This is a genomic window from Paenibacillus sp. FJAT-27812 (assembly GCF_001273905.1).
In the GTDB taxonomy this organism is placed as follows: domain Bacteria; phylum Bacillota; class Bacilli; order Paenibacillales; family Paenibacillaceae; genus Pristimantibacillus.
The window spans coordinates 4,604,283-4,696,492 of the sequence record NZ_LIGH01000001.1 but is presented as its reverse complement, the minus strand read 5'-3'; the positions used below and the strand labels follow the sequence as shown (position 1 = coordinate 4,696,492).

Sequence of the window (92,210 nt, the reverse complement as noted above, 5' to 3'; positions counted from 1 at the left end):
AAAGGTATCATGAATGACCTGTTTATCCTGCTTATTCTTATCTGTCTTCAAGCGCTTCACGTATGCGTAGAATCCGCTTCGGGAGACTCCGATTTCTTTACAGAGTTCTTTGAMGCTAAATCGTTCACGAAKTTCGTAGACGAGTCTATACTTCTCTGGTACACCTCCTTCTTCGTAATTTCCAACCACTTTTTTAGGACAGCATTCTCCATCTCCAATCGCTTTAAATAACGTTCCTGATCCTTGTACTGTTCTCGTCTGCCTCGGTGTTCCATAAGCCCATATTCGCCTTGTTCCTTATACTTCCTCATCCACACCTTTAATCGCCCAATATCTGCGATCCCAAGCTCATCCGCTACCCTCTGCTTGGTCATTCCCCCATGTCGTAGCTCAATAGCCTTCTTCTTTAATTCAAAACTATACGTCTCAAATTTCTGTCCTTTTCTCGCCATAACGAAAAGCACCCCCTATAATATCCATCGGTTTAAACACCAGGGTGTTTTTACAATGTCTACTATAAGGGGTGCACTTCACAGCCTGAAGGGTTTTCTTCATTTTATAAGGATAAGTCCGATTGTTTTATTGCGCGTATTAGGAAAGCTCGGCGTTCAGCCGATCGATCAATTCCACAAGCTCAAGCGGTTCGCCCACCGTATAGGTCGGACGCTCCGAATCGTCTGCAGGCGTGTGCGGGTAGCGCGGCGTCCAGCTTTGAAAAATGCTCGTGATGCCGAGCGCGTTGGCGCCCTTCATATCGCGGCTCAAATTGTTGCCGATCATAACGATGCGCGGGAAATCAGCCTCGGACAGGTCCAAAGCGCCTACGGCCGCTTTGAACATACGGGGATTCGGTTTGCTTGCTTTCACGGTTTCGGAGTAGGTCATGGTCGTAAAATAATCGTAAAGCCCGTGCTGCTTGAATACGTTTTTGAACGATTGCGCGTCGCCGTCAGCGACCAGCGCAAGCGTATAGCCTTTGTCGAACAATGTTTTGACCATGACATCTGCACCCGGAATGAGCTCTGCGTGCACGACGATTCCCTCATCGTCCCTTACTTCCGTTGATTCATCGATGATCGTGTCGCCGCTGTCCAAAAATACGATTAATCTTTTCTCCATTAGTCAAACAACCTTCCCCCATATTAATTTGCCGGAGAGCCTGTCGATTCCCTGACGATCAGCTCCGGCTGCATGACGATCCTTTGCTTGATTTCATCCGTGTTCTCCACGCTGCGGATCAGCAAGTCGAATGCCAGCTTGACCATCTGGTCCATCGGCTGGGCGATCGTCGTAAGCGCCGGATTCGTCACGGTAGACAGAATCGTATCGTCAAAGCCGATAATCGACAGCTGCTCCGGTACCCGAACTCCTGCTTCCTTGGCGGCTTGCAATGCACCGATCGCAAGCAAATCGTTGCAGCAAAATATCGCCGACGGACGGTTTTCCCCGCGGATTAGTGCCGCTGCCGCCAGTTTGCCATCCTTTATGCTGGAATTGCATGAAATAATGCTGGCATCGTCTAAGGCAATTCCCGCCTCGAACAACGCAAATCTAAAGCCTCGTACCCGCTCGAAGCTGCTGGTTACTTTGAAGTTTTCAGACAACACCGCCATGCTGCGGTGGCCGCAGCCAAGCAAATGCTCTGCGGCAATCGATCCGCCCTTAAAGTCGTCCGTTAGCACGCTGTGAACCGGCATTGCGACGGCTTCCCTTGCAATCATGACGATCGGCAGCGATTTTTCCGCCAGCTGCTTCAAAATATCAGCATTTTCCACGCCGGTCCCGATCAAAATGCCGTCTACGCTTTTTTGCTCCAGCAGCCGAATATATTTCTCTACCCGGTCATCCTTGTTGTCCGTACTGCAGACGATGACGCTATACCCTTCGGAATGCGCCAAATCCTCCACAGAACGGGCAATCTCGGAGAAAAAGGGGTTGGATACATCGGGAATTAGCAATCCGATTGTGTACGTTTTTTTGCCCATCAAAGCCGATGCGATCACGCTCGGCTGGTACTGGAGCCGCTCCATTACCTTGAAAATTTCATCGCGCTTTTTGCTGCTTACTTTTCCTTTGCCGTTTATCGCATTGGAGACGGTCGCGATGGAGACGCCCGCCTCCTTGGCAACATCATATATCGTGGTCGCTTTCATGCCCAACCTCATTATCGTCGGATGTTAAGGACAGGCAATAAGCCTCCTTACCCGGATATTATCCGATTTATCCGCTCGATTTGCAAACATTTGCAATCATAACGGAGATTACGGCTGCTGCCTCGTTGCGATCCATGCATGGTCCGGATCGTTATGGAACTTCCAAATGCGGTTCGGACCCGCCATAACGTTGAGATAGTACACCTGGTAGCCCGGAGGCGCCGAAACGGGATGATACCCTTGCGGGACAAGTACCGCTTCGCCGTCTTTGACCGCCAAAGTCTCGTCCAGCGAGCGGTCATCCGTATAGACGCGTTGAATGGCGAAGCCTTGCTCAGGCTTCACATGGTAATAGTAGGTTTCCTCCAGCAGCGACTCCTCGGGAAGCATATCGCGGTCATGCTTGTGGGGAGGATAGCTGGACCAATGTCCTTCCGGCGTAAATACTTCCACGACAAGCAAGCTGTCGGCAGCCTCCTGCTCGGGCAAAATATTATGAATGAACCGCTGCGTCGTACCCGTTCCCCGGACTTCGACGCCAACGTCACTCGGCGCGATGAGGCGCGCAGGATGGTTGCCTTTGCCGGGCGCTTCGCATACGGCCAGCTCCACTTTCGTAAGCGCCTCAAGCTCATAACGGTCGTCGTTCGGAACGTAGACGGAAAAAGGCGGCGTCTGCTCGAAAACGCTCATTCTTTGGCCGATATTCGTCCAAGATGACTTCGCTGTCGTTACGTTGGCAAGTCCACCGAGCAGCACCAGGCATACTTCGTTGTCCCCGGTTTCGCGGCTTAACTTTTCCCCCGGATTCAATTGATAAACTTCGAAACCGACATAGCTCCAGCCCGCCGATTCCGGAGTAATCGACAGCACGGGAGTATGCCCCGAAGCTTGACGCTCCGGGCTCACAATCAGTTTGCTCATTCGATCACGCCTCCTCTATTAATTCCTTAAGCTCCGAGAGCTTGACGCTGCGGTTGTCGCGCAGCGACAGCTTCGCGGCCAATGCGATCCGCTCAGCCTGGCAGGCATCCGCTCCGCTGACCGAAACGTCGCCGCCTTGAAGCAATACATTGATAAACTGCTCCGTCTCTTCGATATAAGCCGTATTGTAGCGCTCCAAGAAGAAATGAAGCGGCTTCTCGCTGATAACGCCTTCTTCCGTGCTGAGCACCGCTGTGTTAGGATGATCGTTCGTTGCCGCCGCGGAGCCTTTCGAACCGAATACTTCGGCGCGTTGGTCATAGCCGTATACCGCTTTGCGGCTGCAGTCAATTACGCCAAGAGCGCCGTTTGCAAAGCGCATCGTTACGACCGCCGTATCGACGTCGCCGTGTTTGCCGAATACCGGATCAATAAGCACGCTGCCTTGCGCGTATACTTCTTCTACCTCGCTGCCCGAGAGGAAACGGGCCATGTCAAAATCATGGATCATCATATCCATGAAGATGCCGCCCGATACTTTAATGTAGTCTTCCGGCGGTGGCGCAGGATCGCGGGACGTAATCTTGATCAGATGTGTCTCGCCGATCGATCCAGCCAGCACATGCTCGCGGATTCGCTTGAAATTATGATCGAAGCGGCGGTTGAAGCCCACTTGAAGCTGAACGCCAGCCTTGCGAACCTCCTCGATCGCTTCCTCCGTCTGACGAATGTCCATGCTAACCGGCTTCTCGCAAAAAATATGCTTGCCCTGCTGCGCCGCACGTTTAATGAGCGGAACATGCGTATCCGTGGAAGAGCAGATGAATACCGCATCTATGTCCGGGTTCGTTAGCAGCTCGTCGCTGTCCTTCGTCACGATGGAAATGCCTCTATCTAAAGCCCACTCTGTCAGTTCTGGACCGGCAAACAGATCGCTGATCGCAACGATTTCCGCTTGCGGATGTCTTCTTAAATTGTCGGCATGGATTTTGCCAATTCTGCCTGCTCCGATGATGCCGATTTTGATTTTTTTCATACTCGTCCGCCTTTCTCTTGTCCCGAGCTGCCGAATAGCCGCATTTTGTCGCGGACGGCAGCCTTGATCGCTTCGCGCGCCGGATTCAAATAATGTCTTGGATCATAGGTTTCCGGATGATTTTGCAAATAATCCCGGATCGTCTGCGTAAAGACGGTTTGGTTATCGGTATTGACGTTGATCTTTGCCGTTCCCGAGGCGATAGCCTCCCGGATTTCCGCCTCGGGGATGCCGCTTCCTCCGTGAAGGACGAGCGGCACTCCCGTAAGCGAATGAATTTCCTTCATCCGCGCAAGCCCAAGCTTAGGCTGGCCGCGGTAAGGGCCGTGAACGGAACCAAGCGCAGGAGCCAGGCAATCGATGCCCGTCTCCTTCACCATCCGCAGACAATCCGCCGATTCTGCATAGGAAGCCTCGGCTTCCAGCACTTCCAGATCGTCTTCGCGTCCGCCAATTCGCCCGAGCTCCGCTTCGACAGAAGCGCCCAGCACATGGGCGGCATCCGTTACCCTTTGCGTCGTCTCGATGTTCGTCTCCAGCGAATGATGCGAAGCGTCCATCATGACGGACGTAAAGCCCGCTTTAAGCGCCCGGATACATACCTCGTATGAGGAACCATGGTCCAAGTGCAATGCGACCGGAACCGTAATTCCGTAATGGTCGATCAAATTGTTCACCATGCCATAGATATATGGCAGACCTCCCATGTAGGGAATGTAAGCCTCGCTCACGCCGAGGATAACCGGAGAAGACTCCTCCTCGGCAGCGGTCAGAATCGCCTGCGTGAATTCAAGGTTGTTCAAATTGAATTGCCCGACGGCATAGCCGCCCGCATTCGCCGTGCGAAGCATATCAGTCATCGATACTAAAGTCATTTCGGATCAGCCTCCAAGCTTATGCCGCGATTACCAGCGAGCAGTCACCATTTTTTTGCGAGTGTAGAACTCTACGCCATCCGTGCCGTTGGCATGAAGGTCGCCGTAGAACGATTTTTTCCAGCCCGAGAACGGGAAAAATGCCATTGGAGCCGGTACGCCCAGGTTAACGCCGAGCATGCCCGCATCAATCGTCTCGCGAAACTGCCTTACGCTGCTGCCGTTGCTTGTGAATAGGCAAGCGCCGTTAGCGAAATCCGAACGGTTAGCGATTGCAATCGCCTCATCCAGCGTTTCCGCTCTCATAACGGACAGGACAGGAGCGAAGATTTCATCTTTCCAAATTTTCATCTCGCTGCTCACTTGGTCAATAATCGTCGGGCCTACGAAATAGCCCGCGGATTGAACAGCTGCGTCTTTGCGGCCGTCACGAACGAGCAAGCCGCCTTCGGACTCGCCGGATTCGATATAGCCGATCGTTCTTTCTTTATGCGGCTTGCGAATAACGGGACCGAGGAACGTTCCTTCATCAAGCCCGTTGCCGATTGTAATGTTATCCGCCGCATCGGACAATCTGCGAACCAGCTCGTCGCCGACTTCGCCGACTGCAATAACGACGGCGCATGCCATGCAGCGCTCGCCCGCCGAGCCAAATGCCGCGCTGACGATTTCTTTAACCGTGAGGTTAAGATCCGCGTCCGGCATAACGATGGAATGGTTTTTGGCGCCGGCAAGCGCTTGAACCCGTTTGCCGTAAGAAGTGCCCGTTTTGTATACATATTCGGCTACCGGCTGCGACCCTACGAAGGAAATAGCCTGCACGTTCGGATGTTTCAAAATGCCGTTAACGACATCATGCGCGCCGTGAACGACGTTGAGCACGCCCGCAGGCAATCCCGCTTCGTGGAATAGCTCGGCAAGCCGGTTAGCCAGCAGCGGCGTACGCTCCGATGGCTTCAGGACGAAGGTGTTGCCGCATGCAATCGCAAGCGGGAACATCCAGCAAGGAACCATCATCGGGAAGTTGAACGGCGAGATGCCTCCAACGACGCCGATCGGATAGCGATACATGCCTGATTCCAAATTCGACGCAATATCAGGCAGCTGCTTGCCCATCATGAGCGTTGGAGCGCCAGAAGCGAATTCGACGCATTCGATGCCGCGAAGCACTTCACCGTACGCTTCGGCATAGCTTTTGCCATTCTCTGTCGTAATGAGGCGCGCAAGCTCTTCCCAGTGGTCAACGAGAAGCTGCTGGTATTTAAACAATACGCGGGCGCGTTTTGGAACCGGCGTCTTGCTCCAGGTTTCGAATGCTTTTTTGGCCGTTTGAACGGCTGCGTCTACATCCGCTTCGGAAGAGAGCGGAACTTGCGCCAAAATTTCCTCGGTTGCAGGATTATATACATTGTCATACTTTTCGGCAGAGGCCTCGACCCATTGTCCGCCAATCCAGTTTTTAATCGTAGTTGTCATGTTATTCCCTCGTTTCTTCAAGTTGTAAGCTTGCAAGGCGATAAACCCGGAACCTAACTTGCGGTAATTTCCCCGCGATTGCAGCGTTCGATGTAATCCTTGACCTGCTCAACCGTTGGCATCGCATCCGAGCAGCTATGGCTGGAGATGACGATGCATGCTGCCGCGCTTCCGAACTCCATGCTCTTCTCCAGCGTCAATCCCGACATGATGCCGTAAATGAAACCAGCCGCGTAGGAATCGCCTGCCCCGAACGTTTTGACGACTTTGGCCGGGTACGACTTCGCCCGATGCTCCAAACCATCCGTCGTATAGGCAATCGAGCCTTCTTTGCCATGCTTGATGATGACGATTTTCGCGAAATGGTTGAACCACTTGGAAGCGGTGAACCGGTCGCTGTGCTCCACGTTTTGCTCGAACCGCTCCATGCTGTCGAACTCTTCGCGCGTGCCAATGATTATGTCGCTTTTTTCTGCCGCTAGGTTGTAATATACGGCTGTTTCTTCGGGAGATACCCATGTATAAGGACGGAAATCGATATCAAAAATGACGGTAGTGCCATGCTTGCGGGCATAATCCAATGCCAGAAGCACGGCCTCGCGTGAAGGACTTGCCGCAAGCGCCGTTCCAGAGACGAGAAGCGCTTTGCTGTCTGCAATAAGCGACTCGCTCACTTCCAGCGGATTAAGCAGCAAATCGGCAACGTTATCCCGGTACATGAGGATACTGCATTCCGAAGGGCTTTTAATCTCGGTAAAAGCAAGGCCCGTAACAGCTCCCGTCTTGTCTGTCACGACATGGCTTGTATCGATCCCCTCATTGTCGAGGTAGCTGCGAATAAATCTGCCCATCTGGTCGTCCGCGATTTTGCCGATGAACGCCGTTTTGTTGCCGAGCCGGCTCATTCCGATCGCGATATTTGCCGGTGATCCGCCTACATATTTCGTAAACGTCATCGTCTGCTCCATTGGGCGGTTGATCTCGTTCGCATTGAGATCGATGCAAAGACGGCCAATTGCCGTAAAATCAAACTTCCTATCGGAAGGAAAAGAAATGGTAGACAATCTATACACTCTCCTTCTCACTTATTAAGGAGCCAAGATACTCGATAGCTTTTGCCGCATACTCGCGTGCCGGATGCTCGCCCGGATCCTGCTCGCCCTCAAGAAGTGCCCAGCCATCATACTTCCGATCCATTAGCTCACTTAAAATCGGACGGAAATCAATATTCCCGTCTCCCGGAACGGTGAAGACGCCATTGCGGATGCATGTGACAAAATCGACGCCAGACGCTTTCGCTTCCTCAAGCCGGTTCACGCGCACATCCTTCAGATGGACATAAGCAACCCGGTCATAATGCTTGCGAAGCAGCGCCGCGGGATCCGCCCCGCCATACAACGCATGGCCTGAATCAAACAGCAGGAACACCGCTTTAGGATCGGTCAATGCCATCAGCTTGTCGATTTCCTCCGGGCTTTCGACCGCCGTTCCGCCATGATGGTGATACGTCAGCTTTAGTCCATATTCCAGCGCGATTTGACCGGCGGCATTCAAGCCTTCAGCCAGGCTCGCCCAGCCTGCTTCGTCCAGAGGAATTACTTCGGTCTCGTTCGGCGTGCGGCGAGGGTCAAAATGCAGCGACCCGCCAACCTCGCAGGTGCTGATGACCTTGGTTCCCATCTGCTGCAAAAACTCAGCATGCTTGCGGTAAGCTTCCAGCTCCGATTCCCGGTAGGCGGGATCGGAGAACAGCACCGATTTCCATTGGGAGACAAGCTGGATATTCCGCTTTGAAAGCTCCTGCTTAAGCAGCTCGATATCGGTCGGAAACTTTCTCCCCATCTCCGTACCTCGCAAGCCGAGCGCTTGAATGTCGTCCATAATTTGTTCGTAAGTCGTGTGCTCGCCATGCTCCTTTACGTCTTCGCCGACCCAATTGATCGGATGAACGCCTAATTGAAAAGGAAACAATGCCATATATAATTCCTCCTAGTAGGCTTTTGCCTGTGCCAGCTTTTTGTTCATTTCGTTATGCGCCGCAACAACCTTTGCACTCTCCGATACGGCTGGAACGCCAACGTTCCACCATGACTCGTAGCCGTCCGTATTCGTGCCGGCCAGAACGGGAATTTCAATTAGCGTCGTGCGCGTCTCCGCCTTCGCTTGCTTAAGCGCTTGGCGAAGCTCCTCGCTATTTGACGCTTTGTATGAAGCAAGTCCCAAGCTGCGGGCATGACCCGCAAAGTCGATTGGCAATGGCGCGCCGGAATAACGGCCCGTCTCAGGCTCGCGGTACCGGAATTCATTGCCGAAGCCGTCGCTGCCGTGCCCGCGCTGCAGGTTATGAATGCATTGGTAGCCGTGGTTGTCGAACAGCAGCACCGTGAGCTTTCTTCCTTCCTGCAAGCTTGTCACCAGCTCGGAGTGAAGCATCAAGTAGCTTCCGTCTCCCACAAGGGCGTAAACTTCCCGGTCTGGCTCCGCCAGCGCCGCGCCAAATGCGCCGCTTACCTCGTACCCCATGCAGGAGAAACCGTACTCCATATGGTAGCCGCCCGGCGAGCCAACCCGCCATAAGCGTTGAAGATCGCCGGGCAAGCTTCCTGCTGCGCAGACGATAACGGCATCTTCATCAATCGTTTCATTGATGACGCCAAGCGCCTGCGTCTGCGCGAAGCCATCTTCCCGCTCCAGCGTATACAGCCGGTCAATTTCGGCATTCCACTCCGCATTGACTTCAGCAATCTCGCCGTCTTTATAGCCGGATGCATATCCTGCTTCCGCAAGCCCTTCCGCCAACAGGCGGATCGCTTCCTTGGCATCCCCTGAAAGTGCCGTGCCTTCCAGCTTTGCCGCATCCATCCGGTTAATGTTAATGTTCAGAAATTGGACGTCCTGATGCGGGAAGGCCGACTTGGAGGAGGTCGTAAAGTCAGAGTAACGAGTCCCGACGCCGATGATTAGGTCTGCTTCTTTAGCCAGCCTGTTTGCAGCCAATCCGCCGGTTACGCCAATGCCCCCGACGTTAAGCGGATGATTCCAAGGCAGCGAGCCTTTGCCCGCTTGCGTCTCGGCAACGGGAATGCCGAATTTTTCGGCGAATGCGGCAAGCGCCTCCGTCGCGAAGGAATATTGCACGCCCCCACCCGCTACGATAAGCGGTTTGCGTTTCGAGCTAACAAGCTCGACCGCCCGTTTCACCGCGTCTGTCGATGGCATCTGGCGATCTACGACATGTATCCGTTTCTCAAAGAACGATGCCGGGTAGTCGTAAGCTTCCGCCTGCACATCCTGTGGCAACGCCAGCGTAACCGTTCCGGTATCCGCCGGGTCCGTCAACACCCGCATCGCTTGAAGCGCCGCGCTCATCAGCTGCTCTGGCCGCACGATGCGATCCCAATATTTGCTCACCGGCTTGAAGCAGTCCGTCGCCGAAATCGTATAGTCATGTCCGGCTTCCAATTGCTGCAGCACCGGATCGGGCTGCCTGGATGCAAAGTTGTCTCCCGGAAGGAGCAGCAGCGGGATGCGGTTAACCGTCGCCGTGCCGGCTGCGGTTACCATATTCAAGGCGCCGGGACCGATCGAAGTCGTGCAAGCGTAGATGCTTGTGCGGTTCAATTGCTTGGCATATGCGGTCGCCGCGTGCGCCATTCCTTGTTCGTTCTTGCCTTGCACGAAAACCAGGTTGCCCGGGCTCCGTTCCAACGCTTCGCCGATGCCCGTTACGTTGCCGTGGCCAAAAATGCCCATTACCCCGGCTACGAACTTCGTTTCTGCACCGTCAATGGAAATGTACTGTTGATCGAGAAATTTCAATAAGGCCTGTGCCATTGTTAACCGGATTGTGCTCATAGTATCCTCCTCGACTACTGAGTTAAGCGCTTATTATATTAACGCTTTCAAAATAACTGTATAGTAGATTATAATAATAGGTAAAGCGCTTAATCTATATATTACAATTAAGCGCTGCGCAAATCAATCATAATTTAGGGAGGAATTATTTTACATGGTTATTTCCGATCTTCAGCCGCACTGGGAAACCGTGCTTCGCGTATCACCGATTTTGTACATGGACCGCCTTGAGCCGTTCAAGCCGATACGCGTCGGGGTTACCGTATTCGAATCCCCCGCTCCGTCTCCCTCCTTCGATCGCAGCATCGAATTCGATACCTCCCGCATCCGCACAGTCATTGAATATGCGATCTATTGGGATTACGATATCCAGCATATTTACGATTTGGAGCATGTATGGGTGTACATCGACCATGAAGGCGAAATCGCTTCCTGCGAAGCCAGCTTCCATGGCCGGTATTTCATCGGCTTGCTGCCGGACCGCAGCAATTTGTCGGCCGACAACCGCGTAAAGCTGTTCGTTCAGCCAGGCAAACATGCCATGCTTCCGAATCAGGACTTTTTCCATTTGCTGCCGAACGTCGAAAGCTGCTGCCAAGCCGAAGCCGGCGTTGACGGCGTGCTGGAGCCTGACATGTTCAGCGGCCAGTTCAAAGCGGGAGAAGACATCGATGAACGCGCCGAGAAACATTTGCGTGAATTCAGCTTCCAGCCTACCTTCGATTTCGTTCCCCATAAATGGGCTTCGGACGCCTTCGTTCCGTGGACGGAACTGACAAAGGAAATTCCGATTCGGATGAAAGCTTTGCTCGCCGAGCTTTAATAAAGCAAGCCCTTTAAACAGCACCCCTAAGAATAGGCATTGGAAAAACCGCCAGGTTACTCCAAACGCATTCTTAGGGGTGTGTTTTTATGGCGGTTAAAAAAGCATGGCTTAAAAACTCCAACACCCATGGAACGCCAAAAAAGCTGGCGCCGTTAAACGGTGCCAGCTTGCTGCAGCTTTTTCATGTCCGAGGTGCTCCCCTATTAAAACTGCCGCCTGTTTGGTTCTTATTTGCGATTCGATGCCAAGCGGAGCTGGAAGCGGAATTTCGCGTCATCCCCATACCACATCGGAAAGTTCGTTCCCCAAATATTGTTATGCAGATTAAAATGCCATCCTGTATCCATGGATACAAAGGAATTGTCGAATTGCAGCAGTCTTTTTTGACCCGGAGCAACCAGCGCGGAATCAAGCGGCGATATCACGGCCGAGCCGTCCGTGCCTTCATAGGCTACGCCGCTGTTCAAGGCATGCAGATTCCGGTTACCGTCCTTAACGACCCGCGAAGGTGAAATCGGTTGTCCGAGCTTGTCCATCGTCCACAAATTCGGGTTATCCAGCTTCAGCGCGCAGCCGAACCAGCTCGCCTCAGGCAAACGGTTGGCGTCTTTGCCGAACCACTGCAAACAAACGTCGATTTCTCCAGTCCTATGGAATCGATATTCAAGCTCCAGTTCCTTCGGTGCGCCGTATTGTTCATGAGCCGCTTCAGGCATCTGAAGCCGCAGAACATAACGTTCGACAAATTCGCCGCCGATCCACCGCAAATCGGTTACTTGCGGATGGAACAACTGATTGCTTGGTAGCGGCCTTACGAATTCAAAGCCTGGCTTGCTGAAATCCGCATCTGCCCACGGATGAGTAACCGGTAAATTTTGCATGTAAGTGCGGAAATAGCGTCCGTAATCATCCGTACCGAAGTTTTCGTACGCGTAAGCGCCAAACGGATGACTCTCGTCGACCCACTCCTTGCCGTTGCCGTCTATTAGACGGATTAACGCCCCGTTTTCGCCGAACGCCAGCTCATAGCCGCCGCTGCGATAGGTTTGGCGAATGCTCCTCGGCTCCGAGCCTGATACATCCGTTTTCGCTGGAGTCAACTGCGCAAGCGCGCTTAGCGCTTCCTCCTGTTTGTCCTTCGCAAGGAAAGAGATAGCCTGATCGACATACTGCCGCTGCTCCTTCCACGAGCTTTCGATCATCGAATAAGAGCGTACGCTTTGCTCGGCGGCGAACAGATCGCTGGAATGGCGGTCGAATTCATCCATGGCAAACGCGCCGATATATCCGAACTTCGCAGGCATGTCCTCAAGGTCCACGATGTCTTTGATCCGTGCCTCGTTAAAATCCGTTTTTGAGTAGTTCCGGAAATCGGGCAGCCATTTTTTCACGTCCAGCCCCCATGTATGCTCGGCAACGAGCATCAGCGCCTTGCTCATCTCTTTGTATTCCGGGTCGGTTTCCTTCATCCGGCCCTGTGCCAGCCATTCCTTCCTCAGGCGAAGCAGCTCCCGGTACCGCGTAAGCTTGAGCGGATCTGTGCCGGCGCCATGAATCCAAGTATCGCCCAGCTCTTCGCGGACGACCGGCAAGCTGCCGCTAACCGCAAGCAAACGTTCGGCAAATGCGTCCATCGTCGAAGCGATGACTTCCGCTCCGGGATAAGCTTTACGGAACTGGTCGAACTGCTCCCGAATCTCTTCCGTGCTCGGCGGACCGCAGTTGTCTCCCGTATGCGCGAACACAAGCACGTCGCCCAATTCATCCAGCTCCAAGGCTTCCCCATACGTACCCGCATAGTTGACGATGATTTCCGAGCCGTCATCCGCCTGCCAGCGGAACAGCCTAGGCACGTCAGGACGCTTCGAAGCCGGATTGACGCCTAGATGCAAGTAGCGCAAGCCCGCTTGCTGCATATAAGGAACTAGACCAAGCGTATGCCCTGGCACGTCGGTCATTTTTGCTGCGATCGTCTTCTTGCCGAAACGTTCGTCCAGCTCTTGGCTTAACGAAATGCCGAATTGCAGAAGCTCAGGATCCATAAGCTCGGTATGCGTCGTAAAAGGCAATCCGTGCCAAGCGATATGTCCCTTGGCGATCGCGTTCTCCATCCGCTCTTTCCCCTCGGGGGATGCCTCTTCGAGATAATGGTGGATGAGCCATGAACCCGTCGTCCACAGAAAACGCTCGCTTCCGCCTTCCGCCTCCAGCTTTTCCGACAGCTCGATCGCTTTCGGAATATATTCTTCCATGTACTGCTTAATAACATGCTCAGCCAAATGCGTGAAACCGATATCCAAATGCGTTTTAAAAATGACATGTACCTTTTTGATCTTTGCCATGACTTTGTCGACCTCCAACAATCTTGATGTCTTTGCCCAGCGCAACGCCATTAACCGTATTAAACCGGTTTAATAAAAGCGCGAGGTTACCAGCGCCTGATGTCAGGCTACTGGGAAACACGAATCCTATACGTTTGTCCTGCCTTCGTTGCGAACCGTAATACGCCGTCAACTGACAACTCTCCTTTAACCTCAGAGCCGTCCTGTGTAACGGATAGTGAAGCTGCGGATGCCAGTGCGCATTCCTCTCCGAGAAGCGAAATAATTTCAGCTTCTTCCAGCTTGCCGTCCCGCCAGCGAATGTGGACCTCGAAGCCTCCACGGGCACGCAATCCCTCTACCTTTCCTTCTTGCCATGAGTCCGGAAGCGCCGGAAGCAGCTCCATGAATGACTGATGCGATTGCAGCAGCATCTCGGATATGCCTGCCGTTACCGCGAAATTGCCATCGATCTGAAACGGCGGATGCGCATCAAATAGGTTCGGATACAATCCGCCCTTTTCGTAATTTTCCGATTCCTCACGCACGATCCGCATTAAGTTGGACAGCAGCTGCAGCGAACGGTTGCCATTTCGGAAACGCGCCCAAAAGCCGATTTTCCACCCCAAGCTCCAGCCTGTGCCTTCGTCTCCCCGTCTCTCCAGTGAACGTCTTGCCGCTGCAAAATGCTCAGGCATGCTGTTTTCAGTAATTTGTCTGCCCGGATACACGCCAAACAAGTGGGAAGCATGGCGGTGATGGGTATCCTCATCCTCGAAGTCCTCAAACCATTCTTGAAGCTGGCCGTGGCTTCCGATTTGCAGCGGGTACAGCTTGTCTTTCAATTGCTGCAGCTCCGCCGCGAATGCTGCATCCTCGCCAAGCCATTCGGCGGCTTCGATACAATTCGTAAACAGATCCCAAATCAGGGACATATCCATCGTTGAAGCCATGCTGATTCCGGCGAGCTTCTCGCCATAACGAAGCTTATGCTCCGGCGAGGTGGATGGATTGGTCACGAGTCGGCCTTGGCCGTCATCCTCAAGAAAATCGATGCAGAACAAAGCAGCTTCCTTCATCGTAGGATAAGCTTGTTTCCGTAAATAAACAAGATCCCTGCCAAAAGAAAAATGTTCCCATAGATGCTGAGCGAGCCAAATACCGCCCATTGGCCACAATACCCAAACCGCATCGCCTTCGCCCCATCCGCCTGCCGGCGCGGTGTGTCCCCAAATATCCGTATTGTGATGCGCGACCCAACCGCGTGCGCCGTAATGCGTTTCCGCTGTCCGTTTGCCGGTTACCGCGAGCTGGCCGATGAAATCAAGCAGCGGTTCATGGCATTCGGCGAGATTGGCTGTTTCCGCTGGCCAATAATTCATTTGCGCATTAATGTTGAGCGTCCAATTGCTGCTCCATGGCGCCCGGGTTGCGGCATTCCAAATGCCTTGCAGGTTCGCCGGAAGCGTTCCTGGGCGCGAGCTCGCGATCAGCAAATAACGGCCATACTGGAATAATAACGCGATCAGCGACGGATCACCAGACCCGTAAACGGTTAGTCTCTCGTCGATCGGCGTATTCGCTGGAGCTTTCGATTCGCCGAGCTGCAGCTTAACTCGGTCAAACAGCGTTTTGTAATCGGTTATGTGGGAAGCACGCGCTGCATCGTAGCTTTTGGCAAGCGCGCTTTCCAGATAGGATAGCGCTGTCGCAGCCGCATCCTTGCCTTGGCTGAAAGGCAGCTTGTCTTGTCCGTTAAAGCTTGTTGCGGCGCTAAAATATAACGTTACCCGGTCAGCCTCGGTAATATGAATGCCCGATGCATCCGTACGGACGCTTCCGCCTTCCGTCTCGGCATGGATATAACCCGCGAAGCGCATCGCCTCCGACGAATTTTCGTCGCCGTACACGATCGGCTTGTTAACCTCGTAATAGTTCGGCGATACATGCTCCGGCGCCATGCCACGCAGCACAAAACGGTTCCCTTCCGCCGACACCCGGTGGCGCAGCGTGCTGTCCAGGCGAGCGTGAACCTCAAGCATGCCCGGAACGCTAGCTTCAAGGCGGATGATCAACGTCTGATCCGGATGCGAAACGAAAGATTCCCTGACGTAATTTACGTCCCCAATCCGGTATTGCACGCTCGACACTGCGGTTTCCAAATCCAGCGAGCGAGAATAATCCTTCGCCAAATCGCCATGCCCGAAATTCAGAAGAAGCTCGCCAAACGGCAAATAGGATTGCGTAAACGAACCCATCATTTCCTTGCTTGCTGCGTCAGCCTCCTCATAGCGCCCTTCTCTTACTAGGCTCCTTACCCGCGGCAGCGCTTCCAATGCGCTCGCTTTGTTCGTGTCTCTAGGCATTCCCGACCATAACGTATCTTCGTTTAGCCCAAAACGGTCTCGTTCGACACCGCCGAATTGCATCGCGCCAATACGGCCGTTGCCTAGCGGAAGCGCTTCCGTCCACACGGCGGCCGGCTTGTTAAATTGAATTTTCATCCCTAGCACCTCTGTTTTATCATATTTGTAAAAGCAGGCGTCAATCCGGGCTCAGCCGCGGGATACGAACCGATTATCCGAGGTTTCTGCTTCGCTGCATGCCGTAAGGCGTATGGCATCCTCTGCACGGAGCGTTCCTATGGCGGACTGAATCGTATTGTTTTGGAACACCAGCCCACGCGTGCTCTTGGCCTCCATCACCCGGGCTTCACCCATCTCAAAGCTGTTATCGACAATTCGAATGCCAAAATGAACGGGAGCTTCCAAATCGATCTCCTCGTTTTCCGGCAAGATGGAAATGACAGGCAGCTCCGCGTTGCCGCATTCCACGAAACGATTGCCCTCTACGGTCAAATCCTTCACCGCGCCGGATTCATACCAGGACACGGCGTCACCTGATACAAGGACGGCGCTCATCCGCATCCTCTCGAACACGTTCCGCTTAATGACGGCATGCCGGGGCGTGGTGACCAGAACGCCTCTTGTCGGAATTCGGGCAAAATAATTGTCCGTAATTTCAACCTCCGGCGTCCAGGTGATGTTCTCGACAACGTCGCCAAGCTTAGCGCTTGCCGGTACCGGTTTTTCGAGCGTCAGCAGCATCTCGCGGGGATTGACCAGCTTTGCTTCTTTGACCCGGTTTCCGCCATAGGAAGTAAGTGAATGTGACCGGACAAAATGAATGTCATCCCCGGCATGGAACGCCGAGAAACCAAAGGTTTGCGGGTGCATGAACCGTACAATGGCTTCATGGGCGGAAGGTATGCCGACGAGCTGCAAATAGGTGCCGTGAACGTTGATCGCATCGTCATGCGCTCCGGCGAAATGGCTTTTCGTTACCGAAATTTTCCCTTTGCAGCCCGACAAATGGACAAAATCCGCGAAGGCGGCAACCGTCCGTCCCGTTTCCTTGCGCGGGGAAAGATTCAATTCCCTTAACGTTATATTTTCGCTGAATTGCCCCACTATTCCGAGCCCATGCATAAAGTGCATGGCTACGCGCTCCAATCGAATATCCCTGCTTTGATGAATAAACGCGCCTACCTGATCGCGAATGCCGTCCCTTGCTTGAAGAACCCATCCTTCGGCCAAATCGGGAACCTGCGCGTAATGAAGCCTGAGCTTTCCGGGCTGCAGCTCTTCGGCGCGCAAAGCCTGCTCAATCACGTTGTCGATGCGCCAAGTCGTGTTGCGATCGGTGTCGCACGCTTGCATCGGGCCTTCGTGAAAGCGCCAGCCTTCGCCGATCCAAAAGAGCTTCTCCCCGTGGATTTCATAACGCGAGTCGGAGTGGACAACGATATCGATGTAGGCGCTTCCTATTTTCTCAATCGACATTTCTGCAACGGTCGGCCAAGCATAATCCATGCGCAAATTGCGGATCTCGATCCGCTCGCAGGCTTCGATCACCAGCAAGGTCATTTTATCATGAAAGACAAAAAGCGCGTCTCCCCCTTCAAGCGTGAAATCAGCCAAGTTCTTCAAATAAATCGCGATCGTCTTCACGGGATTCGGGTTTTCCGTCTCGCTTGCCGTATTCGTAATGGCATAAGCCGCCTTTGTTGCGGAAGCCGCATAAAAATCATAGCGCCCCGGCGTCACGACCAGCTTTGCGGGTCCTCCCGCTTCAGAGACGGCTTCCATCGCCCGCTGCATCGCTGGTGTGGCGTCCTCTCCCGTACCCGGAATCCCGCCAAACGCACTGAATAACAATGTTTTAACCTCATTTTGCTTCACAGCTGACATAAGCTATAGCTTCCCCTCTCCCACGATACACGGAAAGCTCCGCCCAATTGCTGGCGGAGCATCCGTTATACGGTTTTTAGACTCATTCTTACTTATTGAATTTTGCCATTTCGGCCGTAACTTCTTCAATTGCTTGCTGAAGCCCTTTGCCGTCATAGCCTTTCAAAACCTCTTTCCACATCTTAACCGGATCGTCATTGCTTAGAATGACGCGCGTGAAGTCATCATCGAATTTGATTGCCGACAGCTTGTCTTTGGCTGGCGTGCTCATCGTTGCGATTTCGAACGCGGTCGGAATCGGCTCTGTATTGTCCTTCATCCATTTCAGCTCGTCTTGAACAAATTGGACCGACTCTTCGCCGAATGCGGCTCTGTTGGCGTCATTGTCTTCAAGAATGGCAGCGTTACGCCATGCAGCAAGCTGGGAAATGATATCCATTGAAGGATAATACTTTTTCAAGTCGATGAATTGGTCGCCGTCTTTTGGACGGGTAATCGTCACTTTGCCTGCGCTGTCTTTTGTGAAGTCTTTGCCTTCGATGCCGTAGTCAAACAGTTCCTTGCCTGCAGGGGACAGAAGCCAATCGTAAATCCGCAAAATGCGGTCGAGCTTCTTGTCGTCGACGTCGGCGTTGATCATGCTCTCCGACCACCATGCGCTGTTGACATTGCGGTATTTCACGCCGTTTGCGTCTGCCCAAGGGTGCATAATTTTAACATGGTCAAAAAATTTCTCGCCCGGATTGTTTTTCTCCCACTCTGCTTTCACGCCGGATGCACCGTATACACTGTTCGTCGTAAAGGCAAGCGCACCTGCTTTGTTCTGATAAAATTTTTGATTGCTTTCGCCGGCTTTGGCTACGGCAAAGTCTGGATCCAAACCTTTTTCTTTGTAAAGCGTGCGAGCTTGGCGCAGCACCTCGTCCATTTTCGATGAAGCGTAGAACGGAATCCACTTGCCGTCTTCCTTCAACCAGCCTTTGTTGCCGAATTCAGGGAAGGTTGCCGCAAATACGTTTTTGAAGTAGCCAAACGTATTCATCACGATACCGGTCGTATCGTTCTTGTTGTTGCCGTCCGGATCCTGCGAAACAAACGCTTTCAGCATTTTGTTGAACTGATCGAAGTTTTCCGGGTCGGAGATGCCGAGCTTCTCCATCCAGTCTTTGCGGACGAATACCGCACCGTCAACGGCCCATACCGCCCACATGTCGTCGGTTGGGAACGTCATGCGAGGAATGGCGTACAGCTTGCCGTCCCTTTTGATGCCGTCTACCCCGTCGATTTCAAACACTTTTTTCAAATTCGGGTAGCTGCTCATATCCTCCGGCAACGCATGGATCAGCTCTTGGCTCACCCACTCATTGTATACGGCTGGCGTATCGCTTGTAATGCTGTGCGTTATGATGTCCGGCAATTGTCCCGCAGCCGCCCATACCTGGGATTTCTCTTTGTAATTGTCCCAGCCAATATCAACCGCTTTCAGTGTGACGTTAAAATCTTTCTCGATCTTCTGCATCACTTCGTCATGAGGCTGGAAGCCGACGCCAATGCCCCACCAGGAAAGCGAGATATCCATATGCTCTGCATACGGGTTGTCCGAGTTCCCATCTACAGCAGGAGCATTGGACGAATTAACGTCCGGCTTGTTGCTTCCGCAGCCGGAAAGCATCGTTGCAATGAGAACTGCCGATAAACCGATTGATGCAAAAAGCTTCATTCTTTTCATTTCTCATGTCCCCTTATGTTGGTATTCTATAATAAAAGCGGCTTTGCTTCTATTATCCTTTTATGGAGCCGATCATAACGCCTTTCGCAAAATATTTTTGTATGAAAGGGTACAAGCACACGATCGGCAGTACGCTCACGACCAGCACGGCCATTTTGAGCATTTCAGGATGGAGTCCCGTATTTTGAACGATGATGTTCGTCGAAATACTGGATAATACCTGCTGGTAATTGGTCAACAATTCCCGCAGCAGCGCTTGGAGCGGAAGCAGGTTGATATCGGTCATGAACAGCACCCCGTGCCACCATTCATTCCACCGGTCCACCGCATAAAACAACGTAATGGTCGCGACCATCGGCATGGAAATCGGCAGGACGATTTTGTACAAAATTTGAATGTCGTTGGCGCCGTCGATTTTGGCTGACTCCTCGAGCCCGGCCGGCAGCCCCCGGAAAAACGAGATACAGATGATCAAATAAAACGTGTTGACCGCAACGGGAAGAACCATGACGAACAGGTTGTTAATCAAATGCAGGTTTTTCATCGTCAGGTAAAACGGAATGAGCCCGCCGTTGAAGAACATGGTGAAAATGATGCCCGACATGACGATTTTGCGGCCCGGAAAGCTGCCTCTGGAAAGCGCATAGGAGCCGGTTAACGTCACGATCAGATTGACGCTTGTTCCGACGACCGTGACAAACAGCGTCACGAGAAACGCCTTCAAAAACCGCGGTTCGTTGAAAATATAGCTGTAAGCCGATATATCGAAGGTGGTCGGAATCAAGTACACGACCTGCTTGGATATAGCGACCGAATTGCTGAATGACATAAGCAGCACGTTGTAGAACGGAAAGATTGTGCATACGGTCAGAAAAATAAGAATCAAATGAATGATCAAATCTGCGATGCTGAATTTTTTCTTTTTTTTGACGGAGGGCGTCAGCGGTTCCATCTTAGTTTGTTTGATCGTATCCATTAAACCAGACCATCCTCCCCTAATTTTTTGACGAAGAAGTTCGCGGAGTACAGCAAAGCAAAGTTTAGAATCGCTTTAAACAGGCCAACTGCCGTCGATACGCCAAAGCTGCTTCCTTCCGCAAAGGTTGATCGGTACACATACGTGTCGATAATATCGCCCGTACTGTATACGGCCGCATTGTACAGGTTGAAAATTTGCTCAAAGCCGCCGTTCATCGTGCTTCCGACCGCCAGTATAAGCAGAATCCCCGCCGTACCCCGAATGGAAGGCCATGTAATCGCCCGAAGCTGCTGGAACCGGTTGGCTCCGTCAACGTGAGCCGCTTCGTAAAGCTCCGGATTGATTCCGGCAATCGCCGCCAGATAGATAATGGCGCTCCAGCCGATCTCCTTCCATATGTTCGAAAGGAACACAATCGGCCTAAACAAATCGGGATTCGTTAGAAATGACATTTTCTCCATTCCGAAAGAGGCAAGAATCTGGTTAAGTACCCCGTCATTGCTTAGAAAATTGAACATGATGCCGCTTACAATTACCCATGAAATAAAATGGGGAAACGTATAGACCGTTTGGTACAGTTTTTTAAGCTTTTGTCTCGATACCTCATTGATCAATAGCGCCAGAATGATCGCCGCCGGAAACTCCAGCGCGATGCGGCCTACGCTGATGATGATCGTATTCCAGAAGGCCCTCCAAAAATCGCTCTGCCCAATAACCTCTTGAAAGTTTTGCAAGCCGTTCCATGGACTGTTCAGTATGCCGTCGCGAATGTGGTAATCCTTAAAGGCAAGCAGAACACCGTACATCGGCAAATACTGAAAAATGACGAAATAGAGCAACGTTGGAAGGAGTAGAATGTATAAATATTTGCTTTTGTAAATTTCCTTCCTTAGCGCAGTTCTCATAACTTCCCTCCTGTAAGCGTTAACTTCTTTTGATAGCCTTTATTATCCGCTCCTTTCGCCTGCTCAGGTATACACTGGATTTATTGAAATCTATTGAAAATGAAATCGCTAACAAAAAAAAGAAAACCTCCGAACGGAGGTTTTCTAAAATAAATCCATAAACATCTAAAATAAATGCATGGTATCAATCGCGGTGATGCGCTTCGCGGTATTGCGTCGGCGTCTGACCCGTCAGTTTCTTGAATAAGCGCGTAAAATAGAAATAATCGCGATACCCGATTTTCTCCGCAATGTCCTGTACCGTGCTGTTGCCCCGCTCCAGCAGCTCGCAGGCTTGCGCGACGCGCAGCTTTGCTACGTAGGCGGTGAACGTCTCGCCAACCTCTTTTTTGAACAGCTGGCTAATATAGCTTGGATTCATAAAAAACTGATTGGCTAGATCCTGCAAGGATAAATCGCGCCTGTAGTTTTCCGTGACGTACTGCAAAATGGGGTTAAAGGTCTGATTTTTAGATTCAGGCGCATGAGCCGACATTTGCAGCACATATTGGTCAGCTAGCGTTTTCAGCTCCGCAATCATCTTGCTTACGTTCGCAAACATGCGCACTAGCTGTTCGTAGCTGTAGAGAATAGTCTCTTTCCTTCCCAGATCAAACAGAAACGAGATCGTCAGGTTATAGACCTCGAACGCATGCCGGATCGTCAAGGCGCCTTCTCTGAACAAAACGTCAATCCGGTCCAGATTGAGCTGGACGGTCTGGCTGTCTTTGTTCCCGATCGCCGTATGGATTTCTGCCATCAAGGCTTTTAACTCCGCATCTCTCGTGAGCGGAAGCGTGTACACGCCCGGCTTGCCCGCTATGAAGCACTGATAGGCAGCAATGTCCGCTTCTTCAATCGCGCTTCTAATATCCTTCCAGTCCGTTAGCGGATTTCCGATTCCTATTCCAAGCAGATCCTCCGGACAGTTCTCGGCTCCTTTGCCGAGCAATCCCTTCGCTTGCCCTTCACTCAAGAGATAGGCTGTTTTGGCTGTGCCGGTAATAAGCTTAATGACGCGGCCGGCGGGCATTGGCAGTTCGGACAGGCCGATCGCTACGACCGGAACGATTCCCTGCTCGATCCAATTCAGAATGCCTTGCTCCTCCAGCATGCCAAGCAGCTTCTCCTGATTGCGCCCTCCCGAATCGTCCAAAAGCAGCTGCATCATGTCCTCTCGAATCGGTCGAGTGTTGTCCAGCGTTTCCTTTAGCTTTAAGAGCACGCCTCCGATCTCGATTTCGTCGAAAGGCTTCAAGCAATAAGCGGCAGCCCCGTAGGATAACGCTTTCTGAGCGTAAGCAAACTCCGCGTAGCCGCTCACGACGACGAATCGAACGGCGCCCCCCATCGTTTTACCCCGCCTGATCAGCTCAAGTCCATTCATCTCCGGCATTCGAATGTCGGTGAACACAACATCGGGATTCAGCTCTCGAATCGATTCCAGCGCTTCGCCGCCGCTCGCGGCTTGGCCCACGACTTCGAAGCCGTATTGCCCCCAGCCGACCAAGTCCTTTAGGCTCTCTATAACCCAGCTCTCATCATCCACGATCAATACTTTGTACATTTGTGTAATCCCTCCGTTGTCCGATCCTTAACCGGATATGCGTTCCTTGGCCGTCAGTGCTGTCTATGCGCATCCCGTATTCCTCGCCAAACATCAAGCGGATGCGGTTGTTGACATTAACAAGGCCGATGCTCTGCCAGCCCTCTGGATCGTCGAAGCCGGAGCGCGGCTCGCTAAGCATAAGACGGATTTCTTCCAGCCGCTCGGCGTCGATGCCAACTCCGTCATCCCTAACGTCCACGATTAGCGCCCCGCCCTCGTCTATGAAACCTTCAATTTCCAGCCGGCATGGCCTCAGCGTCGTTTCGATGCCGTGATATACCGCGTTTTCCACTAACGGCTGCAAAATCATTTTCGGAACGATATGCCGCAATGCTTCATCCGTAAAGCTATAATGGACGGTGAACCTGTCGGTAAACCGGATTTGTTGAATTTGAACGTAAGATTTGATCATTTGAATTTCCTGTCCGAGTTCAATAGCCTCCGCGCCTTTGACGCTATAGCGGAAAATGCTGGACAGCGAGCGGGTCATTTTTTTTATTTTATCTTGTCCTTCAACCGCGGCGATGCCGGTAATGACCTCAAGCGTGTTGTAAAGGAAATGCGGATTGATCTGGCTTCGCAAAAAGGCAAGCTCCGACTTCTGACGCTCGAGCTCGGTGCCGTAAAGCCGCGTATTCGTCTCCAGCAGCTTATGGGACAATCTTTCGATCTCATCCAGCATGCTGTTGAATTCATCCGCCATCATGCTAATTTCCATATAACCTTTCAGCGAGATGCGCTTGCTGAATTTCAGATTGTCTTCGCGGCTCACTGAGGTCATGAAGAAAATCATCTTTTTGAGCGGCCGCAAAATATTGTTGATGATGACCGTAAATGGGATCGCCAAGATCAATAAGCCGACAGCCAAAATGATCAGCTCCTGCCTCCGCAGCACAAGCAAGTCCCTTAACAGCTCGTCTTTTGGCGCGACGCTGACGATGCTGGCGTCCATATCGGGAATGCGAACCGTTTGGGAGACATACTTTTTCCCTTGCCACATCACATTTTGGTTGCCGCCAGCGGCTGCTTCCGTCTTAAGCTCCGGACCCTGGCCGCCGGTCTCGGACGACGTATTGCTCGTTATAATCTTATTGGAGCGGTCCAACAAATAAATCTGTGTGTTCGTCTGCTTCGAGTTGTAATCCTTCTCTCCGACCAGCGCCTTCGGGTCCACGATGAAAAACAGCGTTCCCAGCTTTTTGTTAAAGGATTCGCCTTGCTGCACGTAAGAAATGGTCGTCGCAAAAACAAGTCCCGTCGCTGAACCGTACAGCGTTCCAAATTGCTGCATGCCTGCATAGTAAGCGTTTACCTTTCCGGGAAGCATGCTTTTCAGATCGGCGGCATACGGGCTGCCCCCGTTAATATCGACTGAAAATCCGTTGTCGCCGGATATCACGATGTCCAAAATGCCGTCCTTCAGCTCCCGTTGGTTGGAAATCATCACATTCAGCTTTCTGAACATTTCGAAACGGGTAATCGGGTTCTGCTCGATAAGGTAGGTTTGTACGTCCGCATTGTAAGAAATCGTTTGCATTAGACGAAAGAGCACGTCTTTGTTCGAGGTAACGTTCCTCTTGATCTCAGACACCGTCTGCTGCACGTATTCCTCATGGTTGCGGGTAACCATTGCTGACATCGTCGAATACGTATGGTACACGATAACAAGGATGACAAGCACGGTCGAGACGGCTAAAATCAGCAGCTGCGATCGAATGGATAATCTTCTAAGAAACGCCATTGAAACCCATCCTCAAGGAAGTAGTATAAACATATCGCTTATTATCAAGCCGAATCAGAAGCAAGTCAAGAAGCGCAATCTCTCGTTTTTATATCTCACAGAAAAGGGAAAATTGAAATAAAGCACGCGAAATATTGGGCTGCAAGCTTCTTTTGGCGCAAAGCAAGACGGCTTCGCCGTAGGGGCGAAGCCGTTTTGTTTATAAGATGCTGGATAGAAAGGCTTCCGAGGTACAATACTATTTTCTACTTATTTAATTCCTGCGCGATCTCCCAAATATGTCCGCTCGGATCAGCAAAGCTTACCGTTCGAACTCCCCAAGGCCGGTTCATCGGACCGTTTAGAATGGCGACTCCCCGTGTATTCAGTTCGGTGCAGACGGCATCCACATCATCCACACGGATAGTGAACTGGAAACGCGCCCCGTCCTCACGTTTTGCGACCGCCCCGGGATCGATTAGCCCCCACGCCTCAGCCACTTTAAGCAAATTAATGCTCATATTGCCGAAATTGAATACTGCAGAGTTGTCGTCTTCAAACACGACTGAAAGGCCGAACACCTGTTGATAGAATGATTTTGATTCCTGCAGATCCTCAACGAACAACGTAATAACATCGACATTCATAGACCCCAAAGCACCCATTATTACACCTCTTCTCGTTTGGTTCCTTGCTCCGTTTCAGATCATTTTAACATACCGGATAGCAAAATATTTCTTATCGATTGCTCTTTTTGCTTGTTGCATATTTCTTGCCCCACTCACCCATACTCTCTAATATGGGTATAAAACTTTTTCCTGCATTTGTTAGCGAATATTCTACTTTTGGTGGTACCTCATGGAACACTTTCCTTGCAATCATTTGATCTTTTTCTAATTCCCTCAATTGATTGGTCAGTATTCCTTTGGATATTCCAGGAACCAATCTTTGCAGCTCACCAAATCTCCTTGTTTGTCTCAAGTGCCAAAGAATAATAATTTTCCATTTGCCTGCAATTACATTTTGAGTTTCCGTAACCGGGCAAACCTCAATTTGCTCTACGGGAATTTCACCCTGAAACGAAGTTCGAGCCATGATAAATCCCTCCTACTTCCCAATGGTTCTGTTTTTATGACTATGTTATAAAAACATGACTACTTACAAAAATACAGCTACTATTATAATATAAGATCATGGTTCATTATACAAATTACAAATAACCATTGGAGGAAATAAAGATGAAAATAGGAATCATCGGCGCAAACGGCAAAGTTGGAAGCCTGATCATGAAAGAAGCTCTAAATAGAGGACATGAAGTAACTGCCATCGTAAGAAATGCCGCAAAAATGACAGAAAAAGACGTTAACGTTCTTGAGAAAGATATTTTTGACCTTACATCGTCGGATCTTAAAGCATTCGATATTGTAGTAAACACATTTAAAGCGCCGGACGGAGAAGAGCATCTTTATATCGAATCCGGAAGAGCGCTGGTCCAAGCGCTGAAAGATGCGCCGGATACGAAATTAATCGTTGTGGGAGGAGCCGGAAGCCTGTTTGTCGACGAGCAAAAAACGACAAAACTAATGGACACGCCTGAGTTCCCTGACTTTGTATATCCGACTGCCTCTAATGCGGGTAAACAACTTGAGGAATTGCAAAATACGGATTCGATTACATGGACTTATATTAGCCCTGCTGGTTTTTTTGACCCCGAAGGAAAAAGAACGGGTGCTTATAAGCTTGGACTAGATCATGTGATTTTAAATAGCAAGGGTCAAAGTTATGTTAGTTATGCTGACTATGCGATCGCTGTCTTAGATGAAATTGAAAAGCCGCAGCATGTTAACCAAAGATTTACGCTGGTTGGCGAAGCTGAATAACTGAAATGGCCTTAGGCTAGCGAAAACATTCAAAAAACCCGACCTATGCAGGTCGGGTTTTCCTATTTCGTAGACGGATTCGAGGCTGCTCTGCAAAAGAAAGGCGCTTCCCGCTTCGCTACTGGGAGAGAAAAGACTCCAGTTTTGCTTTGACCGCTGGCCATTCCTGATTCGTAATGCTGTACATCACCGTATCCCGAATATAGCCGTCATTCAGTACGCGATGATTGCGCAGCACCCCTTCTTTTACCCCGCCAATGCGCTCGATGGCTGCTTGAGATCTTGTATTGCGAAGATCCGCCTTTAGCTGCACTCTGATCATGCTGCGTTGCTCGAATGCTTCGCGCAGCAGCAAATACTTGCACTCGGTATTCACCCTTGTCCGCCATACGCCCCTATTCATCCACGTATAGCCGATTTCCAAGCCTCGATGCTCTGCTGATATATCGAAAAAGCGGGTGCTTCCTACGATTTTTTGCTGAGCCGTATCCCAGATAACAAAAGGGATGCAGGTTCCCGCAGCCTCTTCTATTTTGGCTTGGCCAATGTACTGCTTCGCGTCAGCCAACGTAACAATTCCCTTCAATGACACGCCCCATATCGGGGTATCCTTCGCCGCTTCAAGCAGCATCTCGGCATGCTGCTCCATTAGCAAGGTCAGCTTGGCCCGAGTTCCTTGCAATTCGATTGTATCTGTTGTCATTACCTTGACCTCCGATTGTATATTTTAGGACATCAGCCTAAATCCGGCATGGGATTGATTCCGTATTGCTTCTTTACCGGATATGTGAGATTGTTGTCATTATATGACGGATATCGGATCGGTAATAGATCCATTTCGGATCAATTTCATTAGACCACTTTAGTAAAGGCAGGTGAGCTTTCATGCCTATTTATATAGCCTTGGAGCCGTATATAAAGCGTTACACGACCAAGTATGAGATTTTGTATCATGCGCTGCGGGATATGATGATGGAAGGAAAGCTGGCTCATGGGGATAGGCTGCCCTCCAGTCGGGAACTGGCGCGGATGCATGGATTTTCACGCGGTACGGTCTCGAATGTGCTTGAGGCGCTCACGGCGGAAGGGTATGTTGCTCCTGTAGTCGGCAGCGGCACTTACGTCAGTTTTCAGCCTGCACATACGTCAGTTCTGCCTTCTGCCAAAAGAGAAGTGCGATTGTCTAACTGGGGAGATCGGCTTGCAAATCCGGCCATATGGGGGCAGGAAGCACAAAGCCGTATTCAGGGGGCGTCCAACCCTTCCGGGACGGTATCTTTTCAACTCGGGATAACTGACATGAGCCCGTTCTCGAAGGAAGCTTGGAATCGATGCCTGTATGAAGAAGCAAGAACGATGACGGAAAAAACAAGCGTCGATGCCCATAAGCCGCTTGGTGTGCAGGCGCTTCGCGAAGCCATCGCCAAACATTTGCAGCGCAGCCGGGGGATTGTAACGGATGCGGAACAAATCGCGATCGTAAACGGATCGATGCAAGCAATTGCCCTGTTGACGCAGCTTTTAACTGGCCCCGGGGATGCAGTCGTAGCGGAAAGCCCCGGTTATCGCGGGATTCAGGCAGCGGTGCTTGCAGCAGGTGCAAAGCTGATTGAAGGCGCGGTTGATGACCAAGGACTGGTTCCGCAACCTTGGGATGCCAAGCTGCTGTTCGTCACCCCCAATCGCCAATACCCGACGGGAGCGGTGCTGAGCATGGAGCGAAGGCAGCAGCTGCTCTTATGGGCTGCCGAACAAAACGCATTTATCGTCGAGGATGAATACGACAGTGAATTCCGTCATCGAGGAAAGCCGATCGAGACGTTCAAAAGCTTGGACAAATCGGGTGAGCTTGTGCTATACACAGGCACTTTTTCCAAAACGATGATGACGGATATAAGGCTTGGCTTTGTTGTGCTGCCGGCTGTTTTAGCCCAGCCCTTTGCTAGAGCGAAAGCGCTATATGAGCCGCATCCAAGCTCGATTCTAGAGCAGCGCGCATTAGCCGCGTTCATGAGCAGCGGCCTTTACGAAAGGCATCTGCGACGAATGAAGCGAAGCTACAGCCACAAATTCACTCTTTTGCGCGACGCCTTGAAACGACTGCCCGTTCCGATCCGCTGGATTGAGGGCGATGCGGGCCTGCATCTATTCGGATGGTGGACAGCGACTCATGAGCAGTATGAAGCATACGAAAAGGCTTGTCGGGAAGCAGGCGTCGAGTGGGCGCGAGATCTGTCAATCTGCGATAGGATAGGCATAAGCCTCGGCTTCTCTCACCTCACGGACGATGATTTGACAACGGGGATTGAGAGGATGAGCGAGGTTTGGAATCGGCTTGGCTAGTTGAATAAGGCGGATATGTATGACAGACTGTTGTCATACTTCTTTTGTTATTATAAACAAATGAATATAATTACTCGCCATACCTAGAGAGGAGAATGTATTTTATCGATGGAAATTGAAAATCTACTTGCAGTAAATTCGAGAGAGGATTTGAGGATTTGGCTACAGGAAAATAGTAGGACTGAAAAAGCTTGTTGGGTAGTCGTCAGCATGACCCCAAACCCCGATACGTTGCTTTATTTGGACGCGGTCGAAGAATCTTTGTGCGTTGGATGGATCGATGGGGTCAAAAAGAAAATATCTGAGACGGAGCTGGCGCAGAGGCTGTCTCCTAGAAGCAAAAAAAGTTCATGGACAGAATTGAATAAAGAACGTGTCCGCCGCCTCGAAAAGCTGGGGTTAATGAGAGACGAAGGAAGAAAGGCGCTTCCTGACATGGGTCACGATTCTTTTAAAATAGATCGCGTTATCGAGCAAGGGCTAAAAGAAGATAGACAACGATATGAGAATTTCGTGGCATTTCCAGCTCTCTATCAAAGAGTTCGGATCGATACGATACAAAGCATAAAAAATCAGCCGGAATTATTTAAGAGTAGATTAGACAAATTTTTAACGAACACGAAAGAAAATAAAATGTACGGTCAATGGCATGATAATGGACGCCTTCTAGATTATTAAGATGCGCTGTTTCCCGAAAGCCTGCCTCTTATTCCAAGAACCTATTGCAATGCCGATCGTTTTATCCCCTATATGAATCTTTAAATTCATACCCCCTAGCAAAATAGTCCTCTATTCGATCCTATGATATAATTCAACCATTACAGTGTAGGGTTTCCATAATATACAGGTTATCCCTTCAAATCTCAAAATGAGACAAGGAGAGTGAATGTATGAGTTTTTCTACAATTCAATTAATAACGGGCGCAAATGCTCCGCTAGGTGAGGCGTCCACGGTGAAAATTACCGTTTCCTGCAAGCAATCACCAGCTGAGCTCGACGTCAGCTGCTTTATGGTAGGCTCTGACGGCAAAGTATCCTCGGATGATTATTTCGTATTTTATAACCAGCCGTCCGATCCCGGCCGCATCGTGCAATTCAACCCACAAGATAAACTGAACAGTGAATTTATGATCAATCTTTCAGCCCTGCAATCGTCTCCGATTCAAAAATGCGTATTTGCAATTACCCTTGATGGACCGGGAACGTTCGCAGATGTAAGCGGGTGCCGGATCACTGCCGCAACCCCGGTGAATGAGGTTGTCTATGAAATAACGGAAGGAAATGCTGAAACCTCGCTAGTGCTGGCCGAGTTGTACCGTCATTCAAGCGGGTTCAAGCTTCGCGCGGTGGGACGGGGATTCCATGGCGGATTGAAGCCGCTTGCGGAAGCTCACGGCGTAAACGTTGCCGATGAAGAGGACACCAGCAGCAGCCCCTCCCCAGCAGCTCCGTCGGTTCAAGCTGAACAGGCGCGCGCAAATGCTTCCTCAGTCATCGAAGCTTCCCGCTCCGAGGCAGCGAGTGCCTCTACAAGCGCCGCGCCAACCAAAATCAACTTAAACAAAATCGATTTGCTGAAGCAAAAGGTGTCTATTTCGCTCCGCAAAAAAAATATCGAGCAGGAAAAAGCGCGCGTAGCTGTTATATTTGATGCCTCCGGCTCCATGTATGGACTCTACGAGAGCGGCGTTGTGCAGCGCGCATTCGAGCGGGTGCTCGCGGTAGCCGCCAGTATGGATGACGATGGCATGATGGATGTCTGGTTCTTTGCCTCCAAGAGCCAAAGGATGAAAAGCGTCAATGAAAATGAATATGAGAATTACGTCAAAAACACATATCCCGTCCCTCGCTTATTCGGAGGCCTTGGCGCAGGAAACAATGAGCCTGTCGTCATGGCGGATATTATCAAGAAATATACGAAAGAAGAGCCTTCAAGCATGCCAACCTATGTTGTTTTCTTCAGCGACGGCGGCATCTATGAGACTCAAAAAATTTCCAAGCTGCTTATTGACAGCTCCGGCCAAAATATATTTTGGCAATTTGTCGGCCTCGGTAATGCCGATTTCGGAGTGCTGCGCAAGCTCGATGATTTGCGGGGGCGCGTGCTCGATAACGCCGATTTTTTTGCGCTCGATGATTTGGACAAGGTAAGTGACGAGGATCTGTACGACCGCTTATTTGACGAATACCCGCAGTGGCTGAAAGACGCACGAGCCAAAGGGATCATCAGCCCCTAACAGGCTGCAGGACATGAAGAAAGCCATGAGCGCCGATCAACTATGGTCTGCGCCCATGGCTTTTATTTATTTTGCATAAAAAAAATCTATATCAAACCGTCATTGCATAACAGGGCCAACTACCGGATGAGGAACATACGGCTCTTCCAGCGACGCAATTTCCTCTTGCGTTAATGTAATAGCTAGAGCTGCTACCGCATCCTCGAGATGGGACATTTTCGTAGCACCGATAATCGGAGCTGTTACCGGTTCTTTCTGCAACAACCAGGCAAGCGCAATTTGAGCGCGGGGAACGCCACGTTTTTCTGCGATTGCTGCAACCCGCTCTACGATTAATCGGTCAGTATTTGCAGTTGCATCGTATTTAGATTTTTGAACTTGGTCGGTTTCGAAACGGTGTGTTGTTTCCGACCAATCACGCGTCAACCTTCCTGAAGCGAGGGGGCTGTAAGGAATCACGCCGATTTTCTCTTCCTTACAGAGAGGAAGCATCTCTCTTTCTTCTTCACGGTATATGAGGTTTAAATGATTCTGCATCGATACAAATCGGGTCCACCCATTTTTCTCGGCAACGTGCAATGCCTTTAGGAACTGCCATGCGTGCATGGCAGAAGCGCCTATGTATCTTGCCTTCCCAGCCTTCACAACATCATGCAAGGCTTCCATCGTTTCTTCAATGGGAGTATTGTAATCCCAGCGATGGATTTGATAGAGGTCAACATAATCCGTACCCAGTCTCTTAAGGCTCTTATCTATTTCGCTCATGATTGCCTTTCGGGAAAGTCCAGCACCATTGGGACCTTGATGCATACGGAAATGAACCTTTGTCGCGAGGACGATTTCATCACGTTTGGCATAATCCTTTAAAGCTTGGCCAACCATTTCTTCGCTTGTTCCGTCTGCATATACATTCGCCGTATCAAAAAAATTAATGCCAAGGTCCAATGCTTTTTTTATAATTGGACGGCTGCGCTCTTCATCAAGTACCCAAGGATGAACCCACCGCTCCGCTACGCCAAAGCTCATACAGCCAAGGCAAAGCCGGGAAACATCCAACCCTGTATTTCCGAGTTTCACATATTCCATTTCATTGTTCCTCACTTTCAAATCGATATGGTTTCCTTCAGCTGTAGTTTACTTCTTGGAGTTAACTCTAAGTCAAGCGTTTATGCATTATTTTTCGTAATTAGAGCTAGATGCATAATCAAAATGAAAGACCCGTAAGATAACGGCTTCATTCGAAGCGTCCGTTCTTACAGGTCAATGTATCGATTAAAAAACTATTTTTTCGAACGTTTCTTGGAAGATATTTTTGCATGTTTCCCGCGGTTCACGCTCGAAACCATTACGTTTTTCTCCGTATGCGTGTAATAGTGCTTATAAACAGGGCAGCAATGATGCTGCTTTACCGTTTCAATATTTTGAACGACATTCACAAGCTGCGGATGGTAGTAGTCCTCGTATTGCGTAATTGGAGGATCATAGATCGTCTGCGTTGGACAATCGGGACAAAACTCAGCGTCATTTATGCCGCCTACATTGTTCATGTTATAGTAGTTATTACGGCTCACAATAATTATCCCCTTCCCATTTTTGGAATACGCCTTATTGTATTCGCAGGAAGGCAATCCGGCCTGTACGATTGACATGGAAGGCGATAGCCTCCAATGATTCTGCAGGATGGCGGCTGAGTAAATTACCGTGTATCCGTTATTCTTTGTTCAGGCTGCTCCTGGACTATCGTATGTATTTCTCTATGATTTCACTGACACAATGTTCTATATCCTTATTTGAGCAGTCAAACGTTTTATCGCTATACTTTAAATATAGCGGAACTCTTTCCTCGTAAACGTCCTTAAGGCTATTTCCTTTCTTCATCACAATCCCTCTGGTTGTTATGTTTAGCAGCCTCTTTTTTATTTCTTCATAGTGGACATGTAAATAAATAATCTTTCCCTCCTGTTTAAGGGCATTCATCGCTTTTTCGGAATAGATAACGCTTCCGCCTGTAGATATAATGCAATTTTTCAGTTGCAATTCTGACACTATTTTTTCTTCGACTTCCATAAATTTTTCAATGCCATCATGATCAATGATAGCTTGCAACAACCTACCTTCATGTTGTTGTATAACAATATCTGTATCCACGTAATCCATTCCTAAAGCCTTTGCAAGCAACACACCTAAAGTGCTTTTACCAGCTCCAGACATACCTATAAGAACGATATTCATATTATTCCTCGCTTTTGTAATGTCTATATTTTGCAGAAGATGATCGGTGTAAACGAAGACCAACACTCATTAGGCGGTATGCGCAACCAACAAATTGCCATTAGGATCAAAAAATTTCAAAAATCTTCGCCCTTCCTCTACTGGTGGCGCTAGTGGGTCTCCATGTACCTTTACGCCGGCTTCTGATATCTTTTTGCAAAGCGCATCCATGTCATCAACCTGAAATCCGATCGCTGGAAAAGGTTCACCGTTAACGGTAAACGTGGATGAGCTTCTATCTGAAGTCTGCCATAAAAAGATATTCGTTTTATCCTCTTTAAAGCTGATAATAGCAAGTTCACCGAAATTAGCATGCAACGTACAATCGAGATAAGTACTATACCATGCGACTGCTTCGACCAAGTTTGTTACTGGAATCTGTACGTGACTTATAAACTTCCCCATAAAGAACCTCCTCTTTTCACCTTATCTTTAATGAAGAGGCGGACGTGAAAATCAAGTCGTTCCTTCACCAGAGATGGTAATTAAACCCATTTACAGACTAACGAATGTACGTTTCTTTGTAAAGAAATTTTTCATAAAAACATGATTATAGAGTCATAAAGGTGATTAAAGTAGATGGTTTATAAAAATTATTGGATTAGTTTTTCAACAACCGTTTCACAAACAAAGCGAACAGCAGCAAGGAAAGCCCTACCGACACGGCGCTGACCGTGAATAATGCTTGGTAGCTCATGTATTGGGAAACCCAGCCTAACATGATCGCACCTAGCCCGATGCCTAGGTCATTGGCAGTCGATATAGAGGCGTTGGCAACCCCAATCCGGTCCGGACGGGCTAGACGTATCGTTGCCGCTTGAAGGGCCGGCTGCGCGGAGCCGAAGCCGATACCATATAGAACCGCCGATACTAGCACACCAATCAAACCGGTCGAGAGGCTCAAGACAATCAATGCACAAATGGTCATCACAAGTGCCGGCATAATGACAAAAACCTCTCCGAACCGATCAGAAAGCTTACCCGAAATAGGACGGCTGAGCGCAAGCGTTGCAGCAAAGGCTAGAAAAAACGCGCCGGAATTGACCTGGATTGAATCAGCGAACAGCGGAACAAAGGTAGTAATGCCGCCATAAGCAATAAACAGAAAAAAGACCGATGCCGCAACGGGCAAGACCGATTTTTCGAACAATTCGATTTTTCTAGCTCTAGGATTCGGTCGGAAAGGCATTTTTGCACCTAACATCAGGAGCAGCGCTCCCGCAGAGAGGACGACGGCGATGAGAAACAAATCGCTGTACGACCGGTTTTGAGTAACCCAGATGCCAAACATCGGGCCGACTGCCATGGCTAGCGTCATAGATGTACTAAACCACCCCATTCCCTCGCCGCGTCGGGTGGGCGGGATCATATCCGTAATCGCCGTCATCGTTGCGGTCGTGGAAACGGCCCAACTCATCCCGTGCAAAATTCTGAGCCCCATCAGAACGACTATTCCCCCGACCCAATTATACATATACATCGCCAGGATGAAGAGAAGCAGACCACCGACGAGAAACGGACGCCTGCCGAACCGGTCTAGCAGCTCGCCGACGATCGGCCGAAAAATAACGGCAGACAACATAAACGCGCCCATCGCCAGACCGACCTGCGATTCATTGCCGCCCATCTGTTTGATGAAAAGCGGGAGCGTCGGATACAGCATATAAAATGCGTTAAACAAGAATAGGTTTCCTATAGTCATAAGAGTGAACGACTTCGTCCATAGGCGATCCATGTTTCATTTCCTCCTTTTGTGACATACTAATAACGATCATATCAACGCTATTATTACATTTGGAGTTAACTCCAAGTCAAGAGGAATCGCAAGAAAGGAGCAGTTGCCTTAGGCAAGCTGCTCCTACACTCTAACGTCTCTTTTAATTGATTCAACTTAAGGATTTCATCATTCTTTTATCTTTAACGAACTTATCAAATAAGTAACGCATAAGCGGTCCCATAATGATGAGTTGCAGAGGGAGAGCGAAAATGAAATTTTTGAAAACCATTGAAAAATAACTTTCAATTAAGGAGTCTCCGCTCAAACTGCCAGAAAAGTAAGCATTCGATAATCCATAAAGAGACATACAGAGAACCATTCCAATTACCATAAAAAAAGAAATCGATAAAATCATTAATACCTTCTTAGATTTATCATACGGTAATGATAAAGCTATTTTTTTTGCTACTGGGCCCACAATAAATAATTCCAACAATAAAGCAGTAATAAAGCCGAAAATAAATTGAAAAATTAATCCATTCAGCGATATTTTGCCAATCAAGCCGTTTGTAAATAAATTATAAGTTGTCATCGCTACGACCATCCCAAAACACATCATCAGCCCAAAATAAAAATTTTCTTTCTTCGTTGTTGGCAATTTCCATCATCCTCTCTAGTTACCTTTGTTATTATAAAGATAATGGATGCCTCCTCATAAGTGAAAAGTTTGTGAACATTTTGTCGATGGAAACGAGAGATACTCCCCATTATTCGCTAAGCATATGTGTTAGGACAAGTAAGTAATCTTAGAAGCAATCGACGTTCTTGGCTTGGCAGCCGGAACTTCCGGCGGATAGCCAATACCAAATACACCAACAACATCGTAATCATCCGGCACACCGAGAATGAGGCGATTATGAGGCAAAGCCCCCCAAGAAGCCCAAAAGACTCCGACTCCTAATTCATGAGCAGCGATTAAAAAATTTTGGACAAAACAGGAACCCAAGGTTCGTTAAAACGATGATTAGGCGCATAACTAGCCGTTTCCAGCCAAGCCAACAAATCGTTTTCGCTAATTGGCTCAGACTTAAATGATCGAATATTACTGCGGGATCTAATTAAATCAGTTACTGTCATTGTTTACATCATCTCCATCATTATTATTATCGTTTTCAGGCAAAGCTTCGCGAAGCTCAAACGAATGGATAAACTCCTGGATGATCGCATCCGTTGCTTTTAATTCTCCGCTTATGACAAGTTTTATTGCTTCAAACTCCGGCTGATTCAGTTGCTGCATTAACGTCGAACGCTTCGTATTAAGTATCTCAAGGAATGTGATCGCCCTGCCTCGACGAAAGGTTTGAGCACTAAGGAAACGGTCTTTTTTTCGATCATCATGTTCAAGTCCCCGGTTTTCCCTATGCCCTTTATGCTCATAATGACCTTTATGTCCGTGTCTTCCCTCGCGCATTTTACTCCTCCTTCAATCGTATACATTTGTATACATCTTCTTTGTGTATACAAATGCATACAATTCACGGCTGGCTGTCAAGAAATTAATCATTAGAAGGTCTGCCGCCGTCATAGACCCGCATCAAAAAAAAGCGGCTTCTCCCCGATAAAATACCGGAAAAAAGCCGCTTCATAGAATGTCATTTTCATGATCTGCTTGACGGGGTTATGCTTTTATTTGTTTTACCTATTTGTTATCGATTTATTCATTATGAAGCGTCTTAGCACCTTCGGCATCTGGATAGTACTGCGGTGCCTCACGCCGATCAAACATGCCATAATCTCGTATCACTCGAACGCGGCGAAGCCGTACTGCTTCTTTCAAAATGACGTTGTTCTCGAAGGTTTCTGCAAAGGAATGATCAAGCCACGTTACAAGGAGAACAATATCTCCCGAAGCAAAAACAGCATCGAAAATGTCCCAAGCGATTATTCCAGCATACTCTTGAGCAAGTCCTAAATATTCCCTTATTTGTTCGACGGTCATCTCTTTCAGCCATTCAGCAGACCGTTTTGCTTCGATCAACGTAACGGTCGTACCCTCGCCGACCTCAGTCTCGTCCAAACGCTGCTCATGCAAGGCATATCCTGCTGGGATTCGGGTATCTATTGTAATTTGGCCAACCCGCAAATGATAATCCAATAAAATTTCAGATCGTCCTTTTTTTTGGACCTCATGATGACTCATTCGAGTACGCCAACGGACAACCGATTTCTCATCCCGCCAGCTCGAAAGCGATAAAATCCATCCTTCACGAGTAAGGCTTCGATACCGAGTATTGTCAATAAAGCCTTCCACTAGATCTAACTCTGGCCTAAGCATCTTTGCGCTTCCAAGATAAGCATCCCATTGTTCACCTTTAGGATGAACTTCAAAAATGACAGAAAACATAACTCCTCCTCGGCTTCATGGATGGCTGTATTTTCATGCGAATGACTCACATAACTAGCTCATTTTTCTCTCTACTTTCACCTTTTTGAGATATAAAAAATAAGGACGGATCCTTACACCGTCTTGAGTAATTTCGCTAAATCCGCTATTTTTTTATTCTCTAGGTACTGCTCCATCTGACGTTCGGCGTCTAGCACAACCTGCTGGATTAGACATTCGCTTCCGTGGTCCAGGCTGCATTCGAAGAAGGACGCTGTCCCTTCGATCGCACGGATGACATCAAGAAAGGAGATATCCTCCTGCTTCCGTCTTAGTCGATATCCACCGTTTGCGCCGGGCGCGGACTGAATCAATCCGGCCTTTACAAGCTTGGTCATCATCTTGGACAGATAGGTTGGCGAAACGCCCAGCTTCTCAGCAAGCACTTGAACGCCAACAGGCTTATCTGTCTCCGCTGTTACTAGATAGAGCATCGCATGAAGCGCGTAGTCGGTCGCCTGGGAATACTTCATTCAGCACCTCCATTAAAGATTCTGCGAATCCATATTAACTCTAATTTTTGTTAAAGGCAACTTTTATAGCGGGATATGATTTCAAAAACGGTAAACGGACAAAAGATGAGCTGGACTGGGGATAACCCGTCCGCAAAAACAGTGGTTTATGGAAAAGGCGTCTACCTTACCTGCGGCTTTAAAGTAAACGCAATATCAAAAACCCGTAAGATGGGGACTTCATTTGCGAAGTGTCCACTCTTACGGGTCTTTTTAATCAATAAAAGGACTATTTTTTCGAACGTTTCTTGGCAGATGTTTTAGCAAGTTTTACTCGCTTCACGCTCGAAACCATAACATTTTTTTCCGTATACGTGTAATGTTGCTTGTAGACAGGACAACAATGATGTTGTTTTATCGTTTCAATATTTTGAACGACATTCACAAGCTGCGGATGGTAGTAGTCCTCGTACTGCGTAATTGGAGGATCATAGATCGTCTGCGTTGGACAATTGGGACAAAACTCAGCTTCATTTACGCCGCCTACGTTATTCATATTGTTCATATTATAGTAGTTATTACGATTCACAATAATTACCCCTTCCTGTTTTGGAATACACCTTATTGTATTCGCAGAGAAACAATCCTGCCTGTACGATTGACATGGAAGGCGATGGCCTCCCGTTTTGGTGCGGTATGCAGGGCGAGAGATTTAACGTGTATGAGCTGCAATTTGATCAGGCTGCTATTTTATTTCGGTCGATTGGATCAAATACCTTATCGCTGATCCACATCCTATTGGAGCGAAACTATCAATTTTCAATATACTTTCATCCCAATTTCTAAAATTCCATCTCAACCTCGAAGCAAAATGTACTTTTGCATCGGGGTTTTTGCACATTTCTTTTAAAACGGGCTTGAATATAGTGGTAGAGTAGTAGATTTCAACTGAAAGGAGCTATCTGAACGAAACTGGTAATGAGTCCAATGCTCTCGGGAGAGTATCGATTGTTGGACCCGTCACTATGATCGGACAAGCCATGAAGGCCAGAATCATAAAAAAGGAGATGTCGCTCATGTTAAATATCCTTGATTTCGAATTCGAAGAAGTTCCTATCGGAGGAGGGTCTTTGCCCTTAGCTGTAAATGCAGGGGCTTCCGAATTACCTTTAACAGAAATATGGCTTAGTGTCACCGGCTCTAATCAATATATCTTCATGTACTCTACGGTTGGCTGGCAAGCACAAGTCACCACTATGACTATTGCTCCCGAGCTTATCTTCCGTATTCGACGCGGCGGCTTTGGAACTAATTCCCCCATTGTATTTCAAACATCGGATTCTGCTTTGTTGATTGGGAACACAGCCATCAGTATGAACATTGGTATGACTACAGCATTTGATCATACTGAGCTCCCTCCGATGTCTGTCATTGGAGTAGCGCAGCAATATTTCTTAACGGTTCAAAATATAGGCGTTGGCAATGCTTCCATTGTCGGTCCCGTCAATTTAACCGGTTTTGTATTGGGATGATTGATGGATACACCTTAGGAAATCAATAGTTTACTACAGAGGAGCTGTGATTTGAATGCTCAATATCCTTGATTTTGACAAGGAAGAAATCCCTATCGGCACAGGAGCGCTTCCTTTAAATTTGACCCCAGGCACCGAACTTGCGTTAACTTCCATATTCCTCAATATATCCAGCACGAATATCGACATCTTATTGTCTGCTACCGTGGGATGGGAGGTACAGCTGCTGAATCAAACCATTATCCCTAAACTCGTCTTTCGGATTCGCCGCGGAGGGCCGGGGACAAGCTCCCCTATTGTCTATCAGACGCAAGATTCGCAGTATTTACCGGATTTCCAGCAATTTATTATGCCAATTAACTTTAATACTTCATTTGATCATTCGGAGAATCCCAGCCCATCGATCGTGGGGAGTTATCAGCAGTATTATTTGACCGTTCAACAAATTGGCATCGGAGATGTTGCTATTATCGGTCCTGTCAATCTCACAGGCATGATTCTCGGTTAAAGGAAGCTCTCCGTTGTACGTTAGCAAAAGCGAGGAATCGGCCTATGCCAAGTATTGTCGATATGGCTGACAGCCACAAGCGCAACGAACCAGCTTCAATTTTGGGGAAATATCGGTTGGGCGGTACAGCTTCTCAATCAGGCTGTAACTCCGCAGCTAACTTTTCGCATTCGCACGGGAGGTTTCAGTCCAGCAGATCCTATCGTATTCCAAACGACTGACTCCGAGCTGTTTCCTGGAAATCTTGGCTTTATCATTCAGACTACATTCAATACTTCATTCACCCATACGCAAGTACCGGATCCGACTTTGATCGGGGTGGCCGTTCCCTATTATTTGACCGTTTCCTATTTTGGCCTTGGAAACGTGGCCATTGCGGGACCGGTCAATCTTACTGGGCAAGTTCTAGGATGAAAAAGGAAAACAACTTGGGCATGCAATTTGCAGGCGTCAAGTTGTTTTTCTCCGTTTAATAAAATCCATTTTAAGGAGGGACGTCCATTTGACGAATATACCGGTTACTATGGGAACATTGTCACAGCAAGAACCTTCCATAACCGTTAATACTTTAAACAATTTAACAGTCATTGTTACATCAAGCAGTATTGCAACAGGAACCTCCAGAATCAATGTATATGTGTCGCAGGATGGCGGGAATACGTACCCAACCACTCTGACGCTGCCCTTGCCCGCCGGTTTTACGACCCAAGGCAATGCAATAGGCACCTATGGATATCGCAATACATTCATGATAGCCTGCACCGAACTGAACCTTAATCCGGTCATGGATTCCTCTACCGCTGTCTACACATCCACTGATAATGGTGTCACTTTCTCTGTACCGGTCATTACCTGTGAGGGCTTTGGCGTGCAAATATATAATGATAAGCCTTTTATTCAACTCGATAATTCTAACGGAAGCCCTTATCTGGGCCTCGCACATGTTGGGTTTACAAGGTACTATGATAATTTCGCTACTTCTGGCACTTATTATCAACGTTCTCTCGATCTAGGGCAAACGTGGTCGATACCCATTCTTCTGTCCAATCAAACGACAGGGACTGCCGTGTTCGGCACGAATGTCGCGATTGGACCAACGGGAGAGGTCTATGTAGCATGGGCGCAGTATGCTCCAGGCAATCCACAATTTCTCTTTCGCCGATCAGATGATGGAGGTGCGACCTTTAATCCGATTGTTGTGGTTTCGAATATTTCCCTCGTACCAAGTCCGCTTCCCGTACCGGGATTCGCTTTCCGGGTGTTGACGAGCGCCTTCCTAGCGGTAGATATTTCACCCAACCTTGGTCAAGGAATCATATATGCCGTTTGGCAAGGCTATCAGACAGGATCTTCGCACATCTACCTTGCAAGGTCAACAGATAAAGGAAATACTTGGTCGACGCCGATTCAAGTGGATGACAGCCCCGCCGGTACGCAAAATTTTTATCCGAATATTGCGGTTTCACGTACTACGGGCCTAATCCAAATTGTGTATTACACGAATCGTGTCGACTCCAGCATGCTTGATGTTTTTGGCACGACTTCGGGCGATGCAGGCGCCACTTTTGCCCCTAATACGCGACTCTCAGACACTTCGTTTGATCCCAATGCAGACCCGAGTTATGGGGAACCTTGCACTTCATTAGGAGACTATATTGACGTGGCATTCAAATACCCCGACAGACAGATTACGGTTTGGACAGGAATGATCAACGATGTCCAAAATATTATTTCAAACTTATAGCCTAACAATCGGGAATGGGATTAAGTTCTCGCTCCCTTTTTTATTTCGAATAGCATTTCTTATTTTCACAGCCATATGTAATGTTGGTTGTGTCGTCACGGTTCATTAAAGAATGTTCAAAGTCAGCTGGAGCCATTGTGCTCAGATCTTCTACAAATGCAACTGCTGCAGCTTTGCTATCTTTCTGTGTAGGATTGCCGCCGATCGCGAATCCAGATGGTCCCTGATAAGCCGTAAACAGCCATTTGTGATTTGCGTGATCACTAGCTTCAAATAGATACGTGAATGCATTATCATTTTGATTCGTTTCATAAAGGGGAGCACCAAACCGCGTCAACAGTTTACCCCGATAGGCGGCTATCTCATCAGCGTCTGCACTTACATTCATGATCTGGGAAGTACCTATTAGACGATTAGAATCTTTGATAATCGTATATATTAATTCCTTATACTCATTGGCCTTAGCTGCACTGCCATCATCAATGGCCATTAATCGCCAATTAAAGATGATCTTTATAAATTTCTGTGATTCCGGATCTACATAGTAACTGGCTTCTAGGAACTGATCATTTTTCCTTTTGATCGACATGAATAAATCCTCTTTCCCGCTATCACCCATAACTTTACCCTCATATTGAATAGTAAACGACGGATCCAAACACCAAAGCTTACAATCCTGCCGTACGGTTTGCAGGGAAGCGTTGATCGCTTGCTGATTTACCTTTACCCCGCGATTCTTAAGCTCGATAACGAGCGCCACCAACAGTATGACTAGCAGTATAATAAATACAACCCTTTTACGAGTACGATTATCGTTCATTAAAGTCCCTTTCCTATTTTAATCTAATAAGCTCTGTTTTTTCTTGAAGCAACACCATAAGGAGGGCTTTTATGATACATTTAAGAAGGCATCAAACTCATCTTTTTTAGAGCGGGGGACAAGAAATGATGATTGTAAGTTTTCTAATTATCGCTTGGATATTAAGTTGGTTTAAGTTTAATCAATTGTTCGTTCAAGCATTTAAAGAGCTGTTTAATAAGGAAATCACTATTGCGAGTTATTATTTTATGTTTTTTGGGATTGGTGCCATTGGCGACTTGATTTTATTTATTAATGGATCTTATAATGTTTTACTAAAATAAGTAACTATTATATTTTTCGATTTCAACGAGACGCTTAAAGTTTGTTCATCGCTTTAGTGAACGGGTTTATCATGAGTGGATTTTGTTTGTTATGTGACCAATAGATAACTACGACGTTTTTCTTTTGGCGAATGTTGGGATGCAGGTCAACCATACGCAATGATGATATCCCCCCTGATTGGTTGGCTGACTTACTTTCTTCCTCAGAAGTATACTGATATATGAAAACAAACTCACGATTCGCCATATCTGCCGTAGGAAGCGTAAGCTCGAAGGCATCAGGAAATACGCCGTTAAGCTGCAAAGAAGATTCTACGCCTTGCTCCGCGATACCCGCATTTATTTTAGTAACTTCCAAGCCTTGTTGTTGCAACCCTTTTTGAACATCTTCCGCTGTAATGTTCCGATTGGCACAGGCAATCAAAACCATCAAAATGGCAATTGGAATGCAACAGAGCTGCCAAAACCTCCTCATCCTTCAACGCCTCCCTACTTACTTGAATCATCACCACATACATTTTCGAATTTAGCAAAAATATTTTATCTTGGAATATTCGCGAAATGATTGAACATTCCTGCCCCTTCCGCTTAACGATCCAGTTATAGAGCGGCTATTTAGCATTTTTTTCAACCTCTGTAAATTTCCGAATTCGGCTCCGGACTGCTTAAGCCACCGGTAATCTGTCCCAGAGAAGATTGACCTAATAACGGATAAGATCCCCCAAGAGCAAGCCGAGTCGGCGTGATAAGCTAAGTCCATAAAAATCGAAAGGTTGATGGTGGATGACTCATGTCGTAACGCAAGAGCAGATTGCATTTTATCAGAAGAACGGATTCGTTCAGGTGGACAATATCCTCAGCCCGGAAGAGGTTGCGGAGCTCGCAGAAGCGATGGAAGAAGCGATGGTGGATCGCTCTCAGCTCTCCATTGCCACCGATGTCAGCACCGGCTCTTATTACAAGGTGCTTAACCAGAAGGTCAACGTTTGGCGTGACCACGGCATCATGGCTAAATATTCGCTGCACGCCAGAATCGCCCAAGCGGCCAAGGACCTTTCCGGCGCGAGCGGCATTCGCCTGTTCCATGACCATGCCCTCTGGAAAATGCCACACGATTCCAAGCCAACTCCCTGGCATCAGGACCTGCCCTATTGGCCGATGAACGAGCCCGGCGCGCTCTCCGCGTGGATCACAGTCGACGACGTCGACGAGAGGAACGGTTGCATGATGTTCATCCCCGGCTCGCACAAAGTTGGCAAATTAACTGGCATCGACCTCGTTAACCCGCAAAATATTTTCGATTTTGTCACCGGTACGGAGATGGAGCATGTGAAACCGGTCGTGGTTCCGTTGAAGAAGGGCAGCTGCACGTTCCATCACGGGCAGACTTTCCACTATGCCCACTCCAATCAGTCGGATAAGCCCCGCCGCGTGCTGGCAATCATCTACATGCCGGACGGAACGACCTATAACGGGAAGAATCATATTGCCACCGATGGACTGGGGTTAGAAATCAATGATAAAATCAAAGCAGGAACGTTGCCCCTGCTGGCCAAATAACCGGCAGGCCGCGACATGCAAACTTCTTCGGAAATGAAGTGAAGCCTATGACCCGGATCTTGAGCAAGCAATATTTCGACAACCCCGACTTTCCCTTTTACGCCGGATATTACGTCATTGCGCCGGGCGAGGCGATAGCCGAGCACTCCCACGAATTTACAGAGTTGGCGTACGTGTCGGAAGGCTCTGGCGAGCACAGCTATAACCATGGGGACTATTATGCCATACGCGCTGGCGACGTGTTCCTAATTGAGCCCGATATGGTGCATGCCTACAGGGTCGGGTCTGCCGGGAAACTCGTTATATGCAACGTCTTATTCATGCCTTCTCTGCTCAAGAACGAGCTGATTACAATGTCTTCGGTTACGCCCTTCGTCGACTTTTTTTATGTCGAGCCCTTCCTCCGCAACAATGCACGATTCGTATCGCGGCTCAGTCTGCGAACGAGCCAGCAGCTCGAGATCGGCAGCATTTTGGACAAGCTGATCGCAGAGCAGAACATCCGGAGTCTAGGCTACCAAACGATGATCAAGACATCCATGATCCAGCTGTTTATCTCTTTAAGCCGTTACTATCAACAGATGGAGCGTCCCAAAGAAGCCTTTCCCGACGAACAAAGTCTTCAGATGATCGTCGATTTCATCCACCGCCATTATGCCCAACCTCTCACGCTCGAGCAAATTAGCCATATATGCGGCATGAGCGCGTCTGTGTTCTCTTCCAAATTCAAGCTGTACACAGGGAGAACCTTTATCGAATATCGCAATGAGATCCGTTTGAATATTGCCCAGGAAGCCATCCTGGACACCGACGACAAAATTGCCACAATTGCGCAGAATGTCGGGTTCGACGACCTCAGCTTCTTCAATAAGCAATTCAAAAAAAAGACCGGGGTTACCCCCGGTCAACTGCGCAAGAAACAAACGTATGATTTTATTTTTTGATATCCAGAGGAATAGATATGGTCTTGTCGTAGGTTTTAATATAGTGAAATCCGTCCAGCAGCAAGCTTTCCGGTTCCTCCGTTGTGTGAAAAGAATACGTCTGCTCCCATAGGATGTTACCGTTTTTCAGATCCCACGGGCGTGATTGGGAAATTGATGATACGGGAACTACGATACCACCCGCTTGAACGGATAAATTTTCCCTATCCAAGATTGTAAATTGTTTTCTGGCGATCACGATATCATAGCCTGTATCGGTTTTTGTGACGCTTCGAATCCAAAGCTTCTCCTCGCCAATTTTAATAGATAGATCCGATGGCGAGGCTAGGGAGATGGGTTCTTCTACTTTCTGATATCCGGAGAAATTTTCGAGTACAAGTTCAACGGTCTCGATCTTGTCTGTTGGAAGCACATCAAATTCAAGTTCAAATCTAGGGAATCCCTTTTTAGAGGGATTGTACGAACGCATTCCCCATGATTCCACTTCTGTTCCGTTCACATAAAGCTTTGTTTTACCTGGAAATCTTGGGTATCCCTCATCATCCATTTCATAATGTCCCTTCACGATGGTTGAAGTCGGCGAAGCCGTAATGGAGTCATAATGGATAGTCCCCTGATCAACAGGGACGGATTTTGAAATGTCCTCTTTAAGTATGCTGTTCATCGCTTTATTCGCATCAAACTTGAAGGAGATCGGATATGATGCCCGTTTTCCATTATCTAGCCACTCACTGAATGCAACGGTTAATGTTCTGGAGAATGGACTAACCGGCTCGAATTTATATACTCCCTCGTACCGGGTCTCGTCTTTGCTATAACCGCCACTTCCTTCTTTGAAACCTGAATTAGTCAATAATCCATGCAATTTACCTACGTCGTAACGAAATGAACCATTTTCAGTTAATACGGAGCCCGCGGTTCGATCAATGGTGTAATACATTAGCAATGCGTTATCGTCCGCTATAACCCCGTTAATGGTAATGACAGTGCCGTCATCAAGCGTTTTGCTTTTGTTGACCGTTTGTCCGTATCCTTGCTCCGCCACTTCAGCAAAGCTTAGAGAAGACAGCTCGATTTTATTAAATAACTTACCGCCAAAATAAGCAAAAGCAGGATATTGATAAGTTCCGACAATTAAAAGGAGCGCTGCGGCTGATGTTGCAACCCATGTCATCGCTCTATTCATGTTTCTTTTCTTAGTAGGGACACGTTCAAGCGCATTTCGAAGCCTGCCCTCAAGTTCTGACGGTGCCTGCACGATATTTAAGGTCTGTTTGTGCCCCTGTAATCTCTCCTCGATCGTTTTCATAACGATCACCTCCGATCATGACTTTCAGTTTTTGTATGCCTTGCGATATTCTCGATTTGATTGTGCCAACCGGTGCACCGGTCATGTCCGCAATCGTCTGGTATGGAAGATCATGCACGTAACGAAGCTCGATCGCTTCCCGCTGCCGTTCATTCAGATGAGAGAGCAGCACCTGCATGTCCATATCAGACTCTGTATGGCGATACGGATTATCATCAGTTAATGCAGCAAGCGACGGTTCCCCCTCGTCTCCCAGTGGAAGAAATCGTTCCTTGTTGCGGAGTGTTTTTTTGCAACGATTGACGAGAATGGTTTTGCTCCAACTGTAGAAGGCTTCGCCCTTTTGCAGTTGATCCAGCTTTTCATAAAGCGTAACAATCATGTCTTCCATTGCATCCATCGCGTCATGCTCATTTCTCATGTAGCTGTAGGCAAGACGATAATAAGCATCTTGATCGGCTATGATTAGTTGTAATAAAGCTTCCTTGTTGCCATTTTTGGCTTGTTTGACCAGACGGCTTATATTCATGTTCTCACCCCTTTTCATAGATAAGAGACCGCAGAGGTCATTAAAGTTCATTTTGCACAAAAAAAATCTCCACAACCAAGTCATAGGGATTTTTTCTATCCCTAGGAAGTTGCGGAGATTATGGTCTATAATCCATCTTAACCCGGCATAATCTGAATTTAATTGTAAAATGTTTTTTGGAGGAGTTAAATCTGCTTACCCTAAAAAGCCAGTCAGAAGGTCGCTCTACTATGAAGTTTAAAGCACCGGACTAGCAAAATCAACGTTTTGAAAACATTACCATTCATCATCTAGTCGTCGCGTAGATATCGCGCAGGAGTTTCACTAAGAGTCGTTCACCCTTGGAATCCGTGGGGGCGCCTTTATCGAACCGTATAATTTGGAGGATAAATTTCTCGGAATTGATAAACAAAGAAACACTTCTAAGCACCGCTTGGAATATACAGAAGCATAGGCATTTATCCCACGTATGCTTATTCTGACCAACTTCGCGGAACCTGCAAATTTTGCGAATTGCGAATAGGCACAAAGGAGTGTTTCAGGTTGAGTAAAAAATCATCTCACTACTTTGCCCGCGGCAACACCGCACACGGCGCCCATTTCTTGTATAAATCCACCCTACAAGGACTGAATACAATATTCGTTCTTACAGGTCCCCCTGGTACGGGAAAATCGACGGTCATTCGCAGCTTGGCGGATAGCCTGGCGGAAAAAGGCCAGCACGTACAATACTTCCACTCCCCTCTTCGTCCAGGCGAACTGGATGGCATCATTGCAACAGAATTGAAGGTTGGTGTTGTCGATGGGCGAGTCTGCGAGGGAATTCCGGATAATGAGGCTGGTGAAATCGTCTTTATCAACTTCGGGGAAGCAATAGACAACAGCCATATGAAACCGGAGCATCTAAGAACGATCGAAGACCTTAGAGGCAAGCTTGTAGATGCCTATACAAAAACATATGAAACGTTCTTGACAGCATTACGGATTCATGACGAATGGGAAAAATATTATATAGAAAGCATGGATTTCTTGAAGGCAGACCAGATTGCGCAGCAATTGATCCAACAGCTTTACGCTGGCCATGAAACCGACGCAGAAACAATTGGGCGACACTTGTTTTTCGGGGCAGCCACTCCCAAGGGCGCATTCGATTTTATTCAAAGCTTGACCGCTGAGCTGGAGAGGCGGATTTTCATCAAAGGAAGACCAGGCTCCGGAAAATCGACACTGCTCAAAAAACTTGCTTCCGCTGCTGAACAGAATGGAATCGAAGTTCAAGTGTTTCATTGCGGCTTTGATCCAAACAGCCTTGATATGTTGATTTTCCCACAGCTCAGCACAGCTATATTCGACAGCACCGCCCCTCATGAATACTTCCCTGATCGAGACGGGGATGAAATTTTGGATATGTATACGCTCACGATGTCCCAAGGCACCGATGAAGCATATGCAACCGAATTAGCCGCTATTAAAGAACGCTACTCTGCGAAAATGAAGGAGGCCACCTCCTATCTGGCTGTAGCTGAAGCGATTGATTCTCAAATTAAAGCCTACTATGTAGCGGCAACGAATTTTTCGGTCGTAGAGGCACTCCGATTGCAGCTACATTCAAAATTAAATGAGCTGCTCGCCCCACAGCAGCCGATAAAGTAAATACGCCGCCCCATCCTCAGAGCAGGCTCTGTGAGCAATATAGCTGTCCTTTTGCCATGGTTGGCCACTGGACAGCTTTTCTTTTTTCGCTTCTTGACGTAAAAAAAAGAGACAGCTCAGCTATATGCCAACTGCCTCTCTTCTACTACAAATTAAACAAGTCCCCGAACCCGCCCTCACCTAACCGATACATCAGCACGTGGTCGTTACATTAAACAATATACAGCCTAGTTACATGCTATCGCGCACTCTTGTTACATTATTGGGCTAATTCGTTATGTTTTGTAGATATGGCCCTGCATCTACATCAAGGTCCAACTACCCGTTGGTGGGTTGTGCTCGCCTGTATGATTTCGGTTACCAACTTATTTAGTTATCCAGTAAATCCGTGCTCCAGTTTTTCTCCTGTATCTTGAAGTCCAACTCGCGGTATTTCCTCGACAGCTCGTCAACCTCTTTTTGAAGATTGGCGATTTCAACGGTTGTGTAAAATTTCACTTCTTGCCGGCTGTATCTTTCCTGCTTAATGGAAGCCTCGCTAAGCAATTCATTAAGGATATTGCGATACTGCATGATGCGATCACGTTCAGCCAGCGCTTCTGATAGACTCATGCTTGTATCGAACGCGCTTAAAGCGTTCGTTTTATTAATCTTCTTCACCCAGACCGTCAAATCCCCCAGCGTCCGCCTTAATTCATCCAGCAGCTCTGACGGCGATTCCGAAGGCTGCTCTCCTTCTTGAACCTTTATGACTCTCCCAAGACGTTGCTTGATCTGCGCCACCTTCCGTTGGCAGTCCGCTCGCATTACAAGCGCTTCCGCTAGTCTCATCGCTAATCCCCTCCGCTATCATTAGAACAAACACAATAAAGCTAATATACCAATTTGTAATTCATTTTCCAATTGTTTTTTTGGATGTTGCCTATACAAACCAATTGTTTATGCCTGAGTATCTTCGTCACTTCTGTATTCTAAAATATTTCCAGGCTGACACTCCAAAGCCTTACTAATCGCCTCTAATGTTGATATTCGAAACTCAGTAGCAACTGCTCCATGATTGTTTAAAATGTCCTTAACACATAGTACCATTTTCCATTAAGTAAGAAATAATCTCCTCATTCTTACTCTGTAGAGAACTGGCGAGATCATCACGAATTGAACTCAGTTGAAAATAATACGTAGCAGCTTTATCCTGATAGAAACGATTTCGCAGTATGCTCTTCTCGCTTCCTAATCCGCTTAAGAGCTGTTCATAAAATTGTTCCTGCGTCATCCTATCCACTGAGCCTAAGTGAAATATCCCTCTTAGATCCTTTTCAATAATGAAGCGCAATTGCTTTGCCAGCATAACATCTAATATATGGTTACACACTAGATTGCTGTAAACATCTATCTCATTATTATTTTTGATACTTTCTTTGATTTGGCTCAGCCTTGGACCATTTTTGCCCCATATCGCAGGAATTCTGACAATGATCACTCGCTCATCCAAAGTTTCCTGCAGCATGTTTTCACAAGCAATTTTGAATTTTCCATAATCGGATTCCGATACAGGTATATCCGTTTCAACGTGTGGCCTCGAATAGTCCCCATCAAATACATTAGTCGTAGAAAAATAATATATACGGCTATTTGTATTCGTTAATTCGATTGTTAATTCTTTATGGAGCCTGAGCTGCTGATCAAATTCTCCCCTCAAACAGGAAATCACAATATCGGGTTTAATCTTACGGATCATTTCCTTAAACTGATCGATTTGATGAAGTTCCAATTTGTACTGCTTATCAATAGGGAGACTAGTAAGCGAAGAATAATATGTTCCATACAGGTCAAATCCATTTTTCAATTCATCGATCAAAGCTCTTCCTACAAGACCGCTTGCCCCTAATATAAGTACCTTTTGCATCATAATTTCCCCTTTGAAAAACTCCTTTATTAGAAAACGATCCATATCGTAAAAAAGATACGCAACTCCTAGTTTAAGCATACTGATTGAGATTCAAATTAAATGCTTAGCTTCACTAAACCAGTCCAAAAGCTTGTTCTCAAAAAAAATGCGCTAAATTTTGGTAACTTATATTCAATATGCACGTATAAAAAACGGGAATGTTTGATAACTAAGTGAGGTGTAATGCGTTGACACAAAAGCATTTAAAAATGGAAACTACAAGAGGAAAGTTACAATATTGTATTAGCGGGAGCGGTAAACCCAATATCGTTTTGATTAATGGCGGTGCTGGGCCCATAGAGGGCTGGCTGAAAATATGGCCAGAAATTTCGGAGTCATCATCTGTTTTTTCCTATAATCGCTTTGGTGTTACGGGTAGCGATAAGCCGCAACAACCCCAAGACGGATTAACGATTGTCGAAACGTTGCGTGAGGCATTAAAGATAGTAGGATTTGAACCTCCATTCCTGCTAGTTGGACATTCATTAGGAGGATTATATGCAAATTTGTTTGCCCGGCTTTATCCAGACGAAGTAGCTGGCATTGTGTTTTTAGAATCCAGCCATCCGAAAGATATCAGCCTTGATGAACATCAAGGTAAAATCGTAAAAACAATTAACAAGATACTTTCGATGTTTGATTCCTTGTCTTCCCATAAGCAATTCAATGAGGTTCATTTTGTTAAAAAAACGGCGGAACAAATTCACGCAATCGATCATTTTCCCCATATACCGATATATGTGATAACAGGTGGGAAAGAAAACCGTATGATGCCAGAGGAAGTTCGTAAAAAACGAATCAACCATCAGTTGGAACTGCTTGCTCTGTCTAGTAATAGCCTGCATATCACCGCTGAAAAAAGCGGACACTTCCCTCAATTCTCAGAGCCAAAAGTGGTGATTGATACGATCAAAGATTGTGTCAGACAAATACGACAAAGTTAGCTCGACAAGGCTGCTGCTGCATGCTGGCAGCCTCGTTTTACAGCAGGTTTGATTGCTTCCCTCATTAAATTGAATTTAACAATGAGTAAACGTTCGTATCATACGGAACGCCATTTTGGTACATATAATTTCTTAGAACCCCTTCTTTTTCAAATCCTAATTTTGTTAACATTTCATTAGAAGCTACATTTTCAATAAAAACAACTGCTCCAATACGCGTCAAATCAAGTTCTTTAAAACCATATGAAATCACTTCGGAAACAGCTTCAGCGGCATATCCTTTCTGCCAATATTCGGGATGAAGCTCATAGCCGATCTCGGCTCTTTTATGTTTAGTCATCCAAGCGTTAAACCCTATTGTACCGATAATACCTGGATAACCTTTTAATTCGATCCCCCATCTTATACCCCGTTTTTCATTGTAGTTCTTTGCAAAAAACGCAACAAACTGCTCTGCTTGTTCTATGCTTGTTAAAGGATCTTGTCCGTAATAACGTGTTACATCCTTATTAGAAAAACAATTGAAGATACCTTGAGCATCCTCTTTGACAATTTCTCGCAATAACAGTCTTTCTGTTTCTAGTATTGGATACATTCTCCCACTCCCTCTGGTGCTATAACAATAAGAAGCGCCGGTCGTATCTTCGGCTTGCCGCCCTTTCTTATCACGTTTATTTTGCAAACTTCGCAAAAGTTTCTAACTTAGAATTCGTGAAAATGATAAAAATTTCCTGCCCATTAGTCGTGAAAACGACAGCCAAGTTCCCGTTGCCGTTTCTTCGAGTTTATTAAGCTATCGTTACTCCGGATTCAAGAAGTCCTACAGTGTTGAATATGTTCTGAAACCCAGACATTAACCCTTTTTCCTCATAGTGCCGAACGGACCGAGTGCCAATCCCAGTTCGTTTAGCGAGTTGACTTATTTTCAAAGGCACAGAGTTGATCACATAATCCAATCATAAAGCATCACACTAGTGTAAAGGCCAAGAAGAAGCTTTATGCCCATTACTTCAATTAAAAAAAGCAGATTGCTGATGCATTCTGCTGCATTCCACTATCGTTAACTGTTAGTGCAGCAACTGATTAACTTTAGGCTTATAAGAAGCAACAATAAAACAAATCAAAATGCTTATCACACCACAGATGATATAGGTATACGTGTAGTAAGGCGCTGCCTCACCACGAATGAACATCATAGTTGTTATTCCATTCATCGATCCGTCACCGCCTGCAAGCACTAATAAATAGCCAATTAAATAAATCAACAATCGCTCACAAATAACAGGAATTATGCTTACCCATAGCGCACCCGCGCGTTTATTGACAAAAACCAGATTCGAATATATTCCAGCTATGAAATATGGAATGATTAGCAACGGTATACCAGCAAAAGTACCAGATTTGTCCCAATTATGGTCTATAGGTTCTTTGAAAATGATCCAATACAACGTAAACATTGCATACATCGTAAGAAAATAGCTAAACGTAATAACCATCCAGCCACCAATTATCTTGCCAACCATTTGTACCCCTCCCAATTTTGCCCAAAAGTTCTCTTAGCAATTAGACGATAATGGTAATAAAATGTTGCGCAAACCTACTCCTTAAATTGATAAAAGAGGTGAAAAAACATAACCGGGAAATCAAAAAAACCGGCATATCCAGTCAATCTGGACACGCCGGTTCCCTTTATTTACAATTATGCAAGCGCAAGCTTGGTTACTCGTCCATCGAAAATCCATTCAGCAACATAAACAGAACCCTTGGAATCTACGCAAATGCCATGAGGTGAGCTGAATTTATTATCTTTGTAGTAAGACTTAGGTAAATTCGGCCAGCCCTCTTGTTTGTATGCCTGCTGATCCTCGCCTAAATGACAGATTAACCGATCATTTTTGTCGAAGATCGTAATCCGACTGTTTAAGTCTGGGAAGAAAAGATCATCCCCGTGATAATAGAAGCTGCAAGGCTGATCCATATCGTCCACGATGACTCTTTTGAAATCGCCCTGTAAGGTAAAGACTTGAATCCGATGATTGCCGCGATCAGCTACATAAACCTCTTCTACACCACTACGTGTATCAATGGAAATACCATGCGGACAATTCAATTGTCCCAACTCCGTACCTTTGCCGCCCCAGGAACGGATATATTCCCCTGCTGCATTATAGTGATGAATCCAGCTTTGACCATAGCCATCAGATACATAAATATCACCATTTGCCGAAACGGCTACGTCTGTAGGGATATATTTTAGCTCCTCGCTATATAAATCAGGACGATCTGGCGTTCCCAATGTCAGCAAGTGCTTTCCGTCTAAATCCATTTTTACAACATTGCCGCGAGAGGTGTCTGTAACAAAGAGGTATTCGCTGTTTTGCTCCTTATGAAGATAAAATCCGTGAGCGCCACCCTCGAACTCTTCGCCCCAGGCCGCTTGAAACTCCCCTGTCTGATCAAATTTGAAAATTGACGGTTTTCCTGTATGAAAAACATAGACATTATCCTGCTGGTCTACGACAATTCCATGTGTATAGCCAAACTCTAAGTGTGCAGGAAGCTTTACCCAATCTGGAACAAGATCATAGCTGCGTGCCGTATTTCCTAATTGCGGAGTTTTGTTTGTTGTCATAATGAATCCCTCTATTCCTTAGTAAAGTGATTGGTCATTGTTCTTTGTTTGCAAAAAAAGGATTAGGCTTCTACATTCGACTCGAAAAGTCTATTCGTGAAGGCGTATTCTTTTATGATACATTCCCAAGCTATATTAATCTTTGAATTAACAAGACCTAATTTTGCACTATGTGGACATAATTCACTGCTTTATTTATTGCTACCCGTTAGCGTTTAAAGGCTTAGATTTCCACATTCGATACAGTCCAGCAACTAAAAAGATAAAAGCAATAACTTCTATCATTCTAGGAATGTAAGTCATTAAAGAGACCATTAAAAGCATCGAGTCCTCCCTTTATTTTTCGACATAAACGCACTATAACCATACGTTAAATATTATTTTTTATATTTTACGAAAACCAACTGGAATTATTCTACTATTCTACCCGTTAGTTCTATCTACATGACTAAAAATCAAAAAAACCGACCTCGTGAGGTCGGATTTTTCCATCGTTAACAACCTGTCTTCCCATTGCTTCCATATCATTATTCATCTAGGGAAAGCGATGGGCTTGTCTTCTCATCCACATCGTGGCAACCCACTTTTCCCCTTTGATCACGGGTGTACCTGCATGAAGGGTGAAATCGTTTAATTCATGATTGCTGTAAAAATATTCAAAATAGACAGCCATGCCTTTGTTAGGAATCACTGAGATATTAAGCATGGGGAAAGCCGTTTCTCCGCCTTCCTCCACGTCATTCAAATACATCACGAGCGTACTAATTCGATTGTTAGCGCTTGCTCGACTCGTTTCTGCAAAGAAATCATAATGAGGTTGATACTCTTGTCCAGGGGTATATAGCAGAACTTGCAAACCGTCACCATGCTCGATAGGAATATTCATAATTTGAGAGAAGCGCTTCTCGATTTTTGTAATCGTTTCTTTCTCCTCACAAAACACTCCACTGCTCGTTCTAATTTGATTGACTTCACGATTTCCACCTATTTTCGAACGTTGCAATTGTTCCCTAGAATGTTTAATTAGCTCATCGCATTCCTCATCGCTAAGCACACTACCCAGCACGGCAACCAATGGCTCCTCATACTTGGCAAGAATACGAATCTCTCGATCATCTGTCTTGATCGTATTTCCAGCATGATCAAATATCGTCCGCTCTTTCTCTGTCGTATCCCCTATCATCCTTACTCAGCCCCTATAGCATGACATTCTTCACAACATACTATACCATAAACTGGAACTACTTATTCTGCTATATTCAGAAAAATCGAAATAATCAAACTGTATGAGGAGATTAATTCGTTACTTAAGATCTCGATTTGAAGAGGTTTCATTGTTCACACACCTTTTTAGTTCCTTTTTTCTTGGTAGGCACTTTACGTTGCCCGTTAGCATAGAAAAAGCAACCGATCATTCTGATCGGCTGCTTTCGCTCCATGATTGAGATATTGTTTTCCACTAGTATGAATAGATTCCAGATATATGGCTATCTCCAAAACGTAATCTTATCGGATCCTAATCGAACTGACTCATGCCCAGCTTCTTTGGCTTTTCCGATTGAAATAATCATTACCGGAGCATAACGTTCTTCATTTAAATCAAATGCTTTTGCTAACTGGTCAACTTCAAAGCCTGCCATTGGATTCGTATCATACCCGTGAGCACGGGCTACTAACATTAGCTGCATGGCAAAGAGACTGCTATCGACTTTCGCTACTTCGACTTTCAATTCTTTTGATAGAGACGGGAACATCGTTAGAATAGTTCCAAGTTGTCTATCTCGTACTTCGGCGGGCATCTTTCCTTGTTCCACAGCTGTATTGTAAATTTCTTCAGCATATAAATAGCTCTCGGTATCACCGAAAATTAATAACATGGCTGATGAAGTATCATTTTGTAAAGTATTGAAACGAACAAGAGGTCTTAGTTTTTCTTTTCCTTCTGGCGTATCAACCACCATTACACGCCAAGGCTGCATATTGGCAGAGGATGGCGCCAAGCTGGCTTCCGAAATAATCTCGCTTATCTCCTCTTTCGATATTTTAATGTTCTCATCGTAACTACGCACAGAACGTCGTCCCTTTACTATGTTGGCGAAATCGTTATTTTGAATATTGTTAAACATAATGCCTCTCCTTTTGATAACATTAGATTTTTTGACATTGTGTATGTCGTTCGTTATCATATTCGTATTATGAACTATAAACCTAGGTTTATAGCAACAACTAAAGAGGTCCCAATATGAAAATAAATGAGGTTTCAAAATTAACTGGTCTGCCCATATCAACATTGAGATTCTATGAACGCAAGAATCTAATTCCGGATTCATTTGTTAAAAGGGATGTAAACAATTATCGTGTTTATTCTGAAGAGATTGTTGACTTTCTAAATGATGTGAAGACACTTTTATCCGTAGACTTTTCTATAGAAGAGTTAAGTTTGCTAATAAATCAACAACTTAACTTATCTTACGAGGTAAAGAAGAAAATAGTTGAACAGAAAATCATCGAGATTGAAGAAATTGAAAAGCAATTGAGAAAGTCGAAAAAATTCTTGACTGCAACTTTGGAGGGAAAAGCGAATTTTCGAACAAAATGTTAAGGACCATTCACATAAATATTGAAGCTTTCTCTATCACGCAAAAACGCCCCGTATACTTCAATTACATACGGGACGTTTTCGAATATTCGGTTATTGTTTGTCTGCGCGTTCGTTTAATGAATACACTTTTTCCAAAAAACCTCTCACGTCCTTAGGAGTCTTTAGAATGATGACTTCTTTTTCTTGCGATAATCTTTGCAGTTTTTCGGAAACTACAGGTTTTTGTTTCTTAGGGTAGTCCCAGACCCACTTCAAAAAATGCAGACTAATTCTTTCTTCACAGCCCTCTGCCATGTCACTCCTTTTTTTGTTACGGTACTGAACTCTCCTCTTTATTACACGGTATAAACACAGCCACTTCGACAAGTCTAAAAAAATTATAGTATCCGCGGCTTGCAATCTGATATCCATTGTACCGTTATAGTTACCGTCGATAATCCAACTCCCACGATTCACCAGTTCCTGTTGAACCGTTTTTTGCTCATCTTTCGGAGTGGCTTTCCACCCTGGTTTCCAGAACATTGCGTCAAGATGGTATACATCAATAGCTAAACTGTCGCCTAACTTATGAACCAAAGAAGACTTTCCAGAACCTCCTGAACCTATAAGTATTATTTTTTTCATATACATCGTTTTCATTTATTCTGCATACCTTTCCTTTAAAATTCCATCGTACAAATCATTCTAGAAATCTTTGGATTAACCTTCCCGAGGAACTTGATTAAACACTTCGGTAAGCGGAATAGCAAACATGTTCCGTAAACAGATATTTTCGAATCTAACGTTTGTTGACTATAGTATCAAGTTTGTTATCTAGAAGCATCGAATGCTCTATTATACAATGAGCCTAACAAGTGCAACACAAGCGAGAAAACACCGGAAGGAGTGACAGACATGAGATCTGAAGTTGAGCAACAAGTTAAAAGAAAGCGCTTACCATTCCGTTGGCACAAGCAGGATACGGAACTAACGATCTTGGCATTGCCTACGACGATTTGGTACATACTGTTTTGTTTCTTACCTATGTTCGGGATCATTATTGCCTTCAAAAACTTCAGAATTAGCGGCGGCTTCTTGAGCAATGTGTTTAACAGTCCGTGGGTTGGCTTCAAAAACTTTGAGTTCTTATTCAAGTCGAATGACGCTTGGATCATTATTCGAAACACCATCGGATACAATATTATTTTTATCGTTCTAGGCATTGTGCTGCCCGTTCTATTAGCGATTATGATCGGACTGCTCCACAACCGCAAAGCAAGTAAAGTCTATCAGACGATGATGTTCCTCCCCTATTTCCTATCTTGGGTTGTCGTATCCGCTGTAGGCTGGGCATTCCTAAGCTTCGATAAAGGAATTGTCAATCAAATGCTCGTCAATATGGGCAGCGATCCTGTTAACTGGTATATGGAGCCGCAATACTGGCCATATTTTCTGATTCTCTTAAATGTCTGGAAAGGCTTGGGCTATGGTATGGTCATTTATCTGGCAACCATCACAAGCCTTGACAGCACATACTATGAGGCAGCTGTTATTGATGGCGCTTCCATTTGGCAGCAGACGAGATTTATTACATTGCCCATGCTCAAGCTAGTTATCGTCATGCTGTTCATTTTGGCCGTTGGACGTATATTCTACACCGATTTCGGCTTGTTCTATCAGGTCACGCGAGATTCCAATTCTCTGTTCAACGTGTCTACCACGATCGATGTCATGGTCTATAAACAACTGAAGTCCGCAACACTAGGCATGGCAGCTGCTGCCGCATTCGTACAGTCGGTTCTGGGTTGCGCAACTATTCTAATCGCTAATTGGATTGTTCGCAAAATTGATCCTGATAGCGCGATGATGTAAGGAGGTAACACAATGTCAACGAGGACGACTTACGAAACGGGCCTTGAGAAATTTAACCGTACAAACAACGTCGTTAACATCTTTTTCAACCTGATCTTTATCATCTTGGCGCTGCTCTGCGTCATTCCAGTAGTTGTTGTTCTATCTATTTCATTTTCCAGTGAGGACTCCATACGTGAGACAGGATACCATCTGTTGCCGATTGCATTGTCAGGTGAGGCTTACGCCTATGTAATCAAGCAGGGAACGATGATTTTGCGGGCGCTCGGCGTATCCGCTCTTGTTACTGTCGTTGGCACTGTGCTCGGTGTATTGCTTACGACCTCCATGGGCTATGTACTTTCTCGACCAACCTACAAGCTGAATGGCTTTCTGACCTGGGTCGTATTCATCCCGATGATATTCAATGGCGGTCTGGTATCCAGCTACTTCATTAATACAAATTTATTAGGGCTAAAAGATAGCGTCTGGGCACTTATTCTACCGCTGGCCGTCTCATCGTTCAACGTTATCATTTGTAAAACCTTCTTCAAAAGCACGATTCCCGATGGGCTGATTGAATCTGCTGAAATTGATGGCGCGAGCCAGCTGCGAATCTTTTTCTCTATCATCTTACCGATCTCCTTGCCCGTAATTGCAACAATTGGGCTGTTCCTCTGCTTCTCTTATTGGAATGACTGGTTTCAATCGATGCTATATATCGACAACCAAAACCTGTATTCTCTTCAGGCACTGTTAAATAGCTTGATGAGCAATGTGGATGCGCTTGCCAAGAATGCTGCAAGCATGGGCGTTAGCTATGCCGTGCTCGTCGCAACTATGCCGAAGGAATCTGCCCGCATGGCTGTAGCCATAATCATTGTGCTGCCTGTAGCCTTCGCCTATCCGTTCTTTCAGAAATATTTCATTTCTGGACTAACGATCGGCGCTGTCAAAGGATAATAAACGAAATAAGCCAAGCAAGCTTGGTTTATGATAGATCACTGTGCAAATCTTGCGGTGATCCAACTTCAATAAGGGGGAAATGAAATGAAGAAATCTTGGAAGCTACTCTCTACACTCTGTATTCTTACAGTAATGGTGAGTGCCTTAGCAGCCTGCTCCGGCTCGAAGGCTCCGTCTACAACAAACGAACCTCCCACAGCTACAGACACAGCAGAGAACACCGCAGCACCTAGCAAGGATATACCGACGTTAGTCTGGTGGACCATCGGCGGACAAGTGCCAAATAACTTCAGCAAAGCTATTGATGCCATGAATGCATATACAGCTGAGAAGATTGGTGTGAAAATTGACATCAAGGTAGCCAGCTGGGGCGAATGGGATACCAAAATAAACACGATTGTGAATACTGGCGAACCATTCGACATTATGTTCACAAACAGCGGTAAATACAGCAAGCAAGTGGCTATGGGTGCTTTTGCCGATATTACTGATCTGGTTCAAAGCGAAACGGCTGACTTATACAAATTGATTCCTGAAAAAGTATGGGATGGCACAAAAATTGGCGGCAAGTATTACTCCGTTCCCACATATAAGGATTCAGCACTAACGCAATATTGGGTGTACGATGATAAATACGTGCAAAAGTACAACATCGATATCAATAACATCAAAACACTGCAGGATCTTGATAAACCTCTGCGCAGCATCAAGTCTGGCGAAGGCAAGAGCTTCTACCCATTGCCAATGACGCAAGGCGAAGGATTGAACGGCTTCTTTAACAATTATGACGATTTAACGCTAGGCTTCACCCCGATTGGCGTAAAAGCTGATGACGGATCACGCACGGTTGTCTCTGTTCTCGAGCAGCCTGATGTTATGGCCGATCTGAAGCTCCTGCATCAATGGTACCAGGATGGCATCATCAACCCTGATGCTCCGACCAAAACAGAGAACGACAAAGGCAGACCATTCTTTGCGGCTCAAGCATTTCCAGGCGCAGAAGTAAGCTGGCAGATCAATGACGCGGTTCAAAAATATGATATGGTTCAGCACTTCGGTCCTATTTATACAACGAGTACGATCCAAGGCTCCCTGAACGCGATTTCTGCGAATTCGAAATATAAGAAGGAAGCATTGAAATACCTCGAATTAGTCAACACAGATCCAAAACTGCGCAATATGCTGGCATTCGGTGAGTTAGGCGTAGACTACAATAATGTCGATGGCGAAAAGGTAATCGAGCGTACTTCCGATACTTGGCCGCTTGCCGCTTACTCCCAAGGAACATTCTTTAATCTAGCGGTTACCAAAGGTGCTCCTGAGGATCAATGGGAACAGGTCAAAAAACTGAATGACGCAGCGACATCGTCCACTATACTAGGTTTCGCACTGGACATCAGTAATCTTCAGACAGAAGTGGCGAATTGCCAATCCGTATGGGATAAATACAAATATGAACTCATTACAGGGGCATCTGATCCGGAGAAAATGGTTCCAAAGATTACAGCTGAGCTAAAGTCCGCTGGTATGGACACGATTATGCAAGCTGCTCAAGAGCAAATTAATAATTACTTCAAGTAAGATTAAATGAATAAGCATCCCTTATTGAGACACTCTGTATGGGATGCTTATTTCTTGCTACCTATGAAGCTTTGCTTAATCATGTTAAAGTGGAATGGTAAACGCTTACTTACAATGAGCTGCTGCAATTGAGGTGTCGTATGAGCTCTTTTTTACAAATCAAAATTTATCGCTACAAGTTTATTGCCTATGTCGTCTTCGTCTTGACCATCGGGCTCACGCTTGGCATTCTAACCTGTGCAATGCTGCTGAACCAATGGGTTGGCGATGCCCGTCTAGAGGCCGCTAATGCTTTCGCTGGCGTAGAGAATGAGCTGCAGTATGATGCCGACCGGATTGAAGCTTACATGCAGCGTATATACTCCAATCATAGTCTGATGGATGATGCTCGCAGCTTTTTAAGCAGCAGCGCTGAAGGCTACTTAACCAATAGTCTGCAAAACAGCCAGTTCTCACAGCCGCTGGTCTCCTTCCCAGAGGATATTAAAACCTATTTGTACAGCTGGGCGCAAGGTGAAATAACGCAGATTAGTCTTCATACCGACCAGTATGGCAATGTCGTACGCTTTAACGATAACGGAATTGCAAGCTACAAGTTCGGTCTTCCAAATACAGATGAAGCATTTCAAGATACCATTCTAAAGGGATTCGTATACCGCAAGAAACTATCGGATCCTACAGTGGACTCTAAGGAATTAGGCGAGCTGCGCTTCTTGGTCAGCAGTGATCAAATCTTTAAATCTACACAAAAATACCGATTTGGAAAGGCCGCTGCAATCAGTGCTTCTGGCGAGATATACCTTATCGGTAATGGACAGGACCAAGACTTGAAGGAACTAGCCCGTATGGCGGCGGCGAATGGACGCAGTCATGGTTATATTTCGAAGGGTTTTTTAAAGCATATATTTTTTATTACCTTTCCATCCACCAAATTCAATTTCAATTTCGTCAGCATCGTTGATTTATCTATGCTGATTCGGCAGCATGCCAGGATGCTAATCACCATCTTTTTGATCGTATTAACGACCATGATTAGTGTATTACTGCTCATAATGTACAATATGCGGGATGATTCCCGCTTCCTGCATCGCATTATTCAATCGATTGGACGCGTGAAAACAGCCAATTTCACAACTAATCGCCCTGCCCGTTATCGTCGAAATGAATACGGCATGATCGCAAGGGAATTAGACGATATGATTCAGCAGTTGGATAAGTATATCCGAAATGAATATTTGCTTAAGCTTAAGCAGCAAGAAACGGAAATGATAGCGCTCCAAAACCAAATCAACCCTCATTTTCTTTACAATACGTTAGAGGTTATCCGCTCCACTGCTCTTGTTAACCAGGACAGGGACACCGCTGATGCAATTGCTACCTTAGGCGCGCTCTATCGTGAGATTGTCAAAAAGGAAAATATCATTTCTATTGCAAGTGAGCTGGAATTACTACAGAAGTACTTAGAGATTATGGAGTTTAAGTATCCCGAGCGTTTTTTTTATCAAGTCAATGTAGAGCCAACGTTACTCTTGCTCCCGACCGTGAAATTTTGGATGCAGCCTTTGGCTGAAAATTTTTTCATCCATGGCTTTAGCGCTAGTAATGAGTTTAACCTGTATGTCGTTAATGGCTGGGAAGACGAGGAGCATTATGTATTGGAATTCGTGGATAATGGGCGTGGTATCAATACGGAGCGTTTACTTGCAGTGCGAAGCACACTGTCCAACCATGATGATACTTACTCCGAGAGTATCGGTCTACGGAACGTATACACAAGGCTTCACTTCTTTTATGGGAAAAGCTTTTCTATAGAGATTGAGAATAACGAGGAAGCTGGAGTTAAGATTTCCGTACGGATATCAAAAGAGGTGACTGAGCATGTACAAACTGCTGATTATGGATGACGAGCCTCAGATTTTGGAGGGCATGAAGCGAATCGTGGACTGGAAAGGATACGGTTTCAGTCGGATTGAGACCTGCGAATCTACGGACGAGGCTATGTCCAAGGTTGTAGACCTGATGCCAGATGTCGCCATTTTTGATGTCTGCATTGGCAAGAATCTTGGCTATGAAACGATCCAGAGACTCAACGAGCTCCACATCCCTACAAAATATGTTATTATGAGCGGCTATAGTGAATTCAAGTATGCCCAAGAAGCCATTCGCTGTGGTGTCAAAGACTATCTGCTCAAGCCTGTAGAACGTACAAAGCTGCAGCGAGTTATTGAGAAGATTATTGTTGAAGATCTGGGTGGTACGATAGGTAATATTAGCTGCGAGAGTTTGAACAAGGACCCGGTACTAGGTGTAAGCTATGACAGCTTATCCAAGCTGGTCAACCGCATTCTGCTAATGATCAAGACAGAGTATGCTCAGAATATTACCTTAAAATCAGTGGCAGAGCGCTTCCAGATGAACAGCACCTATCTTGGACAACTATTTCTAAAAGAGTCCGAAATGAAATTTTCAGAATACCTAATGGGTTACCGAATGCTACTCGCACAAGAACGAATCCAATCGTCAGATGAGAAGATTTCTTCTGTCGCGCTTTCCGTCGGCTACAATAATCTCAATTATTTCTATACACACTTTCATAGCTTTTTCGGAAAATCTCCCTCTGATTTGCGGGGAAAAGGCTAACATCGAGCTAGGCAGAAAGGAGGATACGGATGCTAAAGTGCTCTAGACACAGATGTATCTTCATGACAATCAGTATTATATTGCTGCTCACAGCGTATACGACCGGTTGCTCCCGGCAGCCTAGCAAAAGCAACAATGACAAAAATTATGGTGACACTGTAAATCTGATTTATTACACAATTGGAGAGCCTGACAAGGATTTGAAGCTCGTAAATGATAAAATCAACGAAATCCTGGCTCGTAAAATTGGCGTGACTATCACCTATATCAAGGTAGGTTGGCAGGAGTATGAAGATCGGCTGAACACACTTATATCCGCAGGAACTCCTTTTGACATTGCTTTTGCACCCAATTATGCATCCACCGCTATGCGCGGCGCATGGCTCAGACTTGATGACTATCTTTCGGGCCTGGGCAAGGATTTGTACGACACCATTGACCCCACCTTTTGGCAAGGGGTACGAATGAATGATGGAGGCATTTATGGTGTGCCGACCAATAAAGAGCTGGCCGTGCGTGATCATTGGATGTACCCCGCTTCAATTGTGAATAAGTACAATATCGACATTACCAAGTACGATACGCTGGAATCACTTGAACCGTTGCTCCGGATGATTCAACAGGATGAACCTGCATACATACCGATGGAATTAGATCGGGATTCACATAATTTCTTCGCCCTCTACGGCTACGAATATGTTTTGAACCATAAAGTTCCCTTGATGGTGAAATCACTGGACCCTAACGCTAAGGTCGTAAATATCTTCGAAACAAAGGAAGCACGTCAGGTATTAGACACATTACGTCGTTATTATAAGGAAGGCTTCATTAACAAGGACGCCGCGCTGCGGGAGCCTGGCGGACTTAAGCGTGGGGATAAAGTGTTCTGGAAGTCCTCAGGCGGCGGCCCCCTCTCGGAGAATACTTGGAGTAAGGATCGCGGATACAAGGTTGTATCGTATCCCGTTACCCCTAGTGTCGTCACCACAGAATCAGTCCGTGGAGGAGTGATGGCTGTTAATGCCACCACCAAACATCCCGCCCAGTCTATTAAGTTTTTGAATCTGCTCAATACCGACCCTGAAATAAGAAACTTATTTAATTATGGCATTGAAGGCGTGCATTACACGCGGGGCGAACACGGGCAAGTGGTCCCCATTCCCGGCAAAGACAGCCACGGCGACCCGATCCCGGATGCACCAGCAAGCTATGCAGGAGTACAATATACACAGGGTAACTGGTTCATTCTGAGCACCCTGGGCGGTGATAACCCGGAGCCCCTCGATAAATGGGATCAGTTCCGCAAATACAACGCCGAAGCAATCAAGTCCACGGCTCTCGGCTTTACGCCTGATCTATCCAAGCTGACCGCCCAAACCGATAACATCGAGATGGTTTGGAAAAAATATTATCCTAGCCTCATGACCGGCACCGTTGATGTTGACATGATCCTCCCCAAGTTTAACGAGGAGCTGAAGCAAGCAGGCATCGAAGAGGTACGGAAAGAAGTACAGAAGCAATTGGATGCGAGGCCGGGCGTAAAGAGGTAAGCGTTATTGCGGATCCGGGTCTCAATCAGCCGAATTGGCAGTAATTTTTGAACTATTCTACCTTACACTAACCTGTCCGTCAGCTTAATTAATAAAGGAGCAGCTACCGCAGCAAACTGATCCTTCAATGTTTAACTATCGTGACAGTTAACGTTTAAATTTCATTACTAATCCAGCTTCTTACTTACTCCACCGCCGAAGGCGATGCGGTATCCATCAGCGTCTTTCATAGTAAATTCACTCCAGTGTTCAGAGTAGCTAGGACCTTTAACTATCTCTATACCATTAGCAAGGCATTCTTCAACCAACAAATCGACTGCATCCGTATATGCAAAAACATCAAAATATAACCCACCTTCAACAGAAGATGAAGGTCTTACATCCTCTTTGTTTTTAGCGGGATGCAAAATAAATGTAATATTGCCTCTTGATACGTGTACGTGTCCGCCAATTTCTTCATATATAAATCCAAGTTTCTTGTAAAACTCAGAAGCAGCTTGTGTATCCTTTACTAGCAATACAATTGATGAACCAGATATATTCGCTATTTTCGCTTGCTCTTCCATTTAACGAAACCTCCTTTTAAGTGGAAATGATTCCAATTGAATAATACAAAAGGTGTTAGATATAACGCTTCGCTCAACTAAACTGACCGTTAGTTAAAAAAAAGCAAACAGTTAGCTTTTATTTAAAAGTATCAGTCTTTTAGCAAAGTAATCCTTTTCAATTATTCTTTTCACTAAACCATATTTATTTGTTTCGAATAGGTTACCGTTTTCTACCGAAAGGATAGTTATAGGCTCATCTTTTGTCGTAGTTCCTTGTTGGATACATACTATTAAATTTGAATGTACCTTGTTTGACTTTTCCGTAGAATTATCTCATCACTTGGCCCCGGTTCAAATAAAGCATCTGCAGACCATGCTCCGACTATTTCATCCATCGTTACCCCTCCATAGTTATCGATTTCAACTAAACTATCTTTGTCCGTGAATTGAATCCTTGTGAATCTTTCAAAAAAAGACCGCCCTGTCTCTAAAGCGGTCTCTTGTATTCGCAATTGGTCCTCTTTTCAGTTATGAAACCGGAATTTCTTTTTCCATAATAAAATCATCCATGACGAATCCATTCCCGATATCCGCCTTTTTTTCTTGTACGGTTTTGAAGCCTTTTTTCTCATATACCGCAATAGTGGATTCGTTATGACGATTGACCGTCAGCCAAATATGGCTTAAATTCCGCTCTTTGCACAGCTGCTCAAGGAATGCCGACGCTTGGCTCGCATAGCCGCGCCCCCGGTGCTCCTTACCTATGTAAAACTTGCTCAGGAAGAGCTTACCCTCTTCTTGTCTGACCGACATATATCCGACCGCAGATCCATCGTGATGAATGAAGTAATATTCGTAACCCTGATGATGGATCTGATCCTTAATCGCTGGAATCGATTGGAATTGGCTAATCATGTATTCAATCTGCTCTATTGTAATAATGGTTACATAATATTCACGCCATATTTCTGCCGCCAATCGTGCAACCTCAGCGATTTGTTCCGTTGTATTCACTTGTGGAAATGTAAGCTTCATAACACGTGCCCGCCTCTCCTGATCTCTCATTTCATGTTTTCAATAGAATATCATAAATTTCAGCATAAGGTTTATTCGCAATTAGCGAAGCAGAAAGTAATGGATCGATCTGCTCCGTCGCCTTCGAATTATTATTCAACTAACTTTATCCTCTAGTTTAAAGAGCTGCTAATTATCAAACCAAAAGACCATGCGAACATTCTCAGGCTCGTCAATTTTACTTAGCCGTGGGATAAAGTCACTCACAAAAGGAATAACTAAGTCTTCAAAAGTACAGATTACTTCGTCGTCATCCTCCATTGTTTGTTGCCAATCATATTCGAGGAGTTCTTTTAAAGACAGCCAACTTCTTGTGTGAGCGTCCCCATTTTCTTCATCACTTTCATTCTTTACCTCTGGGCTAACATCGTCAGGTAGACCCTTTGGCAGTGAGATTGGTTGAATACTATATCGATTTCTTACATTAGCTAATATCGCAAACAACAAGTAATTTCTATCTGTCCAGTATTTTTTTCGGACTTCCATTGCTTCAAAGCAAGGGTGATTTATCCATTCATCTACGCTGATCCAGTGAGTCATTAAAGGATTGTCATTTTTGATCGTTTTCTGCTCGATATATACATGAATGTCCGTCCCCAATTGCATCCCTACCTTTCACAACGAATTTTACATGGAACTTCAATAAACGTCCTTTCTTATTTTAACACATATTTACAGTTTGCTGCCCGTTAGCTCAATAGAGATTAATAGTCGAGCGCCGAATGAAAATCATACAAATTAATCTTACTGCCTCGCCAAGAAAATCTTTCTATTCAACAAACTAGAAATGTTTTTTCACTAGCTGTCCAACTTGCGCTGCTACAGCTTCATTCTCTCCATCTACTTCTTCTGGTACGTAAAATTCCAACATTCCAATGAAATGGATGGCGAAGGTTCGCGCCTATAACAAACGACTTTTAGGATCAATACTAAAAAGCGCCTGCCGTTGGGAGCAGCCGCTGACGAAGAAGCAACTTCATATATTTATAGTGCTTTCATACATTTTACAATTATAAATTTAAGCGGAGGTTTATTTTTCACGTTCTTACTTGGCTCGTCAATTTCTGAAAACTCCACCAGTCCATATTTTTCAAATTCTTGTATTATGGAGTCAGAATCATAAAAAAACATGTTAACGCCTTCCATTATCTCGAAATAGTCTTTATCCAGTTGTTTGCCCTTTCCAAACATTGGGGTTTTTTTCGAAACAGTTGCAAAAATCATATATCCATTTGGCTTTAACTGATTATAGCAATCCTTAATAAACTTCTCTCTCTCGCGATCATTCAATAAATGAATAAGCGCATAGCAAAATATACCGTCATAGCGTTTGTTATCAAAAGGCATCTCTGTTACAGAACCATGAAAAATACTAATATCAATCCCATTTTGCCTCGCCAAATCAATCGCTGTTTTTGAAATCTCAATACCTGTTACTTTTATTCCATTGTCAATAAAAACCTTTGCATTCCTGCCATATCCTATACCTGGCACCAGTATGTCTTTAACATTCCTTTCAAGGAAAAAGTCCTTTGTCGCGATTGCGGAGTCTGTAGGCTCAAATCCCCACATCGCTTGTTTTTCTATAAAACTTGATTCCCAAAATTCCGTCATGTCTCTATCTCCTTTATGGGGTCCCCCAACATTAAACGCTAAGCCTTCGGACATGACCGACTTAGCGTTTTATCTTACATCAGCTAAGTCGCGACATTATAGTTTATGACGTTCTGTTCTGGACCAGCGTCTATCTTCATCATGCGACCCTTCATTTTTTATCTCCGGCGATTTCGCTTTGCGGAGGAACAAACCGAGAATGAACACACCAAGTGCGATGAAAACGCCAACCCAGAAGGCGTTATTTATGCCGTTTGCAAGCGCTTTGACTATTTCTCCTGGAGAATGCGGGTCGCTCGATCCATTCAAGTAATTTTTCTGTCCATTGGCCATGATACTGATATACAGAGCAGTGCCGATCGCACCGGCTACCTGCAACAGCGTGTTTAAGATCGCGGTCCCATGCGGGTACCGATGGCGCGGCAGCTGATTGAACCCAGCGGTCTGTGCGGGCATCATCACTAGCGAGACACCGATCATCATCGCAATGTACACCGCTACTAATCGAACAGCTTTCCAGCGACCGGAGCCATGCTCCCGTTCACTATTCCTCCGGGTAGCAGGATCACTCCAGACTTGAACGCCGTCAACGGAAGCATGATCGCCGTCGAGAAAAATGTCATCATTAACATGACGAGCAGCACTGCGACAAGTGAAAATAACGGATAAGTTGCCGCCAGACGAAAAGTATCAAGGCGGCACCGCTCGCCACAATGGTCCAAATCACCTCCGGCTCTGACCAGCCATTACTCCTGACATTTTGTAATCCGGGATTGTTGCAGCTCGCCTGGAAAACCGACCCATAATTTAGTGATTACATTGCTACTACACCTTGTACTTCCTGCCTCAAAAATGTCCATCCGTCTTCCTCCAAGCCTCTGCATTCAGTTCATTGTTCATGGGTCTCGCGAGTGACAGCGTTGCGAGGACGGCCTTCATCGATCACCGCTACATTTTTCCTCGCCCTCCCCAGCACGAGGGCGGCGTTCAACCCAGCGGGGCCTCCGCCAATAATCACCACATCAAGATGTTCGTTTTTCGCTATCAATACCACCCTCCATAGATCTTTATTATCCATAATTAAAGCGCAAGAAGCGTATCACTTCTTGTTTACCTCATGATTGCAACGCTTGAAAGCTTCATCCATTACCGACTGGATAGAGTGCTCCCGCAAGTATTGGTGCAGATGCTCTTCCGCGCCGCCCATCACCTTCTCAACCAAACATTCGCTATTTTTTGGGCCTTCTTGCTCCCGTGGTACATCCCCAGCTTTCGCTAGCAACCGATGCTGCTGCGAATTCGAATTCGAGCATTCGAACAATTGCTGTCTTCCTTCAATTACTTGAACCACATCAAGAAATGTAATCTGTTCGGCCGGTCGTGCCAACTCGTAACCGCCGTTCACCCCCGGTACCGCACGTACGATTCCATCCTGCCTCAACTTGGACATGATTTTGGATAAATAGCTTTCAGAAACGCCAAGTGTCACAGCTAATTCCTTGATTCCAATATTGTTGCGGCGATCCGATTGACCCAAATGAAGTAAGGCGTGTAGAGCGTAATCTGTACTTTTAGAGTATTGCATGGTCCCCTCATCCTTTCCTAAGGACCCTATAAACATGGACCCGCGATATCCATAATAAATGATTTAACTTCAGCTTGCAATGACTTTTTCTTGCTTGACGCTAATGTTCAGTTCAAGTAATGTCTATATGCCTAAACTCCAATTCATTAGGATTCCCAATCCAATTCTGCTATATTACATCCGGGCGACTAATACGAACGATGTTCTTTTAAGTGCAATAGCTTGTATAAAAAAAGAAACCCAGGGAGTTACCGTTAAGGTAAAATCCGCCGTAGCCTCGTAAAAAGTTGAATTTTCACGCTCTTAGTCGTTCCTTTGTTGACCTCGATCACATTAGGATGAGCGGAGCTCCATTGAGCAAGCGCGGAGACATCGACCACACGGTTATCGCTGTAATTGGCATTGGCGGTCAAGGTCATCGACTCGCCGATCTGCTTGTCCACCGTTGTTTTGCTCAGAACAATCTGATTCCGAATGTCCACTCTAACTATCGCGGTCGCCTCTTTGCCACTATAAGAGTCTTTAATGGTAGCTGTTCCCGATTTGTATCCTGTCACCTTGCCTTTGATCACGTCCGCGATATTCGTATGATCAGACGACCATTGAGCTTTGTCCGTAATCCATTCCCGGGTTCCATCCGCAAAAGCCGCATAAAGCTTTAATTCACGGGACTTATTCAAGCCCAGGTCGAAGGAATCCGTATCGAAATCCAGACGCTTTGGCACCTCAACGTCAACATGAAAGGTCACGCTTTTGTCTCCGTAAGTTGCCGTAACTTCTGCTGCTCCCGACTTTTGACCGAAATGTTTGCCATTTACCACATAAGCGACTGAGTCGTCTGAGGATTTCCACTTTGCCTTAACTTTCCCATTCTTCTTTGTTGGATATATTTTGCGTTAAGCCATCAGGGTAAGTAGCTGTTAAGACAATTTGCTTTTGCTCGTCACTTTACGCATCTGGTCAGAAAACAATAGCTGTCGTTTTTTTCGTTGTAGCATTGATTGTTGTCTTATTGGTCTATATGATGAAAACATGAAATACGAATGAAAATATGAAGACAAGGAATCGAGGTCGGTGAGGATGAAAATCGTCGTCGTATCTGATACGCATATGCCCAGAATGAACAAGAAACTGCCAGATCGATTGCTTCGCGAGCTAAAAACGGCAAATGCTATCATTCATGCAGGTGATTGGACGAATCTTTCCGTGTATGAGGCTTTGGCAGCATTCGCCCCGATCTACGGTGTCGCAGGCAACAATGATGGACCAGACATTATCCGCAAGTTTGGACTGCAGAGGCAGTTAGAGCTCGAGGGTGTAAAAATGGGTATCGTTCACGGACATGGTGTTGGGAAAAGAATAAATACGGAAGCGCGTGCGTTGGAAGCCTTCAAGAATGTTCATTTGAATGTGCTGATCTATGGCCATTCCCATATTCCAGTACTTAAGCGCTCAGGTGGCCTGCTGGTATTTAATCCTGGGTCACCAACTGATAAGAGGCGGCAGCCCATGTATTCGTTCGGCATTTTTCAACTTGCTGCTGGAACAGTAGCTGCCAAGCATATATTTTACAATGATAAATCGTAGCATTATAGTCCGTTTTTGACGACATCTACCGAGCAGATTTTTTAATTCGCCGATATGATTTTCGTGTTCAAGGGAAATGAAGTATTAGATCGGATTTGTTGAACTATCTATAAACGAGAGTATCTATGAGGCTACCATTCTATGCCAGCAGCCTCGTCCTCTTTATCCAGCAATAAATGAAGGCGTTCTTAAGTTTTCTTTATTTGTTATCCATTTTGTTAAAGCGTTTCTCGAAGGTGCACCAAGTATAAAATTGACATCATTATTGGGATGCAATTTGTAATCGGTTATTTCATCCAGTGGAATCCAAGCAATGCCGACCTGGTGCACGTCAGGAGTGTCTCCAACCTTTGCTTCATTTAACGAAATAACCTTGCATAAAAATGTAAAGTCAATTTGGTGGACATCGGGCTCTAAATCAGGAAAAAGAGAATCTCTTTTAGCAATGAATTCATTTATGAAGAGAAGTTCCTCAATCTCAACCTCCAAACTTACTTCTTCAAGCACTTCCCTGACCAAAGTTTCTTGGATGCTTTCTCCATGTTCTTGACCACCACCAGGGAGAACATAAAATTCCCCTTGAACTCCAGATCTGCGTAGTACAAGTAATTTTTCATCTTTAATCATTATAGCCCTCGCTGCGGTTCGAATTCTCAACTTTCTCTCTCCTTTCCCCTTCAAAGTATAATAGAGACTGGATGATTCCTTACCTTTATTACTCTATACTACCAGTCAGCATAATAATGAGCAGGCATCCGTAGCGCCTACTCATCCCGGTGTTTTATTCAACTCCCTCAGTACGATATGGTTTTCTCACGAATGCTCGCTTATTCGCAGGATTTCGCCCGGTTGGTATAGGATGAAAGACAAGAAGGGGAACTCCGTATAAGACTTCGGCAACATGAAGACGCACGGGAATAAAGGGGAATATATACCGCCCCAGAAAGTTCCATTTACTGCACGCATTCTCCACGCCGCCCCTGGAGGTTCTCACTCCCATGTCTCAACGGGTCTACGCCCTTTCATTCCTTCGTTACGCCTGTCCAAGGGGTGGAGGCCGGTCTTGCTATCGTTACGGGTCGGTGCCCTTTGGTTGAATATATCCGGTACTCCGTGCTTTCTTTGAAATCCTGCGAATAAGCCAAAACTCGTACAACGAAACGGTAGGGCGTAGGTTACGCTGCTAGTTGAATTGGTAAGGTTTTAGGTGGGTTGTAGGCTTCGCCTCGGCGAGCCATCCCAACAAGTATTCGAGCTAGTTTGCCACAAAGTTTCATAATGGACCTTATTTTCTTCATCTTCTTTACCTGTACATTGTAGGCATGCATGGTTTTGAACTCTGGATTGTTAGCGACTAAACTCATGGTCATCAAGAAAATGAAACGGCGAAGGCGCGATCGTCCGCGTTTACTGATTTTCATCTGCCCCGTCCATTTGCCTGAACTTGCTTCTGCGAGGTTTAGGCCAGCGTGCCGAAGCMGTGCATTTCCATGTGCAAAACCGCTTAAATCTCCGGCCTCACCAAGAATACCAGCTAGTGAGATCGCACTAATTCCTTTTATGGCAAGCATACATTTAGCAAAAGGTATGCGACCTAATACTGCAATAATCTCTACCTCTACGACTTGCAGCTGTTCACAAGCGAGATCGTATTCAGCGAGAAGCTGTATTAAATGGAGCTTATATGCATGAGTTGCCTGCTTAGAGCCAACAGAATGACTAGCAAGCGCAACAAGGGTCTGAGCCTTCTTCTCCCCGGGTTGACGTTGCATAATGGATTTCCAGCACCTTACCACGTCCTGAGGCGTTAACTTTCTCAGTTCTTCAGGCGTCGGGAAAAGACGAAGTGTCGCCAATGAACCTCTGCACATCAGGTTCTTAAACACTTGTCGCAGTTCAGGGAACACAACGTCAACCCAACGATGAATTTGRTTCTTTGCACTAACGAGYCTCGTAACGACAGAGTCTCGGTTGGAGAGAAAGACACGAAGCTCTTCAAAAGCTTCAGGCSCATTGCGAATGAATGAATAGTAGCCGTTTTTCACCATGTCTGCGATGACGAGAGCATCCTTTTTATCGCTCTTCGATGGTGTATTGTCGCGGTTTTCCTTATTCTTTTTTACAAGGTGAGGATTAACGAGAACAACTTCAAATTGTTTCTCGGATAGCCATTTGGAGATGCTTAGCCAGTAATGCCCCGTCGGTTCCATGCCAATGATAGCGAAGTTAAGGTTATGGACTGCCTGCAACGATTGGATCCAGCGAAGAAGGATCAGAAAACCTTCTTCGTCATTTGAGAAAGATAGCGGATTGCCAATTACGATCCCGCGAAAGTTTACTGCACGTGCGACGTGCGTTTGCTGAGCGATATCGATCCCGACGACTAAATGCTGGGCGGTAATTTTTTCAATGAGTTGATTTTGTTTGTCCTGCGATTTAAACTTCATAGTAGAGCGTCCTCCTGGATGATGGGATTTAAAGGGCTATGACCCGTTTCGTAATCCCATCGTACCGAGGCGCTTGTTTTTTTGCAAAGCTGATAATTAACGCTCTACAGGAATGCTATCGTTACCTGTTAGTTCAGCCGTTCATCTTTTGATTAAACATAATCTTATAGTCCCGTGCATCATGAGGATATCTTTCCTGAATACTCTCCACGTATCCCCAAAATAATTTTTCATCGAACTTTTTAGGATCATCAGAAAGCACTAAAGGTAAATTATGAAATGTATCTGATAGATCATTTATAAATTTCGTAGACTTCGCTGAGTTCGTAAACGAATGGGAGCGTATATCTACCAGAACGGTATACAACAAATAAAAATAAGCGCTTATCCTTTTGTTGTCCAAATGCTTCGCTCCTTTTTCATGCGCCACATTCCATAGTACCGCACTGTAGTTACCCGTTAGTTCAATGAATGGTCTACTTATCTTCCCTAAATAACAATGCCCGTATAGCAAATCGAGGTAATATAAGCTGTCGTTTCCATCTTGACGGTTGTCGAATCAACCTATAAAGCCATTCTACGTTTAGCCTCTTCCAACTTTCAGGAGTTTCCTTTACCTTTCCGGCTATTACATCGAGACTTCCGCCAACCCCAATTGCAATTTTGGCATTAAGCTCAAATCTATATTTATGAATCCATCTCTCAGCATAGGGGGCTCCGAGTGCAACAATCAAGATATCAGGTTTTAAGAAGCTAATTTCTTTAACTATCTTATCTTCTTCATTTTGTTTAAAGAAGCCATGATGCTTACCTAGTATTAAAAGGTCAGGATACTTTTCACGAATAACCTCACATACTTTTTGGTTAGTGTTCGGGTCTGCGCCCAGAAAATAAAATGACCATTTCTTTTTATTCCCTGAATCTAGAAGCCTTAGCAACGTATCATAACCAGTAACCCTTTCAGGAAGATTCCCACCCCTTAAACGAGATACCATCACAATCCCAATACCATCTGCTGTAATAAGACCAGCTTCATCTATAATAGAACGTAGTGACTTGTCCTTTTGACATGCCATAGTAATTTCCGGATTAACCGTAATAACATGAAAAAGTTGAGACCTGTCCTGTTCAATTACATTACTAAGGATATCTACGGTGCGATCTAATGTAATTTTGGGAAACTGAACTCCCATTACTTTCGCATAATTTTCCATAATATCATGTCCACCTTCAATTATCGTTACCGATATTTTAACATGATTTCAATTTATTAACTATATCAACCGATAGCACAGTGACTTACACCTTTTAAGAACTGCTACGTCAACTTCATCAATGTAGCCAACATCATCGGTTAAATTCCAAAATAAAATCTTATCTGTTTCATCGTTTTCTTGAAACGGGACTATGTGATCCTATTCAGCAAAATAAATCGGATTATATTTTATATCCTCCATCGGGTTTCCTTCAGGCGAAAGTCGATTCTGTTCTACATCCGGTATGACCATAGTTCACGAATCTTTTATTGTTTTCCGGGGAAGCCGTGTCTCTTCGCACTCCACGCTATAATCAGCGCCACAAGCAGAAGAATCAACAGCACTCCCGGAAAAGCCTGCGCGTAACCCAGTTCTAACCATATTCCACCCGCAATCCCTCCTCCGGCTATGGCCAGATTCCACACCGTCGTATTAATAGGCATCACGATATCAACGCCTTCTTCACTGCTAGCATCAGCCAGCGCGGTTTGCAATAGCGTGGCGGCACCGCCGAAAGTAAGTCCCCATAACGCAACTGCCGCATAAACGACCCACGCCGATGTCCCGCCAACCCACAATGCAACGGACACCAGCGCTAAACCGAACAGACTGAGTAAGTCAAGTCATGCTCTCCAAGGAACGAACAAAGGTACGCGGTTGGCAGCAAGATTGTATAGAACGGGCCCTAGCAAATGGTGAGTTGCCCGCTTCAACGGATATCCCCATGCTGGTTACCTTGTTTGACACCTTTCTTCGAGGGATCTCATCACAAGCTATAGACGGTATTCCGCTTGAGGCAATTGATGCTGCCATAACGCAGCTAATGAGTGTATGGGATATGCTGTCTGCAAAAACGGGGGATCGGGAGAAAGTTTAAGTATGGTTTGACCAATTGATCCAAGATTTAGGTAACCACTTATGGATACTTTCCACTAGACTGGAATTTATAGTATGCTAAACCATAAGGGAGGAGAGGAATTCATGGTCAAACAACTGATCGTCGGCGACGCAACGCATGAACTGGAAATTACGCGCCGCATTCTGGAACGCTTACCCGAGGAGCATATGTCATGGAAGCCGCACGAGAAATCGATGACGCTCGGGGGACTAGCTACGCACCTGATCAACCTGCTGAACTGGCAAATCGCGATTTTTCAGTACCCGGAGTTCGATCTTTCTACCGTGCCACTGCGGAGGAAGCCTTTGGAGAAACGCGCTGACGTTCTGGAGGAGTTCGACGCGAACGTCGGCAAGGTTGAAAAGTTGCTCACCGAATGCGACGAGAAAACACTCGGCGAGGAATGGACGCTGCGCCACGGCGACCATATTATTCTCCGCGAGCCGCGGGCGATTGCATTCCGCACCTTCGGATTAAGCCACATGGTCCACCACCGGGCGCAGCTCGGGGTATACTTGCGGCTTCTCGATATTCCGGTGCCGGGCTTCTACGGTCCCTCGGCCGACGAGGAAGCGCAATGAACTAAGTTTCTCGATCTGATATGCGCCAAACAGTCGCAGGAAATCGGCATGACCGCCGGTCCTCTGCGACTGTTTTTATTGTCGTTGAATATCACAACAACTTATTCTCCATCCATCGTGATTTTTGTTTTATCAACTTTTTTTCCGTTCGTTAAGCAGGCTGCTGACCGGCAAAGCTCGTCGGTAATCAGACAATGTTCTTTACAATGACAAATGACAAAAACTTGATTCGATAATAAATAATGCCCGCAATATAAGAAAACCCAAAAAAGCCACGATTTACGCGGCATTAAATGAGTTATAATTCTTGTCAACCGACACATAGCTGTGATAAGTCAGGTTAAAAGATCCTTTATGAACTCTTTTCGTTTATAAAATTAAACCGTATTATAAATATTTTCACATTCTTTCACGGTCGGTTGATAAAAACAGTGCTTCTTCCATCGTCCTACGAGCGGCTGATCATACCAAGTTGCCGGACATGGTCCGGGATTTTCGAACGATCCTGGACGGAAATACCATAGGGAGAATTCGCCTGGCCAATTCCGCTCCCCATTTACAGCCCGTTGCGCCAGACGGCGTTCCCTCTCTCTTGCGTTTTGATAGTACATACCATGTTGCAACGCTTCGAACGCATGCGGCTGGTTGATCATTTGGGGAATTGTCCGGATATCTTTAAAATCGGAGCAATTCCCTCTTATTCGGTTAATGCCAACATTTCCAACAAGAAGCATGCCCATTTCGCCTTCGGTCTCAGCTTCAGCTCTAAGCAACCTTGCCAACATATCAATATCCTGTTTCCTGCTTTTTACGACTGCCATTGCCTCACCTCTTTAGATTTCTAGACTCATCATATTGTAGGTGAAGCGGATGTGTGACTCTGGCAAAAGAAAGAGCGATAATAAATAGCCGTTCCATCACACTCTTCTGCCCTTCAGGTATGGAACTATCGTGTCCAGTTAGCTTAATGAACGATATTTTTGAACCTCAGCTTAACTTTCCATATTAATACTAAAATTGTTATTGCGAAAACAAATGCAATGATCAGAAAATATTGGTTTTTCCATTCGGGTTCAGTTAATCGGTCTAAGGGTTGAATATCTTTGCTCACGTCAATTTTTGTTCAATGCTTGGATTACTGCAACTACATGCAAATACCACATTAGGTCGTAGTACACTTATACTGACTATAATACAAATAAATAAAACTACAGCTAAGATTTTTTTCATTCAAACTGTCACCCCACCCCCGTTTGTGCAGTCGAAAATATAGATGCAATATGGAAATAATTGTTACACTAACCTGCCCATCTCCAGTCTTTATTTTCGTTTAACAGCCTGATGGTCAAAAAAAAATCGCGAAGCCAGCTGCTTCGCGATTTTTCATGCCTATAACCGCTTCAGGAACGATATGATCGTCAGAAGCCCATTATCGAAATTGCTCAGGTTAAAATGCTCGTTCGGCGCATGCAGATTCTCGTCCGGAAGACCAAAGCCCATCATAACGACAGGAGCCGCCAGTTCGCGGGAGAAGGTTTCGACGATCGGAATCGATCCTCCGTCTTTCGTGAACAGCGCTCGCGTGCCGTAGACGTCTTCGTAAGCATCCGCAGCCAGCTGCAGCATCCGGTCGGAAGGATCGATGTTGAAAGCGCGGGCCTGCTCGCCGTCTTTGACTTGCAGCTTCGCACCGGGCTGAACATGCTTCTGCAAATGCCGTTTAATCTTGTCCAAAATGTCCTGCGGGTCCTGGTCTCCAACAAGGCGGCAGGTGATCTTGGCATGCGCCTCTTTCGGAATGACCGTCTTGGTGCCTTCGCCCTGAAATCCGCCGTAAACGCCGTTCAGCTCAAGCGTCGGCCTTGCTCCAACCCGCTCCACAAAGGAGAAGTCTTCTTCGCCGTACAATGCGTCAAGACCAAGACTTGCCTTCAATTGATCTTCATCCAGCATCTGCTTGGCAAACTCTTCTTTCATAAGCGGTGAAAGCTCTGGCACGCCTTCATAGAATCCTTCGACGCTTACGCCGCCCCGATCATCATGCAAAGTCGCAAGCAATGAGACCAGGGCATGAAGCGCGTTGGGAACGCCTCCGCCAAATGTTCCGGAGTGCAAATCGGTATTCGCGGTGTTCACGGTGACCTCAAGCGAACACAACCCACGAAGTCCCGTACTGATGGCGGGCTTGCCCGGCTCGATCAGCGATGTGTCCGAAATCAAGACGACGTCAGTCGCCAGCTTGTCCCGATTCGTCGCCAAGAAAGGGGGAAGGCTCCGGCTGGAAACCTCTTCTTCGCCTTCGATGCACAGCTTGATATTGACCGGAAGCTGCTGTTCTAGCTTCAATATAGCTTCTATCGCTTTGATATGTAGAAAAACCTGGCCTTTATCGTCCGTAGCGCCCCGCGCGTACAGCTTGCCGTCCCGGATGTCCGGCTCGAAGGGAGGCGTCGTCCACAAATGCAGCGGATCGACTGGCTGCACGTCGTAATGGCCGTAAACAAGCACGGTAGGTTTGCCGGGAGCATGAAGATGATCGGCATACACGATCGGGTGTCCGTCGGTTTGATGCACTTCCACATTCTCGAGGCCTGCGCGGGTGAGTGCGTCCGCAAGCCAATCGGCCGCTTTGTTCATATCCGCTTTATGCTCGGACAGGGCAGATATGCTCGGGATGGACAACCATTGCTTTAGCTCGTCCAATTGCTGTTCCCTTACGTTTTGAAAATAGGTTTTATAACTCATCGGTGATTTCATCCTCCCATTTCATTCATATCCATATCATATACCTTCGCCACGCAAAGATACCAGAGACTCGGCGTAATTTGTTGGCGTGAACGGAATAACGAAGTATCTTCTACGAACGCAATTGCACCTTGCTAAAGTCCGTAAAGGAACTCCCTAAGCTTTTTATGCTCTCAACCGCTTTATATCTTGTCTTGGCGGAAAGCCAAACATCCTGGAATATTCGCGGCTGAATTGCGAGGGGCTTTCATAGCCAACACGAAATGCCACATCAGTGGCATCTGCTGACTCGGTTAAAAGCAGGCGGCGGGCTTCCTGGAGCCTCAATTGTTTTTGGAACTGAATAGGGCTCATAGCCGTTACTTCTTTAAATCGCCTATGAAACGAAGAGACACTCATATTCGCTATATCGGCAAGCTCCTCTATCCGCGTAGAACGATCATAATGAGTCATGATGTGCGCAATAACCTCTCTGATTTGAAAGATTGAGCTCCCCTCCATTACAATCTGTTCTAAAACACTTCCATTCTCACCTTCCAACACCCAATATAAAATCTCCTTCGTAAATAATGGAGCAAGCACCGGAATGGTTTTGGGATTATCTAGCAAACGAGCTAACCGGAGAACCGCATCCAACAAAGACGAATCGATCTGGCTGACAAACATGGCCCTCTTAAGATCTGCTTTCGGATTCACCTGTTTTTCAGATTCATGTAGGACCTCTAAGATTTGGCTGGGCGTAAATTCAAGTTTGAAACCTAAATAAGGAGCCTCCGGTGCCGCTTCTGTGACTTGGGCTGTAACCGGCAAGTGAACGAATGCCACAAGGTAATCAGACGGACTGTATTTAAAGCGCTCCTGTGCCAGCCATACCTCCTTCGCACCTTGGACCACCATACATAAGGAAGGCTTGTAAACGCCATGACTTGGCAAGCCAGCATTTGAGACACGGATGAAAAATAAAGATGAAATAGCGGTGGGATGAACACCGTCTTTTTCTGAATAACGCTCAATGATTTTGGCGAGTTCATCTTGCTGTTTCATAATTATTTCAGACATTGGCCCCTCCCACTTCGTTATTTATAGTTCGATTATAGCCTATATTCATTTGATACATAAGTGGTCGTGAGAGGATTAGGCAAACATTAGACACGAATGGGATAACGTTCTCTTTTTCATCCGGTGCATAATAAGGGTGTAATTGGCGAGCATACCATTCATCATTAGATAAGCTGCTTGCTCAATTTTGGCTCCCTGTACTTACACTTTAAAAATACTGGAGGGTTTTATCGTGCAAAAAGTAATTCTAAACAATGGTGTAGAGATGCCTATACTCGGTTTTGGTGTTTTTCAAATTGCAGACGCAAATGAATGTGAACAAAGTGTTCATGACGCTATTATGTCAGGATATCGTCTGATTGATACTGCTGCCTCTTATCTAAACGAAGAAGCGGTTGGCAGAGCGATTAAACGGAGTGGAGTCGCAAGAGATGAGTTATTTATCACTACGAAACTGTGGGTTCAGGATACCGGTTATGAGCGTACAAAAAATGCATTTGAAAGATCGCTAAAAAGATTGCAACTTGACTATCTGGATTTATATTTAATTCATCAGCCTTTTGGCGATGTGCATGGCTCCTGGCGCGCTATGGAGGAGTTGTATCGTGAAGGTAAGGTCCGTGCAATTGGCGTAAGTAACTTTCACGAGGATCGTCTAATCGATTTGATTATTCATAATGAAGTCGTTCCTGCCGTTAATCAAGTGGAAACACACCCCTTCAACCAGCAAATCGAAAACGCAACATTCATGATGGAGAACAATGTTCAGATCGAAGCTTGGGCGCCTTTTGCTGAAGGGAAAAATAATTTGTTTCAGAATGAAGTATTGGTAACGATAGCTGAAAAGTATAATAAATCCGTTGCCCAGGTTGTTTTGCGTTGGCTAACACATAGAGAAGTCGTTGTAATACCAAAATCGGTTCGTAAAGAAAGAATTATAGAAAACTTCAATATCTTCGATTTCGAATTAGACAAAGAGGATATGGAGTCGATTGCCGCGCTCGATACGAAACAGAGCCTATTCTTTTCACATCGGGATCCAGAAATGGTGAAATGGATCGGTACCCGGAAGCTTGATATCTAACTATCTTCGGGAAGGTCGATCAAAGGGTACCGTGTACTCGTCTTCTGCATTGCTGATGATCGGGATCGGTATATCGATTACAATGCCGTATCTCCCCCTGTGATATCGAATCACACTCTCTTGATGATGTGCAGTGTTATCGCGGTCTTCTACTTCTACGTCTTGATTCTATCGAATGATCCGATGCAGCTGATCATAGCACAGCCTCTGCAGGCAACGTTTGTGGCGATCGTGATGGGCAATGGACTCCGTTATTTCACGGATATGCTGCCGGATTCACCGGGAATAGCCACAACGCTTTATACTAACGCATTCACTATCGGTAGGCTTATAGGAACGCTTGGCAGTGGTATCATTGCCCCGTTTATAGGATTTCGGTCTGTTTATTGGGTAATGTCTGGTGATTGTAATTCTTTCATTAGTCTTGTTATGGAGAACTAGACCGCATGTGGGTGAAGGAGTGCGGTTACCAATTAGTTGAATCACTAATAAAGATCAACGATTCAACGTCGAATGGGAAGGATCATTTGTTTAGAAATAAATGCTATTAATACTATTGCGTTAAGCATTAAAAAGCTGCCATATTACATGGTAGCTTTTATCTTTTTAAAACGATTTAATCAGGCTTCCATCAATCGTGAGCTCTCCGTACTAATTCACCTCAACTCCCTTTTCGATCTCTTGCATCCAGCCGTTTCTAGTTTTTTTATAATCGAAAAAGATTTCTATAATAGAAACTTTTTTTCATTTTTTTGAACTTTTTTAACTTCTCTCTTAATATCAGGCTTATATAAGGGAGGTGAATTTATGAACTCAAAAATCTATGTTGCATTGATTTCACTTGCGGTGAGTGCTTTTGCCATTGGAACGACAGAATTTGTTATTGTCGGCCTCCTGCAAGAAGTAGCCGCCGATCTCGGGATAACCGTTACGAAAGCAGGGACGCTTATTTCTGGGTATGCAGTGGCCATCGCGATTGGCACGCCAGTAGTGGTGGTATTTACCGGAAAGCTCCCCAAAAAAGGATACCTGATATTCCTGATGCTCGTGTTCACTGCCGGGAATGTCCTGTCCACTTTAGCTCCATCTTATACGGTACTGCTTATTTCAAGAGTAATTACTGCGGTTGCGCATGGTGTTTTCTTCGCCGTTGCAGCTACAGTGGCCGCAGATATGGTCCCGACTACAAAAAAAGGGACCGCTATCTCCATCATGTTCACCGGCTTAACCGTCGCTACCATTCTTGGAGTGCCTCTAGGCACTTATATCGGACAGCAATTTGGATGGCGTTTGACATTTGTCGCAGTTGCCGGGTTGGGGCTGATAGCCTTGCTGGTCAACCTCATAGCGGTAGAAAAAGTCCAACGTTCAAAGCACTCGCCGACATTGAAGGATGTGGGTAGCTTAATCGTCAACCCCCGGATCATTATGGCTTTGTTGATGACGGTACTCGGTTTCGGAGCGACCTTTGCCTTATTTACGTATATATCTCCTATTCTGGAAGAGATCAGCGGGTATTCCGCCTCGTCCATTTCATGGCTCCTGCTGGTTTACGGTGTTGCAGTGGCCATCGGTAATATTATCGGGGGGAAATTAGCAAACGGGCATCCTGTAAAGGCACTGCGGTTCGTGTTTCTGATTCAGGCAATTGCCCTGTTGTTGCAAATATGGCTGCTGCCCAGCAAGACGCTCAGCATTCTGTCACTCATATTGATGGGCTTGTTCGCATTTATAATGTCTCCCGGCGTACAGGCTTACATTTTAATACTTGCTGAGAAGCTGGTGCCCTCTGCTAAGGAACTGGCTTCTGCACTCAACATATCTGCTTTTAATATCGGGATCGCTGTTGGTTCCACTCTGGGCGGGGTTGCGGTAGAACAAATGCATATCATGGACACAGCTTGGATCGGAGCAATTATGGCTGGATTTGCCTCTTTTCTGGCCGTAATAAACTACATGCTGGATAAGAAACAAAATATATTTCGTTAAGGAGAGAGAATAAATGAATTTGAATGAATTGGACCGCGTGGAGCAAGATTTAGAATTTATAACGTTTAGCCATCAGGATGCCCTTGCACTTGGAAACCGGATTGTTCAATATGCCCGAGAAAACAATGCAGCAGTGGCCGTTCATATCGAACGTAACCGAGTTCCCGTGTTTACACATCTGATGGATGGTACCTCGGAGGAAAACTACGTTTGGTTATTTCGCAAAAAACGGATCGTCGATCATTATAGCCGTAGTTCTGCCTACATTGAAGAACGCTTTATCCAAAGTGGAGCTTCTCATGCTGAACACTCATTGCTGCCCGCAGCAGACTATCAAGCGGTAGGCGGATCTTTTCCCATACGGGTCAAAAATGTTGGCGTGGTCGGGTCAGTTACAGTCGGAGGATTGACCGGCGAGTTGGATCATGCTTATGCGGTTGAGGGCATTCGCCTATTTTTGCTAGGAAAGTGATGTTATGGAGTAGGGTGAAAATAAACTCGGAATTATTATTTCATAGAAATTACACCAAGTTCTATAATGAATTCAGCGTCCGGAAAATATTCGGGAGGGTTGGGCGTAAAGCGCTTGCCCTCTCTTTTCGTTCTTGATTGGTTCATTATGTATCGAAAACACATCAAAATTAAGGAGGAAGAATAGTATACACGGGTGAAGATCAAGATATAAACTTAAACAATAACTTTTAAATCCATCCTTTTAGGATTATATGATCGAACAAAGATGCTTTGAGGTGAAGCAATGGATCAATATGAGGTTGCGACCCTAAAAAAAGGGCTGCTCATTCTTGACGCGCTGCAGCAAGGGGAACCCCTGAGATTGACAGACATTATGCGCCAGTTTAATCTGAACAAATCAACAACCTTTCGTCTGTTGTATACACTCGAGAAGACTGGTTTTATTCAAAAAGATGGGAATACTTACAAAGCCTCTGAATTAAGAAGGACTTATTCTTCATCTGTTAACACCAACCTTAATTGGCTGGTTGTGCCTTCCCTACATCAATTAGCGCAGGAGATTGGCGAAACCGCTTATATCGGTGTTTTGCACGGAATGAATGTCATGACGGTCCAGGTAGTCGAGGGGAATCATGCCATACGCAGCCATTCTCGTGTTGGTGATTCTGCTTATGCCCATCTGAGTGCCTTTGGGAAGGTAATCCTAGCGCACCTGAGTGATGAACAGCTAAATAAAATGCTTAATCACCTTACCTTGCACAAAGCAACAAAACATACCTTTGACGACAATCATTTGTTAAAAGAGCATCTAAACGTAATACGCCAGCAAGGATACGCCATTGATGATGAAGAAACAGAAATAGGTTTGCGCTGCATCGCTGCACCAATCTTTTATAAAGGAAACGTAATCGCGGCGGTAGCCATATCCGGCCCTGCCGTCCGATTAAACCGGAAAAGAGACCGTGCTGTAAGCAAAAGATTAAGGGAGTGCAGTGCTCAGATATCCGGTCTGCTTTGAGCCTTAGCATCACACAATTCATAAATAAATGATAATGAACTTCCCTATTGCATACCTGCCAAATTCACGAGACGCAGACTTTTTAGCATGTCAAGAACGAGCCGTATACGTGCACTATTATTCATTGGACGGACAAAAGAGGAAGGGAGCTGCCACTTACTGGAATGACGGTGCAAAGCTGCCGTCATCTCAGCGGTGGATTTCAATTCTTGCTCGTTCGTGAAGTATGGTTTTTGCTCGCCTGCCACCCAACTGAGCATTATACAATAAACTTCGTCCACTTGCGTGACATACGACGCTTGCTGATTGCGTTTTGGCTCAGGGATAGTAAGACTATTAACACGATTAAGCGCATCCAGCCATACCAACTCAGAGTCCAGCACATCTCGGCGCGTCCATATCTTTTCAAGCGCACTGCTTTTAGATTTATGAACACGCAAGCTGTATAACAATCCACGATTATCTTCAATTTTAAAAACCGCTGCACCACTTTGAGCTATTGGCGATACGGATACAACGTTTATATCGTACTGTGCAAGCGCATGTTGTGCAATGATTGCATGATCCATTCTGTTCTCGCTTTCCATAGGGAATCGCCCCTAACACTAAGGTGAATTTGGTACTGCGCACACGACTCACTTTTTAACGACAGGGATCCAAACTCCCATTTCGTACATACCGTTGCCTCTATCATAGGTCATTTCAAACTCAGGGCCATTTGCGAATTGATAATCACAGGTCGGAAACCATTCTCCCCAAATACGTCTCCACAAATCATGAATACCGCTTTGTCCGTCTGGGTTTAGGCCAGTTGAAAAAATAGCATACATTTGCGGGGGGATTTGAAGCTTTTTAAACCCTTGCGGCAAGCCAGTCTGAGGCAAGAAATAACCGATCATGTAGGAGAATCTCTCACCTTGGTTGTTGTATAAAACCGCATGGATCTGGCCATGTTCCCCCAAACCTGCGGCGGCACGGATTCGTTTTACGGTTCCGTCGGAAATGCACTTCTCCCAAAATTCAGGTATTCAATGAACGGATTCTCGCCATCGGCATTGACCAGAGTTGAAACGCCAAACATTTCAAAGGCTGGTTTTTCCTCGATTTTGTAATTTATCTCAACATCTCCTCGAATCGAAATATGAAAAGATAACCGAGGATAGGCCTTGAGTGTAACGCCTTTGTCGCGCGCTGACATTGGCATTAAACCGTGCATTTTTTGAACGCCCTAGAGAATGCCTCAGGCGATTCGTAACCGTACTTGAATGCCACATAGATAACCTTTATACCGCTATTTTGCAGTTCAAATGCGGCAAGGGTAAGCCGCCTGCACCGAATATACTCCGCCATCGGAACATTAGTGATGAACGAAAACATGCGCTGAAAATGGTAAGTTGAGCAACAGGCAATTCTAGCTGCTTGGTCGTAATCGATTGCTTCAGACAGGTGTGATTCGACATATTCCATAGCATTGTTCATTCGGTCCAGCCAATCCATTCAGATCCTTCTTTCAAGTTTAATTATAGGTGAAGGCGGGAAATGGAACCTTGCAATCCTTGCACAAAAATATCATGGATGCCATTATCGAAACGCAAGTTAGAGCAAGTGATCATACAATTCCTATCACCACGCTCTACAGATCGTTTGATGGAGGCTACAAGTCTGAACACCTCAAAATTTATGAATAGCTGCGGATATATCGCCCATAATTTCTTCAAGCTATTCTTTTTGTACTTCCACATTGATTACTTCTTTCCTCTATTAAACAATGCCGATCGCCTTTAAGTACCAGTAATAGACGACATGAGGAAGAGCGAAAGAGCCTATCTTAATCCCCCTATTCATACTGATTCCGTTAATGCGTTGTTCCTCCCAAATAATGTCCACCGGAGTAAAGACAAATAGCTTTTGGCTTAAATGAATATCTCTCTCATAAAGCTTCAAAACACTCTTTCTATTGCTTCTTTTGGTTACTAAAATCCCTAACATAGCTGTGCATATATTCAGTGAATATACTTTTCTATTTGACTATTTTAAGTTTAATAGGTATTTGGAGTGTTTCTAATATTAGGCTTTTAAAATGATGAAAAAGCTTAATAACAAGGAGATGAAATGATGGGTAGATGCAATTGTCCTCCTGGACCTCCTGGACCTGAAGGAGCGCGAGGGCCCCAAGGACCACTAGCAGAAGGACCGCAATTACTTCAAGGACTTGGAGAAGCAATCGGAGCAACAGGAACTGCAGGAGCAACTGGGGCGACGGGAGCAATAGGGACAACCGGACCTACAGGTCCTGTCGAATCCATATCAGTCAATCGTATTTATGTAGCCAATTTCAATAGTAACAATGTTTCTGTGATTGATGGGGTAACGAATGCGGTGACTGCTGCCATTCCTGTTGGAGTAAATCCTGCGGGAGTAGGTGTCCATCCATTAACTAACCGAATTTATGTAGGAAATTTGACTAGTGGTGACGTTTCCGTAATTGATGGAATAACTAATACAGTGATTGCTACAGTCCCTACTGGGGATGGTGCAAGTTCAATCGGGGTTAATACTGCTACCAATGCCATATATGTAGCAAATTTTAATGATAGTACAGTCTCCGTAATTGACGGATTGACCAATACAGTGATTGCTACCATTATTCCTGTAGGAGATCTGTCTCTTCCAACAGGAGTAGGCGTCAATTCAATAACCAATCGTATTTATGTAGCAAATTTTAATTTTGATGTCGTTACGGTCATTAATGGAGCAACGAATGCCGTGATTACCCAAATTTCAGTTGGGGTTAACCCATTTAGAATAGGAATCAATCCATTAACAAATCAAATTTATGTATCAAATTTTTCGGGTAATAGTGTTTCTGTGATTGATGGAGTAACCAATACGGTGATTGCTACCGTTCCGGTCGGTACTACTCCAGGTGAAGTAGGAATTAATACATCAACGAACGCTATTTACGTACCGAATCGAGATACCGATAATGTTTCTGTGATTGGTGGATTAACAAATGTAGTGATTGCTACCATTCCAGTCGGGAATAATCCAAACGGAGTTGGAACCAACCTATTAACCAATCGTATTTATGCAACAAATCAGGATGATAATTCCGTTTCTGTGATTAATGGAGTAACCAATACAGTGATTGCGACCATTCCAGTGGGAGCTCGTCCATTCTCAATAGGAGTAAATCCGTAGGATGACTTAGGCAGTGGATAAAGAGGTACGGAACCTTGTTATAATCTTACAATGGGTGGTGATTGATATGATAGAAGTTACAACGATGGAAGATTTAATGGAACAGTTGTCAAACATGAACAAAGATAATTCTATATGTCAAGTTTTTATCCCCGGAAAAGGAATATTTACGATTGTATTGCAAGATGAAACCATTTATTCCCCTACATCAATTATTCAATCAAATCAGTATTTAAAACAAATCGTGGCTGAAAGTACGGGAGTAGAGAAAGAAGGGCGCGCTATCTCTTCAGCTGATTTAATGAGGAATCCTTTTTTTTAAGGAGATCGTGTTGCGATAAATTCTTTGTCATGATTTTCAAACAAGTGTTTTTCTAAGAGAACTATTATCTCATCAAAATAAGGCAAGTTGTATCCAAAATAAGGGTCTAGGTATTTAGCTAAGCAAAATAATATACTTCTTTTTTTCATCAATATTAGCAATTTTTAAGATTTCGCCGATTGCATCTGCACCTTTTTTTACAATGTCCTGATGCTTCTTAGTATAGGATATCAATATAACCACCACCTTATAATTATAACAATTGCATTAAACTAATCTGCCAGTTAGTTGAGCGAAGGGCTGCCACAAGGCAGCCCTTCGTCATTGAACTATAGTTCCCCGTTAGAATTCCTGTAGAGCGTTAATTTTGCGTTTTGCACAAAAACGAGCAACTCCGGTACGATGGGGTAGTCACGGGCCATAGCCCTTTAGCCATCTTAAGGAGGTCGCTCTATCTTGAGTTTTAAAGCTCAAGCCAAACAAAATCAACTGCTCGAACGCATTTCAACCCAGCACCTTGTCGTCGGCATCGATATCGCCCAGCAGTCCCATGTTGCTCGCGACGGGAGACAATTGTTCTCGGTTGCCCATTTTGACGGCTCTCGTTCTATTCAATCCGAGTTACGATTCATCCTCTGGTGAAATCCTGCGAATCAGCGAGCATTGATGAGAAAACTGTATTGTACCGAGGGAGTTTAGCCAAGGATGCTACGAAAAACTATATATTTCGATTTTCATATTCAGGTTAATGCCCAATTGAAGGGTTTAATGAAAAAAATTAAAAATCACCATAATATTTTAACAAAAAAATTACTGAACATGTATTTCCGATTTGATATCATTTTGACTTAAAAATTTCATTAAATCATTACTCAGCTGCACAATCTCATTGTTAGCATTATTCGCATAATCCGGCAACATCATATCTCTAACCATTTTAGTTCGTAGCCATGTCATAAAGAAAAGATCCAAAAATAAGTTTGGAAATTTAAGCACCATTTTAAGCATTGGTGGATCAATTGAAACGCCAGCTTTTTGTATTGCCCTTAGATACGCTTTTAAAGTGACTGTTATTTTGCGTGCCGTCTTTCTGGTTCTGACTGTTTTTTTGTCAATTATCTTATTCTCAGAATACAAAACGCTCATCATGGCAATGTCTGATACGGAATGTGTGATTAGATACGCTTGCATATCCTTTTTAATAACGTAGGGAAGCTTTGCTGTTTTAAATAATTTTGCGAGGTTTTCTATGCGTTCTGTCACTACACCATTCATTTCTCCAAATGCAGTTGCCACTATAATCTTTGGTAGAAATCGGGCATGCAAAACTCCATCTTTAATCTGTCCGCCGAAGCCGGGAAAGGCTGGTAAAAGTCTATCCCCTACGATATCCAGCCACGAAGAAAATCCAATTGAATTACTCGTCATCGTAACTATATTTTTGCTTTGATTATCTTTTAGCGCTAACAACGCTGATTCGGACCGATCATAACGAACGGTAACGAAAATAAAATCGTATACATCGTCATTTTCGAGCGTATCAATGACATTCACTTGTATCGATCTAACTGTACCTTTTTCTTTATATTGCAGGCCATTTTCTCTTAATGATTTAAATCTATTAGCATGTGCAAACAGGCTAACGTCAAACCCTGCTTCAATAAGCTTAATTGCGTACATGCTCCCGATGACACCTGCACCAAAAATTAAAATTCTATCTTGTTTTGCTGACATTAAAACCACCCCTACTTATTAACATTTCCTTTTGATTATCAGACAACATGTTGTATGATGTGATTATAAATCTTCATTATTCCTTGATCAACCATCAGTTTTTTATTATTTGTCGGATGATATTCTTATTCGCTAGTAGGAGGGAATCATGAAAAAGCAACCCCAAATAACGGAGAAAACAAGACAAAAGTTTGTAGAAGTTTTTTGTGAGTTATATAGCCAAAAGCCGATTGAGAAAATTTCGGTTCAGGAAATTGCGAATAACTCAGGATATAACCGCAGCACCTTTTATCAATACTTTACTGACATTTACGAATTGTTAGACTTTGTTGAGAATGACTTATTGAATGACATGAAAAAAGAATTGGCGAATAAAGAGCTATCGATGCATACGGTTCAAGATACGCTCTATTGCCTGGATAAAAGAGAACATCTCTTGGTTCTTAATGCCCTTTTAGGTGATTATGGAAGTGCCCGTTTTCTAAAACGCTTAAAAAAAGAAATCACTTTGAATCAATTAGAATTAAACGTTCCGCAAAACCATTCCTTAACGCCATACTTAATTGAGTTTTACCTGACAACTTCCCTTTCTTTATTTCGTCTTTGGCTCCAGCGTCAAAAGGATTTATCGTCAGAAGAATTTTTCAAGTTAGTGGAGAACCTATATTCAAGAGGGATTACGCCCTATTTTAAAGAATGAATCTGTCATTCAAACCAAATCCATATGTTGTATAACAATAAAAAAGCGCGCATAAGCTTGTTTACACTGCTTCAAGGCCTGCTCCAACTTCTCCTAGTGATCTGCGAGGCATCGCCGAGTTCCTACAACTCCTGTCCGCGGTGTTCCAGGTCTTCTTGCTTCTCCGTCTCTTCGATCGTGGTAAACAGCGTCTGTACTTTCTCTTGCAACTTCATCTTATTTTTAACGACGGCCTTTCCCCAAACGAACGTGTAGCGATTAGCGTTCGATGCTTCACATATTTTTCTTCCGCCAAAAATTGGAGAACAGCGGAAAACACCTTTTCAAGCACAGCTTTCATACGTTCAGAACGGAACCGGTTGATGGTACGAAAGTCGGGCCGTTGCCGGCCAGCAATCCACATAAACATTACATTTTCACGGACAGATTTGGCGATCTGACGTGAGGGGTAGATGCGCTGGGTGTAGGCATAGATAATGACTTTCGTTAACATTTTTGGGTGATAACTATCTCGGCCGCCGCCGGGATAAGCGTTGGCAAAGATGTGATCACTCAGACGGTTAACGGCAGTGTTCACGACACGAACGAGGTGATTTTCGGGGATATCTTCCGCCAAATCCATTGGCAGAGTAAGTTGGT

At 45.8% G+C, this 92,210-nt stretch carries 98 protein-coding genes and 3 pseudogenes; 32 read left to right on the top strand and 69 right to left on the bottom strand.

The genetic code is table 11. The features are described 5' to 3' along the window. Positions 1-56: 56 nt before the first annotated feature. From ADU23_RS33255 to iolD, 10 genes are all read right to left on the bottom strand, one after another. On the bottom strand, positions 57-452 hold the full coding sequence (locus ADU23_RS33255) for a helix-turn-helix domain-containing protein (protein WP_063846060.1): 396 nt from the start codon (positions 450-452) through the stop codon (positions 57-59). Positions 453-591: 139 nt separating this feature from the next. Further along, a complete protein-coding gene (locus ADU23_RS19460; RefSeq protein ID WP_053375252.1) occupies positions 592-1,119 on the bottom strand; it encodes an HAD family hydrolase in 528 nt (175 codons plus the stop codon). 23 nt (positions 1,120-1,142) lie between these two features. Beyond that, entirely contained in the window at positions 1,143-2,153 is a 1,011-nt protein-coding gene (locus tag ADU23_RS19455) for a LacI family DNA-binding transcriptional regulator (protein WP_053377724.1), read from the bottom strand. A 108-nt stretch (positions 2,154-2,261) separates the two neighbouring features. Beyond that, on the bottom strand, positions 2,262-3,077 hold the full coding sequence (iolB, locus tag ADU23_RS19450; RefSeq protein ID WP_053375251.1) for a 5-deoxy-glucuronate isomerase: 816 nt from the start codon (positions 3,075-3,077) through the stop codon (positions 2,262-2,264). 4 nt (positions 3,078-3,081) lie between these two features. Further along, positions 3,082-4,113, bottom strand: coding sequence for an inositol 2-dehydrogenase (iolG, locus tag ADU23_RS19445; protein WP_053375250.1), 1,032 nt, complete (start codon positions 4,111-4,113; stop codon positions 3,082-3,084). Beyond that, a complete protein-coding gene (gene fba / locus ADU23_RS19440; protein ID WP_053375249.1) occupies positions 4,110-4,988 on the bottom strand; it encodes a class II fructose-1,6-bisphosphate aldolase in 879 nt (292 codons plus the stop codon). The genes iolG and fba overlap by 4 nt, the downstream gene beginning before the upstream one ends. A 30-nt stretch (positions 4,989-5,018) precedes the next feature. Further along, on the bottom strand, positions 5,019-6,464 hold the full coding sequence (locus ADU23_RS19435; protein WP_053375248.1) for a CoA-acylating methylmalonate-semialdehyde dehydrogenase: 1,446 nt from the start codon (positions 6,462-6,464) through the stop codon (positions 5,019-5,021). Between the two features lie 53 nt (positions 6,465-6,517). Beyond that, on the bottom strand, positions 6,518-7,528 hold the full coding sequence (gene iolC, locus ADU23_RS19430) for a 5-dehydro-2-deoxygluconokinase (RefSeq protein ID WP_053375247.1): 1,011 nt from the start codon (positions 7,526-7,528) through the stop codon (positions 6,518-6,520). Between the two features lies 1 nt (position 7,529). Then, on the bottom strand, positions 7,530-8,441 hold the full coding sequence (iolE, locus tag ADU23_RS19425) for a myo-inosose-2 dehydratase (protein WP_053375246.1): 912 nt from the start codon (positions 8,439-8,441) through the stop codon (positions 7,530-7,532). A 12-nt stretch (positions 8,442-8,453) separates the two neighbouring features. Next, complete coding sequence (gene iolD, locus ADU23_RS19420) at positions 8,454-10,319, bottom strand: 3D-(3,5/4)-trihydroxycyclohexane-1,2-dione acylhydrolase (decyclizing) (RefSeq protein WP_053375245.1); 1,866 nt, start codon at positions 10,317-10,319, stop codon at positions 8,454-8,456. Between the two features lie 154 nt (positions 10,320-10,473). Here iolD and ADU23_RS19415 point away from each other — a divergent pair, with 154 nt between their 5' ends. Next, positions 10,474-11,142 carry a hypothetical protein gene (locus ADU23_RS19415; protein WP_053375244.1) on the top strand — a complete coding sequence of 223 codons (669 nt, stop codon included), beginning with the start codon at positions 10,474-10,476 and terminating at the stop codon, positions 11,140-11,142. A gap of 230 nt (positions 11,143-11,372) precedes the next feature. Here ADU23_RS19415 and ADU23_RS19410 read toward each other — a convergent pair whose 3' ends face one another. The 10 genes from ADU23_RS19410 to ADU23_RS19365 all read right to left on the bottom strand — a co-directional run bounded on the left by ADU23_RS19410 (position 11,373) and on the right by ADU23_RS19365 (position 25,792). Beyond that, entirely contained in the window at positions 11,373-13,487 is a 2,115-nt protein-coding gene (locus ADU23_RS19410) for a DUF5054 domain-containing protein (protein WP_053375243.1), read from the bottom strand. Positions 13,488-13,594: 107 nt separating this feature from the next. Beyond that, entirely contained in the window at positions 13,595-15,970 is a 2,376-nt protein-coding gene (locus ADU23_RS19405; RefSeq protein ID WP_053375242.1) for a glycoside hydrolase family 95 protein, read from the bottom strand. A gap of 51 nt (positions 15,971-16,021) precedes the next feature. Next, positions 16,022-17,716, bottom strand: a complete 1,695-nt coding sequence (locus ADU23_RS19400) for an alpha-1,3-galactosidase-related protein (protein WP_053375241.1) — start codon at positions 17,714-17,716, stop codon at positions 16,022-16,024. An 88-nt stretch (positions 17,717-17,804) separates the two neighbouring features. Beyond that, on the bottom strand, positions 17,805-19,445 hold the full coding sequence (locus tag ADU23_RS19395; RefSeq protein WP_053375240.1) for an extracellular solute-binding protein: 1,641 nt from the start codon (positions 19,443-19,445) through the stop codon (positions 17,805-17,807). Between the two features lie 52 nt (positions 19,446-19,497). Continuing rightward, positions 19,498-20,421, bottom strand: coding sequence for a carbohydrate ABC transporter permease (locus ADU23_RS19390; RefSeq protein WP_053375239.1), 924 nt, complete (start codon positions 20,419-20,421; stop codon positions 19,498-19,500). Further along, a complete protein-coding gene (locus tag ADU23_RS19385; protein WP_053375238.1) occupies positions 20,421-21,329 on the bottom strand; it encodes an ABC transporter permease in 909 nt (302 codons plus the stop codon). The genes ADU23_RS19390 and ADU23_RS19385 overlap by 1 nt, the downstream gene beginning before the upstream one ends. Before the next feature lie 184 nt (positions 21,330-21,513). Further along, positions 21,514-22,935, bottom strand: coding sequence for a response regulator transcription factor (locus ADU23_RS19380; protein WP_053375237.1), 1,422 nt, complete (start codon positions 22,933-22,935; stop codon positions 21,514-21,516). Beyond that, the gene (locus tag ADU23_RS19375) at positions 22,910-24,718 is read right to left on the bottom strand and encodes a sensor histidine kinase (protein ID WP_053375236.1); all 1,809 of its coding nucleotides are present in this window, start codon (positions 24,716-24,718) and stop codon (positions 22,910-22,912) included. Before ADU23_RS19375 ends, ADU23_RS19380 begins: the two co-directional genes overlap by 26 nt. 245 nt (positions 24,719-24,963) lie before the next feature. Further along, positions 24,964-25,362: a VOC family protein gene (locus tag ADU23_RS19370; RefSeq protein WP_053375235.1), complete on the bottom strand. Its 399-nt coding sequence runs from the start codon at positions 25,360-25,362 to the stop codon at positions 24,964-24,966. A gap of 73 nt (positions 25,363-25,435) precedes the next feature. Beyond that, positions 25,436-25,792 (bottom strand): winged helix-turn-helix transcriptional regulator, encoded by a 357-nt coding sequence (locus ADU23_RS19365; protein WP_053375234.1) that lies wholly within the window; start codon positions 25,790-25,792, stop codon positions 25,436-25,438. A gap of 143 nt (positions 25,793-25,935) precedes the next feature. Between ADU23_RS19365 and ADU23_RS19360 the strand changes: the two genes are divergently transcribed. Continuing rightward, positions 25,936-26,577: an NAD(P)-dependent oxidoreductase gene (locus ADU23_RS19360; RefSeq protein WP_053375233.1), complete on the top strand. Its 642-nt coding sequence runs from the start codon at positions 25,936-25,938 to the stop codon at positions 26,575-26,577. Positions 26,578-26,695: 118 nt separating this feature from the next. On the opposite strand, the gene ADU23_RS19355 is transcribed toward ADU23_RS19360, so the two are convergent. Next, on the bottom strand, positions 26,696-27,280 hold the full coding sequence (locus tag ADU23_RS19355; protein WP_053375232.1) for a GNAT family N-acetyltransferase: 585 nt from the start codon (positions 27,278-27,280) through the stop codon (positions 26,696-26,698). Positions 27,281-27,462: 182 nt separating this feature from the next. Here ADU23_RS19355 and pdxR point away from each other — a divergent pair, with 182 nt between their 5' ends. The 3 genes from pdxR (at position 27,463) to ADU23_RS19340 (ending at position 31,157) form a co-directional block, all read left to right on the top strand. Beyond that, the gene (gene pdxR, locus ADU23_RS19350; RefSeq protein ID WP_053375231.1) at positions 27,463-28,920 is read left to right on the top strand and encodes a MocR-like pyridoxine biosynthesis transcription factor PdxR; all 1,458 of its coding nucleotides are present in this window, start codon (positions 27,463-27,465) and stop codon (positions 28,918-28,920) included. A 108-nt stretch (positions 28,921-29,028) separates the two neighbouring features. Next, positions 29,029-29,598, top strand: coding sequence for a YdeI/OmpD-associated family protein (locus ADU23_RS19345; RefSeq protein ID WP_053375230.1), 570 nt, complete (start codon positions 29,029-29,031; stop codon positions 29,596-29,598). Between the two features lie 212 nt (positions 29,599-29,810). Continuing rightward, on the top strand, positions 29,811-31,157 hold the full coding sequence (locus tag ADU23_RS19340; RefSeq protein WP_053375229.1) for a vWA domain-containing protein: 1,347 nt from the start codon (positions 29,811-29,813) through the stop codon (positions 31,155-31,157). A 99-nt stretch (positions 31,158-31,256) separates the two neighbouring features. Here ADU23_RS19340 and ADU23_RS19335 read toward each other — a convergent pair whose 3' ends face one another. The 12 genes from ADU23_RS19335 to ADU23_RS19290 all read right to left on the bottom strand — a co-directional run bounded on the left by ADU23_RS19335 (position 31,257) and on the right by ADU23_RS19290 (position 38,629). Continuing rightward, complete coding sequence (locus ADU23_RS19335; protein WP_053375228.1) at positions 31,257-32,243, bottom strand: aldo/keto reductase; 987 nt, start codon at positions 32,241-32,243, stop codon at positions 31,257-31,259. A gap of 194 nt (positions 32,244-32,437) precedes the next feature. After that, on the bottom strand, positions 32,438-32,806 hold the full coding sequence (locus ADU23_RS33250) for a hypothetical protein (protein ID WP_053375227.1): 369 nt from the start codon (positions 32,804-32,806) through the stop codon (positions 32,438-32,440). A gap of 88 nt (positions 32,807-32,894) precedes the next feature. Continuing rightward, entirely contained in the window at positions 32,895-33,389 is a 495-nt protein-coding gene (locus ADU23_RS19325) for a shikimate kinase (protein WP_053375226.1), read from the bottom strand. 69 nt (positions 33,390-33,458) lie between these two features. Then, positions 33,459-33,833: a VOC family protein gene (locus ADU23_RS19320; protein ID WP_053375225.1), complete on the bottom strand. Its 375-nt coding sequence runs from the start codon at positions 33,831-33,833 to the stop codon at positions 33,459-33,461. 196 nt (positions 33,834-34,029) lie between these two features. Further along, entirely contained in the window at positions 34,030-35,163 is a 1,134-nt protein-coding gene (locus ADU23_RS19315) for an MFS transporter (RefSeq protein WP_053375224.1), read from the bottom strand. Between the two features lie 151 nt (positions 35,164-35,314). Further along, entirely contained in the window at positions 35,315-35,803 is a 489-nt protein-coding gene (locus tag ADU23_RS19310; protein WP_053375223.1) for a hypothetical protein, read from the bottom strand. 129 nt (positions 35,804-35,932) lie between these two features. After that, a complete protein-coding gene (locus ADU23_RS34075; RefSeq protein WP_331459269.1) occupies positions 35,933-36,151 on the bottom strand; it encodes a nitroreductase family protein in 219 nt (72 codons plus the stop codon). Then, positions 36,121-36,282: a nitroreductase family protein gene (locus ADU23_RS34070; RefSeq protein WP_331459268.1), complete on the bottom strand. Its 162-nt coding sequence runs from the start codon at positions 36,280-36,282 to the stop codon at positions 36,121-36,123. The genes ADU23_RS34075 and ADU23_RS34070 overlap by 31 nt, the downstream gene beginning before the upstream one ends. Continuing rightward, on the bottom strand, positions 36,269-36,616 hold the full coding sequence (locus ADU23_RS31805; protein WP_063846057.1) for a hypothetical protein: 348 nt from the start codon (positions 36,614-36,616) through the stop codon (positions 36,269-36,271). Before ADU23_RS31805 ends, ADU23_RS34070 begins: the two co-directional genes overlap by 14 nt. A 243-nt stretch (positions 36,617-36,859) precedes the next feature. Further along, the gene (locus tag ADU23_RS19300) at positions 36,860-37,549 is read right to left on the bottom strand and encodes an antibiotic biosynthesis monooxygenase family protein (RefSeq protein ID WP_053375222.1); all 690 of its coding nucleotides are present in this window, start codon (positions 37,547-37,549) and stop codon (positions 36,860-36,862) included. Positions 37,550-37,662: 113 nt separating this feature from the next. Further along, positions 37,663-38,061 (bottom strand): RrF2 family transcriptional regulator, encoded by a 399-nt coding sequence (locus ADU23_RS19295; RefSeq protein WP_053375221.1) that lies wholly within the window; start codon positions 38,059-38,061, stop codon positions 37,663-37,665. Positions 38,062-38,329: 268 nt separating this feature from the next. After that, positions 38,330-38,629: a hypothetical protein gene (locus ADU23_RS19290; protein WP_053375220.1), complete on the bottom strand. Its 300-nt coding sequence runs from the start codon at positions 38,627-38,629 to the stop codon at positions 38,330-38,332. 487 nt (positions 38,630-39,116) lie between these two features. Here ADU23_RS19290 and ADU23_RS19285 point away from each other — a divergent pair, with 487 nt between their 5' ends. The 4 genes from ADU23_RS19285 to ADU23_RS19270 all read left to right on the top strand — a co-directional run bounded on the left by ADU23_RS19285 (position 39,117) and on the right by ADU23_RS19270 (position 41,824). After that, complete coding sequence (locus ADU23_RS19285) at positions 39,117-39,572, top strand: hypothetical protein (RefSeq protein WP_065383794.1); 456 nt, start codon at positions 39,117-39,119, stop codon at positions 39,570-39,572. Positions 39,573-39,627: 55 nt separating this feature from the next. Continuing rightward, positions 39,628-40,080: a hypothetical protein gene (locus tag ADU23_RS19280; RefSeq protein WP_053375218.1), complete on the top strand. Its 453-nt coding sequence runs from the start codon at positions 39,628-39,630 to the stop codon at positions 40,078-40,080. Between the two features lie 54 nt (positions 40,081-40,134). Next, on the top strand, positions 40,135-40,494 hold the full coding sequence (locus ADU23_RS19275; protein ID WP_053375217.1) for a hypothetical protein: 360 nt from the start codon (positions 40,135-40,137) through the stop codon (positions 40,492-40,494). An 88-nt stretch (positions 40,495-40,582) separates the two neighbouring features. Beyond that, positions 40,583-41,824, top strand: coding sequence for a sialidase family protein (locus ADU23_RS19270; RefSeq protein WP_053375216.1), 1,242 nt, complete (start codon positions 40,583-40,585; stop codon positions 41,822-41,824). 40 nt (positions 41,825-41,864) lie between these two features. Here the strand turns inward: ADU23_RS19270 and ADU23_RS19265 are convergent, their stop codons facing one another. Further along, positions 41,865-42,644, bottom strand: a complete 780-nt coding sequence (locus ADU23_RS19265; RefSeq protein WP_053375215.1) for a hypothetical protein — start codon at positions 42,642-42,644, stop codon at positions 41,865-41,867. A 125-nt stretch (positions 42,645-42,769) separates the two neighbouring features. Here ADU23_RS19265 and ADU23_RS19260 point away from each other — a divergent pair, with 125 nt between their 5' ends. Continuing rightward, positions 42,770-42,967 (top strand): hypothetical protein, encoded by a 198-nt coding sequence (locus ADU23_RS19260; protein WP_053375214.1) that lies wholly within the window; start codon positions 42,770-42,772, stop codon positions 42,965-42,967. A 34-nt stretch (positions 42,968-43,001) separates the two neighbouring features. Here ADU23_RS19260 and ADU23_RS19255 read toward each other — a convergent pair whose 3' ends face one another. After that, positions 43,002-43,442, bottom strand: a complete 441-nt coding sequence (locus ADU23_RS19255) for a hypothetical protein (RefSeq protein ID WP_053375213.1) — start codon at positions 43,440-43,442, stop codon at positions 43,002-43,004. A gap of 308 nt (positions 43,443-43,750) precedes the next feature. Between ADU23_RS19255 and ADU23_RS19250 the strand changes: the two genes are divergently transcribed. Then, positions 43,751-44,527, top strand: a complete 777-nt coding sequence (locus ADU23_RS19250; RefSeq protein ID WP_053375212.1) for a phytanoyl-CoA dioxygenase family protein — start codon at positions 43,751-43,753, stop codon at positions 44,525-44,527. 47 nt (positions 44,528-44,574) lie between these two features. After that, a complete protein-coding gene (locus tag ADU23_RS19245; RefSeq protein ID WP_053375211.1) occupies positions 44,575-45,471 on the top strand; it encodes an AraC family transcriptional regulator in 897 nt (298 codons plus the stop codon). Here ADU23_RS19245 and ADU23_RS19240 read toward each other — a convergent pair. Both ADU23_RS19240 and ADU23_RS19235 read right to left on the bottom strand, forming a co-directional pair. Further along, positions 45,461-46,780 (bottom strand): DUF4179 domain-containing protein, encoded by a 1,320-nt coding sequence (locus tag ADU23_RS19240; protein ID WP_053375210.1) that lies wholly within the window; start codon positions 46,778-46,780, stop codon positions 45,461-45,463. The genes ADU23_RS19245 and ADU23_RS19240 overlap by 11 nt on opposite strands. Next, entirely contained in the window at positions 46,707-47,309 is a 603-nt protein-coding gene (locus ADU23_RS19235) for an RNA polymerase sigma factor (RefSeq protein ID WP_053375209.1), read from the bottom strand. Before ADU23_RS19235 ends, ADU23_RS19240 begins: the two co-directional genes overlap by 74 nt. A gap of 543 nt (positions 47,310-47,852) precedes the next feature. Here ADU23_RS19235 and ADU23_RS19230 point away from each other — a divergent pair. After that, positions 47,853-48,962, top strand: coding sequence for a hypothetical protein (locus ADU23_RS19230; protein ID WP_053375208.1), 1,110 nt, complete (start codon positions 47,853-47,855; stop codon positions 48,960-48,962). 369 nt (positions 48,963-49,331) lie between these two features. Here ADU23_RS19230 and ADU23_RS19225 read toward each other — a convergent pair whose 3' ends face one another. The 3 genes and pseudogenes from ADU23_RS19225 to ADU23_RS19220 all read right to left on the bottom strand — a co-directional run bounded on the left by ADU23_RS19225 (position 49,332) and on the right by ADU23_RS19220 (position 50,868). Next, positions 49,332-49,793, bottom strand: coding sequence for a DIP1984 family protein (locus ADU23_RS19225; RefSeq protein WP_053375207.1), 462 nt, complete (start codon positions 49,791-49,793; stop codon positions 49,332-49,334). Between the two features lie 108 nt (positions 49,794-49,901). Further along, positions 49,902-50,030: pseudogene (locus ADU23_RS33680) on the bottom strand (helix-turn-helix domain-containing protein); the annotation flags it as partial. Between the two features lie 4 nt (positions 50,031-50,034). Further along, the gene (locus tag ADU23_RS19220; protein ID WP_063846219.1) at positions 50,035-50,868 is read right to left on the bottom strand and encodes a sugar nucleotide-binding protein; all 834 of its coding nucleotides are present in this window, start codon (positions 50,866-50,868) and stop codon (positions 50,035-50,037) included. A 230-nt stretch (positions 50,869-51,098) separates the two neighbouring features. Between ADU23_RS19220 and ADU23_RS19215 the strand changes: the two genes are divergently transcribed. After that, complete coding sequence (locus tag ADU23_RS19215; protein WP_231637491.1) at positions 51,099-51,854, top strand: alpha/beta fold hydrolase; 756 nt, start codon at positions 51,099-51,101, stop codon at positions 51,852-51,854. Positions 51,855-51,918: 64 nt separating this feature from the next. Here the strand turns inward: ADU23_RS19215 and ADU23_RS19210 are convergent, their stop codons facing one another. From ADU23_RS19210 to ADU23_RS19190, 6 genes are all read right to left on the bottom strand, one after another. Next, positions 51,919-52,449, bottom strand: coding sequence for a GNAT family N-acetyltransferase (locus ADU23_RS19210; protein ID WP_053375206.1), 531 nt, complete (start codon positions 52,447-52,449; stop codon positions 51,919-51,921). Between the two features lie 193 nt (positions 52,450-52,642). Then, positions 52,643-52,789 carry a MerR family DNA-binding transcriptional regulator gene (locus ADU23_RS34280; protein ID WP_442950654.1) on the bottom strand — a complete coding sequence of 49 codons (147 nt, stop codon included), beginning with the start codon at positions 52,787-52,789 and terminating at the stop codon, positions 52,643-52,645. A gap of 132 nt (positions 52,790-52,921) precedes the next feature. Continuing rightward, entirely contained in the window at positions 52,922-53,377 is a 456-nt protein-coding gene (locus ADU23_RS19205; RefSeq protein WP_053375205.1) for a hypothetical protein, read from the bottom strand. A gap of 176 nt (positions 53,378-53,553) precedes the next feature. Next, complete coding sequence (locus tag ADU23_RS19200) at positions 53,554-54,486, bottom strand: hypothetical protein (protein ID WP_053375204.1); 933 nt, start codon at positions 54,484-54,486, stop codon at positions 53,554-53,556. A gap of 535 nt (positions 54,487-55,021) precedes the next feature. Continuing rightward, positions 55,022-55,669 (bottom strand): 2OG-Fe(II) oxygenase, encoded by a 648-nt coding sequence (locus ADU23_RS19195; protein ID WP_053375203.1) that lies wholly within the window; start codon positions 55,667-55,669, stop codon positions 55,022-55,024. A 304-nt stretch (positions 55,670-55,973) separates the two neighbouring features. After that, positions 55,974-56,612 carry a nitroreductase family protein gene (locus ADU23_RS19190; protein WP_053375202.1) on the bottom strand — a complete coding sequence of 213 codons (639 nt, stop codon included), beginning with the start codon at positions 56,610-56,612 and terminating at the stop codon, positions 55,974-55,976. A gap of 116 nt (positions 56,613-56,728) precedes the next feature. Between ADU23_RS19190 and ADU23_RS19185 the strand changes: the two genes are divergently transcribed. Further along, positions 56,729-57,088, top strand: a complete 360-nt coding sequence (locus ADU23_RS19185; RefSeq protein WP_053375201.1) for a MerR family transcriptional regulator — start codon at positions 56,729-56,731, stop codon at positions 57,086-57,088. A 90-nt stretch (positions 57,089-57,178) separates the two neighbouring features. Here ADU23_RS19185 and ADU23_RS19180 read toward each other — a convergent pair whose 3' ends face one another. Then, positions 57,179-57,712, bottom strand: coding sequence for a DNA topology modulation protein (locus ADU23_RS19180; RefSeq protein WP_053377720.1), 534 nt, complete (start codon positions 57,710-57,712; stop codon positions 57,179-57,181). A gap of 270 nt (positions 57,713-57,982) precedes the next feature. On the opposite strand from ADU23_RS19180, the gene ADU23_RS19175 reads away from it, so the two are divergent. The 6 genes from ADU23_RS19175 (at position 57,983) to ADU23_RS19150 (ending at position 65,655) form a co-directional block, all read left to right on the top strand. Further along, positions 57,983-58,939, top strand: a complete 957-nt coding sequence (locus ADU23_RS19175) for an ABC transporter permease (RefSeq protein WP_053375200.1) — start codon at positions 57,983-57,985, stop codon at positions 58,937-58,939. Between the two features lie 12 nt (positions 58,940-58,951). Further along, complete coding sequence (locus ADU23_RS19170) at positions 58,952-59,881, top strand: carbohydrate ABC transporter permease (RefSeq protein ID WP_053375199.1); 930 nt, start codon at positions 58,952-58,954, stop codon at positions 59,879-59,881. Between the two features lie 87 nt (positions 59,882-59,968). Then, positions 59,969-61,465 carry an ABC transporter substrate-binding protein gene (locus tag ADU23_RS19165; protein WP_053375198.1) on the top strand — a complete coding sequence of 499 codons (1,497 nt, stop codon included), beginning with the start codon at positions 59,969-59,971 and terminating at the stop codon, positions 61,463-61,465. 140 nt (positions 61,466-61,605) lie between these two features. Beyond that, entirely contained in the window at positions 61,606-63,369 is a 1,764-nt protein-coding gene (locus tag ADU23_RS19160) for a sensor histidine kinase (RefSeq protein ID WP_053375197.1), read from the top strand. Next, a complete protein-coding gene (locus ADU23_RS19155) occupies positions 63,344-64,105 on the top strand; it encodes a response regulator transcription factor (protein WP_053375196.1) in 762 nt (253 codons plus the stop codon). Before ADU23_RS19160 ends, ADU23_RS19155 begins: the two co-directional genes overlap by 26 nt. A 62-nt stretch (positions 64,106-64,167) precedes the next feature. Continuing rightward, positions 64,168-65,655 (top strand): ABC transporter substrate-binding protein, encoded by a 1,488-nt coding sequence (locus ADU23_RS19150; protein WP_231637490.1) that lies wholly within the window; start codon positions 64,168-64,170, stop codon positions 65,653-65,655. 167 nt (positions 65,656-65,822) lie between these two features. Here the strand turns inward: ADU23_RS19150 and ADU23_RS19145 are convergent, their stop codons facing one another. From ADU23_RS19145 to ADU23_RS19105, 9 genes and pseudogenes are all read right to left on the bottom strand, one after another. Then, the gene (locus ADU23_RS19145) at positions 65,823-66,221 is read right to left on the bottom strand and encodes a VOC family protein (protein ID WP_053375194.1); all 399 of its coding nucleotides are present in this window, start codon (positions 66,219-66,221) and stop codon (positions 65,823-65,825) included. Between the two features lie 510 nt (positions 66,222-66,731). Further along, complete coding sequence (locus tag ADU23_RS19135; protein WP_053375192.1) at positions 66,732-67,238, bottom strand: GNAT family N-acetyltransferase; 507 nt, start codon at positions 67,236-67,238, stop codon at positions 66,732-66,734. A 168-nt stretch (positions 67,239-67,406) separates the two neighbouring features. Continuing rightward, positions 67,407-67,877, bottom strand: coding sequence for a hypothetical protein (locus tag ADU23_RS19130; RefSeq protein ID WP_065383770.1), 471 nt, complete (start codon positions 67,875-67,877; stop codon positions 67,407-67,409). 384 nt (positions 67,878-68,261) lie between these two features. Further along, positions 68,262-68,891: a class I SAM-dependent methyltransferase gene (locus ADU23_RS19125; RefSeq protein WP_053375190.1), complete on the bottom strand. Its 630-nt coding sequence runs from the start codon at positions 68,889-68,891 to the stop codon at positions 68,262-68,264. 96 nt (positions 68,892-68,987) lie between these two features. Next, on the bottom strand, positions 68,988-69,374 hold the full coding sequence (locus tag ADU23_RS19120; RefSeq protein WP_053375189.1) for a hypothetical protein: 387 nt from the start codon (positions 69,372-69,374) through the stop codon (positions 68,988-68,990). Positions 69,375-69,391: 17 nt separating this feature from the next. Then, the gene (locus ADU23_RS19115; RefSeq protein ID WP_053375188.1) at positions 69,392-69,613 is read right to left on the bottom strand and encodes a hypothetical protein; all 222 of its coding nucleotides are present in this window, start codon (positions 69,611-69,613) and stop codon (positions 69,392-69,394) included. A gap of 176 nt (positions 69,614-69,789) precedes the next feature. Next, positions 69,790-69,969 (bottom strand): annotated as a pseudogene (locus tag ADU23_RS32220) (FAD-dependent oxidoreductase); the annotation flags it as partial. Positions 69,970-69,990: 21 nt separating this feature from the next. Beyond that, the gene (locus ADU23_RS19110; RefSeq protein WP_053375187.1) at positions 69,991-70,476 is read right to left on the bottom strand and encodes an RrF2 family transcriptional regulator; all 486 of its coding nucleotides are present in this window, start codon (positions 70,474-70,476) and stop codon (positions 69,991-69,993) included. Between the two features lie 254 nt (positions 70,477-70,730). Then, positions 70,731-71,225, bottom strand: coding sequence for a hypothetical protein (locus ADU23_RS19105; protein ID WP_157265866.1), 495 nt, complete (start codon positions 71,223-71,225; stop codon positions 70,731-70,733). A 331-nt stretch (positions 71,226-71,556) separates the two neighbouring features. Here ADU23_RS19105 and ADU23_RS19100 point away from each other — a divergent pair, with 331 nt between their 5' ends. Then, positions 71,557-72,063 (top strand): metallophosphoesterase family protein, encoded by a 507-nt coding sequence (locus ADU23_RS19100; protein WP_053375185.1) that lies wholly within the window; start codon positions 71,557-71,559, stop codon positions 72,061-72,063. A 162-nt stretch (positions 72,064-72,225) separates the two neighbouring features. On the opposite strand, the gene ADU23_RS19095 is transcribed toward ADU23_RS19100, so the two are convergent. The 4 genes from ADU23_RS19095 to ADU23_RS19075 form a co-directional block, all read right to left on the bottom strand. After that, positions 72,226-72,720 carry an NUDIX domain-containing protein gene (locus tag ADU23_RS19095; RefSeq protein ID WP_053375184.1) on the bottom strand — a complete coding sequence of 165 codons (495 nt, stop codon included), beginning with the start codon at positions 72,718-72,720 and terminating at the stop codon, positions 72,226-72,228. Positions 72,721-73,238: 518 nt separating this feature from the next. After that, positions 73,239-74,510: an IS110 family transposase gene (locus tag ADU23_RS19090; protein WP_053375183.1), complete on the bottom strand. Its 1,272-nt coding sequence runs from the start codon at positions 74,508-74,510 to the stop codon at positions 73,239-73,241. Positions 74,511-74,986: 476 nt separating this feature from the next. Next, the gene (locus tag ADU23_RS19080; RefSeq protein WP_053375181.1) at positions 74,987-75,724 is read right to left on the bottom strand and encodes a WecB/TagA/CpsF family glycosyltransferase; all 738 of its coding nucleotides are present in this window, start codon (positions 75,722-75,724) and stop codon (positions 74,987-74,989) included. A gap of 308 nt (positions 75,725-76,032) precedes the next feature. Beyond that, a complete protein-coding gene (locus tag ADU23_RS19075) occupies positions 76,033-76,356 on the bottom strand; it encodes a hypothetical protein (protein WP_231637489.1) in 324 nt (107 codons plus the stop codon). A 391-nt stretch (positions 76,357-76,747) separates the two neighbouring features. On the opposite strand from ADU23_RS19075, the gene ADU23_RS19065 reads away from it, so the two are divergent. Further along, entirely contained in the window at positions 76,748-77,245 is a 498-nt protein-coding gene (locus ADU23_RS19065) for a DinB family protein (RefSeq protein WP_053375179.1), read from the top strand. Between the two features lie 377 nt (positions 77,246-77,622). Here the strand turns inward: ADU23_RS19065 and ADU23_RS19060 are convergent, their stop codons facing one another. The 3 genes from ADU23_RS19060 to ADU23_RS19050 form a co-directional block, all read right to left on the bottom strand. Then, on the bottom strand, positions 77,623-78,066 hold the full coding sequence (locus ADU23_RS19060) for a cell wall hydrolase (protein ID WP_053375178.1): 444 nt from the start codon (positions 78,064-78,066) through the stop codon (positions 77,623-77,625). 568 nt (positions 78,067-78,634) lie between these two features. Then, the gene (locus ADU23_RS19055) at positions 78,635-79,990 is read right to left on the bottom strand and encodes a dipeptidase (protein ID WP_053375177.1); all 1,356 of its coding nucleotides are present in this window, start codon (positions 79,988-79,990) and stop codon (positions 78,635-78,637) included. 165 nt (positions 79,991-80,155) lie between these two features. After that, on the bottom strand, positions 80,156-81,049 hold the full coding sequence (locus tag ADU23_RS19050; RefSeq protein WP_053375176.1) for an AraC family transcriptional regulator: 894 nt from the start codon (positions 81,047-81,049) through the stop codon (positions 80,156-80,158). 232 nt (positions 81,050-81,281) lie between these two features. On the opposite strand from ADU23_RS19050, the gene ADU23_RS19045 reads away from it, so the two are divergent. From ADU23_RS19045 to ADU23_RS19025, 5 genes are all read left to right on the top strand, one after another. Beyond that, positions 81,282-82,133, top strand: coding sequence for an aldo/keto reductase (locus ADU23_RS19045; protein ID WP_053375175.1), 852 nt, complete (start codon positions 81,282-81,284; stop codon positions 82,131-82,133). Positions 82,134-82,256: 123 nt separating this feature from the next. Further along, complete coding sequence (locus tag ADU23_RS34275; protein ID WP_053375174.1) at positions 82,257-82,574, top strand: MFS transporter; 318 nt, start codon at positions 82,257-82,259, stop codon at positions 82,572-82,574. A 366-nt stretch (positions 82,575-82,940) separates the two neighbouring features. Next, positions 82,941-84,122 (top strand): MFS transporter, encoded by a 1,182-nt coding sequence (locus ADU23_RS19035; protein WP_053375173.1) that lies wholly within the window; start codon positions 82,941-82,943, stop codon positions 84,120-84,122. A gap of 13 nt (positions 84,123-84,135) precedes the next feature. Then, a complete protein-coding gene (locus ADU23_RS19030; protein WP_053375172.1) occupies positions 84,136-84,594 on the top strand; it encodes a heme-binding protein in 459 nt (152 codons plus the stop codon). Positions 84,595-84,879: 285 nt separating this feature from the next. Continuing rightward, positions 84,880-85,614 carry an IclR family transcriptional regulator gene (locus ADU23_RS19025; protein ID WP_053375171.1) on the top strand — a complete coding sequence of 245 codons (735 nt, stop codon included), beginning with the start codon at positions 84,880-84,882 and terminating at the stop codon, positions 85,612-85,614. A gap of 44 nt (positions 85,615-85,658) precedes the next feature. On the opposite strand, the gene ADU23_RS19020 is transcribed toward ADU23_RS19025, so the two are convergent. The 4 genes from ADU23_RS19020 to ADU23_RS34260 are packed head-to-tail and all read right to left on the bottom strand — an operon-like array spanning position 85,659 to position 87,111. After that, entirely contained in the window at positions 85,659-86,201 is a 543-nt protein-coding gene (locus ADU23_RS19020) for a hypothetical protein (protein ID WP_231637488.1), read from the bottom strand. A gap of 48 nt (positions 86,202-86,249) precedes the next feature. Next, positions 86,250-86,594 (bottom strand): GyrI-like domain-containing protein, encoded by a 345-nt coding sequence (locus ADU23_RS34270; RefSeq protein ID WP_442950653.1) that lies wholly within the window; start codon positions 86,592-86,594, stop codon positions 86,250-86,252. Between the two features lie 5 nt (positions 86,595-86,599). Beyond that, positions 86,600-86,830 (bottom strand): hypothetical protein, encoded by a 231-nt coding sequence (locus tag ADU23_RS34265; protein WP_442950614.1) that lies wholly within the window; start codon positions 86,828-86,830, stop codon positions 86,600-86,602. Further along, positions 86,818-87,111 carry a helix-turn-helix transcriptional regulator gene (locus tag ADU23_RS34260; protein WP_442950613.1) on the bottom strand — a complete coding sequence of 98 codons (294 nt, stop codon included), beginning with the start codon at positions 87,109-87,111 and terminating at the stop codon, positions 86,818-86,820. The genes ADU23_RS34265 and ADU23_RS34260 overlap by 13 nt, the downstream gene beginning before the upstream one ends. Before the next feature lie 618 nt (positions 87,112-87,729). Here ADU23_RS34260 and ADU23_RS19005 point away from each other — a divergent pair. From ADU23_RS19005 to ADU23_RS18995, 3 genes are all read left to right on the top strand, one after another. Continuing rightward, positions 87,730-88,815, top strand: coding sequence for a hypothetical protein (locus tag ADU23_RS19005; protein WP_053375169.1), 1,086 nt, complete (start codon positions 87,730-87,732; stop codon positions 88,813-88,815). A 13-nt stretch (positions 88,816-88,828) separates the two neighbouring features. Next, entirely contained in the window at positions 88,829-89,137 is a 309-nt protein-coding gene (locus tag ADU23_RS19000) for a hypothetical protein (protein WP_053375168.1), read from the top strand. Between the two features lie 456 nt (positions 89,138-89,593). Continuing rightward, positions 89,594-89,779 carry a hypothetical protein gene (locus tag ADU23_RS18995; protein WP_053375167.1) on the top strand — a complete coding sequence of 62 codons (186 nt, stop codon included), beginning with the start codon at positions 89,594-89,596 and terminating at the stop codon, positions 89,777-89,779. A gap of 168 nt (positions 89,780-89,947) precedes the next feature. Here the strand turns inward: ADU23_RS18995 and ADU23_RS18990 are convergent, their stop codons facing one another. Then, on the bottom strand, positions 89,948-90,871 hold the full coding sequence (locus ADU23_RS18990; RefSeq protein WP_053375166.1) for a ketopantoate reductase family protein: 924 nt from the start codon (positions 90,869-90,871) through the stop codon (positions 89,948-89,950). Positions 90,872-91,019: 148 nt separating this feature from the next. Between ADU23_RS18990 and ADU23_RS18985 the strand changes: the two genes are divergently transcribed. Further along, positions 91,020-91,571, top strand: coding sequence for a TetR/AcrR family transcriptional regulator (locus ADU23_RS18985; protein WP_053375165.1), 552 nt, complete (start codon positions 91,020-91,022; stop codon positions 91,569-91,571). A gap of 125 nt (positions 91,572-91,696) precedes the next feature. Here the strand turns inward: ADU23_RS18985 and ADU23_RS18980 are convergent. Beyond that, positions 91,697-92,210 (bottom strand): annotated as a pseudogene (locus ADU23_RS18980) (transposase); the annotation flags it as partial.

Coding starts and splice junctions, on each gene's coding strand:
- ADU23_RS19460 (WP_053375252.1), bottom strand. CDS start 1,119: ATGGAGAAAAGATTAATCGTATTTTTGGACAGCGGCGACACGATCATC.
- ADU23_RS19455 (WP_053377724.1), bottom strand. CDS start 2,153: ATGAAAGCGACCACGATATATGATGTTGCCAAGGAGGCGGGCGTCTCC.
- iolB (WP_053375251.1), bottom strand. CDS start 3,077: ATGAGCAAACTGATTGTGAGCCCGGAGCGTCAAGCTTCGGGGCATACT.
- iolG (WP_053375250.1), bottom strand. CDS start 4,113: ATGAAAAAAATCAAAATCGGCATCATCGGAGCAGGCAGAATTGGCAAA.
- fba (WP_053375249.1), bottom strand. CDS start 4,988: ATGACTTTAGTATCGATGACTGATATGCTTCGCACGGCGAATGCGGGC.
- ADU23_RS19435 (WP_053375248.1), bottom strand. CDS start 6,464: ATGACAACTACGATTAAAAACTGGATTGGCGGACAATGGGTCGAGGCC.
- iolE (WP_053375246.1), bottom strand. CDS start 8,441: ATGGCATTGTTTCCTTTTCAATTAGGCGTTCATCCGATCAATTGGGTC.
- iolD (WP_053375245.1), bottom strand. CDS start 10,319: ATGAGCACAATCCGGTTAACAATGGCACAGGCCTTATTGAAATTTCTC.
- ADU23_RS19415 (WP_053375244.1), top strand. CDS start 10,474: ATGGTTATTTCCGATCTTCAGCCGCACTGGGAAACCGTGCTTCGCGTA.
- ADU23_RS19410 (WP_053375243.1), bottom strand. CDS start 13,487: ATGGCAAAGATCAAAAAGGTACATGTCATTTTTAAAACGCATTTGGAT.
- ADU23_RS19405 (WP_053375242.1), bottom strand. CDS start 15,970: ATGAAAATTCAATTTAACAAGCCGGCCGCCGTGTGGACGGAAGCGCTT.
- ADU23_RS19400 (WP_053375241.1), bottom strand. CDS start 17,716: ATGTCAGCTGTGAAGCAAAATGAGGTTAAAACATTGTTATTCAGTGCG.
- ADU23_RS19395 (WP_053375240.1), bottom strand. CDS start 19,445: ATGAAAAGAATGAAGCTTTTTGCATCAATCGGTTTATCGGCAGTTCTC.
- ADU23_RS19390 (WP_053375239.1), bottom strand. CDS start 20,421: ATGGATACGATCAAACAAACTAAGATGGAACCGCTGACGCCCTCCGTC.
- ADU23_RS19385 (WP_053375238.1), bottom strand. CDS start 21,329: ATGAGAACTGCGCTAAGGAAGGAAATTTACAAAAGCAAATATTTATAC.
- ADU23_RS19380 (WP_053375237.1), bottom strand. CDS start 22,935: ATGTACAAAGTATTGATCGTGGATGATGAGAGCTGGGTTATAGAGAGC.
- ADU23_RS19375 (WP_053375236.1), bottom strand. CDS start 24,718: ATGGCGTTTCTTAGAAGATTATCCATTCGATCGCAGCTGCTGATTTTA.
- ADU23_RS19370 (WP_053375235.1), bottom strand. CDS start 25,362: ATGGGTGCTTTGGGGTCTATGAATGTCGATGTTATTACGTTGTTCGTT.
- ADU23_RS19365 (WP_053375234.1), bottom strand. CDS start 25,792: ATGGCTCGAACTTCGTTTCAGGGTGAAATTCCCGTAGAGCAAATTGAG.
- ADU23_RS19360 (WP_053375233.1), top strand. CDS start 25,936: ATGAAAATAGGAATCATCGGCGCAAACGGCAAAGTTGGAAGCCTGATC.
- ADU23_RS19355 (WP_053375232.1), bottom strand. CDS start 27,280: ATGACAACAGATACAATCGAATTGCAAGGAACTCGGGCCAAGCTGACC.
- pdxR (WP_053375231.1), top strand. CDS start 27,463: ATGCCTATTTATATAGCCTTGGAGCCGTATATAAAGCGTTACACGACC.
- ADU23_RS19345 (WP_053375230.1), top strand. CDS start 29,029: ATGGAAATTGAAAATCTACTTGCAGTAAATTCGAGAGAGGATTTGAGG.
- ADU23_RS19340 (WP_053375229.1), top strand. CDS start 29,811: ATGAGTTTTTCTACAATTCAATTAATAACGGGCGCAAATGCTCCGCTA.
- ADU23_RS19335 (WP_053375228.1), bottom strand. CDS start 32,243: ATGGAATATGTGAAACTCGGAAATACAGGGTTGGATGTTTCCCGGCTT.
- ADU23_RS33250 (WP_053375227.1), bottom strand. CDS start 32,806: ATGTCAATCGTACAGGCCGGATTGCCTTCCTGCGAATACAATAAGGCG.
- ADU23_RS19325 (WP_053375226.1), bottom strand. CDS start 33,389: ATGAATATCGTTCTTATAGGTATGTCTGGAGCTGGTAAAAGCACTTTA.
- ADU23_RS19320 (WP_053375225.1), bottom strand. CDS start 33,833: ATGGGGAAGTTTATAAGTCACGTACAGATTCCAGTAACAAACTTGGTC.
- ADU23_RS19315 (WP_053375224.1), bottom strand. CDS start 35,163: ATGGATCGCCTATGGACGAAGTCGTTCACTCTTATGACTATAGGAAAC.
- ADU23_RS34070 (WP_331459268.1), bottom strand. CDS start 36,282: ATGACAGTAACTGATTTAATTAGATCCCGCAGTAATATTCGATCATTT.
- ADU23_RS31805 (WP_063846057.1), bottom strand. CDS start 36,616: ATGCGCGAGGGAAGACACGGACATAAAGGTCATTATGAGCATAAAGGG.
- ADU23_RS19300 (WP_053375222.1), bottom strand. CDS start 37,549: ATGTTTTCTGTCATTTTTGAAGTTCATCCTAAAGGTGAACAATGGGAT.
- ADU23_RS19295 (WP_053375221.1), bottom strand. CDS start 38,061: ATGAAGTATTCCCAGGCGACCGACTACGCGCTTCATGCGATGCTCTAT.
- ADU23_RS19285 (WP_065383794.1), top strand. CDS start 39,117: ATGTTAAATATCCTTGATTTCGAATTCGAAGAAGTTCCTATCGGAGGA.
- ADU23_RS19280 (WP_053375218.1), top strand. CDS start 39,628: ATGCTCAATATCCTTGATTTTGACAAGGAAGAAATCCCTATCGGCACA.
- ADU23_RS19265 (WP_053375215.1), bottom strand. CDS start 42,644: ATGAACGATAATCGTACTCGTAAAAGGGTTGTATTTATTATACTGCTA.
- ADU23_RS19260 (WP_053375214.1), top strand. CDS start 42,770: ATGATGATTGTAAGTTTTCTAATTATCGCTTGGATATTAAGTTGGTTT.
- ADU23_RS19255 (WP_053375213.1), bottom strand. CDS start 43,442: ATGAGGAGGTTTTGGCAGCTCTGTTGCATTCCAATTGCCATTTTGATG.
- ADU23_RS19250 (WP_053375212.1), top strand. CDS start 43,751: ATGACTCATGTCGTAACGCAAGAGCAGATTGCATTTTATCAGAAGAAC.
- ADU23_RS19245 (WP_053375211.1), top strand. CDS start 44,575: ATGACCCGGATCTTGAGCAAGCAATATTTCGACAACCCCGACTTTCCC.
- ADU23_RS19240 (WP_053375210.1), bottom strand. CDS start 46,780: ATGAAAACGATCGAGGAGAGATTACAGGGGCACAAACAGACCTTAAAT.
- ADU23_RS19235 (WP_053375209.1), bottom strand. CDS start 47,309: ATGAATATAAGCCGTCTGGTCAAACAAGCCAAAAATGGCAACAAGGAA.
- ADU23_RS19225 (WP_053375207.1), bottom strand. CDS start 49,793: ATGAGACTAGCGGAAGCGCTTGTAATGCGAGCGGACTGCCAACGGAAG.
- ADU23_RS19220 (WP_063846219.1), bottom strand. CDS start 50,868: ATGCAAAAGGTACTTATATTAGGGGCAAGCGGTCTTGTAGGAAGAGCT.
- ADU23_RS19210 (WP_053375206.1), bottom strand. CDS start 52,449: ATGTATCCAATACTAGAAACAGAAAGACTGTTATTGCGAGAAATTGTC.
- ADU23_RS19205 (WP_053375205.1), bottom strand. CDS start 53,377: ATGGTTGGCAAGATAATTGGTGGCTGGATGGTTATTACGTTTAGCTAT.
- ADU23_RS19200 (WP_053375204.1), bottom strand. CDS start 54,486: ATGACAACAAACAAAACTCCGCAATTAGGAAATACGGCACGCAGCTAT.
- ADU23_RS19195 (WP_053375203.1), bottom strand. CDS start 55,669: ATGATAGGGGATACGACAGAGAAAGAGCGGACGATATTTGATCATGCT.
- ADU23_RS19190 (WP_053375202.1), bottom strand. CDS start 56,612: ATGTTTAACAATATTCAAAATAACGATTTCGCCAACATAGTAAAGGGA.
- ADU23_RS19185 (WP_053375201.1), top strand. CDS start 56,729: ATGAAAATAAATGAGGTTTCAAAATTAACTGGTCTGCCCATATCAACA.
- ADU23_RS19180 (WP_053377720.1), bottom strand. CDS start 57,712: ATGAAAAAAATAATACTTATAGGTTCAGGAGGTTCTGGAAAGTCTTCT.
- ADU23_RS19175 (WP_053375200.1), top strand. CDS start 57,983: ATGAGATCTGAAGTTGAGCAACAAGTTAAAAGAAAGCGCTTACCATTC.
- ADU23_RS19170 (WP_053375199.1), top strand. CDS start 58,952: ATGTCAACGAGGACGACTTACGAAACGGGCCTTGAGAAATTTAACCGT.
- ADU23_RS19165 (WP_053375198.1), top strand. CDS start 59,969: ATGAAGAAATCTTGGAAGCTACTCTCTACACTCTGTATTCTTACAGTA.
- ADU23_RS19160 (WP_053375197.1), top strand. CDS start 61,606: ATGAGCTCTTTTTTACAAATCAAAATTTATCGCTACAAGTTTATTGCC.
- ADU23_RS19155 (WP_053375196.1), top strand. CDS start 63,344: ATGTACAAACTGCTGATTATGGATGACGAGCCTCAGATTTTGGAGGGC.
- ADU23_RS19150 (WP_231637490.1), top strand. CDS start 64,168: ATGACAATCAGTATTATATTGCTGCTCACAGCGTATACGACCGGTTGC.
- ADU23_RS19145 (WP_053375194.1), bottom strand. CDS start 66,221: ATGGAAGAGCAAGCGAAAATAGCGAATATATCTGGTTCATCAATTGTA.
- ADU23_RS19135 (WP_053375192.1), bottom strand. CDS start 67,238: ATGAAGCTTACATTTCCACAAGTGAATACAACGGAACAAATCGCTGAG.
- ADU23_RS19125 (WP_053375190.1), bottom strand. CDS start 68,891: ATGACGGAATTTTGGGAATCAAGTTTTATAGAAAAACAAGCGATGTGG.
- ADU23_RS19120 (WP_053375189.1), bottom strand. CDS start 69,374: ATGATGATCGGTGTCTCGCTAGTGATGATGCCCGCACAGACCGCTGGG.
- ADU23_RS19110 (WP_053375187.1), bottom strand. CDS start 70,476: ATGCAATACTCTAAAAGTACAGATTACGCTCTACACGCCTTACTTCAT.
- ADU23_RS19100 (WP_053375185.1), top strand. CDS start 71,557: ATGAAAATCGTCGTCGTATCTGATACGCATATGCCCAGAATGAACAAG.
- ADU23_RS19080 (WP_053375181.1), bottom strand. CDS start 75,724: ATGGAAAATTATGCGAAAGTAATGGGAGTTCAGTTTCCCAAAATTACA.
- ADU23_RS19065 (WP_053375179.1), top strand. CDS start 76,748: ATGGTCAAACAACTGATCGTCGGCGACGCAACGCATGAACTGGAAATT.
- ADU23_RS19060 (WP_053375178.1), bottom strand. CDS start 78,066: ATGGCAGTCGTAAAAAGCAGGAAACAGGATATTGATATGTTGGCAAGG.
- ADU23_RS19055 (WP_053375177.1), bottom strand. CDS start 79,990: ATGAGTTATAAAACCTATTTTCAAAACGTAAGGGAACAGCAATTGGAC.
- ADU23_RS19050 (WP_053375176.1), bottom strand. CDS start 81,049: ATGTCTGAAATAATTATGAAACAGCAAGATGAACTCGCCAAAATCATT.
- ADU23_RS34275 (WP_053375174.1), top strand. CDS start 82,257: ATGATGTGCAGTGTTATCGCGGTCTTCTACTTCTACGTCTTGATTCTA.
- ADU23_RS19035 (WP_053375173.1), top strand. CDS start 82,941: ATGAACTCAAAAATCTATGTTGCATTGATTTCACTTGCGGTGAGTGCT.
- ADU23_RS19030 (WP_053375172.1), top strand. CDS start 84,136: ATGAATTTGAATGAATTGGACCGCGTGGAGCAAGATTTAGAATTTATA.
- ADU23_RS19025 (WP_053375171.1), top strand. CDS start 84,880: ATGGATCAATATGAGGTTGCGACCCTAAAAAAAGGGCTGCTCATTCTT.
- ADU23_RS19020 (WP_231637488.1), bottom strand. CDS start 86,201: ATGGAAAGCGAGAACAGAATGGATCATGCAATCATTGCACAACATGCG.
- ADU23_RS34265 (WP_442950614.1), bottom strand. CDS start 86,830: ATGCACGGTTTAATGCCAATGTCAGCGCGCGACAAAGGCGTTACACTC.
- ADU23_RS34260 (WP_442950613.1), bottom strand. CDS start 87,111: ATGGATTGGCTGGACCGAATGAACAATGCTATGGAATATGTCGAATCA.
- ADU23_RS19005 (WP_053375169.1), top strand. CDS start 87,730: ATGGGTAGATGCAATTGTCCTCCTGGACCTCCTGGACCTGAAGGAGCG.
- ADU23_RS18990 (WP_053375166.1), bottom strand. CDS start 90,871: ATGTCAGCAAAACAAGATAGAATTTTAATTTTTGGTGCAGGTGTCATC.
- ADU23_RS18985 (WP_053375165.1), top strand. CDS start 91,020: ATGAAAAAGCAACCCCAAATAACGGAGAAAACAAGACAAAAGTTTGTA.